The organism is Rhizobium sp. RU35A (assembly GCF_900156005.1).
GTDB classification, from domain to species: domain Bacteria; phylum Pseudomonadota; class Alphaproteobacteria; order Rhizobiales; family Rhizobiaceae; genus Neorhizobium; species Neorhizobium straminoryzae.
Genome location: NZ_FTMR01000003.1, coordinates 344467 through 459809 on the forward strand (window position 1 = coordinate 344467; position 115343 = coordinate 459809).

Sequence of the window (115343 nt, forward strand, 5' to 3'; positions counted from 1 at the left end):
GCGCGGCGGTCGCATCATCAACAATGGTTCGATCTCGGCAACGACGCCGCGCCCCAATTCGGCGCCCTATACCGCGACCAAGCATGCGATCACGGGCCTGACCAAGTCGACCGCGCTCGACGGGCGCAACTTCGACATTGCCTGTGGTCAGATCGACATCGGCAATGCCGCAACCGAGATGACCCAGAAGATTTCGACAGGGGTGATCCAGGCGAATGGCAGCCTCGCGGCCGAGCCGACCATCGACTCCGCGCATATCGCCAATGCCGTCGTCTACATGGCGAGCCTGCCGCTCGACGCCAATGTGCTGACCATGACGGTGATGGCAACGAAAATGCCGTTTGTCGGGCGCGGTTGATCGCGACCGGCATCGCCGCCGGCTTGGGGAGGAGCCGGCGGCCCCTGAACTTGCAAGGATTCCACATGCGGGAAGAGGAGCCCGCGGCATCCTTGGCTACGCCTGACATATAGGGATTGCACTCTGGGGAGGAGACGCATGGCCACTGTTCAATTTGCCGAGGTGAAGAAGTCCTTCGGCGCTTTTCCCGTCATCAAGGGGGTCAATATCGACATCGAGGATGGCGAGTTCGTCATTCTGGTCGGCCCCTCTGGCTGCGGGAAATCCACGCTTCTGCGCATGCTGGCGGGGCTGGAGCATATTTCTGGCGGCGAGATCCGCATTGGCGGACGCGTCGTCAACACGCTGCCGCCCAAGGATCGCGATATCGCGATGGTGTTCCAGAACTATGCGCTCTATCCGCACATGACGGTGGCGAAGAACATGGCGTTCTCGCTGATGCTGAATTCGGCGCCGCAGGCGGAGATCGACAAGCGCGTAAATTACGCGGCCGGCATTCTCGGGCTCAGCAACCTGCTCGACCGCTATCCCCGCCAACTGTCGGGCGGCCAGCGCCAGCGGGTGGCCATGGGCCGCGCCATCGTGCGCGATCCGCAGGTCTTTTTGTTCGACGAGCCGCTGTCCAACCTCGACGCCAAGCTGCGCGTTGCCATGCGTGCCGAGATCAAGGAGCTGCATCACCGCCTGAAAACCACCACGGTCTATGTGACGCATGACCAGATCGAGGCCATGACCATGGCCGACAAAATCGTGGTCATGCATGACGGCCGCGTGGAGCAGATCGGCACGCCGCTCGATCTCTACGACAATCCGAACAACCTGTTCGTGGCGGGTTTCATCGGTTCCCCGGCAATGAACATGATCAAGGGGCGGCTGGATGTGGACAACCCGCAGGTATTCGTGGCGGCTGATGGTACGCGCCTGCCGCTTGCCCGCCCCTATCCGCAGGCCGTTGGGAAAAATCTCGTCTACGGGTTGAGGCCGGAATACATCCGCCTCGACGGCACCGGTTACAGGGCAGACGTCGTCGTCATCGAGCCGACGGGCTACGAGACGCAGATCGTCGTCAATTTCGGTGGATCCGAAGTGACCTGCGTCTTCCGGGAGCGGGTCGATGTGCGCCCCGGGGAAGCGATCACCATCGCGATCGACCCGGCCAACGTGCATCTCTTCGATGCCGAGGGCGGCCAGCGTCTGGCACGCTGATCGCAAGGACCGCGACCGGGCGGAAGAGGAGCCATCCGGTTCGCATCAAATTCGACAGATATTGGGAAACCGGCATTCGCCGCTCGGGACAGCGGATGCTTCGCGGGAGGGTCCCGATTTGGAGGAGGAGCAGTCATGACCATCAGGAGAAGAACATTCCTGGCCGGGACAGCCGGTCTTGTTGGCGCAACGGGCCTGACCGGCCTGGGGCTTCGACCCGTTCAGGCCGCCGAGCCCACCTACACGCCGGAAAAGGGCGCGAGCCTGCGTCTCTTGCGCTGGACACCGTTCGTGAAGGGCGATGAAGAAGCCTGGCTTGCCAACACCAAGAAGTTTACGGAGGCAACCGGCGTCGAGGTGCGCATCGACAAGGAAAGCTGGGAAGACATCCGCCCGAAGGCAGCCGTTGCCGCCAATGTGGGGTCCGGCCCGGATCTCGTGATGTGCTGGTTTGACGACGCCCATCAGTATCCGGACAAGCTGGTGGATCTCACCGAACTCGGCACCTATCTCGACGGAAAGTATGGCGGCTTCTATGACGGCGTGAAGGGCTATGCCACCCGTCAGGGCAAGTTCATCGCCATGCCGCTGACGGCGATCGGCAATGCCGTCGTCTATCGCGACAGCCACATGAAGGCGGCCGGCTTCAGCGAGTTTCCGAAGGATACCGCAGGCTTCCTCGAACTCGCCAAGGCCATGAAAGCCAAGGGCACGCCGGCTGGATTCCCGCACGGCAAGGCCGTCGGCGACGGCAACAACTACGCCCACTGGCTGCTGTGGAGCCATGGCGGCAGGATGGTGGACGAAAGCGGCAAGGTGACGATCAATTCGCCGGAAACGCTGGCTGCCATCAAATATGCCAAGGAGCTTTACGCGACCTTCATTCCCGGCACCGAAAGCTGGCTCGACATCAACAACAATCGCGCTTTTCTCGCCGGCCAGGTGTCGCTCACGGCAAACGGCGTCTCGATCTATTATGCCGCGAAGAACGACCCGAAGCTGGCGGAGATTGCCGCCGACATGCGCAGCACCAACTTCCCCGTCGGCCCGGTGGGCAAGAGTATCGAACTGCATCAGACGAGTTCGTTGCTGCTCTTTAAGCACACGAAATATCCGGAAGCCGCCAAGGCTTACATCAAGTTCATGATGGAAGCCGACCAGATGAATGCCTGGATCAAGGGCTCCAGCGCCTATTGCTGCCAGCCGCTGAAGGCCTTCGCGAACAATCCGGTCTGGACGGAGAATCCGATCCACGCGCCTTATGCGAAAGCCTCCGAGACACTGCGCCCGAACGGCTATGCCGGCCCGCTCGGCTATGCCTCGGCAGCCGTCATGGCCGACTATGTGCTGGTCGACATGTTCGCCTCCGCCGTCACGGGCGCGGCAACACCGGAGGATGCCATGGCACAGGCCGAAAAGCGGGCCAACCGCTACTACCGCGTCTGACGCTCAAGCGAACCGGCGGCGGGAGCATCCAGCCCCTGCCGTCCTTCCACGCCGCTGACACTGGAGTTCGCAAAGCCCATGACCTCAATTACCAACACGGACCCCGACCTGCCGGAGCGCTCGCTCTGGTCACGACTGATCGGTCACCGCGACGTGCTCGGCTTCCTGTTCATGCTGCCGGCGGCCGTCTTCCTGCTGTGCTTCCTCACCTATCCGCTGGGGCTCGGCGTCTGGCTCGGCTTCACCGACACCAAGATCGGTCGCGACGGGATCTTCATCGGCCTTGAAAACTATCAGTTCCTGCTGAGCGATCAGGTCTTCTGGCTCTCGGTCTTCAATACCGTGCTCTATACGACGGTTGCCTCCATCCTGAAATTCGCGCTCGGCCTTTGGCTGGCGCTGCTTCTGAACCAGCATCTGCCGTTCAAGTCCTTCTTCCGGGCCATCGTGCTCCTGCCGTGGGTGGTTCCGACCGTGCTCTCGGCGCTGGCCTTCTGGTGGATCTACGATTCACAGTTCTCGATCGTGTCATGGTCGTTGATGAAGATGGGCGTGATCGGCAGCCCCATCAATTTTCTCGGCGACCCGAACACGGCGCGCGCCTCGGTGATTGCCGCCAATGTCTGGCGCGGTATTCCGTTCGTGGCGATCTCGCTGCTCGCCGGGCTGCAGACCATTCCGGCCTCCCTGCAGGAGGCAGCCTCGCTTGATGGCGCAAGCAGCTGGCAGCGCTTCCGCTACGTGACGCTGCCGATGCTGACGCCGATCATCGCCGTCGTGATGACCTTTTCGGTGCTGTTCACCTTCACCGATTTCCAGCTGATCTACGTGCTGACCAAGGGCGGGCCGGTGAATGCGACGCATCTGATGGCCACCCTCTCCTTCCAGCGCGCCATCCCCGGCGGGCAATTGGGGGAGGGTGCGGCCATTGCAGTTGCCATGATCCCCTTCCTGCTTGCCGCCATCATGTTCTCGTTCTTCGGGCTGCAGCGCCGCAAATGGCAGCAGGGCGGAGGTGACTGAGATGGAGACCGCCATGACGTCCAAGATCAAGACACCCGATGCCATGCTGACCGATGACAGCCAGGGCATGTCCTATCTCAACAGCCTGCCGCGACAGATCGTGACGATCTATCTGCCGATGGCCGTCTTCGTCTTCGTACTGCTCTTTCCGTTCTACTGGATGGCGATCACGGCGGTGAAGCCGAATTCCCAGCTGACGGACTATGACAATTACAGTCCGTTCTGGGTGGTGGGCGCCACGCTGGACCACATCAAATACCTGCTGTTCGAAACCTCCTATCCCGGCTGGCTTTGGAACACCATGGTCGTGGCAGTCGCCTCCACCGTCCTGTCGCTTACGGCATCCGTACTTGGGGCCTATGCCATCGAGCGCATCCGCTTCAGCGGCTCGCGTTCCGTCGGGCTGCTGATCTTCCTCGCCTATCTGGTGCCGCCATCGATCCTGTTCATCCCGCTTGCCTTCATCGTGTTCAAGATCGGCATCTACGACAGCCGCATGGCGCTGATCTTCACCTATCCCACCTTCCTCATTCCCTTCTGCACCTGGCTGCTGATGGGCTATTTCCGCTCGATCCCCTTCGAACTTGAGGAAAGTGCGCTGGTGGATGGTGCAAGCCGCTGGCAGATCCTGACCAAGATCATCCTGCCGCTCGCAGTTCCGGGCCTGATCTCCGCCGGAATCTTCGCCTTCACGCTGTCGTGGAACGAGTTCATCTACGCGCTCACCTTCATCCAGTCCTCGGAGAACAAGACGGTGCCGGTCGGCGTGCTGACCGAGCTTGTGCGCGGTGACATCTTTGAATGGGGATCGCTGATGGCCGGGGCGCTGTTCGGCTCGCTGCCGGTGGTGATCCTCTACTCGTTCTTTGTGGACTACTACGTTTCGTCCATGACCGGTGCGGTAAAGGAATAGCGCATGAACCAGTATGATCTGAAGGGGCGCCACGCCATCGTGACCGGCGGGGCGCAGGGTCTCGGTTTTGCCATGGCGCGCCGTTTTATCGATTCCGGCGCGACCGTTACCCTCTGGGACATGAATGCGGCATTGCTGGACGAGGCACGGTCGGCGCTCGGCACGCAGGCACAGACCGTGGTGGTCGACATTACGGACTATCCAGCGGTCGAGGCCGCGCTGGAGAAAACGGAGAATGCGGGCGGGGCCGTGTCGATCCTCGTCAATTCGGCCGGGATTGCGGGACCTGCGGCACCGCTTGATGCCTATGACATCGACATGTTCCGCAAGATCATCGAGGTGAATCTCATCGGTACCTTCCATGTCAACCGTGTGGTGGTGCCCGGCATGAAGGAGAGAAACTACGGCCGTATCGTCAACATCGCCTCGATCGCCGGCAAGGAGGGCAATCCAAACGCGGCCGCCTACTCGGCCTCGAAGGCTGCGGTCATCGGCATGACCAAGTCGCTTGGCAAGGAGCTGGCCGCCTTCGACATCGCGGTGAACTGCATCACGCCGGCGACCGCGCAAACGCGCATTCTCGAGCAGTTGTCTGAAGAGTTCATCGACTACATGCGCTCCAAGATCCCGCGCGGCCGCTTTCTCAAGGTGGAGGAGGCTGCCTCGCTGGTGACCTGGCTGGTGTCGCAGGAAAACAGCTTTACCACCGGTTCCGTCTTCGATCTGTCCGGCGGCCGGGCGACCTACTGAGGCGAAGCGAAAGCCGAGGTTACGTCATCGGGAGCGTGTTGCGTTCCCGATGAGACGGGTCAGATGTCCAGTGCATCCTTGAGCGCCAGTCCGTCCCGTATGCGGATATCAAGATCGGCCTCGATGTGGTCGATATGGTGCAGCATCAGCGCGCCGGCGCGGGCTGCATCCCGTTGCTCCAGCGCTTCCAGAATGTCGGCATGTTCGTGATGGCCGCAACGCGAGACGCCCGTGCTGCCATAAAGCGCGATGACCAGCGAGGAGCGTGCCACCAGCTCATCCATGAAGCGCTGAAGGATGGCGTTGCCGGCCACGGATGCCAGCATCAGATGGAAGTCGCCGGAGGCCTTGATCTCGGCGCGGCGGGCGGCGGGCCCGCGCTCGTTCATGAACCGGACCTCTTCCTGCAGGTGATGGCGAAAGGCATCGATCTCCGCGTCCGTGATCCTCTCGACGGCAGTTGCCGCAATGCCCGGCTCCAGCAGCCGGCGGGATGCAAAGACCTGGCGTGCTTCCTCGGGCGTCGGATTGGATACAAAAGCGCCACGGTTTCGTTCGGTCTTGACCAACCCCTCGAAGGTCAACATCTGCAGGGCTGCCCGGACCACCGTTCGGCTCGCCTCGAACAGTTCGCCCACTTCACTCTCCACCAACTTGGTTCCCGGCGCCAGTCGTCGGTCGACGATGGCGTTGCGCAGCGCCTCGCGAATGGCCAGCGCACGATCGTCCGGGACAAGGTCGAAGGGGGAGAGCTTTTCGCTGATGTTCATGGGAAATCCTGCTTTTCGTCCTGTTGTACGCCCGAGAACCGTGCTTTGCAAAGCCTCGATTGAAGTGCAGTCTGGATTGAATACGATTGATGGTGCCTTTGGTACACGATCGATCAAAAACTGTGCAGCATGTGCATCGCTTCTGTGCGCACAGCGTCTCTTCATCTGGCTTTCATGCATGCTGCAGGTGGATTTTTCGGTGCTCCGCAAACTGGCACGCCAGATGCATGTTGAAAGCTGCCTCACAGGAGACACGCATGACCAAAGCCGCAGAGATCGAAATCGCCTCGGTAAGCAAGGTTTACGGAACGACGACGGCCGTGCACGCCATCAGCCTGAAGATTCCGGCCGGCAGCTACTGCTGCCTTCTCGGACCGTCCGGCTGTGGCAAGACCTCGACGCTGCGGATGATTGCCGGCCATGAAAGCGTCTCGAGCGGCGATATTCTGCTGGGCAACAAGGATGTCACCGACCTGCCGCCGGCGGCGCGCGGCACGGCGATGATGTTCCAGTCCTACGCGCTGTTTCCGCACCTCGATCTTGTCGACAACGTCGCCTTCAGTCTCAAGATGAAGGGCGTCGACAAGGAAACGCGACGCGCCAAGGCGCTGGACATGCTGAAGCTGATGCAGCTGGAGCCGTATGCGAACCGGCGTCCGGCGCAGCTTTCCGGCGGTCAGCAGCAGCGCGTGGCGCTGGCGCGCGCGCTCATCACCGACCCGGAGGCGCTGTTGCTGGATGAGCCGCTGTCGGCCCTTGATCCCTTCCTCAAGATCCGCATGCGCGCGGAACTGAAGAAGCTGCAGACAGCGCTTGGCATTACCTTCGTACATGTGACGCACAGCCAGGAAGAGGCCATGGCGCTCGCCGATCTCATCGTCGTGATGAATGACGGCCGCATCGAGCAGGCCGCGCCACCGCGCACCGTGTTCGAGCGTCCTGCGACGGCCTTCGTCGCGCGCTTCATGGGTGATCACAATGTCATCTCCGGCAGGGTGACTGCATCGACCGCCAGTGACACCCTGTTGTCAGTGCCATCGGGCGGTGATTTCTGGGCCCCCGCCAGCGATACGCCGGAAGGCGATCTGGCTGACATTGCCATCCGCACCGATCGCGTGCGAATGGGCGCGGCCGCCGAAGCCGGTCTCGGTTTTACCGGCACGATTTCCAATGTCGAATACCGCGGCTCCTCCGTGAAACTGGTTGCCACCGGCGCCGGTATCGAGGAGTTCACGGCCATCCTCAGCGACACGATGTTCTTTGACCGCCCCGTCAAGGTCGGCGAAGCCATCGAGCTGTCCTGGAACCGCGAGGACGTGATCGTCCTCGGGCGCTCCCACTAAGCAAGAACAACAGCAATCCCGCAAAAAAAACGAACGAGAGGAACATGGCATGACCGATACCACCAAGAAGCCGGCCGGCATTAGCCGTCGCAGCCTGCTGAAAACCGCTTCCGCTGCAGCCGGCCTCGCCGCCGGCTCCGGCGCGATCACGGGCTTCCCCACCATCTGGGCCCAGTCCAAGATCACGCTTCGTCAGTTCGGCACCGGCGTTTCCAACATCAACGCCATTGCCGAACAGTGCAAGAAGGACCTCGGCATCACGCTGGAAATGACGGCAACCGATTCCGATGCTGCCGCCCAGCGCGCGGTGACGCAGCCGAATTCCTACGACATCGCCGATATCGAATACTGGATTCTGAAGAAGGTCTATCCGGCCGGCGTCATCCAGCCTATGGACGTCAAGAAGCTGAAGAACTACGGCAGCGTCGTTTCGCTGTTCAAGAACGGCAAGCTGAAGCCGGACAGCGTGATTGCGCAGGGCACCGCCCCGCACACCGTCGGCTATGTCGAGAAGCCCGGCACCAAGACCTTCGCCAAGGGTGAAACCGAGTGGTTCACCATGATGCCGACGATCTACAATGCCGATACGCTCGGCATCCGTCCGGACCTCGTCGGACGCGAAATCACCACCTGGGCCGACATTCTCGATCCGGCCTTCAAGGGCAAGACCTCGATCCTCAACATCCCCTCGATCGGCATCATGGATGCCGCGATGATCATGGAAGCCGCCGGCAAGATCAAATATGCCGACAAGGGCAACATGACCAAGGAAGAGATCGACAAGACGATCGAATTCCTGATCGGCCTCAAGAAGCAGGGCCAGTTCCGCGCCTTCTGGAAGAGCTTCGACGAGTCGGTCAACCTGATGGCATCGGGGGAAGTCGTCATCCAGTCGATGTGGTCGCCGGCCGTCGCTGCCGTCCGTTCCAAGGGCATCGCCTGCAAGTATCAGCCGCTGAAGGAAGGCTATCGCTCCTGGGGCGGCGGTCTCGGCCTTGCCTCGCACCTCAAGGGTGCGCAGCTCGACGCGGCCTATGAGTATATCAACTGGTACACGTCCGGCTGGGTCGGCGGCTATCTCAACCGCCAGGGCTACTATTCGGCCTGCATGGAAACCGCCAAGAAATTCATGACCGAAGACGAATGGGGCTACTGGATCGAGGGCAAGGCCGCCAAGGGCGACATTCTCTCCCCGGAAGGCAAGGTCATGGAGAAGGCCGGTGCCGTGCGCGATGGCGGCTCCTTCGAGGACCGCATGGGCAAGGTTGCCTGCTGGAACTCGGTGATGGACGAAGACCGCTACATGGTCCGTCGCTGGAACGAGTTCATCGCGGCCTGATCCGAGCTTGGCGGCCGCGTTCCTCCGGCAGGAACGCGGCTTGTCGATTTTCCTCCCGGGTACGCTGCCATTGCCTCAAAGCCGCATCAGGTCACGGAGAATGGCAGCCAGAGCACGCACCGCGCGGGGTGATCTGCGGGGGTACACTTCCGACAGAGGGCAATGCCGGTCCGCACTTGTCGTCCCTCGCAAGGGAGGTGACCGGCGGACCGGAGCGGGAATTCACAACGGAGACGACGATCCATGGCCACAGTCCGATTCATAGGCGCGGGCACGCCAAAGGCGAGGCGAAGCCTCCGCATCCCGGCCAGGCTCGCCTCCTATCTTCAGGCGACGCCGCTGACGCTGATCCTCGGCTGCTTCCTGGCGCTTCCGCTGCTGATGATCGTCGTCGTCAGCTTCTGGGACTATGACTTTGCCCAGATGTATCCGGGCTTTCTGCTGATGAACTACCAGGAGACGCTGAGTTCCTGGGTGACGTGGCAGACCTATCTCAACACCCTGAAATATGCCGCCATGGTCTGGGCGATCACTCTCTTCCTCGGTTTCTGGGTGGCCTATTTTCTCGCCTTCCACATCCGCACCACCGCCATGCAGATGGTGCTGTTCCTCGTTTGCACCGTGCCCTTCCTCACGTCCAATATTATCCGCATGATCTCCTGGATTCCTGTTCTCGGCCGAAACGGCCTGATCAATTCCGGCCTGATCAGCGCCGGCATTGTCTCCGAACCGGTGGAATGGCTGCTTTATTCGGATTTCGCCGTGGTGCTTGCCATGGTGCACCTCTACACCCTCTTCATGGTCACGCCGATCTTCAACACGCTGATGCGCATCGACAAGTCGCTGGTGGAGGCGGCCCGTGATGCCGGTGCCTCCAGCTGGCAGGTGCTGACGAACGTCATTCTGCCGCTGGCCAAGCCCGGCATGGCGATCGGCACCATCTTTGTCGTCACCCTCGTGATGGCCGACTTCTCCACCGTGCAGGTAATGTCCGGCGGCCAGAGCGCCTCGGTCGCACTGATGATGAAGAACCAGATGTCGCTGCTGCAATATCCGGCCGCGGCTGCCAATGCGGTGGTGCTGCTCGTGCTCGTTCTCCTGATGGTCGCGGGCATCCTGCGCATCGTCGATATCCGCAAGGAACTTTGACATGTACAGTGACAAGCGCTCGCGCGAGTTCTACATCCTCGCCATCTTCTTTGCTCTCTTCGTCCTGTTTCTCTATGGTCCACTGTCGGCCATCCTGATCCTGTCGTTCCAGGGCGAGAATGGCGGCCTCACCTTCCCGCTCAATGGTGTCTCGCTGCACTGGTTCGCCAACCTGTTCGAAACGCAGGCGGTGGGCGATTTTGGCGGCTCCTTCCGCCGCTCGCTGGCGCTCGGACTGATGGTGATGGTGGTAACGGTACTTGTCTCGCTGCTGGCGGGCCTTGCCTTCCGCCGCCGGTTCATCGGCGCAACCGCGCTGTTCTATCTCTCCGTCGCGAGCCTCGTGGTGCCCTCGATCATCATCTCGCTCGGTATTGGCGTGCTGTTCTCGCAGCTTGGCCTGCAGCCGGCCTGGTATTCCTCCGCCTTCGGCGCGCATCTGACCTGGACGCTGCCTTTCGGCGTGCTGATCATGCTGGCCGTGTTCAACCGCTTTTCACCAGCTTACGAGGAAGCCGCGCGTGACCTCGGCGCCACCGCCTGGCAGACCTTCCGCTACGTGGTGCTGCCGATGATTGCGCCTTCGCTGGTGGGGGTCGGCCTGTTCGGCTTCACACTCTCCTATGACGAATTCGCCCGGACGCTGATGACGGCCGGCACCTACAACACGCTGCCGCTCGAAATCTACGGCATGACGACCAATGTCACGACGCCGGTTCTCTATGCGCTCGGCACCGTGACCACCGTTTTCTCCTTCCTCGTGATTGCCGGCACGCTGGGCCTCATCGTCACGCTCAACCGCCGCAGCCAGGCCAGCCGCTGATGCAGATCCTTCTTGTCAATCCGAACACCACCGCCAGCATGACGGCGACGGCGGCCGATGCAGCACGGCGCGTCGCTGCTGCCGGCACGGAGATCGTCGCTGCCACCTCCTCGATGGGGCCTGTCTCCATCGAGGGCTATTATGACGAGGCGCTGGCAGTGCCCGGTCTTCTCCTCGAGATCGCTCGTGGCGAGAAGGCGGGTGCGCAGGCGGCCATCATTGCCTGCTTCGACGATACCGGCCTTGATGCGGCGCGCGCTCTGGCCACCATTCCCGTGATCGGAATCTGCGAGGCAGCGCTGGCGTCGGTGTCCTTCATCGCCCAGCGGGTAACGATCGTGACGACGATGGAGCGGTCACGCCTGCCGCTGGAGCATCTCGTGCATCGTTACGGCATGGCTGGTCGGGCCAAGGTCCGCGCTGCCGATATTCCGGTTCTGTCGCTGGAGGATCCGCATTCCAACGCCCGCGACCGGCTGCGCAACGAGATTGCCGCAGCGCTTCGCGAGGACAAGGCGGAAGCGATCGTGCTTGGATGCGCCGGCATGGCGGATCTGACGGCAGAACTGCGTCGTGAATTCGGCGTGCCGGTGGTCGATGGCGTGGCTGCTGCCGTCAAGCAGGCGGAAGCCCTTGTAACGATGGGGCTTGCGACCGCAAAGCGCGGTGCCTATGCCGCACCTCTGTCCAAACCTTATCGCGGCCTTCTCGAGGTTTTCGAGCCGAGAAGCTTGACGGTATGAGCGCTGGCCTCGCGCCGGGGATGGAATGGGTATGCGTTACGGATGTCCCGACCCTGTCTCAAGATCCGCCATCGTGCCTGCATGGCGGATCTCGCCTTTTTCGAGAAGGTAGCAGCGGTCGCTGATCAGGCGGGCAAAGGGCAGGTTCTGTTCCGAGAGAAGGATGGCGACGCCCTCGCGTGTCATCTGACGGATTGCTTCGGCCATCTGCTCCACGAGCTTCGGTGCGATCCCTTCCGAGGGTTCGTCGAGCAGGACGAGATGCGGATTGCCCATCAGTGTGCGGCCGATCGTCAGCATCTGCTGTTCGCCACCGCTGATCTGGCCGCCCGGTCTGTGGCGCAGATCGGCGAGATTGGGGAAGAGCGCATAGATCCGCTCCGGCGACCAGGTGGTCGTTGACCGGCGCTTCTGCCGGCCAACCTCCAGGTTCTCCGCCACCGTCAGATCGGTGAAGATGCGTCGGTCCTCCGGGACATAGCCGAGACCGAGCCGCGCGATCTCGAACGGCGGATACTGGCTGATGTCCGTTCCGCGGAAGAGGATTTTCCCCTTCCTCCGGTCGGTCAGCCCCATGATGGATTTCAGGGTGGTGGACTTGCCCGCCCCGTTGCGCCCGAGAAGCGCGACAACCTCCCCTGCTCCGACCTGAAGGCTGACGTCGAACAGGATCTGTGCCGGTCCATACCCGCTGTTGAGATCGGAGACCTGCAGCATGTCATGGGTCTCCGATCGCGAAGATACCCGTGCCGAGATAAACGGCCTGCACACCCGGATGGGCGCGGACGTCTGACGGTGATCCTTGCGCGATGATCGTGCCGCGGCTCAGTACGATGATGCGGTCTGCGTGGGAAAAGACGATATCCATGTCATGCTCCGTGAAGAGAACGGCCAGTTGACGTTCGCGGGCGATGGCGGCGGTGAGCCGCATCAGACCGGCGCGTTCCTCGCTTCCCATGCCGGCCGCCGGCTCGTCCATCAGCAGCAACCGGGGGGCGCCGGCAAGCGCGATGGCCAGTTCGAGCCGCTTGATGTCACCATAAGGCAGTTCATGGCACGGGCGATTGGCCTGCGGCGCCAGTCCGATAAGATCAAGAAGCGCGTCCGCCTCGGCAGCAAAGCGCCGGTCGAAGCGGGACAGAAGAGTGCGCACACCGCGCAGACCGCCGTGCCGGCTTTGCAGGGCCAGCTGAACATTCTCGCGGACAGTCATCGACAGGCATGTCTGTGCCACCTGGAAGGTTCGCCCGACGCCAAGGCGAAAGATATCGGAGGGTTGCAGGCCGGTCGTCTCCGTCCCTGCGATCAGGATACGCCCGCCATCCGGACGGATTTGCCCGCTCAGCATGTTGAAGCATGTGCTCTTGCCGGCGCCATTCGGACCGATCAGGGCCACAAGTTCGCCTGCCGAGACTGTCAGCGACACGTCCGCAACCGCCTTCACGCCCTGATAGCTCTTGCGGAGGCCTTCCGCCTGCAAGATCGGCTTCATGTGCGACCTCTGACAGAGGCGTTGCCGGCGAGTAGGCGTCCGGCCAGTGCCTGTTTCAGCGTGCCGACAATGCCGAGCGGGAAGACGAGGACCAGAAGCACGATGAGGCCGCCAAGGATGAGACGCGGAAAATCCGTGTTGCTGATCAGCCAGATCGACGCCATCTTGTAAACAATGGCGCCGGCCACGCTGCCCGACACAGTGCCGAAACCGCCGAGCAGCACCATGATCAGGCCATCGACCGACGTGCCGATCCCCAGCGTATCCGGGAAGACGCTGCCCTTCAGGAAGGCGAACAGCACACCAGCCAATCCGGCGAGAAAGGCACTGATGACGAAGGCTGCGTGCTGCACCGGCTGGCGTGAAATGCCGATCGCTGCAGCCCGCAACGGGCTATCGCGCAGGGCGCGCAGGGCGTAACCGAAGGGTGAAAAGGTGAGGTGCCGCGTCAGAAGCACGACAGCTGTGGTGCAGCCGAGCGTCAGCCAGTAATAGGCTGTTGCCCCGGATGCCCAGGCGGACGGCCAGACGCCTACGATGCCGTTGTCTCCCCCTGTGACCTCCACCCACTGGAAGGCAATGGACCAGACGATCTGGGCAAAGGCGAGCGTCAGCATGGCGAAATAGATGCTGCTGAGGCGTACGCAGAACCAGCCGGCAATCGCGGCAAACAGCGCTGACGCCAGCGGGCCGATGAGCATCGCCGCCTCCATTGACAACCCGAAATGCTGGACGGACAGGGCGGCGCCATAGGCGCCAAGACCGAGACCGGCAGCATGGCCGAAGGAGTCGAGACCCGCAACCGACATCAGGAACTGGAGGCTTGCGGCAAAGATCACCGCAATCAGCACTTCGCTGGCGACGCCAAGACCGTACTCCCCAAGCACCAGCGGCAACAGGGCCGCACAGATAAGAATGGCGAGTGCCGCACTGCGGCCAACGCCTCCGAGTGGTTGCCAGGCGCCATGGATCCTGTGGGATAGGGTTCGGCTCTGCGGCAGAGGTTTGCCAAGCAGGCCGAAGGGGCGGAGAACCAGGACCAGGGCCATGATGAGAAATGTGAGCACCAGCGAGATGCCGGGCAGGATCAGGATGCCGAAGGCATTGAGTTCTGCGACGATGATTGCGGCCAAGAAGGCGCCGGTCAGGCTGCCCAGACCGCCAATCACCACCACGACGAAGACTTCCGTGATGATTGAAAGGTCCATGACGTGACTGACGGCATCACGCGGGATCTGAAGCCCGCCGCCGAAGGCCGCCAGAAAGACGCCCAACGCGAAGACACCTGTGAAGAGCCAGGTCTGGTTCACGCCAAGGGCGCTCACCATGTCGCGGTCCTCCGTGGCGGCCCGGATCAGCAGGCCCCAGCGCGAGCGGTGCAACAGAAGCCAGAGCAGTCCGAGCACGGCCGGGCCGAGCAGGATCAGCACGAAATCATAGACGGGCATGGGGCGTCCCAGAACGGTCATCGCGCCGGAGAGACCCGCAGCGCGGGGTCCGACCAGATCCTCGGGACCCCAGATCAGGCGCACGGCATCCTCCGCCATCAGTGTCAGGCCGAAGGTCGCGAGCAGTTGCAGAAGTTCGGGTGCGCGATAGAGGCGTCGCAAAAGCAGGATTTCGATGATGGCACCGAGAACCGCGACGATTGCAGTCGCGAGCAGGAGGGCGAGCCAGAAGCCAACCGGTGTCTGCCAGCGTATTGTCAGGCTGTAGGCCAGGTAGGCGCCCAGCATGTAGAAGGCGCCGTGGGCGAAGTTGACGATCCGCGTGACGCCGAAGATCAGCGACAGACCGGACGCGACCAGAAACAGCGACGCTGCATTGGCCAGTCCGGTCAGGAATTGAACAACATAAAGTTCCACGGACACTCAATCCCTCGTCATCCGCTTGCGCCAAACCTCCGCACATGCGGCCGTCGATGATTGTGGTCGGTGGGGGCCTGGCTGTGCCCTCCCCGGCCGTCAGGTTGCATGCGGATCAGGGCCGAAGCTTTGCGGCGTCCGCTTCGGCGGGCAGTACGTCATTGCCGCTCCGGTAGGTGAAATCCACCATCACGCCCTTGCCGTCGCGCACGGCCGTCTTGCCGACGAACGCGCCGAGCGTTGACTGATGGTCCGCGGCGCGGAACGTGATCGGCCCGAACGGCGTGTCCACGGCAATGCCCCGGGCTGCTGCGATGAGGTCGGCTGTATCGGTGGACTTTGCCTTGGTCAGAATGGCTGCGGCGGACTTGACCAGCGCGTAACCGACGATGGAACCGAGGCGCGGATAGTCATTGTAACGGGCCTTGTAGGCGTCAAGGAAGGCCTTGTGCGCCGGTGTATCGATCCCGTACCAAGGGTAGCCGGTCACGATCCAGCCCTGCGGTGCATCCGCCTGGAGGGGATCGAGGTATTCGGGCTCGCCCGTGAGGAAGGAGACCACGGCGCGATCCCTAAACAGGCCGCGCGTGGTGCCTTCACGCACCAGTTTGACGAGATCGGCACCGAAGGTCACGTTGAGGATGGCGTCCGGCTTGGTTGCTTCCACGGCCTGCGCCACCGAGCCTGCATCGATCTTGCCCTGCGGCGGCCATTGCTCGCCGACGAATTCCACGTCCGGTCTTGCCTTTTTCAGCAGTTCCTTGAACACGGCAACGGCGCTCTGCCCATATTCATAGTTCGGGGCAATGGTTGCCCAGCGCTTCGCCGGCAGCTTGGCCGCTTCTTCCGCCAGCATCGCGGCCTGCACATAGTTGGAGGGACGCAGGCGGAAGGTGTAGTCGTTGCCCTTGGACCAGACCATGGCATCGGTCAGTGGTTCGCCGGCCAGATAGAACACTTTCTTCTGACGCGCAAAGTCGCCAAGGGCGAGCCCGACATTCGAGAAGAAGGAGCCGGTAAGCATTACCACCCCCTCGCGCGCGACGAGTTCGTTGGCGGCGGTAATGGCATCGCCCGGCTTGCCGTTGTCGTCCCTGGAAATCACCACGAGTGTGTTGCCCCGGATGCCGCCGGCGGCATTGATCTCGTCCACAGCCATCTGCCAGCCCTTGCGGTAGGGCTCGGTGAAGGCCGGCAGACCGGAATAGCTGTTGATCTCGCCGATCTTGATGTCCGCAGCCAGGCTCTGACTGGTCGTGGACAGGCCAAGGAGCAGTGCTGCAAGGGTCGATAGCCGCGTCATCGCATTTCCTTCCGCAGGGCTTCGTCAGATGTCCGGCGTATCGGCGTCAAGTCGGGGTGCTCTGTCAATGCAAAGATGAAACGGTATTGGTATTGCTACTGCGGCAAGGCGGGTGACGAGCCGCCTGGCGGGCGTCTGGAGCTGCGGAAAATCGTGTGATCGCAACGCCCACAATTTTGCTGCGCTGCACAATCTATAATCATACTTTTCGTCTTTACAACCCGAGTTCCAGTCAGTATCAATAATGCAGACGCCTGGAGGCGGCGTCTTTTTTCGGGAGGACATCAATGAAAATTCTTCGCACGCTTGCGCTGGGCGCGAGCATGATCGCTATTTGCTGCACTGCAGCAAGCGCTGCTGGCCTGACCGTAGGCTTCTCGCAGATCGGTTCCGAATCCGGCTGGCGCGCTGCCGAGACGTCAGTCACCAAGCAGGAAGCCGAAAAGCGCGGCATCACGCTGAAGTTCGCTGACGCGCAGCAGAAGCAGGAAAACCAGATCAAGGCGATTCGCGGCTTCATCGCGCAGGGCGTCAACGCCATCCTCGTCGCGCCAGTCGTTGCCACGGGCTGGGAGCAGGTTCTGGGTGAGGCCAAGGATGCCAAGATTCCGGTCATCCTGCTCGATCGCGGCATCGATGCCTCGAAGGATCTCTACCTCACGTCGGTTGCATCCGACCAGGTGAAGGAAGGCAGCGTTGCCGGTGACTGGCTCGTCAAGACGGTGGGCGACAAGCCGTGCCGGGTTGTCGAATTGCAGGGTACTGTTGGCTCCACGCCGGCAATCAACCGCAAGAAGGGCTTCGAGGAAGCCATTGCCGGCCACAAGAACATCAGCATTGCGCGCAGCCAGACCGGCGACTTTACCCGCTCCAAGGGCAAGGAAGTCATGGAAGGCTTCCTGAAGGCTGAAAACGGCGGCAAGAACATCTGCGCCATGTATGCCCACAATGACGACATGGCCGTCGGCGCCATCCAGGCGATCAAGGATGCGGGCCTCAAGCCCGGCAAGGACATCCTTGTCGTATCGATCGACGCCGTGCCGGATATCTTCCAGGCCATGGCGGCCGGTGAAGCCAATGCGACGGTTGAGCTGACGCCGAACATGGCAGGCCCGGCCTTTGATGCGCTCGACGCCTACCTCAAGAGCGGCAAGCAGCCGGAAAAGTTCATCATCACCCAGTCGAAGCTCTATACGCCGGCGGACGATCCGAAGGGTGAGTACGAGCGCCGCAAGGGTCTCGGCTACTAAACATCTGAAGCAGGAATCGGCCCGTCTCCCTTGGGGCGGGCCGTCTTTCCGTGAGGGCCGCCAATCGGCCAGACTGAATTTTCGCGACGGGTGGATGCAGGACAACATGGCGACAGCGGAAGACGTGGTGCTTGAAGCCAGGGGCATCACCAAGATATTCGGCAATCATACGGCCCTGAAAGGGGTCGACATCAGTTTTCGCCGCGGCGAGGTGCATGCGCTGTTGGGAGAAAACGGTGCCGGCAAATCCACGTTGATCAAGATCCTGACCGGTGCCTATACGCCGGATGGCGGGACCATCGAGCTGGAGGGACAGCCGGTCTCCTTCACCACCCCGCAGCAGGCGCAGGCGCTGGGCATCGGAACGGTGTACCAGGAGGTCAATCTCCTGCCGAACATGACCGTCAGCGACAATCTTTTCATCGGCCGTCAGCCGAGCGCCTTTGGCATGGTCAACCGCTCCGCGACAGATGCGATGGCCCGCACGGTCTTGGCCCAATACGGTCTGGACATCGATGTCCGCGCGGAGCTTTCGACCTATTCCGTTGCTATCCAGCAGATCGTTGCGATCGCCCGTGCCGTTGAACTGTCCGGCAAGGTGCTGATCCTTGATGAGCCGACGGCGAGCCTCGACCGCCATGAGGTGGAGAAACTCTTCGAGATCATCCGCACCCTGAAGGCGCGCGGCCTCGCCATTGTCTTCATTACTCATTTTCTTGACCAGGTCTTCGAGCTTTCGGACCGCGTCACGGTGCTGCGCAACGGCTTCCGCGTTGGTTCGGAGCCGGTGAGCGCGCTCGACCGCACCGGGCTTGTCCGCATGATGCTGGGCAAGGATCTCGTCCATCACAACAATGGTCCCGTAGACGGTGAACCGGATGGCGGCGACGTGCTGATGTCCGTTCGCCAGCTCGGGCTCACGGGCAGCGTGCTGCCGCTCGATCTCGAGATCCGGAAGGGGGAAGTGGTCGGCGTTGCCGGGCTTCTGGGCTCCGGCCGCACGGAAATGGCCCGCCTGATGTTTGGCATCGATGTTGCCGACAATGGCGCGCTGCATATCGATGGTGAAAGCCGGGTTGTGCGTTCGGCGCGGGAAGCCGTTTCCCTCGGTTTCGGCTTCTGCCCGGAAGATCGCAAAGCCGATGGCATTTTCGGTGATCTCTCGGTCCGCGAAAATATCGTCATCGCCATGCAGGCACGCCTTGGCTGGTTCCGGGCTCTGAACCGTGATGAACAGCTGGAAATCGCCGGCAATTTCATCGAGGCGCTCGATATCCGTACCGCTTCCGCCGAACTGCCGGTCAAGCTTTTGTCGGGTGGCAACCAGCAGAAGGTTATTCTCGCCCGCTGGCTTGCGACCGATCCGCGTTTTCTGATCCTCGACGAGCCCACGCGCGGCATCGATGTCGGTGCACATGCAGAAATCGTGCGTATGATCAGTCGCCTGCGGGAGGACGGACTGGCGCTGGTGGTGATCTCGTCGGAACTGGACGAGATCGTCAGCTATTCCTCGCGGGTTGTCGTGATGCGCGACAGGGCGCTGGTCGCCGAACTGCGGGGCGCGGACATCACGCCGTCACGGATCGTTCAGGCCATTGCCGGCCAGGGCGTGGAGAACGTGGCATGAAACGTCTGCAACTGACCGAAATCGTGCGGCCGCAGCTTCTGGCGCTCGCCTGCATTCTTCTGCTCAACTGGTTCGTATTCCCGGGCTTTTTCACCATTACCTGGCAGGACGGTCGGCTGTTCGGCAGCCTGATCGATGTCATCAACCGCGGCGCGCCCGTCGCGATCCTGGCGATCGGGATGACGGCCATCATCGCGACACGCGGCGTTGACCTCTCGGTCGGTGCTGTCATGGCGGTTGCCGGCGCGGTTGCTGCAACGGCCGCTGTCGCCGGGCAGCCGTTGGTCGTCACCCTCATCGCGGCGCTTCTGGTCGGCCTGCTCTGCGGGCTCTGGAATGGATCTCTGGTGGCCTTTCTCGGCATGCAGCCCTTCGTTGCGACGCTGGTGCTGATGGTGGCGGGGCGTGGTGTCGCCCAGCTGATCACCGAGGGCTCTATCGTCACCTTTTCCGACCCGGCTCTGATTTTCGTCGGCACCGGTTCCCTGCTCGGTCTGCCGATGCCGGCGGTGATCGCGCTTGCCCTGATGCTTGCCGCCCATCTCGTCATGCGGCGCACGGCGATGGGGCTGTTCGTGGAGGCGATCGGCACGAACCGCTCGGCTGCAAGCTATACGGGTCTGCGCACCCGGACGGTCATCCTGACGCTCTATGCTTTCGGGGGGCTCTGTGCGGCGCTGGCCGGCGTGATCGCCGCTGCGGACATCCGTGGCGCCGATGCCAACAATGCCGGCCTCTGGCTGGAGCTGGACGCCATTCTGGCGGTCGTTATCGGCGGCACCTCGCTGCTCGGCGGACGGTTCTCCATCCCGATGTCGGTGCTGGGCGCCGTCATCATCCAGGCGATGAACACAGGTATCCTGGTGTCGGGCCTGCCGCCGGAATTCAACCTCATCGTCAAGGCGAGTGTCATCATCCTGATCCTTGTCATGCAGTCGGACCGTATCGGTGAAATCGTCGCCCGCCGGTTCGCACGTCTCAAATTGCGGGGAAAGACCTGATGAATCCGCGCTATCGGCCCCTCGCCGCCACCACGCTTATCTTCATCGTCGCCTATGCCCTGTGCATCATGCAGTATCCGTCCATGTGGTCGACCCGCGTGCTCGGCAATTTCCTGACGGACAACGCCTTTCTGGGCATTGCAGCGGTCGGCGCCACCTTCGTCATCATTTCCGGCGGCATCGATCTTTCCGTCGGCGCCGTGGTGGGACTGGCGGGGGTTCTGTCCGCCGTTCTGATCACCAAGCTCGGCCTGCACCCGCTCCTTGCCTTTGCCATCGTGCTGTTCGTGGCCTCCGCCTTCGGTGCGGGCATGGGCGCAGCGATCCACTTCCTGCGGGTGCCACCCTTCATTGTGACCCTTGCCGGCATGTTCATGGCGCGCGGCGTGGCCTCGATCCTGACCCAGGATTCGATCCCGATCGATCATGAATTCTATCGCACGATCTCGAGCCTCTACTATCTGCTGCCGGGCGGCGGTCGCCTGAGCGTTATCGGTTTGCTGATGCTGCTGGTTTTCCTGGTCGGCGGCGTGATCGCGCACAAGACCCGCTTCGGTTCTTACGTCTACGCGCTTGGCGGCAATCCGACATCGGCGGCGCTGATGGGCGTTCCGGTCGGGTTCACCACGATCGCCATCTACGCGCTCGGCTCTTTTCTTGGCGGTCTTGCCGGCATTGTCTATTCGCTCTACACCTCGTCAGGCTATCCCCTCGCGGCGGTCGGCATGGAACTCGATGCGATTGCTGCGGTGGTGATCGGCGGAACGCTGCTGACCGGCGGCTATGGCTTCATTTTCGGAACACTGATCGGTGTGATGCTGCAGGGACTCGTCCAGACCTACATCGTCTTTGATGGCACATTGTCGAGCTGGTGGACGAAGATTGCCATTGGTTTGCTGCTCTTCATGTTCATTCTCCTGCAGAAACTGGTGTTTTCCGCGCAGGGGCGCCGGACGAGGTTGCAGAAGGTTCCCGCATGATCGAACCGGGGAGCCTGCTTCGCTCCCTGACCGAGCGAACCGCGGCACGCAATTTCCAGTCCCGTGTCATCCATGACATCGGGGCTGGTGTTGTGTGCGGACGCTTTCCGATTGGCAGTACGCTGCCGAACGATGCGGCGCTGATGGATGAATTCGGTGTGTCGCGCACGGTGCTGCGTGAGGCGCTGAAGACCTTGGAGGCCAAGGGGTTGCTGGAAGCGCGCCCCAAGGTCGGCACCAAGGTCGCGAAAAAGAGCCGCTGGAATCTCTATGATCCGCAAGTGCTTGCCTGGCATCTTGTCGCGCCGCCAGACCGGGATTTTCTGGCCGGTCTCGGCGAGGTGCGCCGTTCGCTTGAGCCCCTCGGGGCGGCCCATGCCGCTTTGCGCCGCAGCGCCGAGCAGGTCCGTCTGATGCGCTACTGGATCCAGCAGATGGAGATTTCGCTCGATCAGGCCAGCAATTTCTGCGTGGCTGACTTCGAACTGCACCGCATTATCGGCGAAGCCTCCCGGAATCCCTTCATCCGTGGTCTGAATGGCGTGATCGAGCTGTCGCACGCCTTTGCCTATCTGAAGCCGGTGAACGAGCCTGACGGTGCCGATCTGATGCCCTTTTTCGGCCTGCACCGCGATCTCGTCACCGCCATCGAGAGGGGCGCAGAAGATGAAGCCGGCTATGCCATGCTGAAGGTTGTGGAATTCGAGCAGGTACTGTGAGGATGTCCACCTTATTCGATCAGCCCGAGGCGAAGGCCCACGGCCACCGCCTGTGCACGGTTCACGCAGTCGAGCTTGCGGATGACGCTGTTGAGATGCGTGTTGATCGTATAATCGGACAGCGACAGAAGATCGCCAATCTCGACGGAGGTCTTGCCCAAGGACGCCCAGCGCAAAACCTCCAGTTCGCGCCGCGTCAGCGGCTGAACGATGGAGGTTTCGGACGGTGACAGGCGTTCGTACAGCCGGAAGGCCTGCAGCGTTAGCATACCGATTTCGTTGAGTTCCGACAGCGACATGAGCGGGCGATTGCCGGAGAAGGTCATCATGTAGTGGGTGCCATCGCCCGACCACAGCGGAACGAAAGCGACACTGTAGGTACCGTATTGCAGGAGCAAGTCTATCAGTTGCTGCGGACACAAAGTCTGGTGTTCCCGCAGATCAAGGCACAGCGGCAGCTGTGCACTTCTCAGCACTGTGGTCAGTGGCGCGACTGTGATCAGCCCCCCGGCATCGACTTCCTTCAACAAGCTGAGGGGCAGGTTTCGCATGACGAGTAACGGTAGGACCTTTTCGTCGCTGTCTCTCGGCATGCGACCGAGAGAGAAGTAGCGATAACCGAAGTGCCGGGCGAGATGACTGAAAGCATCCGCCATGTCCGCACGTGTCGCGGCGCCGGACAGCATCTGGCTGACGACTTCATGCCGTTCCGGGGTAATGCGCATGCTGGAGGGGGTTGTGCCATAAGGCATCAGGTCCGCTCCCCTGCCCGGAGGTTTTGAGGCGCTAGGCCATCATGCCGTCCTGACCGCGGCATCAGCGCATCAAGCCGTTGATCGCTTTCCTCACAATCTGCCGCCTCACCGTCAGACGGCATAGCGGCCGTGCCGCTCTGCGCCAGATGGCGGGCAAGATCATATGGGCCGGTCATTGGAGGTGTTGCGTTCATGCCTGACGACATCCGGGAAGAGCAAGGCACTACGTATAATGCTAAAGTAATTGCCTTTTCTAGCGAAAGTTTTCGGCTGATATAACGAAGTGTAATGTGTCTGGTGTATAACTCCTTGGTTGATGGCCCGCGTGTCCTTGTCCGCTATCACTGCCGTGGAGGCCATACTCCTTTTCCCTCAGTCACTTGCCGGTGCGGCGTTCCGCATCGAGGCTCGCAAGGTGTGCTGAACCGGCGATTTTCCGTCTCGAAGTTTTGATTCCGATCAATCGTCACCTTGTTATCCTCGATTACAGCTGAGGCCAATGAGCGCTGCAGAAAGTCGATCGGGACGGCATGGCATCAAGCCTCTGTGCGGTTTCAGACGGCTTGAAAGTTGACGCGCGCTACGCTTCGGAGAGCGATATGAACAACAGGATCACGCGCTGGATTCCCCTTGCCATCGTCGCGGTTGCGGCAGTCGGGGCCTATTACGCATGGATGCGCTTCGAGAAGTCCGATCTGCCGCCCGGTATCGCCTCCGGCAATGGCCGGATCGAGGCGACCGAGGTGGATGTCTCCACCAAGACGGCCGGACGAATTCGGGACATTCTGGCGCAGGAAGGCGATTTTGTGCGGCCCGGTGACGTTCTTGCCAGGATGGATACGCTTCAGCTTGAGGCGCAGCGCCGTCAGGCGGAAGCAACGCTGAGCCAGGCGCTGATCGGTGTCGATACCGCCAGAAGCACGGTCACGCAGCGGCAGGCGGAGCGTGAAGCCGCTGCGGCCACGGTTGCGCAGCGCGAGGCTTCCTTCGACGGTGCTCAACGCAAGCTGACGCGATCCGAGCAACTCGCTTCCTCCAATGTCACCACCCAGCAGGTTCTGGATGACGACCGTTCCAATGCGGAATCCGCGCGGGCGGCGGTGGCGGCCGCAAAGGCGCAGGTGGCAGCCTCGGATGCGGCGATCAGCACCGCGAAGGCTCAGGTCGTCCATCAGGAAGCCGCGGTGGAAGCGGCACGAGCCTCTGTCGCCAGCATCGAGGCCGACCTTGATGACAGCACGTTGAAGGCCGTGCGACCCGGTCGGGTCCAATACCGGGTGGCGGAGCCGGGTGAAGTGCTGGCGGCTGGTGGTCGGGTGCTCAACCTGGTCGATCTCAGTGATGTCTACATGACCTTTTTCCTGCCGACCGCAGCAGCCGGCCGCGTCGCCATCGGCACAGATGTGCGCATCGTGCTGGATGCTGCGCCGCAATTTGCCATTCCCGCCAAGGTCGCCTTCGTGGCCGATGTCGCGCAGTTCACGCCGAAGACGGTGGAGACGGAGGAAGAACGCCAGAAACTGATGTTCCGCATCAAGGCGCGCATCCCGCAGGCGCTTCTGGAAAAATACATCCAGCAGGTAAAGACCGGCCTTCCGGGCATGGCCTATGTCAGGCTTGATGCCAACGCTGCCTGGCCCGCCACGCTGCCGGGTGTCGTGCAATGATGCCGGCGCCGCAACATGCTGCAGTCGCCGCGCCGGTCGCCAGCCTGCAGGGGGTGAGCCACCGGCATGGAAAGACGCTGGCACTCGATGGTGTCCGTCTCGATATTCCCTCTGGCTGCATGGTGGGCGTCATCGGGCCGGACGGGGTGGGGAAATCAACGCTCCTGTCGCTGCTGTCAGGTGTGCAGGTTGTCCAGTCCGGACGCATCCGGGTTCTCGGGGGGGACATCGCCGAGCGCGGGCATCGGGATATGGTCTGCCCCCGTATTGCCTATATGCCGCAGGGGCTGGGCAAGAACCTCTACCCCACGCTTTCCGTCACCGAGAATGTCGATTTCTTTGCCCGCCTCTTCGGACAGGACAGAGAAGAGCGCAGCGAGCGGATCAGCGCACTGTTGCAGCGCACCGGACTTTCGCCTTTCCCGGATCGTCCTGCAGGCAAGTTGTCGGGCGGGATGAAGCAGAAACTCGGTCTTTGCTGCGCCCTGGTGCATGATCCGGATCTGTTGATCCTTGATGAGCCGACCACGGGCGTCGATCCCCTGTCGCGCCGGCAGTTCTGGGAACTGATCGAAGACATCCGTCGCGAGCGCGCCGGTATGAGCGTGATCGTCGCCACGGCCTACATGGAAGAGGCCGAGCGCTTCGACTGGCTCGTGGCGATGGACGGAGGAAAGATTCTGGCCACTGGTACGCCGGTGGAGTTGCGGGCGCGCACCGGCACCGACAATCTGGATTCAGCCTTCATCGCCCTTCTGCCCGAGGACAAGCGCAAGGGGCACACAGACCTCGAGATCCCGCCACCTGCAGACAACCAGGGCACCGACGACGAGGTGGCAATCGAGGCCGAGCATCTGACGATGCGGTTTGGTGATTTCAAGGCCGTCGATGATGTGAGTTTCTGCATCCGGCGGGGTGAAATCTTCGGCTTTCTCGGTTCGAACGGCTGCGGCAAGACGACGACGATGAAGATGCTGACGGGGCTGCTTGCGGCAACCGAGGGAACCGCAAGCCTTTTTGGTAGTCCGGTCGATCCCAAGGATATCGATGTCCGCCGTCGCATCGGTTACATGAGCCAGGCCTTTTCGCTCTACTCGGAGCTGACCGTTCGCCAGAACCTCGATCTGCATGCGCGCCTGTTTCGCATGGCGCCGGACACGATCGACCAGCGCATCGAGGAGATGCTGCATCGGTTCGGACTGGCCGATGTGGTCCACAGCCTGCCGGACGCGCTGCCGCTCGGCATACGCCAGCGCCTGTCCCTTGCTGTCGCGATGATCCACGCGCCGGATATCCTGATCCTCGATGAGCCAACGTCGGGTGTCGATCCGGTTGCGCGCGACAGTTTCTGGCAGATCCTCGCGGATCTCTCGCGCAAGGACAGGGTCACGATTTTCGTCTCGACGCATTTCATGAACGAAGCCCAGTTGTGCGACCGGATTTCCCTGATGCACGCAGGAAAGGTTCTGGTCAGCGATACGCCGGCGGCGATCGTTGAAAGGCGCGGTGCGGACAATCTGGAAGCCGCCTTCATCGCCTATCTGGAAGATGCGATGGGCGCGGCAAGCAATCGGCCGGCGGAGCAGATTGCTGCTGATCCCGCTCCGGCACCACAGGAGGCACCGGCGCTTCGCCGGAGCGCTTTTGATCTCAGGCGCATGTTTGCCTATACGCAGCGCGAGACGCTGGAACTCCGCCGCGATCCGATCCGCGCCACGCTTGCCATTCTCGGCAGCGTGATCCTGATGTTCGTGATCGGATATGGCATCAATCTGGACGTCGATAATCTGACCTTCGCCGTCCTCGACCGGGATGATACCGTGCTCAGCCATGATTATGCGCTGCAGATCGCGGGATCGCGCTATTTCATCGAGAAACCACCGATCCGTGACTATCAGGATCTCGATCGGCGCATGCGCAGCGGCGAATTGAGCCTGGCGATCGAGATACCGCCGGGGTTCGGACGCGATGTCGAGCGCGGGCGGGGCAGTGCCCAGATTGCAGCGTGGATCGACGGCGCCATGCCGACGCGCGCCGAGACGGTGCAGGGCTATGTCCAGGGTATTCACGCTGCCTGGCTTCAGGAAAAGGCGCGCGCGCTTTATGGGGATGCCGCGAGCCGCGGCAGCTTTCAACTGGCCATCCGTTATCGCTACAATCCGGGCGTCGAAAGTCTGGTTGCCATGGTTCCGGCGGTCATTCCACTGCTGTTGATGATGATTCCTGCCATGCTGGCCGCACTCAGCGTGGTGCGCGAGAAGGAGCTCGGGTCTATCATCAATTTCTATGCGACGCCTGTCAGTCGACTTGAATTCCTGCTCGGCAAGCAGATTCCCTATGTCGCGCTGGCGATGATCAACTTCGGGATGCTCGTCGCCTTCGCGGTGATGGTGTTCAGAGTGCCGCTGACCGGTAGCTTCCTGACGCTCGCTCTGGCGGCGCTGATCTACGTGATCAGCGCAACTGGCCTCGGCCTGCTGATCTCCAGCTTCATTCGTTCGCAGATCGCGGCCATCTTCGCGACCGCTCTGATCACGCTCATCCCGGCAGTGCAGTATTCCGGCATGATCGACCCGGTCTCTTCCCTGCAAGGGGCCGGCGCCGTGATCGGGCAGATCTATCCGACGAGCTATTTCGTCACCATTTCGCGCGGCACCTTTTCCAAGGGCCTCGCCTTCGGAGATCTGATCGGCTCCTTCATCCCGCTTCTGTGCGCCGTGCCGGTTCTTCTTGGCCTTGGCACCCTCTTTCTCAAGAAACAGGCGAGCTGAACCATGCGCGCGGCCAATGTTCTTCAACTCGGCATCAAGGAACTGCGCGGTCTGCTGCGCGACCCCGTGATGCTCATCCTCATCGTCTATTCCTTCACGCTGTCGATCTACGCCGCTTCGACGGCCATGCCCGAAAACCTCAACCACGCCGCGATCGCCGTGGTGGATGAGGACCAGTCGCCCGTTTCATCCCGCATCATCACCGCATTCACCCCGCCCTACTTCGTCGTGCCGAAACTTGTCACGCAGCAGGAAATGGACCGGCGGATGGATTCCGGTCTCGATACCTTCGTTCTCGACATTCCCCCCAATTTCCAGCGGGATCTGCTGGCCGGACGCTCTCCCACCATCCAGCTCAACGTGGATGCAACGCGCATGACGCAGGCCTTTACCGGCGGCGGTTATGTGCAGTCGATCGTGTCTGGAGAAGTGAGCGAGTTTCTGGACGGCTATCGGGGCGCGAGCGCAAGCCCCGTCGATCTCGTCCTGCGCGCCCGTTTCAACCAGCAGCTCGACAAGGGCTGGTTCGGCGCGGTCAACGAGGTGATCCAGTCGGTCACGATGCTGTCGATCATCCTGACGGGGGCGGCGCTCATCCGCGAACGCGAACACGGCACGATCGAGCACCTTCTGGCCATGCCGGTGACACCGACCGAGATCATGCTCGGCAAGGTCTGGTCGATGGGCCTCGTTGTGCTTCTCGCCACCGCCTTTTCCCTCGTCGTCGTGGTTCAGGGCTGGCTTGCTGTTCCGATCCAGGGTTCGCTGCTTCTGTTTATGGCGGCGGCCGTGCTGCAACTGTTCGCCACCACCTGCATGGGGATCTTTCTCGCCACAGTGGCCGGTTCCATGCCGCAGTTCGGTCTGCTCATGATGCTGATCCTCTTGCCGCTGGAAGTTCTATCGGGAGGGATGACACCGCGCGAAAGCATGCCGCAGATCATTCAGGACATCATGCTGGCGGCGCCGAACACGCATTTCGTCATTCTCGCCCAGTCCGTGCTCTTCCGCGGTGCCGGCCTGTCCGTCGTCTGGCCACAGTTCCTGGCGCTCGCCGTCATCGGCAGCTTGCTGTTTGCCTTTTCACTCAGCCGCTTCCGCAAATTCCTGCGGTAATCCTTGCCGGGCAAACGGGTCTGGAGCGCGGTGCTGCAGCAGATAGCTCGTGCGGTAGCGGTCATACTGCCGCCGTGTGTGCCAGTCCCGATGCAATGTCAGCAGAATGCCTTTCAGAGAGCGCAGGAAATTGCGCTTGCGTGCACCTGTCCGCTCCACATCCAGAAGGCTTCCGCCGAGATCCATGGCAGCTTCGCGGATCGGATTGCCGGGAATGGACCAGATATCGAGGCCGAACTCCCAGAAGAATTTGATATCCTCATCGACGACGCGGAAGATGTGCTTGCGTGACAAGAGCAATTCGGCCCCCTCGCGGGACAGGAGGTATCCGACAAGGCCGGCACGGGTTCTCTTCCACTTGACGAGTGGCAGGCCGGCGATCTCCACCGATATGCCTTCGTGGCGGGATCGGTCTCGCGGGAAGTCGAAGAGCTTGATCATGTGTCGACCATCGGCCAGCAGTGCCGATGCTTCTGCCACTGCCCTGTGCACCACAGCCGGATCATGAAAACGAAAATCGTCTTCGAGCAAAAGGGCATGGTCCCAGTTCTCCGCCAGCAGGCGTTGCCATCCAAGCCGGTGGGTCGCATAGGCGGCCACTTCGCCACGTGTCGGCATATGCTTGCACCATAAGGCCGCCTTGCGTGTGTCGAAGAGGTGATCGACCTCGGTATCTGTGCCGACGAAGCCGTGGGCCAGATGGACCTGATGTGGCGGGAACAAGGTAGCGGCTTCCGCAAGAGCACTCCTCACCCGTTCCGCCGGCGACCGGCTGCACGTGAGGATGATGACTCCGGTTCGCACCTGGTGCTCTGGGTCATGATGCATCGTGGACCGCCTGTATCTGAGGAAGACCGATTGGGGTCACGCCAAGGTCGCGCGCCAGTTGACCAAATGCCTCTGTCTCGAGAAGGTCGCGATATGGGATTTCCGGGAACATCACGCCTGCCCGGTGCACGTCACCATGGACCAGAAGCACGGTGCCGCCGACACCGTGCAGCGGTACCGCATCAAGATAGCGCAGGTCGTGAAGATGGCGCCTCACCCAGTAGTGCTCTGGAGGTTGCAGGATGCCGCCATGGATATGGCGGTAATACTCGTGATCAGGCGGTTCGCCGACGTCGAGGAAGGCATTCAGGTCATAGCTTGGCCCGTCCTGTCGCAGCACGCAGTCCGGTGTCACGATCTTTGCCCGCGCCGACAACAGGACATCCAGGAGATGGCGCGGCAATCCGACGACATCCGCATCAAGCCACAGAAACCAGTCTGTGTTCAGCGCGAAGGCCTGCCGCAAAAGGTCGTTGCGCGCGCGGGCAAGACCGGCACGTCTGTGAAACTGGTAGACCCTGCGCCATCGCCGTGACCGGGGGACGTGGGGTGCGTTGCGATCCGTGCGGACCGTGGCGATGCTGGCGAACGAGCCGGCATGGTCCCGAATCAGGCCCGCAATCACCGAAGCGGTGTCGTCGGTGCTGTCGCCTTCGCCGTAAAGCACATGCAGGCGATCCTTCGGGTAGTCGAGGCCGAGGATCTGCTCCATGTTGCGGACAAGGGTGTCTGCACCGTTGCGTACCGGGATGAGAATGGCGACCTTCGGAGGTTCCGATGCGTCAGGCAGCGGACGTTGGAGGAGATCGATCGCGACGTGCTGCTGGGCGTCGACAAGAGAAAGCCTCGGGCTGTACAGGCGATGCCGCAGCTTTCGGAACTTGGTCACGGTGCGGCGGATGACGTTCGGTGGCGTTTCACGAAACCAGCTGCCGTTCCAGAAGTGCTCCGAAAATCGTCTATCCTTCCAGGCACCGCGTCGATCGCAGCTGCTCACATCTCCGGTCTCTGCAAACAGGTGGGAAGAATGCAGGGCGAAGGCGTCCGTGTCAGGCCACTGAAGCACGGCGGCGGTTAGAAGCAGTGGGCCTGTGGTCTCCAGCACGTCGCCGTCCCGACGGGGATACATACGGACGCAAAGTTCAATGAGCGTGTCCCAGAAAGGATGGCCAGCGGGACTTGCCATGGTGCCGTTGAAGAGCAGGAACGGTAGGCCTCGGCGGGTGGCGTGGTGTTGGCGATCCCGCGGCTCCTCGCACAGGACGATACGGTGGGTGCCGGCGAGTGGTTCCAGCGGAGCAAGACAACGCGTATCGATATCAGCGTAAACGCCGCCGAAACGCTTCAGCAGGCAATAACGGGCAAGATCAGCGCGTTGCACCGGACGGCTGTAGCCGTCGAAGAACGTCAGCAGGTCCGGAAACTCTTCAGCCATGAAAGATCTGAGCGCCGCGTCGTCCCAAAAACGATACTCCCAATCGGGATTCAGCCGTTGCCAACTCTCGGTATCCCCCTTATCCGGAGGCACAGATTTTGTGATCCACGTCTGATGGACGATGCGCGGCACACCTGGCGGTACGGGCAATGACATATTTGCAAGTAATTCTGTCACGAAACAATGATCATGCTTCCGGAAGTGAACTCCGGGACGCGGCGAATTATTCGAACCTATCATCGTTTTCCAGCGTAAGTCGTTTCTTTCTCAAGAAGAGTGACGGCGCATCCAGTAAAGGTGACTTATCTGCAACAGTTTTACATCTCAAACGCGAAAGTATCGCGGAGTTGTTGCGCGTCATTGGGGAAATAAATCCGAGAATTCTACTTTTCGAAAGTGTAACTTTGCTGGAGGCTGTCGAGGCCGTGCGTCTGGCCTATCCTGATGTCCGGATAATCCTCGATTTTCATAACGTCGAATCCCGGCTCTACAGGGATATGCGTCTCGCCCGGTGGCCCGCGCCCCTCCGACCTCTGGGGGCTGTTCTTTTGCGGCGGCGCACTGAGAAGGCATTGGAAGCGGACAGGCGCGTTGTGGAACATGCGACGGCTGTCTGGGTCTGCTCGGAGGAGGACCGACGTCTGGTACAGGCCTTTGGTGTCGACCGGCCGGTCTTCGTCGTCCCCAACCCCATCCCGGACTGGTGCCTGTCTGCCAGCGATGGCAATGCCGGTAACGGAGGAGACGTCCTTTTCGTCGGGCAGTTGCGCTATGGTCCCAACAAGCTGGCGGTACGCGAACTGGCGACCAGGATCATGCCGAGACTTCAGCGTATGAGGCCAGACGCTGGCCTGCATGTCTGCGGTCGCAATCCCTCCCGAAAGATGCAGAGACTGCTGGCAGGCACAGGCGCGAAGCTGACCGCCAATCCGCGGGATCTGGCTCCGATATATGCTGCGGCCGGCGTCGCGGCCATTCCGCTGCGGCAGGGAGGCGGAACACGGCTGAAGGTGCTGGAAGCTCTGGCGGTCGGCTGCCCGGTCGTCGCGACGGCTAAGGCTGTGGAGGGCCTTGGTCTCGTTCCGGGCCGGCATTATCTGGCGGCCGAGACGCCCGAGGACTTCGCCGAGATGCTGGCTCGCGTGCTGGCAGATGCGGGTCTCGCCGCGGATTTACGGGAGGCGGGCCGGACCTTTGTCCTGTCCAACTACGGCGACGGTGTGCGGTGTGAGACGGTCCGGCAGGCCGTTGCCGCCATGCGGGAGGTCTGACGCTGTAGAAGCCGCGACGGGTTGCCGGCCAGCGGCTGCGATACCGCCTGTGCCGGCCTCGTCTGCCGGCTGATCTGTCATCGAACTGGAAGAAAAACTTCACGATCGCGTCACCGATCCGTGGCCCAGCCATCACAAATGCCCGCTACACCGCCCCCTGATTTCCGGGGGACAGAAGCCGGAAAGTCATTTTCCGAAACGAGGGCATTTTGCGATGAAACTCTTTGTTCTGAAGACGGCGCTTGCCGGTCTGATGGCCGCGACCACGCTGGGCGTTGCGCCGGCCTTTGCCGAGAAGACGAAGTTTGAATTCTGGTACGGCCTGAGCGGCGATCTCGGTGACCGCGTTCAGGATGCCTGCAAGAAGTTCAATGACAGCCAGAGCGATTTCGAAATCCTCTGCACGTCCCAGAACGGTTACGACACCACGCTGCAGAACACGATTGCCGCCTACCGCGCCAAGAAGCAGCCGGCCATCACCCAGATCTACGACGCCGGCACGCTCGACCTGATGCTGTCCAAGGCCTTCATCCCGGCCAAGCAACTGATGGCCGACAACGGCTACAAGATCGACTGGAACAACTATTTCGGTGGCATCGCCAACTATTATGCCACGGCTGCCGGCGAGTTGCAGTCCTTCCCGTTCAACTCCTCGACCGCGATGTTCTATTACAATGTCAGCGCCTTCGAGAAGGCCGGCATCGACTTCAAGCCGGACACCTGGGAACATGTCGAGGAAGCCGCCCGCAAGCTGAAGGCCGCCGGCTTCGAATGCCCGCTCGGCTTCAACTTCGACACCTGGCCGCTGCTCGAGCAGTTCTCCGCCATCCACAACCAGCCGCTTGCCACCAAGGCCAACGGCTATGAAGGGCTCGATGCGGAAGTCGTCTTCAACAAGACGAAGTTCGTCGATCACGTGAAGTTCTTCAAGAAGATGCAGGACGAGAAGCTGTTCGTCGTCAAGACCAAGCAGCTTGGTATGGATATCGTTCCGGCCTTCACCTCGCAGACCTGCCAGATGATCCAGACCTCCGTTGCCGATCACGGCACCGTTGGCAAGACGCTGCCGGAAGGCGTGAAGTGGGATGTCGCGATGCTGCCGGTCTGGAAGGGCACGGAGCGCAAGAACTCGCTCGTCGGCGGCGCGTCGCTGTGGGTCATGGCCGGTCGCCCGGCTGCCGAGTACAAGGGCGCTGCCGCCTTCCTCAACTTCCTCGCCCAGCCCGACATGGTTCAGTGGTGGTCGACGGTTACAGGCTACATCCCGGTCACCAAGACCGGCTTCGATGCCATGAAGGCCAACGGCTTCTACGACAAGGCTCCCTACAAGGGCCGCGAACTGGCAATTGCCAGCCTGACCTACACGCCGACCTCGGAAAACACCCGCGGCATCCGTCTCGGCAGCTTCACCCAGATCCGCAAGGAAGTCTCGACGTCCCTCGAAGCGATCTTCATGCAGAACGCTGACGTTCAGAAGGAACTGGATCAGGCCGCCGAACGCAGCAACGCCATCCTGCGCCGTTTCGAGAAGACCTATGCCGGTCAGAAACTGAACTGATCGATTGCGATCGCCGAGTGCCCCGTGGCCAGCGGGTTGTGACCTGAGGGTCGCGGGGCATTCCCTCTCCTCGAGAGCGTTCTGGTCCATTCATGGAAAAACGTGCCGTCTTCAAAAGCTGGTGGCTGCCGATTGTCTTCGCCCTGCCGCAGCTTCTCCTGATCCTCTGCTTCTTTTACTGGCCGGTCGCGGCCGTCGTGAACTGGGCCTTTACCCTGGAGCCGCCGTTTGGGGGACCGGCCGAATTCGTCGGATTTGCCAATTTCCAGGAGGCGTTTGCGGATCCGTTCTACTGGAATTCGGTGGTCGTCAGCCTCATCTTCGCGATCGTCGGTCCGCTGTTTGCCATCTCCATCGGCCTCGTTCTTGCCATTGCGGTCGATCGGCAGCTGCCCGGCTCGGGCTTCTTCCGCTTTCTCTACATCCTGCCCTATGCGATCGCAGGGCCCGCGGCGGGTATGGCCTTCCGTTTCATCCTGTCGCCGGAGCGTGGGCTCGCCGCGTCGCTCAACGCCATGTGGCCGGATATCTGGAACCCTGCCAAATATGGCGAGCATGCGCTGGCACTGGTCATCATCATCTTCATCTGGAAGTGGTCGGGCTACACCTTCATCTTCCTGCTGGCCGGTCTCCAATCGGTGCCGCGCGCCCTGGGCGAGGCCGCTGCCATGGATGGGGCCGGTCCCTTCCGCCGTGCGATCGACGTACAGGTGCCACTGCTGGCCCCGACCCTGTTCTTCCTGCTGGTCACCATGATGACGGAAGGCTTTGTCGGCGCCGACACCTTCGGCATCGTGCATGCCGTGACGGAAGGCGGCCCGAACCACGGCACGGAAGTCATGGTCTACCGGATCGTCGACGAAGCCTTCAAGGGACTGAACTATTCCGGCGCCTCGGCCCAGAGCATCATCCTGATCGGCCTCATCATGATCTTCACCTTCATCCAGTTCCGCTTCGTCGAGAAGCGCGTGCATTACAAGTGAGGGCGGCATGATCCAGCGCACCCCCGTCGCCAATGCCGTAACCTATGCCATCATGGTCTTCGGCTTCATCCTGCTGATCGGTCCCTTCCTTGTGATCATCGCTGGCGCCAGCCAGACCATGCAGCAGGTCAACGCCATTCCCTTCAGCTTCCTGCCGGACAACCAGTTCCTGACCAATGCGGCACAGGCCTGGAAGCGGGCCGATCTTGGTACCGCCATGACCAACAGCCTCATCATGGCGGTGCTGGTGACGGCCGGCAAGGTGGCGCTGTCGGCCTTCACGGCCTTCGCCATCGTCTTCTTCCGCTCGCCGCTGAAGCACGTGTTTTTCTGGAGCGTGTTCATCACGCTGATGCTGCCGCTCGAGGTCCGCGTCGTTCCGACCTATGCCGTCGCGGCCGACCTGCTGCAGCCGGTGAAATCCATACTGTCGCTGTTCGGCGACATTCAGATTGGCATCGACTGGAACCTCCTGAACTCCTACACCGGCCTCACCCTGCCGCTGATCGCAACCGCCACCGGCACCTTCCTCTACCGCCAGTTCTTCATGACGCTGCCGGACGAGCTGGCGGAAGCGGCGCGCATGGACGGTTCCGGCCCTGTGCGCTTCTTCTTCGACATGCTGCTGCCGCTCTCGCGCACCAACATGCTGGCGCTGACGACCATCATGTTCGTCTATGGCTGGAACCAGTATCTGTGGCCGCTGCTGATGGTCACGGACCCGTCCTACAAGACGGTGATGATGTCGCTGCGCTCCCTGCTGCCCGCCGACAACGGCACACCGGACTGGAATGTCACGCTGGCCGGCTCCCTGCTCATCATGCTGCCGCCGCTGATCGTCGTCGGCGTGCTGCAGCGCTGGTTCGTCCGCGGTCTGGTGGCCACCGAAAAGTGACGCCGTATCCGGCCCCCGAAAACAAGGTTTGAAACTATGGCAGACATCGCTATTCGCGCCGTACGCAAGAGCTACGGCAAGACCCCTGCCCTGCATGGCGTCGATCTCTTCTTCGCCTCCGGCGAATTCGTCGTGATCCTTGGTCCGTCCGGCTGCGGCAAGTCAACGCTTCTGCGCATGATCGCCGGTCTCGAAGACATCACCGGCGGCGAGATCGCCATCGACGGTCGCGTCGTCAACCGGCTGGAACCGCGCGAGCGCGGCTGCGCCATGGTGTTCCAGAACTATGCGCTCTACCCGCACATGTCGGTGGCCGGCAATATCGGCTATGCGCTGAAGGTTTCCGGCGTGCCGAAGGCGGAGCGGGAGCGCCGTATTGCGGAGACTGCGAAGATCGTCGGCCTTCAGGATTACCTGGCGCGTAGGCCGGCTGCCCTGTCCGGCGGCCAGCGCCAGCGCGTTGCCATGGCGCGCGCGATCATCCGCGAGCCGAAGGTCTTCCTCTTCGACGAACCGCTCTCGAACCTCGACGCTAAGTTGCGCATCTCCATGCGCGCCGAAATCCGCAAGCTGCACCAGCGTCTCTCGGCCACCTCGGTCTTCGTGACGCACGATCAGGTCGAAGCCATGACGCTTGCCGACCGGCTGGTGGTGATGAATCGCGGCCATGTGGAGCAGGTGGGCCGTCCGCTGGAGATCTACCACCGCCCGGCCAGCACCTTCGTTGCCTCCTTCATCGGCGCGCCGGCCATGAACCTTGTGCGCAGCCGCGTCGAGGTGGAAAGCGCCGGCATTCGCTTCGGTGGCGCGATGGTGGCGATCGATCCTGCCTTTGCCGCAAAACTGCGCGGGCAGGATGTGACCGTCGGTATCCGGCCGGAACATTGCCGCCTTGCCGCACCGGGCGATGGCGGCGTTGAAGCCCGCGTCGACTTTATCGAGGAACTCGGCGTCGGCCGCGTCGCCTATTGCGAGGTGGACGGCCTGCCCTTTGCCATTTCGCTGGACGATCATACAGTGGTGGCGGCAGGCGACAGCCTGTTCCTCACCCTGCCGAGCGAACACCTGCATTTTTTCGACATCGAATCCGGCCGCCGCATCGAGACGGATGCGGCCGCACCGGTTGCGGCACCGGCCGCCAGCCAGCATTCCGAACAGACCATGGGAGTCCATTGATGAACGAGATCATTTCAGCCATCGGCTTTTGCAACCGCACGGGCCATGGTGACCTTTCGGTTCTCGACGCGTCGCTGCGCGAGATCGCCGATACCGGTGCCGATGCCTGCGAGATCGGCATTTATGCCGAGGAAATCGTGTCCGGCGGCCGCATCATCGAGGATCGCACGCGCCGGGTGGAGGAGATCGTGCGCGCCTACGGCTTCAAGAAGCTGTCGCTGCACGGGCAGATCTCGTCCAACTTCATGGATCGCCAGCACCTCGCCCTGCAAAAGAAGGTGGTGCGCGCCATGCTTGAGCTCTGCAATCGCCTGGGCGCCGGCATTCTGGTGCACCATTCCGGTGCTGCACAACTCGCCGAGGGCGAAAACGGCGCGGATCTCGACCTGATGGAACGCGAGGCGCTGTCCGAGATGGCCGACGTCGCCAAGGGCTACGGCGTGCGCATTGCGCTGGAAAACATCTTTACGACCGAAAGCGGGCAGTATCGCCAGACGCCGAGCCAGGTGGCGGAAACGGTGCGCGCCGTTGGCCACGACAACGTGGTGGCGCTGATCGACTTCAGCCATGCCTATATCGAATCCACGTTCAAGCAGCTCGACTTCCGTGAGGAACTGCGTGCCATGGCACCCGTGACCGGCCATCTTCACGTGCATGACAGTTTCGGCCTGCCCTATACGATGGACAAGTTTTTTCATCCGGCCGAGGCGACAGCGCTCGGGATCGGCGACCTGCATCTGCCGCTCGGCTGGGGTGACATCGCCTGGGACGAGATCTTTGCGGAACTGACCTTCCTGCCGGACACGATGCTGATCATGGAAATCGATTCGCACCGTTTCAAGGACCAGCAGCCGGCCTGTCTGGAACGCGCACGCAATCTTGCAACCCTCATCGGGCGCTGAACAGGGCTGTCATGTCAAGCCGGGGCGGCAACCGCCCCGGCGATCTTATCAGTCGTTGAGGGCGACCTGCGCCAGGGGCACGGGCGAGCCGGCAACGACGGTGGTGCAGGCAATCGATGCCATCTGTTTTTGCAGCGCGTCATGGGCGGCAAGCGTGACCGACAGTTCCTCCTCGGAGAAGGAATAGCCAGCCCGCTTGCCCGCCGCCACGACGGCAGCTGTCCCCTGCTGCATCGCGACGGAAATTCGGGCTTCCAGCGCACGATCCTTGCGCAGTCGCATACAAAACTGTTGCAGGTCACTGAAGCTCATGCGGAGAGTTCCTTGGGCAGGATAGTCAAATATCGTCCTATTTCGTCATGCACATAATCATCGTAACACAGATGGTGACTGTAACGTTACAGCACCAGAAGAAAAGATGCTGTCTAAGATATGGGACAAATTTCAGCAAATTTGGGACATCCTGAGCCTTTCCGGGCGCCGCGATACACTCAGGTCGTTCTGCGCAATCCCTCCAGCCAGTGCTGCATCCAGTTGTCTCTGTCTGATTCGAGATCGGTTTTCAGCCGGATGCCGGCTTCCGCATTGCGGATCGCATCGCTCGGCCGTATGCCGTAATGCTGCTGAAAGGCGCGTGAAAAGGCGTTCTCGCTTGGAAATCCGGTGGAATAGGCGAGCTTGGCGACAGAGCCACGTGCCGTTCCGACCGATGTCAGCTTCAGATAGGCAAGCTTGAGGCGTCGTTCGCGTATGTAGTTTGCGATGCCGCCGACCGGTTCGAACAGACGATAGAGTGCCGATCGCGACAGGGCAAAATGGCGCATGATCATCTCGGGTGACAGCGCGGGGTTGGTCACGTTGCGTTCGATGAACAGCTGGATGGTCTGCAGGTTGATGTCCATCAGTGTTTCACGCTCCGCGGCGACTGCGGCGGAGAAGCTGCTGGAGACCAGAACCGATGCGACTTCCGCGGCGAGCCGACCTTCCGCGCCGGCAAGGCGCGGGGCGACCTTGGCCATCGACATCATGTGTTCACCGAGCAGAATGCCGAGTGTCGAATCGCCCATGACGCGTGAACCATGCATCTCGTCGATCACCCGTGGCGTCAGCCGCAACAGGGACCGCGGCAGCACGAGGCTGATGATGTCCATGTCGCTCGTCTGGCTCTGCATCGGGCGGCTGAGGTCGAAACAGACAATGTCTCCGCGCACCCCCTTCGCTACACCGCCATCGGCATCATAGGCACATTCGCCACCGACATAGAGCTGGATCAGGAGATGATCGACGCCTGTGGCAGCAACCAGTTCGCGCGTCCGGCGGAATGACTGGGCGGTTGTCGAAGATTTCCCGATGAGGAAATAGCCGAGATTGTAGCTGACGAGGTCAGCCCGGAAGTTTTCCAGTTCGTCCTTTGATGGCCTTGCCTCGAACAGACTTGAGACGCCCGCTCGCCAGTATTCGAAATTCTCATCACGGCTCAGCTCATGCGAGCGGATGACCTGATGTTCGATTGTATCCGTTGTCAAACGAAGTCCCCAGATCGTCTCGTTGTTCACCGGATGCGGCTTTGCAACCCAATCATTTGCCGACCGGCACCGTCAGGTCGAGGCTCTACATTGCCGACGACTAAAAAAACGCAAAATATGTGATGACAAATAAGACAATGCCGCAAATATCGCAATTCGTTGCGCGGGTCACGTGATGCAGGACGGCTATCGTTATCACACGTCTCTGTGATTTGGTGGTCATTGGCTATCGTGGCAGGTCAGGCTCGGGTCGCAAAGAAAGCAGAGCCTTGCAATCTATTTGGTCCGCGCCGTGTAGACACCGTCCCAGGTCTGGCCCGGCGGATATGCCCGCAACTCCTCCAGCCTCTGTGCATAGAGCGCGTAGAGGCCTTGCAGTTCGGCTGGTGCCCCCTGCCGCAAGGAGACAAGGCGGGTGTTCGCCTCGGAAAAATCACCCCGGCGATAATGGTCGAGAAAAGCGTCGTGTCGCTCGGCAAGCGCTTGAAAGATTTGGCTTGTGGCGACCGTCTCATCGCCGACCAGGGCATAGAGGCGTACGGGCGCGGCGCGGCCCTTGACGCGTACGTTGTCGATCTCGAGGAAGGCAAGTGAAGGTACCGCCTGGCGTGTGAAATCGCTGACGGCGATCGTCACGCCATAGAGCTTGGTGAGCCCTTCGATGCGCGAAGCGAGGTTGATGCTGTCGCCCAGCGCGGAATAGCTGAAGCGCTGGGCGGAACCGAGATTGCCAACACAGGCCTCACCGCTGTTGAGACCTATGCCGATCCTGATCGGTTCCTGCCGGCTGGCATTCAGTAACTCGACCGCCTTGACCATGTCGAGGGCGGCGCGACAAGCCTTCTCTTCGTGCCCCTCGATATCGAGCGGCGCATTCCAGAACGCCATGATCGCGTCGCCGATATATTTGTCGATCGTGGCCTCGCGTCGCAAAAGGACATCGGTCAGCGGCGTCAGGAAAGAGTTGATGAGGCTGGTCAGCGTCTGCGGATCCATGCCTTCGGACAGGGTCGTGAAGCCGCGGATATCGGAAAACATCACGGTAAGGCGGCGCGTTTCTCCGCCAAGTTCGAGAGCGGATGGTTCACGAGCCAGCCGTTCCACCAGAGCCGGTGCGAGATAGCGGCCGAATGCGCCTTTCACGATTCTCTTTTCCCGGTTTTCGAGCGCGAGCCTCAGCGGTGTCAGCAGCAGAAACACGATAACGAGTGTCACCACCGCGCCGACAGGATCGAGAATCAGGGAGAGTCGCGTGAAGGCGATCCACGACATGGCGACCAGACCGGTGATCAGGCCGGCCAGCATCATGGCGCTGGCGAGCGCGCCGCTGCGGGTTGCGATAAGGATCAGCATCAGACCACAAAGCAGCGTGACAAGGAGCAGAGTGCCATGTGCCCAGTCCGGTTCCTGCAGAAAGGCACCGGCAATGATCTGGTCGATGATTTCGGCATGCACCGTCACGCCCGGCATGGCGGCGGCCACGGGCGTTGCAACAATATCGCGCAGTCCCACTGCGCTGGTGCCGACAAGCACGATGCGGCCTTCCACGGCCTGGCGAATTCGAGCCGTGTTGGTATCTTCCAGCAGATCGGCGGCCGACAGGGTCGTCATCTGCGGCATGCCGGAGAAATAGAGCCGCATGCGCCCATCGGCTGCTGTCGGCACGTCCAGCGAACCCACCCGGAGGCTGGTCATGCCGTGGCTACCGCCTCCCCCTTCCCCGCTTGCATCGTTGCCGCGCAGGGCAAAGCCCTGGGCGCCCTGTGCAATTCTCAGGCTTTCCACGGCAAGAGCGGGATAGATCTGCCCGTTTGCGACGGCCGCAAGCGGCATGCTGCGGATGACATTGTCGGCGCTCGGACTGAACGAGAAGAAGCCGGCACCGGGCGCGGCCTTGTGCAGCACCTCGATATTACGAACGGCACCGGTAAATGGCGGCAGATAGAAACGGGGATCGCTGCCACCATAGGCAAAGCCTGCCTTGGCCGCATTGGGGGCAATGTGGCTTTCGTCCGTCAGGGCGAAGCCGAGCACGGAGGGACTTGCAGAAAGCGCTGCGGCAAGGATGTTGTCATTATCCAGTGGCTCGCCGCCTTCTGGAAGCGTGATGCCGACACCGCGCCGGCGCAGATCCTCCACGGCGCGTGCGGGCGACAGCCGATCCGGCTCGGAAAAGACGATGTCGAAGCCAATCGCAGCAGCGCCGAGCAGTTGCAGCCGATTGACCATGCGCGCGATCACCGCGCGGGACCATGGCCATTGTCCAAGTCTGTCGATGGAGGTCTCGTCGATATCCACCACCACCACAGGCGGATCGGTTGCAGGGCGAGGATGCAGTTGCTGATAGGTATCGAAAAGCTGATTGCTAAGGACAGCCGTGACGGACGGGTCGGCGCGCAGAAAGCCGAGACACATCATCAGAACGCAGAAACCCGCCAGCGCTGTCAGCGCTGGCGGGGGAAATCGGTGTTTCCGCCTGAGGGAGACCGGTGATTTCATGCGTTCCGGTATCCGCAGGTCAATTTCGGTTGCCGCCGAAGATGCCCGAGGCCGACCAGCCCGATGCGGATGTGGCAAAGGATCCCATGATGCCCTGTGCGGTCGTGGCGCCATTGTTGACGAAGGAGCCCGTCAGCGCGGTTGCACCATTGGTTCCGGTGAACGTCGACGATGAGGCGAAACTGACATTGCTGTCGAACGCATGACCATCGAAATTGCTGACGGCCACGTTGCCGGTGCGGGCGCCGAAATCCATGGTCGCCGACATGTTTCCGGTGGCAATATACTGGCTGGAGCCGGAAAGAACGGTGCCAACGGCATGGCCGGTATAGGTCGCCTGACCGCTTGAGGGCATGGCGACATTGGCCGTGATATCGCCGATCACCCAGTTCCCCATATGGGCGTTCTGTGTGTAACCGTCGCTGACATCGGCAGAGCCCCACCAACCCCAGCTCATGTAGGCGCACTGGCAAAGCTCGGCAGAGGTGCCGCCATCGAAGATCTTCGCCGGCACCGTCTTGGCGCTGACCACATAGTTGCGATTGTTCGCTCCCGCGGAGGCAAAGTTTTGGTCATCGACATAGACGGCGCCGCCATAGGCGTCGGTGAAGCCGATTTCGTCGTTGTACGGGTTGCTGTCCGTGTCGAACCGCTGGAACGTTGCGCTGAAGGTGCCGCGATCACCATTGAAGCTGAACGAGGATGTTCCGGATTTGAGCGTGGTGACATTGTCGCGGGTAATCGCAATGGCCGAATAGCCCTTGATCGTCTGTCCTGCATAGCTGCGGGCGGCATTCGTATCGATCGAGGTCAGGCTGGCCACATGCGTCGTCGAGAAGTCGCCACCGGTTGGCGCCATGGCGTTGTGGTTGCCTTCGTCGTGATAGGATGAGGCGTTGCTGCCGATGGCATTGGTGAGAACCATATAGTCCCCGTTGGCGCCGAACACGCCGGAGCCACCATCGGCAACCGGGGCGCTCGCAACCTCTCCGGAATAGGAGGTTGAGCCATCGCTGGCATCAAGCCGGTCGCTGCCGCCGCGTTGACCGGTAAAGCCGTAGGCGGTGCCAGACCCCGACATTTCGCCGGTCATGATGCCGATCGCACTTTTCTGGCTCGCTCCTGTTCCGTCGATTACCAGCCAGGCCTGCAGGCCGCGCGCTGTCGTGGACGGGAAGTCGAAATCATCAGGCGTGCCTGTCATCAGCAGGTCGCTGGAGACCGCACCGCTGAGATTGAGGGAGGCAAGCCGCGTGGCATCGGCGAAGGGAATGGTGGTTCCCGAACCGGTGACGAGGCCGGTCAGCGGATCGGCGGTCAGGGCGTAATGGCGGGTGCCTGACGTGGAAAACACGCTTGGAACATTTGGCGTTGCGGTGCCTGAGATGATGTAGAGCGGATCGGTTCCCTGCGAAAGAAGATAGGCACGGAAGCCATCGCGACCGACATAGGCGTTGCCGGTGTAGGTACCGTTGCCCGTGGTGACGCTGACAGGGTTGACAGTGAGCCCGGTGCTATCGGCAAAGATCGGCAGGCTGAGGGTGCTGTTATCACTCAGCGTGGCGGTGCCGGTGCTGCCCTCGTTGCCGGCGAGCGTGCCTGTTCGTTCGCTGCCGGCGTCGCCGCCGATGATGCCGTCGCCACTTCCGGGTGTGCGCAGCGTCAGCACGCGCACACTGTCAGAGCGCGGCACAGTGACGACCACCGGACGCGCGGCATTTTCAACCGCTGCGTTCCGTGCTTCCGAGGCAGCGACGACACCCGGCAGACCGTCCGGTCGGGACACGGGCACAGGCACGTTATAGGGAATGGGACTTGCCGAATTGTGCCGCTCGATTCCGCTGTCTGCCACCTGCTGGTCATTCGGCGGCACGCGAACTCCGCCATGCGTGCCGTCGCGGCCGGCCAGCCGATCCTGCATGTCTTGCAGGAATGTTTCCGGCGTCCGGGTCTCGTAGCGCTTGTCGCCATCGACGACGATCGAATAGCCCGCCTGGAAGATTCGGTTGGACAGGCCGCCGGAGGTCAGAACGACCTCGCGACCGAAGATCATCGATACATGCGGCGGGTTCCTGCGTTCACCATTTTTGCCTTTGCGACCACGTTCGTCGCGTGGCAGCTGCTGGCCGATATTGCCGAGGTCGATGTCCACCACGGCGCCGCGGATTCCGGCCGTGCCGATCGGGGTGCGGATGGTTGCGCCATCCTCGGTCTTGGACGTGCGTCCGCCGATGAAGCGCATGAAGCCCTTGGAGAGGCTTGCGGACACCTTGGCCGTGCCGGCTGCCGGATCATAGACGAAGTTGTCGATGGTGAGGCTTGAATTCGGACCGACGGTGAAGGCGGTACCATCGGCGAGCAGGATCTGCACAAGGCCGATATTGCTGGTGTTGATCACCTGATTGTGGATGACCTCATCGCCGATCGCTATCGTCTTGGTGATGCCGCCCTGCAGGCGGGCGCTGGCATCCTGGTTGACGGCGCTGGTGACGCCGACACGGTTCGATACCTCGGCTGCGGCAAGACCCGGTAGGGAGGTCAGCACAAGACTGGTGGCGGCAAGGAAACGATGACGGATCTTGACCATGTCAGAAGACCTTCTTCAGCCCGAGGCTGATCGTGGCATTGTCGAATTCGCTCGTATCGTAATTGGACCAGGACTTCTGGTAGCTGGCCTGGATCTGCGCAGCCCAGGTCTTGTCCAGCGGAATTGTCTGGGTGACGTTGATCGACCATTTCGTGGTCGATTGCGTCTCGCTGCTGATCATCGGATCCGCTTCGTCGTAATGGCGTTGCGAGACCTGGGTGGAGACGCCGAAATTCCAGAGACCCGGGAGTGCGACGATCGGGCTGTCGAAATCGATCGAGGCGCCGACGACAGCGGCATACTGCCAGTATGCATTGCTTCCGACATCCGCATCGAAGCGGTCTATGATGCCGGAAACGCCGAGGCTGAGGCTGCTGGTCAGGCGGAAGGTGCTGAGCAACTGCGCCTGGAACCGGTCGCCGGTCTTTTCATCCAGACGCGGATGATCCGCAGAGTTGTAGTAGGTCTCGTGGCGATATTCGCTGCGCAGACCGTAGAACACGTCATCGGACGCGCGCACGCCAAGCAGTGCTCCGGCACCCAGGACCGACGTCAGTGGATCGCCGGACAGGATGCCGCCGCCGGCGATGCCATACAGATCCAGCGAATAGCCTTCCCAGCCGAAACGGTTGAGGTCAAAGGAAGGGCCGGCTGCCAGTTCCGCATAGGCCAGATTGAGATCGTGCCGGTCGCGATAGGCTTCGGCATAGGTGCGCAGGTTCACCTTGAACTTTTCCCCCTGCCCGGGAAGGTCGAACAGGGCGGTGAAATCACCCGTAAGGAAGCCATTGGTGTCGGCCGTCTTGCGTGCATTGTCCGACAGCACGTAGTCGAGCCCGTTCAGCGTGACGAACTGGGAGCTTGGACCGCTGTTGGCATTGCTCTGGTAACGAAGACCTGTGGTGACAGAACCGGCAAACACACTGGTTTGTGTGTTGCGCTCGATTGCCTCAAGGTATTCGTTGACCTTGTCGCGCACCTTCGGCGGAACGTTGGTCCCGGATGCCGCCGCCTTGAAATAGGTTTCCGCCGTCGCATAGGCACCCAGCCGGAAATAGAGCACGCCGAGTTCCAGCTGCAGGCGCGGCAGTCCCGGTGCGAAGATCAGCATGCGCTCGAGCGTTGCGATTGCCCCCTCGAGATCGCCCACCTGGGACGAGAGTGCTGCATATTCGAATGCCACATCCAGATTGCCTGGCTTATCCAGCATCTGCTGAAACAGCACCTTGCGTCGCGCTTCGATCTTCTCCACGTCGGCGTTTGCTGCGCGCGGCGGCCGGTTGAAGTCCGACGAAGCCGCCTGCGCCCAAGACGGCGCCATGACTGCCGGCGTGCAAACACTTGCGCAGACGACCGCGCCGCAAATCCATCTGGAAAGCGTACTGACTGAAATCATTGTCCTGACCGAGAATCCCCATGCCCTGACCGGCATTTAACATAAGCGGCCGAGACATGAGGAGGAATCAGAGGTTTAGCAAAGGCGCAATTTCGTCCCAGACTGGTCGCTTTTCGTCCCGCTGCCTCGACCGGTGCGATGAGGCTGCAGATCTGGCCGTGGATGATGGCGCTGATCAGGCAAAAGGGGATGGGCGGCGATCCCCCCGGGAAACAGGCGTTTTGCCGATCTGCGGGCGGTGGGCGGTGGCTGCAACGGGCAGCAGATTTGCTGGTCCGAGCCTCGCCACAATCATTGCCATGGCGATCTGTGGAAAGTTTTTTGCCGGGACGAAATACACGTAGTCGGGGACGAAATCGCAGCCTGTCTGTGTCTGTGCCTTCGGGGTGGCGTGCCTATAAAGGGTCCTCCGCCTTGGCTTTCGCCAGAATGAGCAAGCCTGGACAGTCGTGGTTCCTTGATGATGTCAATGATACGCAGCTATTTCTCTCCTGCCATGTTTGGCGTTCTTGCTGGCATTGACGGTCTGGGCACCAGTATTGCCTTCGCTGCGCTGATCTTTTCCGGTCCTCAGGCTGCAGGTCTGGCCGCTGGTGTCAGCGTCATGCTGGTCAGCTGCGTGATTCTGGCCCTTTACGTGGCATGGCGTTCCTGCCACGCCTCCAGTGTCGCCCAGGTCCAGGAGACGACGATTGCCATCCTCGCGGCTGCTGTCACGGCCGCCGTTGGCTCAATGTCCGGAGGCAGCGCGGATCGTGCGGTTGCCACCACCTTTGCCATCCTGGGAGTCAGCACCGTCGCCACAGGGGTTCTGTTCTATGCTCTGGGGCAGTTTCGGCTTGGGGTTCTGGTGCGGTTCATGCCCTATTCCGTCATCGCGGGATTTCTGGCGGGATCGGGTTGGCTGTTGGTCGATGGCGCGCTGATGATGATTTCTGCTCACAGCAACCTTGCGGACATCCTGCTCTCCTTTTCCGACCCGCTGGTGATCGGCATTCTTGTGCCGGCAATCCTGTTTGCCGGCGTGATGTCGGCGGCCTTGCGGTTGATCAGCAGCCCCTTCGCCGCACCGGTCGTGATGGTCCTGTCGGTTGGGCTCTTTTATCTGGTGATCGCTGTTGCCGGCATTCCCCTGGAGACAGTTCGGTCCTGGCGATGGCTGCCGGAAGCGGCAAGCGGCGGCGGCTTTCAACTGCCCTCGCCCCTCACGGTGATGACGCATGCAGACTGGAGCGCGGTTCTCAGCGTCACGCCGGTTCTCGTCTCGGTGCCGTTGATCGCCATGGCCGGTCTATTGTTGAACATCAGCGGTCTCGAAGTTGCCGCCGGCACGGAAATCGACGCCAACAGAGAGCTGAAGATCGCCGGCCAGGCCAATCTCGTGACCGGGTTGTTTGGAGGTGCCGCCGGCTTTACGGGGCTTGGCATGACCTTGCTTGCGGATCGCCTCAGGGTTCAGGGGCGTACTGCGGGTCTTGCAACGGGGCTGGTGATGGCGCTTGCCCTGCCCTTCGCAACCGAGTTGGCCGCCGGTGTGCCGCTCTTTCTTGCCGCCGGCCTGATGCTGATGCTGGGCGGCGAACTGGTCCATGACTGGGCGGTGGTCACCTGCCGCAAGCTTCCGCCGCTCGAATGGGCCATCGTGCTTGTCATCGTGGCATCCATCATGGCCTTCGGCTTTCTGAGCGGCATGGCGGTGGGGCTGGCCTTTGCCATCGCGACCTTCGTCTACACCTATGCACGGCTTCCCGTGATCCGATTTTCTGCCAGCGGTCGAGACCGGCGCAGCAGCACGGACCGGTTTCCGGCTGCCAATCATCTTCTGGCGGAAAAGGGGGAACTGATCCGCGCCATCGAACTGCAGGGATATCTGTTCTTCGGCACGATGGAGCAAGTCGTACGCGCGGTCCAGCGGCTCCTTGCGGCGGAAACGGCGCCGCGTTTCCTGATTCTGGATTTGCGTAATGTCAGCGGGATGGATTCCGCGGCGGTTGCCGGCTTCACGAAAATCGCCAATATGGCGAGGCGCCAGGACGTTGCCCTGATCCTTTCGCCCGCGATGCCGCTGGTGCTGCAGGTGCAGCAGCAGGTGGACATGTCCGGCGACGATCCGTCACCGGTCAATCTTGCGCCCGATCTCGATCATGCTCTGGAAAATGCGGAGGATCGTCTTCTTCAACAGTTTGGTTGCGTGGATGAGCCCGGCGACATTGCGGCACAACTCGTGGAGCGTCTCGGCTTTCACCCGCGACTTCCCGACCTCATCCGGACGATGGAAAGGCTGGAGCGGCCGCCGGGAGCAAGGCTGATGGCGGCCGGCGAGCAGGCTGATGATGTCTTCCTGCTGGGGGCAGGTCGCGTGCGGGTTCAACTGACGCTGTCCAATGGGCGCAGCTTGCGTCTGCGCAGCATGACCGCCGGTGCGGTGTTGGGCGAAGTGGCGTTCTATGTCGGAGGCATGCGAACGGCTGATGTGATCGTCGAGGAGAGAGCAACCTTGTTTCGGCTTGCGGGTGACACCGTTCGCCGACTGGAGCGCGAGGATCCGACCCTCGCGACGCTCGTTCACCGTCTGCTTGCCTCTTCGCTCGCCGAACGGCTCGCTTTGGCCAACCGCATGGTGCAACTCGCAAGCGGCTGATCGATGGCGGCAGGGGCCTTGTTTTCGGGGCAGGACGGATCCGGCTGCCCCTGTTTTGATTCTGTCTCTGGTGCTCCGATTGCAGCACATCCACGTGATGATTATGGCCGCGAAAGGGCGGCTGACGGCGAGGCCCCCGTGACCGACGATGGGCTTGTCTTCTAGAATACATATTTAAATCAGAGACTTAAGGAAATCTCTGTTTGCGTCACCCGCTTCGTTTATGTCGCGTTAACCCTTCGCCTGTGGACGGATCGGCAGAATCATGTTCTATGTTTGGCGGGTTATGGCCGGCAAACCGGCGACGGGCCGCCAAGAGGGAAGCATGGCGATAGCAAATCAGGCAGACATGGCTGCACCTTCGCGTGAAGATGCCGGGAGCAAGATTGCCCGGCATGCAGGGCTTTTGTCCAGTCAACTGCAGCAGTTACGCACACGTATGTATCCGCCGAAGTCGGAGAAATCGCTGCGTCAGTTTCTGACCAACGAGGTCTCGAAGCTCACGTCGATTCCGGATTCGACGCTCAAGCTGATGTCCAGCGAAGGACGTGGGCCGGTTCCGAGCCGCCTGGAAAACAATCACCGCGTCTATACGCTGGCGCAAATCAACGAATTGCGTGAGCTTTTTGCACGGCAGAAGCCAGCGGAAGCGCTCCGCTTTCTTCCGCGCCGCCGCGCTGGCGAGCACCTTCAGGTGATTGCGATTGCCAACTTCAAGGGTGGTAGCGCCAAGACGACGACTTGCGTGCATCTGGCCCATTATCTTGCCCTGCAGGGGTACCGGGTGCTGGCGCTTGATCTCGATCCGCAGGCATCGCTGTCTGCGATGTTCGGTGCGCAGCCGGAAGTGGATGTTGGCGCCAACGAGACCATTTATGCCACGCTTCGCTATGACGAGGCCGAGCGTCGGCCGATCCGCGACATTATCCGCAAGACCTATTTTGATGGCGTCGATCTTATTCCGGGCAATCTGGAGGTGATGGAATACGAACACGAGACGCCACGCGTGCTTGCCAACCGGTCGAGTTTCGGTGCGATCTTCTTCGAAAGGCTGAAGCTGGCTCTTGCGGAAGTCGAGTCCGATTATGACGTGGTGATCCTCGATACGCCGCCGTCTCTCGGCTTTCTCACCCTGAGTGCCATCTATGCCGCCACAAGCCTGATCATCACGGTCCATCCGGCCATGCTGGACGTCGCCTCGATGAGCCAGTTCCTGCTGATGATGGGTGACCTGATCAACGTTCTCAATGAAAGCGGTGCGCATCTGGATCAGGATTTCATCCGCTATCTCGTGACACGACATAATCCGAATGATGCACCGCAGTCGCAGGTGGTTGCCATGCTGCGTCACCTGTTCGGTACCGATGTGCTTTTGCCGACGGCCATTGAAAGCACGGCGGTCGAGGCTGCCGGTCTGGCGAAATGCTCGATTTATGAACTGGAAGTCGGGCAGATCGGTCGTGATACGCATCGCCGTGCCCGCGAGGCGGTCGATGCCGTCAACCAGGCCATCGAAAGTCTGATTACTGCAAGTTGGGGAAGAGGATGACCAAATCGCCCCGGAAATCGATCGTTGCAAGCTTCGGCCTGTTGTCAGCCGAACTGGAAAGCGAGCCGGCGGTGACGACGCCGGCTTCGCCCGTTGCAACGGTACCTCCTGCCGTTGCCCCCTCCCCCGGCCAGACGCCTCAGCCACGTGTCGGGGCCGGTGTGATCGGTGCCGCGCATCGGGCGATCGACGACATTCGTGCCGAGCGCGACCGCCTGCGTGCCATCGTGGAAGCGGGTGGCGGCTCCATTCTCGAACTCGATCCGAAGCTCGTCGATCCCTCACCCTATCCAGATCGGCTGCCGGATGACGATGTCTCGGATTTCGAGGCGTTCAAGCGCTCCATTGCCTCGGAAGGTCAGAAGGTTCCGATCCAGGTTCGTCGTCACCCCACGGCGGCGGGGCGTTACCAGATCGTCTATGGTCATCGCCGCTGGCGCGCTGCTCTTGAACTGCAGCAGTCGGTGCGGGCGCTTGAGGTTGAGCTTTCCGATATCGATCTTGTGGTGGCTCAAGGCATTGAGAATGCCAACCGCCAGGATCTGACCTGGATCGAGCGTGCCCTGTTTGCGCTGCGCATGGATGAAGCCGGGGTTCGGCCGCGCGACATCTATGCCGCCCTTTCGATCGAGGATGCGGAACTTGCCCGCATGCGCAGTGTCTACCGCGCGGTTCCATTGGATGTCATCGAAGCGATCGGCCGTGCGCCGAAGATCGGCCGTCCGCGCTGGCTGGATCTGGCGAAGACCCTGAACAGTGAGCCCGGAGCGCTGGATGTCGTCCGCAGCACCTTGTCGGGGCTGGCGGTTGATGCTCTGACATCGGATCTGCGGTTCCAGCGCGTTCTGTCCGCTGTGAAGCCCGGCGTGCCAGCGCGCATGCCAGGACAGTTGCTTGCGGATCGAAATGGACGACGTCTCGGCGCCTGCCTTGTGTCCGGAGGCGAGATGCGGATTTCCGCAGACAGCCCGCTGGGAAAGGATTTCATTCGCTTCGTCGAGCAACAGTTGCCATCGCTTGTGGAGCGGTTCACCGCGACACGGGACAATCAAAAGTCCTGACCGCCATACGGCGTTCACGTTTGGACGAAGCAGGTACAGGAAAGGAAGCACAGCAAAAGAAAAAAGGCCCCCAAAACGTTGCCGTCGTGGAAGCCTCTCTGATTTAGCACCTCAAGACTCGCATTTCCACGAATCATAGTCAAGTCGCTTTGGCACCTTTTCGGGTGGACGGTCTTCTTTTGCCTCTTGATAGGTGAAGAGATATGCCAGGTGGACATGTGACGACGCCCTTTGGGCGGCGGCCGATGACCCTTGCCCTCGTGCAGCGACAGCTGGACGTGGACGGGATCCGGCCCGGAAAGACTGTGGATAAATGGAAGGTATTCCGCGATGTTGCGGAAGCACGCGAACTGCTTGGTCTGCAAGACCGAGGCATAGCGGTTCTGGACGCGCTTCTGACCTTTTATCCGGAAAATGAGCTGCGCCAGGACGGTCAACTGGTCGTCTTTCCCTCCAATACACAGCTGGCGCTGCGCGCGCATGGCATGGCGGGTGCAACACTTCGCCGTCATCTCGGCTTTCTTGTGGATGCAGGGATCATCATCCGGCGGGATAGTGCCAACGGCAAACGCTATATCCGCAAGGACAGGGCCGGCGACATCGAGGCCGCGTTTGGTTTTGATCTTTCTCCCCTGCTGATGCGTGCCGAGGAACTGGCAGGGCTTGCCCAGCAGGTTGCGGCCGCTCGCGCGGCCTTTCGGCAGGCCAAGGAAAGCCTGACGATCTGCCGACGGGATATTCGCAAGCTGATTTCTGCCGCGATAGAGGAGGGGGCTCCGGGGGACTGGATCGCCATCGAGGATGCGTATGTGGCCTTGGTGGCCAAACTGCCGCGAACTCCGAGGCTCGCCGACGTCAATTCGCTGCTTGCCGAGATGGAAGCGTTGAGGGAGATGATCCTTAACCTGCTGAAAAACAGCGTTAAAGCTGAGAATATAAGCAGCAAAGGCGCTCAAAATGAGCAGCACATACATAATTCAAAACCACAAACCAGCAATGAACTTGAACCAGCCTTCGAAACGAAGCCAGAGGCGAAACCGGCGGACATTCAAAAACGTGAGAGTGGAAATAGCCGGGTGTTCCCCTTGGGATTGGTGCTGAAGGCCTGCCCGGAGGTGATCAATTACGGTCCGGACGGCGCCGTTGGAAGCTGGCGTGATTTGATGGCGGCGGCCATTGTGGTGCGGTCGATGCTTGGCATCAGCCCGTCTGCCTATCAGGAAGCCTGCGAAATTCTCGGTGCCGAAAATGCGGCATCGCTGATGGCGTGTATCCTGGAGCGGGCCGGTCATATCAGTTCGCCGGGCGGCTATTTGCGAAGCCTGACGGATAAGGCCCGGCGCGGCGAGTTTTCGATCGGGCCGATGCTGATGGCCCTGTTGCGGGCACGCGGCGAAACTTTGCGTCTTGTCGTCTGATTTGGACTGTCCAGGGAAGCGTTGAATTTCATCCCCTTCCCTGGCGAGTTGGGTCGCTTGTGGCGATTGCCTTTGCCTGCCGAACGGAATCAGCGGGAAGATGCCTTGCACCGCAGCGAAGGAACCAACATGGTTTAAATATTGTGACTGTATTTCAGGCACAGGCGACACAATGTGTTGAAGACAGACGCCGGCAGGAGGTTCTCGGCTGGCAGATTGGGAGAGGTGGATGAAGATCGGGACACCGAAAGAGACTTTCGCGGGTGAGGCACGTGTTGCCTTAACGCCGGATAGTGCGGTTCAACTGCAGAAACTGGGGTATGAATGCCTTGTTGAAACGGGCGCTGGCCAGGCGGCCGGATTTTCCGACCAGGCCTATCGTAATGCCGGTGTGACTGTTGTGGGTGATGCGGCGGCACTGTTTTCCGCATCAGACGTGGTTGCCAAAGTGCGCCCTCCCCTTCCCGAGGAAATCCAGCGACTGGATTCAGGCAAGACGCTGATCTCCTTTTTCTATCCGGCACAGAACGCGGCGCTTCTGGAGCAGGCAAAGGAGAAGGGCGCCAATGTGATCGCCATGGATATGGTGCCGCGCATTTCGCGCGCCCAGAAGATGGACGCTCTCTCCTCCATGGCGAACATCGCCGGCTATCGGGCCGTGATCGAGGCGGGCAACAATTTTGGTCGGTTCTTTACCGGTCAGGTGACAGCAGCCGGCAAGATCCCTCCGGCAAAGGTTCTTGTGATCGGTGCTGGCGTTGCCGGTCTGGCGGCCATCGGGACCAGCGTATCGCTTGGTGCCATCACCTATGCCTTTGATGTACGCCCCGAAGTGGCCGAGCAGATCGAGAGCATGGGCGCCGAATTCGTATTTCTCGAATTTGAGGCGAGCCAGGATGGTGCGGCGACCGGCGGCTATGCCGCGCCCTCGTCTCCGGAGTTTCGCGAAAAGCAGTTGGCGAAGTTCCGCGAACTGGCACCAGAGATCGACATCGTGATCACCACCGCTCTTATTCCCGGTCGCGATGCGCCAAAGCTGTGGCTTGCCGATATGGTGGCGGCGATGAAGCCGGGCTCGGTGATCGTGGATCTCGCTGCCGAACGTGGCGGCAACTGCGATCTGACCGTCGCGGATCAGAAGGTCGTCTCGGAGAATGGTGTAACCGTCATTGGCTACACGGATTTTCCGAGCCGCATGGCAACGCAGGCCTCCACGCTTTATGCGACGAATATCCGCCACATGATGACGGACCTGACGCCGACAAAGAATGGCAACCTCGTGCATAACATGGAAGACGATGTTATCCGCGGTGCGACGGTGACCTTTGAGGGTGCCATAACCTTCCCCCCTCCCCCGCCCAAAGTTCAGGCGATTGCCGCTGCCCGTCCGAAGGAGAAGGTGAAGGAACTTTCACCTGAGGAAAAGCGCGCGAGAGAGGCGGCTGCATTTCGCACACAGACGCGAAACCAGGTTGGGTTGCTGCTGGGGGGAGGCGCACTCATTCTTCTGGCCGGGCTTTTTGCACCCGCAAGCTTCATGAGCCATTTCATCGTGTTCGTTCTGTCGTGCTTCGTCGGCTTCCAGGTGATCTGGAATGTCTCGCATTCTCTGCACACGCCGCTGATGGCCGTCACGAATGCCATTTCCTCGATCATTATCCTTGGTGCGCTGATGCAGATCGGATCCGGTAGCATTCTCGTCATTCTGCTGGCCGCTCTGTCTGTCTTTATGGCAGGCATCAATATCTTCGGCGGCTTCCTCGTGACGCGGCGGATGCTCGCGATGTTCCAGAAGTCCTGAGGCGGGAGAGGGTAAGATGGATTACGGTTTCACCACCGCTGCCTATGTTGTCGCGGCTGTTCTTTTCATTCTCTCGCTCGGTGGCCTCTCAGGACAGGAAAGCGCCAAGCGCGCCGTCTGGTATGGCATCGCCGGCATGGCACTCGCCGTTCTGGCGACGCTTTACGGACCGGGCGCAGGACACTGGCTTCTCTCCGTGCTGATGATTGCTGCCGGCGGTGCGATTGGCTGGGTTGTTGCCAAGCGGGTCCAGATGACGGAGATGCCGCAACTTGTGGCGGCGATGCATTCCCTCGTGGGCCTTGCCGCGGTCTTCATTGGTTTCAATGCGCATCTGGAACTGGGCCGCGTTCTCGCGATGGATGAAGCAATGCGTTCGGCGCTAACCGGTTTCGGTGCCATTCTTGCGCACAAGAGCCCTGTCGAACAGGTTATCCTCAAGGTGGAGGTTTTTCTCGGCGTGTTTATCGGCGCGGTGACTTTCACAGGTTCTGTCATCGCCTTCGGAAAGCTTGCAGGCAAGGTTGACGGCAAGGCGAGGAAACTGCCGGGCGGCCACGCGCTGAATGCGGCGGCTGCAATTCTATCGCTGATCCTGCTGTTTCTCTATGTCGGCGGCGCCGGGATCTGGACGCTGATCCTGATGGCACTTCTGGCCTTCTTCATCGGCTATCATCTGATCATGGGGATCGGCGGCGCCGATATGCCGGTGGTCGTATCCATGCTCAACAGCTATTCGGGCTGGGCTGCCGCAGCTATCGGCTTTTCGCTGTCGAATGATCTCCTGATCGTCGTCGGTGCGCTGGTTGGTTCGTCGGGTGCAATCCTCTCCTACATCATGTGCAAGGCGATGAACCGTTCCTTCGTATCGGTCATCCTGGGCGGGTTCGGTACAACCACCGGGCCCCAGATGGAGGTGACGGGGGAACAGATCGCGATCGATGCCGAAGGCGTGGCAAGCGCGCTGAACGAGGCGGACAGCGTCATCATCGTGCCGGGCTACGGTATGGCGGTGGCCCAGGCGCAGGGGGCGGTGTCCGAACTGACACGGAAACTGCGCTCTGCCGGCAAAACCGTTCGCTTCGCAATCCACCCCGTCGCCGGGCGACTGCCGGGTCATATGAACGTCCTGCTTGCGGAAGCCAAGGTGCCCTATGACATCGTTCTGGAAATGGACGAGATCAACGAAGACTTCCCCGATACCGATGTGGTCATCGTGATTGGCTCCAATGACATCGTCAATCCGGCGGCGGAAGAAGATCCGAACAGCCCGATTGCCGGCATGCCGGTGTTGCAGGTGTGGAAGGCAAAGCAGGTTTTCGTGTCGAAGCGAGGACAGGGAACGGGTTACTCCGGTATCGAGAACCCCCTCTTCTACAAGGAGAACACGCGGATGTTCTATGGCGACGCCAAGAAGTCGGTGAACGATCTTCTCCCGATGATCCGGTGAGAGATGCAGTTTGCGGTCCTCCCTTGAGGGCCGCAAATCCCTTCTTTGAAGGTGGCGGGAAAAGCTGACACCGCTTTTCGCGAAAAGAGGCGAACAGGAAGAAGAAACTCCGAAATCTGTCCGCTTTCGCTGGAACCAGCAGGCTCTATGCGGCGCGCCGACCCTGCTGCACGAACGTCCTCCCGGTCCGGAAACCAGACAACATGCGGGCGACTTCGCCCATGTCATTGGTCATGGAGGTGGACGCGGCCGCGGTCTCCTCCACCATGGCCGCGTTCTGCTGGGTAACCTGGTCAAGCTTGCGGATCACATTGTCGATTTCGCGGATCGAAACCTCCTGGTCGCGAGCGTTCTGTTCGATTTTTCCAACCACATGATCGATATTGCCGATGTGGGAGACGATCCGCGACAGGGCGTGGCCCGTTTCGTCGACCAGGCTGACGCCTGTGCTCACCTGTTGATTCGATGCGGTAATCAGCGCGCGGATTTCCTTTGCTGCAGCGGCGGAACGCTGCGCCAATTCGCGTACCTCCTGCGCGACGACCGCAAATCCCTTGCCCGCCTCCCCTGCCCGGGCAGCCTCGACGCCGGCGTTGAGCGCAAGAAGGTTTGTCTGGAAGGCAATTTCGTCGATGACGCCGATGATCTTGCCAATTTCGCTGGACGATCGCGCAATTTCCTCCATCGCGGAAATCGCTTTGGTCACAATGTTCTTGGCGTTGTCGCCATCCTTGTGCGCGCTGTCGATGGTTTCCTTGGCAGTACGGGCGGAACTCGTCGCATCGGCAACGCCGGCGACAATCTGCGACAGGGCGTCAGAGGCTTCTTCGACGCTTGCGGCTTGCCGTTCGGTTCGTGACGCGAGATCTGTCGCCGCGGCACCAATTTCGCGTGAGGTTTGCAGGACGGTGCTCGACGCTGTCGAGACTTCGTCGATAAGTGCCCGAAGACGGTCGACGGTGGAATTGAAGTTCCGGCGCAAGGCCTCGGACTTTTGCGAGAATTCGACGTCCAGATGTGCCGTGAGATCACCTTCGGCGAGTGCCGTCAGTCCTGCTGCAAGCCGACTGATCGCAAACTGGTCCGCTTGTGCCTCCTGCTGTTCCCGCAGACGACGAGCCCTGTCCTCTTCGCGCAACCTTACCATCTCATCAATGTCTTGCCATATGAAAATCAACAGAGTTTCATTTTGACGCTGCCAGCGAATGAGTGTGACCATGACGGCGAAACGGCTGTCGTCTGTGCGGCGCACTTCCCACTCGAACCGGCAATGTCCATCCCGCATAGCGCGGGAGATGTATTCGGCAGCCAGCTCGTCGGATCGCCGTCCGCCAAACTGCAACTCCGGAGAAAATTCAGCGGGAGAAAGGCCGACGAGTTGGGCGTCGGGTTGACGCATGATTGTGCTGAAAGCCTTGTTGAAGGCGAGAACCCGGCCCTCGCGTATGACGCAGTAGGCATCTGGCGAGTTTTCAAAGAGGAAGGCGGATAGCTCCCGACGGAAGTCTTCTTTCGGAAACAGCAAGTTGAGCATGACATTCCCCGCGACAATGACGGGGAAACTCTAGACGGATAGGCTTAAAGCCGGGTTAAGTAAAGCAGTAGCTAATAAGCGGATCTGCGTCAGCCGAGTATGTGTTCCCACAGGGCGGCTGGAGGAACCCAGCGACCTCGCTCCAGGGCGATGACGGGAAGACGGTGGTGGTTGCAACGTCAGCAGATGGCGGTGGTTTTGTGCTGCGATCATGCCGACAGTTGTGCCTCTTTGCTCTGGTGTCAGGACGCGGCGACGCCATATAGATATGGTTAATGATTCCTGAATGAATTCCCGAAGGCAGGCGTGAGGATGATTGGGCTGGCGCCTCGCCGCCCTTGCGTTTCAGAGCCTTGCCCGTTTCGACCATGAGGGCGGACGGGCTTTCACGGTTGGGCGTCCGGGAGGGCACCACCAATCCTGTCTCGCAGGTATGTCAGGCAGTCCCGCATGCGCCTCAGGGTGCGCCGTCTTTCGTTGGAACTTCGGAGAGAATCTCAATTGATCGGCAATTCACGGAACCGCGTGGATGCATCTTGCGGTTGCGTTGAGGTTTGGATGGTCCTTTCTCAACTTGGTTTTCGGAGACTTGGTTGCGAGGATGTCATGTGTCGGACACTGCATGCGGAGGTGTCCGGATCGCGCTGCTCCGCATGCGGCGAAGCCCTGCCGATGGCGTGTGGAAGGGTGTCCGTTTCCTTTACCGGACGTCGCGCCGCGAACGGTCCGGCTCCGGTGAGCCTGCTCGTGATCGCATTGATTCGCCATTGGCTGTGGTCTGGGATGAAAGAGGGAAGGAGACCCCTCCCCTTCCCTCTCGATCGCTGAGGGATCCGACGATGCTTCGTTCCTGGGTCTGTATTCCAAGGTTTATCTCATCGCGACTTCGGTCGGCTTGACAGAGCGGCATTTGTTCACCTGCTCTGTTGAAATAGATGCGATTGTAAGTCTTCATCGATGCCTGAGACTGTCAACCAGGGGCTTGTGGCACATGGCTTTGGGAAATGTTGGGAGCGGCGCGAAGTGCCTGATCGGTTTGGTGCGACCCTGACAGCTGTCAGGGTGGGTTGGACAATGCTACCCATCCTGTTTATGCCGCTGGTCGGTAACCGGTTGGCTGCTGGACATCACGCATTGTCGACCAAACTGGTGTTAGTAAATGTCGTGATTGCGGCTGTTTCGGTGAACACTGCGAAAGGGCGTGGGTGGTTACCAGCGGCGTTTGGTGGAGAATGGCGGAAGCTGCGTCTGCTCACGCGCGCGGTGCTTTTCAGCTGATCAGCGTGTTAACAATCGTCACCTTGCCTGACAGCTGTCAGGAATCAGCGCACCGTGGGATGACGCTCTGTGCGCGCCCGTCCGTTCTTCGGCCGGGATATGAGGACCGCGGCAATGGAATACAAAGTCTCCCTTTTGAGAGTGATACGTGGACATTCCAACCCACTCACTGGTGATCGAAGAACTGTTTCGACGGGATCGATGATCGGAACTTCCCTAACGGCTTCCGTCCCGTCCGTGCGGGGCGGATATGCCATAGTTGGCCCTGGGGTCCGCGATGGGCTGTTTTATCTTCGCAGGATATCGCCGAGGTGATGGCGCCTACCCTTTGTACGGCTCCAGCCTGACAGCTGTCAGGACTTCCTGAGAGACTTCCGCCCATTCTGCACGCATGTTTCTTGGATGCGATGCGGCATGCGGACATCCCTCGTGCGTCGCGATGCCACCGCATCAACCCGCCGTTTCCAGCGTCGATCCAAACCCTGAGTTGGGGATGGTCTCAGTCCCTCATGGTGACGATGAAGAGGCGTCGGAATTCCGTTACCACGAAATGTTCTGCCCTTCTTTCTGCCGGTGCCTCGGTTACAGCTTGCGCCGGTTTGTGGCCGGCGACCTACTGCGTGATCCCAGAAGCAAGTGCATGACCCGCTCCGGGAGGAAAGGCGAGGTCGTGGATCATTGCGCATGGCATTTGGATCGAGGCAATGCGTCTTGTCCGGGGAGAGTTTTCCTTCGCGGACTGATTTTGAGTTTCAACCGAGATGACTGGAGAAGGTCGGTCTATCCGCTGACACTGCAATCGAACGAATGCATGTATCGTTGTTCGCAGCCGGAGCTCCTCTGTGGCTGGATATATCGCTGCTGCGATCGACTCCAATGCTTCCAACTTACCATGCGAGATGAAATCCCGAACGGAGCTGTGATGCTTATTCCTGCGGTAATGCCGGCGTTCTTACAGGGAGGTGTCGACGTCTGACCGACGCGAACGGCGAGGGGGTCATCCATCCAAATCCCATGGTCGTGCAGGGGGAGAAGCCAATGGAGGGATTCCTGCGTATAAGCTTCGCCACGCAAGAGAGTCTGGATTTCGGTACGACCGGATTGATGATGCGTCGAATATTGGATGTGCCCGGATGAGATTGATGTCCCCCTCCGCAATGTCCGGGGATATGTGATCGGATTAGCGATCCGATTGTATGTGTCCGGCGCAAGTCTGGGGCCGGTGACTTCGGGCTTTGCCCATTCAGTTTGTATCCGCACCGCTTCACGATGACCCCCGCCCTTTGTGTCCTGAGGAACAACAGACGCCGGGCTGTTCTATATCTGAGGCGGTTTCCCTGTGATCATCCCGGCGTTTTTGCAGTCAGGGGCTGGCGATCGTGGATGAATTCTCTATAATGCAGTCTCTCGCTGCAATGCGGTTTTTCCCGGCTTTTTTATGTTACGTGACAGCGTCCAGCTAACGGACTCTAATGTTCTTCTGGTGTCCGTTTGACGTTTCGTTTACCATAATTTCAATGAGTTACTCCTTGCGAAATTTGCCCGTGCACGGGCTGCTTTGCGTCACTTCGGATGCTACGGCGGCGATCGTTCGTCTTGATGAACGGCTGGCGCGTTCGCCGTCCGGTGAAGGGCTTCTTCAACGGCTTCACTTCGGCGATGCCTGCGCTTCGCTTTGGGTGGAAGGCGAACTGGTGCATCTCGAGGATCTGGTTTTGCATGATGCGGGGCATGACGTGCGCACGCCGACCCATGAGCTGACAATTGCCCGGGATATCCTGCGCACCCGCCGGCGCATCGCGGGGCAGCCTGCCGGCTGGGCGCTGGATCGGGAGGGGTTGGCAAGCCTTCGTTGCCAGGATCCGGGCGCCGCGCCGGAGCAGAAGGCCGTTGGCGGCAAACCTGTCTATGGAGGCGCGCCCATGGCGGAGGGCGCGGTCGATGATACGATATCAGTCGCCGATCCTCTGGCGGAAGAGTTTGCAGCGATTGATCGCGCCATTGCACGGTCAGATCGGGCGATCCGCGAGGTGCGCGGCGGTGCGACACCGCGCCCGGGCCCTGAGCGAAATACACTCGTTTACGATCCTGATTGGGATGAAGACGAGCGTCTGGATGAGTGGCGTGGGGTGCTCGTGCAGTCGGCAGGTCTGCCGGCGGTTCTTCGCGCAGCACTGCTGGTTGATGCATGGCATCAGTTGCAGGTGCTGCAGCATGCGCCCTGGCTTGGTCGTCTGCTGGCGGCAGAACTGATGCGGCAGGAGGGACTCACAGGCGGGGCTCATCTGCTTGCAGTCAGTATTGGCCTGAAGGCGATACCCGTCGAGCGGCGACGCCATCGGGACCGGGATGTGCGGTTGCTGGCCATTCTCCAGGGGGTGCAGGGGGCTGCCGAGTTTGGCCTCAAGGAACAGGACAGGCTTTCGATCGCGCTGCAATTGCTTGAACGGCGCCTGTCTGGTCGCCGCATGTCATCCAAACTGCCTGAACTGGTGGAACTCGTCATCGGGCGTCCGCTTGTGTCATCTGCCCTTGTGGCCGCGGCGCTCGATATCACACCGCGCGCAGCGTTGCGCCTCGTGGAGGAGCTTGGTCTCCGGGAGATGACCGGGAGAGGGCGGTTTCGCGCCTGGGGCATTCTTTGACAACGTGAAGGTCCGGCGACAGGACGTGCCGCCGGACCTGTCGTCAATCCGCTATCTGAGGCAGTTCAACGAGGGGACGCAGCAGGACAGCAAGCGGCGGGGTGGCGGCGAGAATCGTCATGGCTGCGGTCTCTGTCGTTCCGCTTTGCTGAACCACCAAGCCGGCTTCGCTGCAGAGCACAGCGCCGGCCGCAATGTCCCAGATGCTGGTGTGACGCTCCACATAGCCATCCGTGAACCCCAGGGCGGCAAAGCCGAGCCCTATGGTGGCGCAGCGATATTCTGTGATGCCCCATCCGTCGCGGCGAAGAGCGAGTTCCGTCTGCGCCATCTCCTCGGCCGGCCATTGGGCGCTTTCTCCGACAGAGGCGAGGCGGATCTCGGGAAAGGAAACGTGCCGGTGAAACGCCGCTCCGTTCTTCTGGATACCAAGCCCGTCGGCTGCACTCAGGGTGAGGCTAAGGGCAGGGTAGGCGACAACTCCCACGACCGGCCGCCCGGCTTCCACATAGCCCAGCGAAACACCCCAGAGAGGAGAGCCACGGAGAAAATTGGCCGTGCCGTCGATAGGGTCGATGGCCCAGAAGCTGTCGGAAACGTCGCCTCCCATTTCCTCGCCCAGCATCCGGTCGCCCGGAAGGCAATGCTGCAGTCGGGCACGGATCAAGGTTTCCACGTCACGATCGGCTTCGGAGACGAAATCGCTCGCGCTCTTCTGCTCGAGTGGCAGGCTGTCGCGAGCAATGAAGTGCGCCATGGCGCGGTGCGCCGCCTCGCCGATGATGCTGCGGGCGACGGTGAGACGATCAGAGACTGTCGGCATGGGGGGCCGTCCTTTCAAAAAGATCCGGGATGTCGGAGAGAATGGTCTGGGCGCCAGCGGCGAAGAACCGTTCTGTGGCCTGTGCCTCGTTGATGGTGGCAACGGCATATTCGATACCACTGTCGGCCATGATCTTCAGCGCATTGTCGGGCAGGAAGTCACGCTGCAGGTGCAGGATCTGGCAGCGGGTTTCCGCCAGCAGCGCCTTCGGGTCGCGCGGCGGCACCACCACGGCAAAGGCACGCGGCACATCCGGCAGCAAGCGCGCGGCGGCATGGATCGATCGGATCGAGAAGCTGGTGATGAACAGCCGGCCGCGATGGACAGGCCACAGGTCCTTCATGGCGGCGAGTGCCACTTCCGCTGTCTCGATGTCGTCGCCCGCCGTCGGCTTCAGTTCCAGCTGCAGGCCGATGTCGAGATCGAGTACGGTTTCGACCAGTTCCTCGAGCGTCGGAACGCGGGTGCCGGCAAAGTCGGGCGAGAAGAAGGAGCCGGCATCCAGTTGACGGATGTCTTCGAAACTCATGTTGGCGACGAAGCCGCGGCCATTGGTGGTGCGATCGACCCGGTCGTCGTGAATGATCACCGGCTGCATGTCGCGCGTCAGCTTCACGTCGACTTCCACCCAGCGCGCACCCCTGGCAGCGGCTGCCCGCATGGCGGGAAGCGTGTTTTCCGGTGCGAGGAGCGGCGCGCCGCGATGGGCAATCAGGGCATCCGGCACGGCCACATTCTGGCGCTGGATGGTTGCAAGAGGGCGGGGATCGAAAGCAGGCATGTCAGTTCTTTCGGAAGTTGTGAAGAGAAGGGATCAGGTCGTGACGTTGGCGACACGACCCAAGGTTGTTTTCGCGATGACTTAGTGCAGGGTGACCTGGTTGACGAAAGCCTTCTTGATGTCGTCGCCGAAGGGCTTTGCCGCCCAGACAGTGGAAAACTTGCGGTCGCCGGCTGCGATCAGCCCGACGGAACTGTCGGCATCGGGATGCTGCGGCGCGATGCCGAAGGTCTTCGCCAGCTCCGTCTGCGTGTTTGCACTGGTCAGCCAGTGGATCAGCACCAGGGCTGCCGCCTTGTGCTTGGCATTGGCGGGAATGGCGATGACATTGCCGCCGCCCGGCATGCCGAAGGACGGGATGTACATTTTGATGTCGCGCGAAATTTCGCCCTTGCGCTGCAGGCCGGCGATCTGGTCCTCCCAGCCGGCGATCAGCTTGAACTCACCGCTGTTGATGCGGGTCACGCTGTCGGCATTCGAGGCCGTGATGATGTAGCCATCGTGGTTGGCCTTGAACCAGTCCCAGGCCGGCGCGAGCTTGGCGACCTTCTCCGGCGTCGAGGCGCCGTTGGCATAGTCGATGTCCTTGACGAGCGCGCGGGTCACGGCCTCGATAAAGGCCGGGCCGGAGCCGCCATTTTCCGTGTTGAAGCCCATTTCGCCGGGGTTCGTCCTGAAGAAGGCGGCAAAGTCTTCCAGCGTGTGCGGCAGTTCCTTTTCCGAGATGCGGGCCGGGTTATAGGCAATGGCCGTCTGGTTGCCCCAGAAGGCCGGCGCATAGCCCTTGTTGTCGGTGCCTTCGATGGAGAAGCGCAGCTTGGCGCCATCAGGCAAAAGCGGCTTCAGCGGGCCGTAGAGCAGGTCCTCGGCCTTGAAGGTCTGCAGAGCGGAACCGCCCAGCGAGATCACGTCGATATCGCCCTCGGTGCGGCCGCGCTCGGCCAGCATCTTGTCCATGTTGGCCTTGCCGTCGCCATCCGGGATGGTGACCTTGATGCCGTACCGGGCCTCGAAGGCCTTCACCTGTTCGCGGAAACGATCCTGGAAATACCAGTGGAACCAGTTGATCTGGCCCTCCTGCTTCGCTTCTGCCACGATCTCCTCCCAGTTCATCTGGGAAAGATCCTTGGCGGCGGCCGGGGCGGTGAGGCCGGCCAGCGGCAGAGCCGTGGCGAGCGCAAGCATTGCGATGGTCTTCAGCATGGGGCTGGTCCTAGCTTGGTGGGGAGGGGAGGCATCGGCGTCATCCCTTTCCGGTGATGGTGGCCGGATCGGCGCTTTTCAGCAGGCGCTCGGCAATCAGCATCAGAAGTACGTTGGGAACGACGAGGATCAGGGAAATGGCTGCGGCGTTGGGCCGGATGAAGTTGTAGCCGAGATAGGAGTAGAGGATCGTCGGCACGGTGGTGAAATCCGGCGCACCCACGATGTAGGAGATCGCAAACTCCTCGATCGACAGAATGAAGACGATGATGAGCGCTGCCAGCAGCCCCGGTTTCAGCACCGGCAGCGTGGCAGTGCGGAACACGGTCAACGGCGAGGCGCCCAGATCGCGGGCGGCGTCGATCAGGTCCTGCCGCACCATGGCGAAGGACAGGCTGAGCAGGCGGATCGCATAGGGCAGGAAGATGACGGTGTGGCCGAGCGCAATGCCGGCGAAACGGGAATAGACCCCGAAGCGGACCAGCAGAGCGGAGAAGAAGATCGCTCCGACGAAGCCCGGTATTACCAGTGGGATCAGCGTGAGCATCTGCGCTGCCGCCTTGCCCGGAAATTGCAGGCGGCCGAAGGCATAGGCGGTCGGCAGGGCGAGCAGCAGCGTCGAGACGGAGACCGTCGCCGCCAGAAGATAGCTGTTGGCAAGCGCCTGCGGCAGGGCGCTGGTGGTCCAGATCTCGATCCAGCGCCGGAAGGAGAGAACCGGCGGAAGCACCGCCGGATAGGCCCACGGGTGGGAGGGATCGACCAGCGACCACAACACCGCCATGGCAAAGGGAAGCGCCAGTCCGATCGTGAAAACGATGAGCGCGAGAACAACCGGCAGGCGGGTCTGCACAAGGAGGGCGGCGGAGCGATGACGACGCATGGTCTATCTCCCCGTGCGGCGCAGCAGGAACTGGATCAGGGCTGCCAGAGCCGCCGACCCGAACAGTGAGAGTCCCATCAGCATCACGGCAATCACCGCCGCCTCGTTCCAGCCATGGCCGGCATTGTCCTGCTGGATGCGGACCATGTACTGGGCCAGCGAATTGAGGCTGGTTGGCCCGGCGACGGACTGGAAGGAATAGTCGCCAGCGGCCCCGATGAAGATCAGGATCAGCGCCGCCTGCAGCGAGCGCAGCGTCAGCGGCAGGATCACGCGACGCAGTCTCGCAAAGGCACCGGCGCCGAGGTCACGGGCGGCATCGAGAATGTCGTCGCCGATCGCCCGCACCGGCCCGGTCAGGATCAGGAAGGCGAAGGGCATGTTCTTCCATACCTGCAGGATCACGACGCCGATGGCATAGGGATCGTTCTGCATGCGGATCGGCCGGGCGACGAGACCGAGATGGACCAGCGCCGCGTTGAGAAAGCCCTGGAACGAGATGAAGTTCACATAAAGAAAGGCGGCGACAAGCCCGTGCACGAGGATCGGCGCCTTGATCAGTGCGCTGACGAGATCGGAACCGGCGAAGGGGCGGCGCAGCCAGAGCGCCACGGGATAGGCGAGCGCGACCGAGAGAAGCGAGGAGAACAGCGCAATGCGCGCCGAATACCAGAAGGCCCGCCACAACTGCTGTTCCGACAGTACCGTGTGCCAGAAGCGCAGGGAAAAGCCCGAATCGCCCGAAAAATTGAAATAGCCGACGGACTGGGAGAGGGCCATGCCGATGACCAGCGACATGAAGGCGAGGATCGGCAGCAGACCCGGCAGCAACAGAAGATAGGGCCGTATGGAGAAGGATGCACTCATTCCGCGGCCTCCCCGAGGAAGCGGATCGCTTCCGGCTTCAAAGAGAGCGTGATCCGCTCGCCCTCGGCAATCGGGGTAAATCCGTGCGTCTGGATGCGGAAGGAAACCGGGTTCTCGCCATCGGTCACCACGTTGAGATCGCAAAGATTGCCGAGGAAGGTGCGGGAGAGGACGCGCAGCGTGGCGCGATTGGGACCGGTCTCGTCGCCGGCGGCAACGAGGACGGCATCTTCGGGGCGCCAGCAGGCAAAGATCGTCTTCGCGACGGGTGCGATCTGCGAACGCACCGTCAGGCGGCCGAGCGGGCTTTCGATGTGATGCAGGCCGCTTGCGGCATCATGGCCGATCACGCGCACCGGCATGATATTCGCCGTGCCGATGAAATCCGCGACGAACCGGTTTTTCGGCTGCCGGTAGATGTCTTCCGGCCGGCCCATCTGTTCGATTTCGCCGGCGCGCATCACCACCACCAGATCCGACATGGCAAGCGCTTCCGACTGGTCATGCGTGACATAGACCGCGGTAAATCCGTGCTGGCGCTGCAGGGCTCGGATTTCCATGCGCACCTGATCGCGCAGTTTTGCATCGAGATTGGAGAGCGGCTCGTCGAACAGCATGATGCCCGGACGCACCGCCATGGCTCGCGCCAGCGCCACACGCTGCTGCTGGCCGCCGGACAACTGACCGGGCAACTTGGCGAGCTGGGCGACGAGGCTGACCTGTTCCGCCACTGTGCCGACCCGGGACCGGATTTCCGCCTCGCCGATCCGCTGCTGGCGCAGGCCGAAGCCGATATTGTCAGAAACGCTCAGATGCGGAAACAACGCATAGGACTGGAAGCACATGGCCGTGTCGCGCCGTTCCGGCGGGATGCCGGTCATGTCGTGCCCGCCGATCTCGATACGGCCGCTGTCCAGGGCCAGAAAGCCGGCAATCGCCTTCAGCAGCGTGGTCTTGCCGCAGCCGGAGGGGCCGAGCAGGGTGACCTGCTGACCCTGCTCGGCGGCGAAGCTGACGGATTTCAGTGCCTGAAACCGGCCGAAGCTGAGGCTCGCCTCGTCTATCGTCAGGGCATGGGGTGGCACCGGTCTTCCTCCGTCGATGATTGCATGGTCCGATCGTTTCGGATGCCGGTTATTTATCATGCTTTGTGTATAATAAATATGACAGAAAAATTTCGTCGAAACCGCTTGCGATGATCCCCTTTCGTGGACTCGATGGAAACGAGCACAGACAAATCAATGTCCACGTATGATTTTGCATATCTCCAGCCTGACGCCCGGATCGACGATTGCGGGAGACGGGAAGACCGGCTAGGGAACGGGGACTGCAGGATCAGCAAAGAGGTTGCCGTGCCCGCCAGAACTCATCGTGACTTGTCGGGCAATGAACGGATGATCCTGGAAATCGTGCGCCGGCAGGGCAGCGTCATGCGCTCGCAGGTGGCGCCCAGCACGAACCTGACGCAGCCCTCCGTTCACCGCATCGTCGATGCGCTGCTGGAGGAAGGGCTGCTGATGCTGGGCGAGGCGGTCATTCACGGTCGCGGCAAGCCGAGCCCGGCGCTGATGTTGCAGCCCGATGCGGCGTATACGATCGGCATTTCCGTCAATACCGACAGCATTTCCTTCGGCATGTGCGACTTCGCCTGCAGGATCGTGCATGAGGAGATGCTGGAGACGCCGCCGACCCGCCGGCGCGACACGCTGTTTGCCCTGAAGGAACAGATCCGCCGGGCGCTGGCAGGGCGCGGCATTGCCGCATCGCAGCTGGTCGGCGTCGGCTTTTCGATGGCGGGCTTCTTCGTCGGCGCCGACCGACGCTTCAACGCGCCGGAACCCCTCACCGACTGGTCGCTGATCAATCTGAAGGCCGAGTTGGAAACGCTGTTCGATCTGCCGGTCTGGACGGAAAACAACGCCACCACCGGGGCCATCGGCGAATCGGCCGTTGGCGCCGGCCGTCGGTTCGCCACCTTCGGCTATCTGTCTTTCAATTACGGCTTCGGCGGCGGCATCGTGCTCGATGGAAAACCCTTCTTTGGCGCCTTCGGCAATGCCGGCGAAATCAGTCGCGTCTTCACCGTGGAGGAAGGTCCGTCGCGGCCGGCGCTGGGCGAATTGCTGAAGCGGCTGAATGCGCGCGGTCTTGCCGTTGCCAATGTCCGCGAGCTGCGCCAGCGTTTCGATCCCGCCTGGCCGGGCGTCGCGGAATGGGTCGAGGAAGTCACTCCGGCGCTGAACCGGGCGATCGACATGCTGCGGGCGGTGATCGACCCAGAAGCCATCGTGTTCGGGGGCGAATTGCCGCGGGCGCTCGGCCAGTGTCTGGCAGCCGTTGCGCCATCGCCGAGCGCGCCGCGCTACGGCATCGATGCCCCCTATCCTGAGCGGCTGGTCAGCGAGATCGAGGGCGATTCCTCGATCCTCGGAGCGGCCCTTATTCCGCTGATGGATCGTTATTTCGCCTGGTCCCTGCCAAGGCCCTGAGAGTTTTGCGCCGGATCTGACCTACCCGGCAAGGGCAGCGCCTGTCAGCGTACTGGACAGGCGCTCTGCGAGCGCCAGCAGACGCACATCGTCATAGCGCGGTGCGGTCAGCGTGATGCCGATCGGCAGGGTTTCACCGGCGAGCCGCAGGGGCATGTTGAGGCAGGGCACCTGCAGCAGCGTCCAGAAGGCATTGAACACCGGGTCGCCGGGCTTGCGGCCCGCCGGTGCAAAGCCCGGTGCGCTGGGAGCGATGATGAGATCGAATTCTGACGCAAAGGCATCGAAGGCCATCCGGGCTTGGGCAGCATCGTCCTGCGCCTGCTTCAGATCGGCGAGGCTGCGCTTGTCGCGATTGTCGACGCGATGATGGAAATCGTCATGCAGGGCTTTGCCATGGCGGCGGGCGAGATTGCGGAATGCGGCAGCACCCTCGCGATGCAGGATGGTGCGGTGGCCGGTATCCAGGCGCTCGAAGCCATCCGGCAGATCGACGCGCTCCACATGGTGACCGGCGAGCCGCAGGTGCCGCTCTGCCTGTTCGAGCGCGCCCAGCGATTCCGGCGCAAGCCGGCTATGATACGGTGTCTCGGTCACGGCGATCCGCAGCGACGCATCCGGCGCCGGGTCTTCGCGGAAGCGCTCGGTAATTCCGAACACCTCCTGCAGCAGGCGGATGTCGTCTATCGACCGCGCATACCAGCCCACGGTATCCAGGCTGATCGCATAGATCTTCATGCCTTCGCGGCTGACGAGGCCGGCGCTCGGTTTGTAGCCGAAGATGCCGCAGAAGGAGGCGGGGCGAATGGTCGAGCCGCCGGTCTGGGTGGCAAGCGCCAGCGGCACGTGGAAATCCGCGACCGCCGCTGCCGAGCCGGCCGAGGAGCCGCCCGGGGTTCGGGAGAGATCATGCGGATTGGCGGTTGCCGCATCGCGACCGCAGGCGGCAAATTCCGTGGTATCCGTCTTGCCGATAATGATGGCGCCTTCTGCGCGAAGGAGATCGACGGCGGCGGCATCGGCTGCCGGCTGAAAGCCGGCATAGAGCGGCGAATTGTAGGTGGTCGGCAGGTCCCTGGTGTCGAACACGTCCTTGATGCCGATCGGCAGGCCGTGCAGCCGCCCGCGTGCTGCCTTGGGCAGGGCATCGAGACGGGCCGCCTCGGCACGCGCCGCGTCGCTCAGCACAAGCCAGGCCCGCACATCGGCATCCCGTTCGCGGATGCGGGCAAGGCAGGCCTCGACCAGCGCGGTCGCCGTCAGCCGATCCTGCGCCATCAGCTCGAGGCATTCGCGCGCGGTGAGCTGGTGAAGGGGAGGGGAGACGATAGTCATGGCGAAAGATCCGGCGGTGTGCGGCGATGATGGTCCGTCAGGGACTGGAAGGTGATCCCAAGGGAGAGGCAGAGGCCGTCACAGCCGGGCGGCCCGATGATCTGAATGCCGGTTGGCAGACCGGTTCGACCCACGCCGCTGGGCAGCATCAGGGCCGGAAGGCCCAGACAGTCGAAGACCATGGTGTTGCGCGAGATGACCTGCTGGAAGGGCAGCGCAGTTTCGTCAATCTCCACCGTGAGCGTATCCAGAAAGCCGGCTTCGCCGCCAAGCCCGGGCGTTACGATGAGATCGACCGAGTGGAAGAGAGCGACAAAATTCCTCTGGGCAGTTGCGCGATATCGCAATGCCTCGCCATAGGCGGAGGCGGAGATCTGCATGCCCTGTTTCAGCCGGGCCACCAGCCCCGCGTCGAACCGATCCGCCTCATCGATGCGGCAGGCGTGATAGGCGGCCAGTTCCGAAAGCAGAATGGTCCAGCCCGCCTCGTGAATCGCCTGAATGTCGAGTCCGGGCAGATCCACAAGTTCGCACCCTTGCGCCTCAAACAGGGTGAGTGCTGCCGTCCAATTGGCGATGACGTGGGCATCGACGCTCTCGGTAAACCAGTTGGTGGGCACACCGAGCCGCAGCTTTCGGGTCCCGTTCGGCGGCGTGGACGGAGCCACAGCCGTCATGTGCGGCAAGACGATGGCGATATCCTCCGCACTGCGGGCCATCGGGCCGACGTGATCCAGCGTCCAGGAGAGCGGCGCAACGCCCTGCCTTGAAATCAGCTCTCGTGTCGGTTTGAGACCGGTCGTGCCGCACCAGCAGGAGGGAACGCGGATCGAGCCGCCGGTATCGGTGCCGAGTGCAAGTGGCATCAGCCGGGCGGCAAGCGCCGCACCCGAGCCGGTGGACGAGCCGCCGGTCCAGCGCGTCGCATCCCAGGGATTGGTGACTGTACCGAAGCGCGGATTGTGGGGCGAGCCGCAGGCAAACTCGGTGGTGGCAAGCATGGCAAGCGGTATGGCGCCCGCCGCCCTCAGGCGTGCCACGGCATCGGCATCGGCGGGGGCGATGCGATTGCCGGTGAGGCGTGAGCCGGATGTGGTGAGGGTGTCCGCCACATCGATGATGTCTTTGACGCCAAAGAACACGCCTTCCAGCGGTCGCGGATTCTTGTGACGCCAGCGACGGTCGCTTTCCGCAACGCTTGTTTCGAGATCTGCTGCAAAGCATAGCACGGCCTCAGCGCCTGCCCGGGTGCCGGCGATGGCATGCTTCAATGCATCAAGAGCCGTGCTCGGGGTCAGGCTGCCATGGCCATAGGCCGACAGCAGGTCCGCCACGCCTGCCTCTCGCACCGCCTTGCGAAGCGGCGCCGGTTTCGGCGCCGCAGGCTGAAGAAGGTCGGCGGAGGTGATGCCGGCCTCCAGTCTTGCATCGGCCCCGCGGGGATCTTCGAGTTGAAGCGGATCGAGGATGCTCCCCGCATCGACCGTCAATGACATCGCCACTGAGCTTATTCCGCCGCCACCGAGGTGATCTGGCTACGCGAGGCCATCAGCGGCTGGATATGCTCCCCGAACTGGTCGAGACCGATCAGGAAGTCGTCGAAGGTCAGCATGATGCCCTTGGTGCCGGGCACGGAGGCGGCCTCGTCCAGCATCTTCGCGACCTTGGCATAGGAGCCGACCAGGGTGCCCATGTTGAAGTTTACCGCACCTTCCGGCAGGTTGATCGAGCGTGCGGTGGAACTGGCGTCCGCATTGGCGTCCTTGCTGCCCTGATCCGCCATCCAGGCCAGCGCATCGACGTCCGCGCCGGCACGATAGCTCTGCCACTTGGCCTCGGCCAGTTCGTCGGTCTCGTCGGCAATCACCATGAACAGCACGTAAGAGCCGACATCACGACCGCTTTTGGCGCTTGCCTCGATCAGGCGCTCATTACCGGGGGCATAGGCCGTCGGCGTGTTGATTCCGGAGCCGAGCACGAAGTTGTAATCGGCATATTCTGCCGCAAACTTCATGCCGCGCGGGCTCTGGCCGGCGGCGACGATCTCGATCTTGTGCTCCGGCGTGGGCTTCATCATGCACTCCTTCATCGTGAAGTGCTTGCCCTCGAAGGTGCATTCGCCCTTATCCCACAGTTCCTTCATGATGTGGACGTATTCGGTGGAATAGTCATAGCGGTAACCGAAATAGTCGTCGCCCGGCCAGATACCCATCTGGTCATATTCGGCCATCTGCCAGCCGGAGACGATGTTGACGCCGAAGCGGCCGGGCGCGACGGAATCGATGGTGGTCGCCATTCGTGCCACGATGGCCGGCGGCAGAGTCAGCACGGCGGTCGAGGCAAACAGCTTGATGCGCGAGGTGACGGCGGCAAGGCTCGCCATCAGCGTGAAGCTTTCGAGATTGTAGTCCCAGAATTCCGTCTTTCCGCCGAAGCCGCGCAGCTTGATCATCGAAAGCGCGAAGTCGAGACCATAGGCTTCCGCCTTCTGCACGATCTGCTTGTTGAGCTCGAAACTCGGCTTGTACTGCGGTGATGCCGTCGAGATCAGCCAGCCATTGTTGCCGATGGGAATGAAGACTCCGATATCCATGTGCAGTTCCCCTTGTCGTCGTTTTCGGACCTGTTCAAAGTTTTTATGTACGAACTAATGCAAACTTTGTCGGGGCTGTCCAGCATGAAATGTCGTGAAATTGTGCATGCCTATTTTGTGTGCTTTTTGCTGAAAAGCGCACGCAGGCACGCCGCGCGAATCATGCGCAGATGCTGAAAGTGACGGCGATTCCGGAGAGGACGTTACGCCTCAGGTCTCGGCGCGCAGCGTCGTGGTATAGGTGAAGCGATCGGCCGGCAGAATCTGGAAAGCGTATTCGATCAGGCGGCGACCGCTGCCATAGTAGCGGCGGGTCACCTGCAAGGCGAGGTCGCCTTCCCTGCAGCCGATCTGTTCCGCGACCTCGGCGGCGAGTGCGACCGGCTTGATGTCCTGCTGGATCTCATGGATCATCTCGCCGGTATATTCTTCGATTAGATGAAAGATGGCGGATTTCGCCACCTCTACATCCTTCACGGCCGGCGCCAGGCGGGCGTCAATATAGACCTCGTTCCAGGAGAAGGCCTTCTGCCGCGCGGCCGTATAGCGCACGCCCGTCATGTGCAGGAAGCGCCGCCCCGGCCGGCAGCCGAGTTCCACCGCAAGCTTGCCCTGAGCGGAGATTTCCCGTCGGTGGGAAATCACGAATTCCGTATTGCTCGCCACCTCGAACAGTTCCGAGCGGGAATGGGCAATGAAGTGGCGGCGGGCCACGTCCATGCCGGCTTCAACGCGGGTTCCGACGCCCTTGCGGGCGGAGAGGCGCCCGCCGGTGCGCATCGTGGCAATCGCCTGGCGCACCGTCTGGCGGCTGACGCCGAGGGCGGCTGCCAGCTCGTTTTCTGTCGGCAGAAGCGAACCTACGGGAAATTCGCCGCTGCGGATGCGCGCTTCCAGATGATGAGCCACCTGAAGGTAGAGCGGCGCGGTGGCAAGTTCAGGGCGCCATTCGGCGTCGATGCCCTGTGCATCCCCCGGTGCATGCTCCATCTGCTCCGTCATCGTTGTGTCATCCATTCGATCGGTGCTCCATCAACAGGCTTTTGCGAGGGGAATCAAACGGTTTCCGCATGGCAGCCCCGCACGGCCGATCGGTTGCGCCAGATCCTGAAATCAGTTAGTACGTACAAATACTCGTTTCCCACACGCAATCCAAGGCTTCCACGCATGTCGGACATTCTTGCGGGAGAGCGGCGTCTGGCGCCGGCATCCTCGCTTTTGCAGACCCTTGCCGCCGCAACCCTGATCCAGATCGTGGCAACAGCCAGCGTTCTGGCGCTGACCGCCATCGCGCCCTCCGTCGCGCACGATCTCGGGATCGGCGCACACTGGATCGGCTACCAGATCAGCCTCATCTATGCCTCCGGCATGGTGTCCTCGGCGGTTGCTGGAACGCTCGTTCAGCGCTACGGCCCGGTGAAGGTGGAGCAACTGGCCCTCGTTCTCTTTGCGGTCGGCTTTGCCGGTATCGCCACGGCACTGGTGCCGGTCATCGTGGTTGCCTCGCTGCTGATCGGCTTCGGCTATGGTCTCAACAATCCGGCCTCGTCGGAAATGCTGAGCCGGGTCACGCCCCAGCACCGGCGCAACATCGTCTTTTCGCTGAAGCAGGCGGGTGTCCCGCTTGGCGGCATCTGCGCGAGCTTCGCCTTCCCTTATCTGTCTGCCCGGTTCGGCTGGCACGAAGCGCTGCTGATCGGTGCGGTCGGGCCGCTCGCCACCATGGGGTTGCTGGCCTTTACCCATGCGGCGCAGCCGAAGCAGGCGATGAAGCCTCGCTCGCTCGGACGCGGTTTTATCGAGGAGCAGTCGATCATCTGGAAAAGCCGGCCGCTGCGCACGTTGAGCGGGCTTGGCTTTGCCTATTCCGCCATGCAGCTTTCGGCCTCCGCCTTTGCCGTGGTGGCGCTGGTGCATGATGCTGGCTGGTCCCTGCTGTCGGCCGGTGCCGTGGCGGCCGCCATGCAGTTTGCCGGTGCCTTCGGCCGTGTGTTCTGGGGTGTCGTTGCCGATCGCATCGGCGGCGGCTTGCTGACGCTGTCGCTGCTCGGACTGCTCGGCGGCTGCGGCTTTGCCGGGCTTTACTGGCTGGCGGACCTGCCGCTCGTGTTGCAGGCAGGGCTGTTCGTCCTGATCGGGGCTGTCACCATCGGCTGGAACGGCGTGCTGCTGGCCGAGGTCGCCCATCATGCGCCGGAAGCGCGGGTGGGGGCCATCACCGGGGGCGCACTGGTCTATACCTTCATCGGCGTCATCGTCGGCCCTTCAACTTTCGCCGCCCTCTATGCGCTGACCGGTCACTACGGCGCGAGCTTTCTCTGCTTTTCGCTGTTCGGCTTTGGCGGCATGGTGGCGGCGTGGGTGGCGCATCGCAAGGACGATTGACGTCTCAATTCACTTCATCATGTACAGACATACCGAATGAAAATGCCGGCCTCGGGGTCGGCATTTTCATTTTGAGCCCCGAAAGTGCCCCTTGCTGCGGCGCGGTGATGAAACTGCCATCAGGCTGCGTTGTGCCAATCCCGGCAATTGATGCAATTATGTGCAGTGCAAAAATTTAGGCAGAATCACGTTGACGAGTTCTCGTTTATGTCCGTACATTATCTTCAAACGGGCATGGCCATCCGGGGATGCTTGCCGTCCGCCGGGGATAACGAAGGGGAATGTCGAAGATGCGCCAGTTTCTGCTCACGTCCTTGTTTGCCGCCACGGCATCGCTTCTGGCCGCGCAGCCCGGGGCTGCCGATCCGATGAGCGATGCGAAGGCGATCGTTGCCGAGCACGAGACGATGCCGGTTTTCACGCCGCCGGGCGATGCCTTTGACGCAAAGGCCTGCATGGCTGGCAAGAAGGTGCTCTCGATTCCGATCTCCATGACCATTCCCTTCAATGTGGAGCTGCAGAAGGGCATGGCGGCTGCGGCAAAGGAGGTGGGTTTCACCTACACGACCTGGGACAACCAGCTGAAGGTGGACCAGTGGATCCAGGGCGTATCGCAGGCGATCAGCCAGAAATATGATGCGCTCGATATTGCCGGCGGTCTCAATCCCGAAGTTCTCGGGCCGCAGCTGGCGGAAGCGCGGGCGGCAGGGCTGAAGATCAGCACCACGCACCTTTATGACGTGACGCAGGACCAGTTCAAGGGCGTGGACTATTCCGCAAAGGTGGATTTCAGCGGCGCCGGCAAGCTGCTGGCGGCCTGGGCCTATGTGAAGACCGGCGGCAAGCCGAATGTGCTGATCATCGGCTCTTCCGACGTTCTGCCCTCCATTCCCTTCGTGAAGTCGATCCAGGCCGAACTGAAGGCGCTTTGCCCCGAATGCAAGCAGAAGCATCTCGATGTGCCGGTCTCCGAATGGGCCACGAAGATCCAGCCTGGCGTACAGTCGGCGCTGCTCGCCGATCCCACGATCAACTATATCCTGCCGATCTACGATTCCATGTCGCAGTTCGTCGTGCCGGCGCTGCGCATCACCGGATCCGAGGGCGCGGTGAAGATCGCAAGCTTCAACGGCACGCCGTTCGTGCTGGATATGGTGCGCGAAAACCATGTGCAGATGGATATCGGGGAAAGCCTCGGCTGGGCCGGCTATGCTGCGATCGACAACATCATGCGCATGATGTGCGGCCTGCCGTCTGCAGCCAAGCTCAACGTGCCGCTGCTGATCTTCGACGAGCGCAACATCAAGACCGCCGGCATTCCCGCCAACTTCAACGATGGCTATGGCGATGCCCATCTGGAGGGTTTTCGCAAGCTCTGGAAGCTGAAGTGACGCAACGCCCTCAGACAAGGAGCCTGCCATGTCCGACAATGCCGTGCTTCACCTGAACAACATCCGCATGCGCTTCGGCAATTTTCAGGCGCTCAAAGGCGTGTCGCTGTCGATCCGGCGCGGCGAGGTGTTCGGTCTTCTCGGTCAGAACGGCTCCGGCAAGTCCACCCTGATCAAGGTTCTTGCCGGTTTCTACCAGCCGGAAGAGGGCAGCGAGGTGATCCTCTGGGGGCAGACCATGCCGCTGCCGCTCAACCAGATGGAGATCAAGAAGCGCGGCGTTGCCTTCGTCCACCAGCATCTCGGCCTGATTGCCTCGCTGACGGTGGTGGAAAACATGCGGGTGACGGCGCTTGGCACCCGCACGCCTTGGTTCGTCAACTGGCGGCGCGAGGCAAAACGCGTCGCCGAACAGTTTGCCGCATTCGGCCTGTCGATCGATCCCTTTGCGACGATTGCCCAGTTGTCGCCGGTCGAGCGCGCCTTCGTCGCCATCGTGCGCGCCTTCGAGGATCTGAAGGCCTCCGATGCCGGTTACGGTGGCGAGGGCATCCTCGTCCTCGATGAGCCGACCCCCTTCCTGCCTGCCGAGGATGTCAAGCGGCTGTTCAGCCTGATCCGCTCCATTGTCGCAAGCGGCGCCTCCGTGGTGATCGTCACGCATGATATCGATGAGGTGCGCGAGATCACCGACCGCGTGGCCGTGCTGCGCGATGGCGAACTGGTCGATATCCTCGAGACGAAGGTGACCGAACGCCAGGCCATTCTCGACACCATCGTCGGCAGCCGGATCGATGCTTTCGCCAAGGCGAGAGGCGTCGAGGCCCGTCCCCCTGCCGTCACCGTTACCGGCATTGCCACCGGTCGTGCAGAACCCTTCGATCTTGCGATCGGGGAGGGGGAGACGCTGGGAGTGACCGGCCTGATCGGCTCTGGTTTCGCAAGCCTTCCCTATGCGCTGTTCGGTGCGGTCAGGGCCACAGGCAATATGGTTCTGGAGGACCGTTCCATCGATCTCTCTCGTCTGACGCCGGCAGCTGCACAGGCGCTCGGCCTTGCGCTGTTGCCGGGCGACCGGCTGGGGGCGGCCGGGGTCGGCAGCCTCTCGGTCACCGACAACATCACCCTGCCGGTGCTGGCCGACCATCGCGGCCTGCTCGGTCTTGATCGTCCCGGCATGCTGCGAACGGCCGGCCATCTCTCGGAACTACACGACGTGCGTCCCCGAAGGCCGGAGCTGCCGCTCGGCTCGCTGTCGGGCGGCAACCAGCAGAAGGTGCTGCTGGCCAAATGGCTGCAGACGAAGCCGCGCCTGCTTCTCCTGGACGAGCCGACGCAAGGGGTGGATTTCGGCGCCCGCCAGCAGATCTTTTCTGCCCTCGACCGGGCCGCCCGCGACGGCACTGCCATTCTCTGCGCCTCGACCGATAACGAGCAGCTGGAGCAGATCTGCGACCGTATTCTCGTCTTTGCCCGCGGCCGTCCGGTGGTGGAGCTGCGCGGCGCGGAGATCACCCGCAAAGCCATCACCGAAGCCTGTTTCTACAGCGAAAGCCAAACCGCGGAGGCCGCAGAATGACGACCCTCGAGATGTCCGCCAAACCCGCCGCACCGGTTCGTGCACCACGCATCAACCTCAAGCAGGAGGGGGAACGCTTTGCGCTGGTCGGTGCCTGGCTGCTGCTGATCGTGATCTTCGGCATCCTGATGCCGGATTCGTTCCTCAGCTGGCGCAATTTCTCCACCATGTTCGGCTCGCAGGCCGTGCTGGTGGTGCTCACGCTCGGCATCATCATTCCGCTGACCTCGGGCGACTTCGATCTGTCGGGCGCCTCGACGCTGACCATGAGTTCCATGCTGATCGGCGTTCTCAACGCGCGTGATGGCTGGGGGCTCGCACCGACGCTCGTCATCGCGCTGGCGAGCGGGCTTGTGATCGGCGCGGTCAACGCCTTCTTCGTGCTCTATTTCCGCATCCACTCGCTGATTGTCACCCTCGGCGTCGGCACCTTCGTCAATGGTCTGATCCTCTGGATCAGCAAGTCGCAGACCATTTCGGGCGTCTCCATGTCGCTGGTGGAATGGGTGATCATCAACCGGCTGTTCGGCATTCCGCTCGCCTTCTTCTATGCGCTGCTTCTGGCAGCCGTGATCTGGTATGTGCTGGAATATACGATTGCCGGCCGCCGGTTGCTGTTCGTCGGGCGAGGACGCGAGGTGTCGCGCCTCAACGGCATTCCTGTCGATCGTGTCAGGGCCATCTCGTTCATCATCTCGGGGGTAATCGCGGCCCTTGCCGGCGTCTTCTATGCCGGCATGACCGGTTCTGCCGATCCGCTCTCAGGCCTCAATCTGCTGCTGCCGGCCTTCGCCGCCGCCTTTCTCGGGGCAACGACGATCTCGCCCGGACGGTTCAATGCCTTTGGCGCGGTGATCAGCGTCTATTTCCTCGTCACTGGCATTACCGGGCTGACCATGCTGGGCGCGGATGCCTATGTGCAGAACCTCTTCTATGGCGGCGCGCTGGTCATTGCCGTGGCGCTCAGCCAGCTCGTGCGCAATCGCCAGCCGCAGGAGTTCAGCTGATGGATGGCCAGGATATGCTGCCGGACCGGCTGGTCCGCGCCTTCTGGGAGCGCCCGGCCAACGCGGCGGAGGACATTGCCATGCGCGGCGAGATCGGGCGCGATGCGCCGGCCATCGGCGCGCATGCGCTTGCCCGCGACGGCGCGCTGTTTTCGGTCGAGCCTTCCCATTTTACGGCCCTGATGTTGCGGGAGGCCGGACGTGAGCGTTGACACGCCCTCCACGCTGACCGTGGCCGCTGCTGCGATCCGCAACCGCACCATCTCCTCCGTTGAACTCACGCAGGCCGCGCTGGAACGGGCTGAAGCCAGCCAGCCACGCCTCAACGCCTTTCTGTCGATCGATCACGAGCATGCGCTTGATCGTGCCCGCGCGGCCGACCGGGCACTCGCCGCGGGGCACGTGCCCGGGCCCCTGCATGGCGTGCCGCTGGCGCACAAGGACATGTTCGATGTCGAAGGCCGTATCACCGGCTGCGGCTCGCGCATCCGTGCGGGCCACGTGGCGAGAGACACATCGACCGTGATGGCGCGTCTCGAGGCGGCCGGCAGCCTCTCCATCGGGCGGCTCAACATGTCCGAATTTGCCATGGGGCCGACGGGGCACAATCATCATCATGGGCGGGCGATCAACCCGATCGATCCGGCGCGCGTGACCGGCGGTTCGTCCAGCGGGTCGGGGGCTGCCGTCGGCGGCGGTGTGGTTCTCGCGGCGCTCGGCTCCGATACGGGTGGCTCGATCCGCTTGCCGGCGGCCTGCTGCGGAACGGTCGGCATCAAGCCGACGCAGGGGCGCGTCAGCCGTCACGGGGCGATGCCGCTCTCCTTCTCGCAGGATTGCATCGGTCCGCTTGCCGCAAACGTCGAGGACGCCTGGCTGATGCTGTCTCTGATCAGCGGGCCGGATGGCATCGATCCCACCTGCATGGCCGCGCCGCTCGGGTCGCTGTCGGAGGATTTGTCCAGCCTCCGGATCGGTCTTGCGACGGGCGCCTTCACGCAAAGTCTTTCTGCGGATGTTGGTGGCGCGATGCAGCAGGTCGCGAACCTCCTCGACAAAGCGGTGAAAGAGGTGCGCGATGTCGCGCTTGGCGCGCTGGAGGCGGTGACGGAGCTTGCCAATGCGGTTGCCATGACCGAGGCGGCCGCCGTACATTTCGACGGCATGCGCGAGCGTCCGGAGGATTACGGACCGCAGGTGCGCATGCGGATTTCGCAGGGGCTTGCGGTTCCCGGTCCCGTCTATGTCCGGGCGCTGCAGATCCGTGCCGTCATGCTCGCCCGCTTCCTCGATGAGGTCTTCGGCGTCTGCGATGTGCTGATGCTGCCGGCCATGCCCTTCGTCGCGCCGCTCGACCGCGAGGTCGATGTGGGGGCCGGACAGCGGATGAACGAGGTGGTGAGCGCGATGACCTCGCTCACCCGGCCCTTTTCCTATCTCGGCCTTCCGGTCGTCACTCTGCCGGTGGCTGTCGGTCGTGAGGGGATGCCGGTTGCGATCCAGCTGGTCGCCCGCCCCTGGCGGGAGGATCTGGCAGCCTCGGTGGCGCGGCATCTCGAACATGCCCTTGCCCTCTCCGCCTTCCATCCATCTCAAGCATCCCCCACGGCCGCCTGAGGGCAGGCCAGGTTTTCAGGAGTTGTCCGATGAACGCCATCCAGACTGCCAGCCTCGAAGGGGCCGCGACGATCGATCCGGCTGCGTTCCGCAATGCCATGGCAAGGCTGGGCGCCGCCGTGCACATCATCACGACCGACGGCGTCGCCGGCCGCGCGGGTTTTGCTGCAACCGCGGTGTGCAGCGTGACCGATACGCCGCCGACCCTGCTTGTCTGTCTCAACCGGTCCAGTTCGGTGTTTTCCACGTTCGAGGCCAACGGCGTGCTGTCGGTCAACACCCTTGGTCCGGGACATCTGCGGCTGTCTTCCCTGTTCGGTGGCAAGACGCCGGTGGAGGAGCGATTTGCCGCTGCCGATTGGGTAACCGGAGACACCGGTGCGCCGGTTCTGTCCGACGCCGTGACCTCCTTCGATTGCCGTGTGGCAGAGGCGGTCGATGTGGGCACGCACAAGGTCCTGTTCTGCCGTGTCGTCACGCTGCGGGCCGGCAGCACGAACGAAGCACTTGCCTATTACCAGCGCGCCTATCACGTGCTTGGCGAGGCAAGCCGGGTTCCGGGCTGAAACTGCCGGGTGAAGGCGATACGAGATTGTCGCAATCCCTTGTTGCCAAGACCCTGCCGGCAACGATAACATCCCCGTGATGGTCCCGGCCTTCCTCAAGGGAAGCCGGGTTAAATGGGAACATGGTGGGGCGCCTCAAGGCGCCGAAACCATGGCTGCCCCCGCAACTGTAAGCGGCGAATGACGTCCGGATGCCACTGGCTTCAAGAGAGCTGGGAAGGCGGGCGAAGTGAGGAACCGCGAGCCAGGAGACCAGCCATCGGAGCCGGGCGGAGACGCCTTTTTCATTTTCCAGCCGCGCGGTGGGCGCGGACAAGAGGGACCAAGATGCATATCGAACCAGGCGTCGTTGACGGCGCAAAGATCATTCTCAGCTATGCCACGGCGGCCGTGGGCTTCGGCCTGACGGTGAAGATGGCGGCAGACGGCCTGCGCGACAACGGCGGTTTGCCGGCGCTTGCGCTGCGCAGCCTCGCCACGACCGCGCTGGTGTTCTGCTTCTTCGAAGTGCTGCCGCATCATCCGGTCGGCGTTTCGGAGGTTCACCTCATTCTGGGCTCGACCCTTCTGCTGCTGTTTGGGGCCGGCGCTGCGGCGATCGGACTGGCGGCTGGCCTCCTGTTGCAGGGCCTGTTCTTTGCCCCGTTCGATCTGCCGCAATACGGCATGAACGTGACCACGCTGCTCGTGCCGCTGTGGGGCATCAGCCTGCTGGCCCGGCGCATCATTCCCCGCCGCACCGCCTATGTGGATCTCAGATACGGCCAGGCCCTGGCGCTCTCGACCGCCTATCAGGGCGGCATCGTGGCCTGGGTCGCCTTCTGGGCGCTTTACGGCCATGGGTTCACCGCGGAAAACCTCGGCAATGTCGGTGCCTTCGGCCTTGCCTATATGAGCGTCATCCTGCTCGAACCGCTGATCGATCTCGCGGTGCTGGCGGCGGCCAAGTCGCTCAGCCGATTCAGCCGAGGCCCGCTGTTCAACATCCGTCTGCATCAGGCGGCCTGATCGTCTTTCGCAACAGCAATACAGATGCCGCGCGTGACACTGTCTGCGCGGCATTTTTTAATGCTTTGGCGTCGATCCCGTCAGGGTGTCGGCACGGCCAGAAAATCGTCGCGGCGCGGCGTGAAGCAATCGATGAGTTCCCCGGCCTCCAGGCACTGGCAGCCGTGCTCGACATTGCCGGGAATGACGAGGCTGTCGCCCGGGGCAAGCTCATAAGGGACGCCATCGCGTAAGAAGCGGAACCGGCCGCTCGCCACATAGGTGGACTGCACGTGCGGATGCTTGTGCAGCTTGCCTTCCGCGCCGGTCTCGAACCGGAAGGAGACCACCATCAGGTCGGCATTTTCGGACAGGACCCGGCGGTGCACACCGGCATCGGGGGAAACGGTCGGATAGGTGGGAAGGCTCATCGGGATCCTCGTGACTGATGTCTTTCTTGTCATACAAGATGAACATGCTATCTGACAAGATGGTCACTCGGCCTCTTTCCAACCTTGTCTTTGCATTCCGCAGAGGCAGAGAGGCGCGCGATGTGCCGTCAAATCCGTCGGCCTGCCTCTTTCTCGGGCTTGCATCATTTGTGTCCAGATTATGGCTTGACACCCTTCGCAGATGATGGCTGGATTGAACCAATCTGAAATTGGTTCCGAAAATGGTTCAGCCCCAAAGCCATCCCGACAATGCCAATTATGCGCTGGAAAAGCTGCGCGAGCTGCTGCGCGTCGGGGGCTTCGGGGTGGACGGCAAGCTGCCGACGGAGCGTGATCTCGCGGAGCGCCTCGGCGTCGGCCGGCGTGCCGTGCGCCAGGCCCTGGAAGTGCTGGAAGCTGAAGGCGAAGTCTGGCGTCGTCAGGGTGCCGGAACTTTCGTCGGGCAGAAGCCGGACGCGCTTTCGGCCGATGTCGGCGCCATCGTTGCCGGAACCGATTTCATGGAGATCATGGAGGTGCGTCTGCGCATCGAGCCGCAGCTGGCGCAGCTGGCGGCGCTGAGGGCCAGAGCGCCGGAATTGGTTCGCATGCGCGAACTGGCACGCAAGATTCGCGAGAGCGACAACGCCGATGCACGTGAACTCTGGGATGGTGCACTTCACCGGCAGATCGCCCAGAGCGCGCGCAACCAGCTGTTCCTGAGCATCTTCGACCTTATCAACCACGTGCGGCAGGACGAGGCGTGGCAGGCCATCCGCGAACGCGCGCGCAGCGGCGATGCGGTGAAAATGGCCTATGCCCAGCATGAGGACATCATCGATGCCATTGCCGCGCGCGATCCCGCGCGGGCAGCCGAAACCATGCGCCGGCACCTGCTGATGCTGCAGGAGCGTCTCATCCGCGAGACCTCCCATGACGGACAGGATGCTGCCATGCCGCCGACCGGTGAACCCGTTTTGGCCTGAGATTGCGGCGGGCGCGCGCGCCCGTCGATTGGGGGACGCCGGAGGTTACAAGCCGGCACCAGTGAAAGAGACACGGATCGATCAGAGGAGAATGATCATGAACGGATTTTTGCGCCTGACGACGGCGCTTGCCTTTGGCGTGTTGACGGCTCTGCCGGCTGCCGCTGCAGACCTGAAGATCGGCCTGCAGGATGATGCCGATGTGCTGGACCCGGCCCAGTCGCGCAGCTTCGTCGGCCGCATCGTCTATACCGCGATGTGCGACAAGCTGGTCGACGTGTCGCCGGACCTCAAGATCGTGCCGCAGCTGGCGACTGGCTGGAAGTGGTCCGATGATGGCCTGAAGCTGGTCATGACGCTCCGGGACGGCGTGAAGTTCCACGACGAAACCACGATGGATGCCGCAGCCGTCGTCGCCACCATCGAGCGCAACCTGACGCTGCCGGAATCGCGTCGCAAGAGCGAGTTGTCCTCTGTCGCCAAGGTTGAAGCGACCGGGCCGCTGGAGGTGACCTTCACGCTGAAGCAGCCGGATGCCACGCTGCTGGCCCAGCTCTCCGACCGCGCGGGCATGATCGTCTCGCCGAAGGCCGCCAAGGAACTTGGTGCCAATTTCGGCTCGAAGCCGGTTTGCGCCGGTCCCTTCAAGTTCGTCGAGCGCGTGCAGCAGGACCGCATCGTGCTGGAGAAGTTCAAGGATTACTGGAACAAGGACGCCATCTTCATCGACAAGGTGACCTACCTGCCGATTCCGGATTCCACCGTACGCCTTGCCAACCTGCGCTCCGGCGATCTCGACATGATCGAGCGCCTGGCGGCGACCGACGCCCAGTCGGTCAAGGGCGATGGCAAGCTGAAATACGAGGCCGTCGTCAATATCGGCTACATGTCGCTTTATGCCAATGTCGGCAACGGCGCGCGCGCCAACAACCCGTTCGGCAAGGACAAGCGGCTGCGTCAGGCTTTTTCGCTTGCCATCGACCGCGAAGCGCTGATGCAGATCGTCTATGAAGGCACCGCCGTTGCCGGCAACCAGCCCTTCCCGCCGAACAGCCCCTGGTATGACAAGAACATCCCGGTGCCGGCCCGTGACGTCGCAAAGGCCAAGGCGCTCGTCAAGCAGGCCGGTTTCGACCGCGTCCCGGTCGAGATGCAGGTGCCCAACAACCCGGTTGCACAGCAGATGATGCAGATCGTCCAGTCGATGGTCGCCGAAGCCGGCTTCGACGTGCAGCTGAAATCCACGGAATTTGCCACGCTGCTCAACGAGCAGACGGCCGGCAATTACCAGCTCAGCCGCTCCGACTGGTCAGGCCGTGTCGATCCGGATGGCAATATCCACCAGTTCGTCACCTGCAATGCGGGCCTCAACGACACGAAGTACTGCAATCCCGAGGTCGACAAACTGCTGAACGCGGCACGCGCCTCGACGGACGAGACGGTGCGCAAGCAGAAGTATGATGCCGCCGCGGCCATCCTCAACGATGACCTGCCGATGATCTATCTCGGCCACCAGTCGTGGATCTGGGCGATGAAGAAGAGCGTCAGCGGTTTCGTGCCCAATCCCGATGGCATGATCCGTCTGACGGGAATGAAGAAGGAAGGCTGAGGTCTTCCCGGGTGCCGCGGAGTTCAGCCCGCGGCACCCCCTCCGCTCTATCCCTGAAAAGGAAGGCGCATGCCTGTTTTCATCGCAAAGCGTCTGCTGGTCGCGCTTCCGACGCTGTTGATCATTTCCATCTTCGTCTTCTCCCTCCAGAAGCTTCTGCCGGGTGATCCGGTGCTGGCCATGGCGGGTGAGGAACGTGACCCGGCCGTTCTCGAACTGCTGCGGGAAAAGTACCATCTGAACGACCCGATCCCGGTCCAATATGTGCGATGGCTGGGCGGCGTCGTGCAGGGCGATCTCGGCATGTCGCTGCGCACCAACCAGCCGGTTCTCGAGCTCATCAAGGAAAAGCTTCCGGTCACCATCCAGCTGGCGATCATGTCGATGATCTTCGCCTTCGCGATCGGCGTGCCCATGGGCATTCTGGCGGCGGTGAAAAAGAACACGGTTCTGGATTACGTGGCGAGCCTTTTGGCGCTTTCCGGCCTGTCGGTGCCGAATTTCTGGCTTGGCATCATGCTGATCCTGCTGGTTTCGGTGCAGCTCGGCTGGCTGCCGGCCTCCGGCTACGAATCCATCTTCGTCGATCCCGTGCGCTCGCTGCAGACGATGATCATGCCCGCTTTCGTACTGGGCAATGCACTGGCCGCCACGCTGATGCGCCACACCCGCTCGGCGATGCTCGGCGTACTTTCCGCCGATTATATCCGCACCGCCCGCGCCAAGGGGCTTTCGCCGCGCGAGGTCGTGCTGTCGCACAGCTTTCGCAATGCGCTGTTGCCGGTCATCACGCTGACTGCACTCCTGTTCGGCGAGCTGCTGGCGGGCGCCGTGCTGACCGAGCAGATCTTTACCATTCCGGGTTTCGGCAAGCTCATCGTCGATGCCGTCTTCAACCGCGATTACGCGGTGGTGCAGGGCGTCGTGATGTGCACCGCTCTTGGTTTCATCCTGATGAACCTGATCGCCGACGTGTTGTATGTCCTGCTCAACCCGCGTCTGAGGGCCAATCTATGACCGCCATCGAACAGACAGGCATGCCGCCGGCGCGCGCCGAAAGTCGCGCCTGGCGCAAGCTGAAAAGGAGCCGCAGCGCGCTGGCGGGGCTTGTGATCATCGCCTTCTTCGCGCTGCTTGCCCTTGCCGCGCCGATCCTGCCGATCCCGGACCCGATCGCCACCAGCTGGTCGGCCATCCGCAAGGCGCCGTCCGCCGCTCACTGGCTCGGCACGGACGATCTTGGCCGCGATATTCTCTCCCGTATGATCTGGGGTGCCCAGGCCTCGCTTCTGGCAGGCATCGTTTCGGTTGCCATCGCCGTCGTGATCGGTGTGCCCTTCGGCATCCTCGCCGGCTATTTCGGCGGCTGGGTGGATCTCGTCATCTCCCGCGTCACCGAAGCCTTGCTCGCCATGCCCTTCCTGATCATGGCGATCGCGCTCGCCGCCTTTCTGGGGCCGAGCCTCAGCAATGCGATGATCGCGATCGGGTTGACCGCCATGCCGATCTTCGTGCGGCTGACGCGCGGCCAGGTTCTGGCCGTCAAGCAGGAGGATTATGTGGAGGGTGCGCGCTCCGTCGGCCTCGGCCATCTCGACATCATGCTGCGCTACATCCTGCCCAATGTCACCGCCCCGATCATCGTGCAGGCGACGCTGACTGTTGCGACCGCCATCATCGCGGAAGCCAGCCTCTCCTTTCTCGGCCTCGGCCAGCAGCCACCGGCGGCCAGCTGGGGCTCCATGCTGAACGTTGCGAAGAACTTCCTCTCCCAGGCCCCCTGGATGGCGATGTGGCCGGGCGCCGCGATCTTTCTGGTGGTGATCGGCTTCAATCTTCTCGGCGACGGGCTGCGCGATGCGCTCGACCCGCGCGAACACTGACATCGGACATGAAGGGCAAGACCCATGACTGACTTTACCACGCGTCCCGAAATCCTCGGCACCTTCGGCGTCGTCACCTCCACCCACTGGATTGCCTCGGCCGTCGGTATGAGCATTCTGGAAAAGGGCGGCAATGCCTTCGATGCAGCCGTCGCCACCGGCTTCGTGCTGCAGATCGTCGAGCCGCATCTGTGCGGCCCGGGTGGCGACATGCCGGCGATCATCTACTCGAAGAAGACCGACAAGGTGGAGGTGATCTGTGCGCAGGGGCCGGCGCCGGCCGGCGCCACCATCGAACACTATACCGCCGAAGGGCTGAAGCTCATTCCGGGCGACGGCCTGTTGTCCACCGTCATCCCCGGCGCCTTCGACGGCTGGATGCTGATGCTGCGCGACTACGGTACGATGAGTGTGCGCGAGGTGCTGGAGCCGGCGATCTATTATGCCGAGCACGGACATCCGGTGCTGCCGCGCGTCTCGGCCACCATCAAGGGGCTTTCGGACTTCTTCGCCAGGGAATGGCCGACCTCGCATGAAACCTGGCTGCCGGGTGGCGCGGCGCCGGAGCCGCATTCCAACTTCCGCAATCCGGTTCTCGCCGACACCTGGAAGCGCATCATTGCCGAGGCGGAAGCCGTCGAGGGTCGCGAAAACCAGGTGCAGGCGGCGCGCGATGCCTTCTATCGCGGCTTCGTCGCCGAGGCGATCGACCGCTATCTGCAGACGGCCGAGGTGATGGATGCCAGCGGCCAGCGCCACAAGGGCGTGCTCTCGGCCGACGACATGGCCAACTGGAGCGCCACGATCGAGGCGCCGCAGACCTTCGACTATCACGACTGGACGGTGTGCAAGACGCCAGCCTGGGGGCAGGGCCCCGTGCTGCTGCAGTCGCTTGCTCTTCTGAAGGGCTTCGATCTCGGCGCGATGGACCCGACCGGTCCGGACTTCGTCCACCACGTGGTGGAAGCGATGAAGCTCGCCTATGCTGACCGTGAGGTCTATTACGGCGATCCGGACTTCGGCCAGATCCCGACAGAGGCGCTGCTGTCGGATGGCTATAATGACGAGCGTCGCCGGCTGATCGGGGCCGATGCCTCGCTCGACCTGCGGCCCGGTACGCTACCGGGCTACGAGCGGCAGGTGGACGCCACCATGGCCATGCTCGCCGAATTCTCCGGCAAGGGGTCGGTCTACGAGCCGACCATGGCGCATCTCACCGAAAAGAAGGGTGACACCGTCCATATCGACGTTATCGACCGCTGGGGCAACATGGTTTCCACCACGCCATCAGGCGGCTGGCTGCAGTCCTCGCCGGTGGTGCCGGGTCTTGGCTTTGCGCTGAACTCCCGCGCCCAGATGTTCTGGCTGAAGGACGGGCTGCCGACCTCGCTGGCCCCCGGCAAACGCCCGCGTACGACGCTCACCCCCTCGCTTGCGCTGCATCAGGGCCGCCCAACCCTTGCCTTCGGCACGCCGGGTGGCGACCAGCAGGACCAGTGGCAGCTGCCCTTCTTCCTGCGCTATGCGCATCACGGCAAGAACCTGCAGGCGGCGATCGACGCACCGCTGTTCCACACGACGCACTTCCCGGGTTCCTTCTATCCGCGCACCAGCGAGCCCGGCCACATCATGATCGAAGCGAGCTTCGGTGAGGCGACGATTGCCGAGCTGCGTCGTCGCGGCCACCGCATCACCGTGGCGGACAACTGGTCGGTCGGCCGCCTCACGGCGGCGCGCCGGGATGCGGACGGCCTCATGCGCGCGGCAGCGACGCCGCGCCTGATGCAGGCCTATGCTGTGGGACGCTGAGCCATGACCTGGTCGATCGTTGCCCGTGACCCCGAAACCGGCCATCTCGGCGTTGCCGTCGCCAGCCGCTTCTTTGCGGTCGGTTCGGCGGTGCCCTATCTGCGCGGCGGCGTCGGTGCCGTCGCGACACAGGCCTTCGTCAGCCCGCTCTATGGCGTCGATGGCCTTGCCATGCTCGGCGAAGGCAAGGCACCGCAGGACATCATCGATGCACTGACGGCCCGCGATGATGGAGCTCAGCAGCGGCAGATGCATCTGATCGATGCGCAGGGCCGCAATGCCGCCTTCACCGGCGCGAAATGCATCGACTGGGCGGGACATCTCGTCGAGGAGAATGTCTCTGTCGCCGGCAACATGCTGGCCGGCCCGCAAGTCATCGAGCAGACGCTGCGCGCCTATCGCGATCTGGCCGCCGCCCCCTTTGCCGAGCGCCTGCTGGGCGCCATGGAGGCTGGCGAGGCGGCGGGTGGTGACAAGCGGGGCAAGCAGTCCGCCGCGCTCGTCATCTACCGTGATCAGGACTATGCGTGGCTGAGCATTCGTGCCGACGATCATGCCGAACCGCTGGAGGAACTCTGGCGGCTCTATCAGGTGGCGCAGGAGCGTTACCTGCACGTGGCCGAAACCATGCCGACGCGGACCAATCCGCATGGGCTGACCGATCGCCGCGAGATCGACCGTAAGATTGCAGCACTCGAGGCCGAACGCACGGCAAGTGGCCGCGCCAGCGCCTCCTTTGCCACCCCATGGAACCCGTCATGACCCAGGAGCCCGTTCTTTCCGTTCGCAACCTGACGACGGCCTTTCGCACGGACGAGGGCTGGAAGCCGGTGGTGCGCAACATTTCCTTCGACGTGGCGGCCGGCGAGACGCTGGCGATCGTCGGTGAATCCGGTTCCGGCAAGAGCGTCACCTCGCTTTCCATCATGCGGCTGCTGGCGGCGGGTTCAAGCCGGATCGGGGGCGAGATCCGGCTGAACGGCCGCGATCTGCTGGCGCTGTCCGAAAAGGACATGCGCGGCGTGCGCGGCAACGAGATCGCCATGATCTTCCAGGAGCCGATGACCTCGCTCAACCCGATCTTCACGATCGGCCGGCAGATTTCCGAGGTGCTGACGCGGCACAAGGGCCTGTCGAAGACGGAGGCGCGGGCCGAGACGATCCGCATGCTGGAGCGGGTGCGCATTCCCAATGCCGCAAGGCGCTTCGACGAATATCCGCACCAGTTCTCCGGCGGCATGCGCCAGCGCGTGATGATTGCCATGGCGCTCGCGTCTCGCCCGAAGCTGCTGATTGCCGACGAACCGACCACCGCGCTCGACGTGACGATCCAGGGCCAGATCCTCGATCTCATCAAGGAATTGCAGGATGAGGAGGGCATGGCCGTGCTCTTCATCACCCATGACATGGGCGTGGTGGCGGAGATCGCCGACCGCACGGTGGTGATGCTGCGCGGCGATGCGGTGGAAACCGGACCGACCGAGGACATCTTCCATCGCGGCCAGCATCCTTACACCCGCGCGCTTCTCTCCGCCGTGCCGAAGCTCGGCTCGATGGAAGGCAAGGCCATGCCGCTGCGCTTCCCCGTCGTCGATACGGCAACCGGCATCACTATCGAACCGGCCGTCGAGGAGAAGGATGTGGTGCAGCGCAGCCCGATCCTTCAGGTGCGCAATCTCGTGACGCGCTTTCCGGTCCGCTCCGGCCTGTTCAGCCGCCAGACGGGGGCTGTGCATGCGGTGGAGAATGTCTCCTTCGATCTGCGCCAAGGCGAAACCCTGTCGCTTGTCGGCGAATCCGGCTGTGGCAAGTCGACGACCGGCCGCTCGATCATGCGGCTGATCGAACCGAGCGAGGGCGAGATTCAGCTCGACGGCTTCAACGTGCGTCAACTGGGATCGCTCGAACTGCAGCGGATGCGCAAGAGCATTCAGATGATCTTCCAGGATCCGTTTTCCAGCCTCAACCCGCGCATGACCGTCGGGCAGGCCGTGGCGGAACCCTTCCTGAAGCACCGGATGGGCAGCGCCGCCGAGGCGCGGGAAAAGGCTGCCGATCTCCTGGAACGGGTCGGCCTGCCGGCTGCGATGATGAGCCGCTATCCGCACGAATTTTCCGGCGGTCAGCGCCAGCGCATCGCCATTGCCCGCGCGCTCTCGCTCGATCCGAAGGTGATCGTGGCCGACGAAAGCGTGTCGGCGCTGGACGTGTCGATCAAGGCGCAGGTCTGCAATCTTCTGCTCGACCTGCAGGAAAGCCTCGATCTCGCCTTTCTGTTCATCAGCCACGACATGGCAGTGGTGGAGCGGGTGAGCCATCGTGTTGCGGTGATGTATCTCGGCGAGATCGTCGAGATCGGCCCGCGCGCCGCCGTGTTCGAAAATCCGCAGCATCCCTACACGAAGAAGTTGATGGCCGCGGTGCCGGTGCCCGATCCGGCACGGCGTGGCATTCGGCGCGGCATTTCCAACGACGAGCTGAAGAGCCCGGTGCGGCCGCTCGGCTACCAGCCGCCGGTCAGGCACTACCGCGAAGTCTCCGCCGGCCATCTGGTGCAGGTGGCCGGCGCCTGAAACGCAATCGGGGCCGGCGAGAGCCGGCCCCGATGTTTTTGCTGCCGGCATAGTGCCTGATGTGGCTTACCAGCGATAGGCGAGCGTTGCCTTCACCGTGCGCCGCTTTCCGTCGAGGACGGAATTGGAATAGAAGCCCGGCGTGAAATAGCGCTCGTCCGTCAGGTTGGTGCCGCTGAGTGCCAGCGACAGACCCTTCCAGTCCGGATTGGCCTTGCCGAAATCATAGCTGATCGCCGCATCGAGAAGCGTATAGCCTGGAATCTTCACCTGCTGGCCGGTGCCGGTATCCATCGCCGTGTAGGAACTGCCGACGCGGCGCAGGCCGGCGCCGACGGAGAGGCCCTCCAGCCGGCTGGTCTCGAAGGCATAGTTCAGCCAGAGCGATGCGGTGTTGTAGGGTACTGCCTTCATCTGCGTGCCCACCTGGCTGATGCCGGAACTGTTGGCGTTGTCCTTGGTCACTTCCGCATCGGTATAGGCGTAGCTCGCGACGAAGCTCCAGCCATCCGCGATCTCACCCTTTGCTTCCAGTTCGAGACCGCGCGAGCGCACCTCGCCCTGCTGCACCGAGTAGCCGGAATTGTTCGGATCGGAGGTGGTGACGTTCTGCTGTGTCAGGTCGTACCAGGCAAGGCTCAGCAGGCCGTTCCACCCTTCCGGCTGGTATTTCACGCCCACTTCATACTGTGTCCCCGTCGTCGGCTTGAACGGGTTGCCACCGAAATCCGTACCGCTGACCGGCTCGAACGAGGTGGAATAGCTGGCATAGGGCACCACGCCATTGTCGAAACTGTAGCCAAGCCCGACGCGGCCGGTGAAGGCATGCGCATCCTGGTCCGTCTTCGATGTTCCGCCGACATATTGATAGCTGGTCATGTCTGCCCAGTCATAGCGGCCGTTCAGCGTCAGGATCCAGTTCTCCCATTTGACCTGATCCTGCGCATAGAGGCCGTACTGGCTGACCAGTTCCTTGCTGTCCGACCAGGCGGAACCGAAGGTATAGGCGAAGTCGTAATCCGGGTTGTAGATGTCGAGATGGTTGGCATTGGTGGAATTGGTGCGCGTCTCCCGCAGGTTCGAATAGCCGTAGTTGATGCCGAACAGCAGCGCATGGGTGAGCGGACCTGTTTCCACCTCGCCGGAGAGATTGACGTCGGCCACCACGCTGTCGGAGGTACGTGGCCTGCTCTGCACGCCGATATCGAGATAGTGGTCGTCGACCACGGCAATCGGCCAGGTCCAGATGAAGGCCGAGGTGAAGTCGAGTTTCGAATGGGTGTAGCGGAGATTGTTCCGGAGCGTCCAGCCGTTGTCGAATTCGTGCTCGAATTCGTAGCCGATCGAGGTGGACTTGCTGTTCCAGTCGGAGAGGCCGGGCGCCCCCATGTAGAAGTCGCGCGGGATGGTGACGCCGGTACTGTAAACCGAATTGGCGATCGGCAGGCTCTGCTCGGCGCCGCTGCGGGTCAGGTCCTGATACTGGGCAAGCAGCGTCAGATGCGTCGCATCATCCGGCGTAAAGGTGAGGGCGGGCGCAAGGTAGAGCGCATCATTCGGCGAATGATCCACCTGCGTGTCGGCATCGCGCTTGAGGCCGGTGAAGCGATAGAGAATGGTGCCATCCTCCGTCAGCGGTCCCCCGAAATCCACGGCCGCCTGCTTCTCGTTGAAGGACCCATATTCCAGCTGTACCTCGCGGAACGCCTCTTCCGTCGGCCGCTTGGTGCGCATGTCGATCAGGCCGCCCGGCAGCGCATCGCCGTAAAGGCCGCTCGCCGGTCCCTTCAGCACGCTGATCTGCTCCAGACCATAGGGCTCGACGGTGGTGTCATAGGCGTTGTAGCCGTTGCGCAATCCGTCCCGGTAATAGCTGCGCTGCGATTCGGCGAAGAAGCCGCGCATATAGAGCAGCGGCAGGCCCTGGTTCGAGGTGTAATCCACCATGCGCACGCCCGGCGTATAGGCCACCGCATCGTTCAGGTCCGTGGCGCCGCGCTGGTCGAGTTCCTTGCGCGTGACGACGCTGACCGATTGCGGCACCTCGCGGACCGGCACATTGGTCTTGGTACCGGCGGAACTGCTGGTGGCCGCCATGCCGCTGGTCTGGTTGCCCTCGACTGCGACGCGCTCCAGCAGTGTTGCCCCTGTCTCGTCCGTTCCACTGCCAGCGGCGGTGGAGGCATCGACCAGCGCAGCGCTTGACGCACCGGTGATGCGCACGCGGATGCGACTGCCAGACAGCATGGTCTGCAGTGCTTCGGCCGGCGCCATGGTGCCGTTCACCGCCCTGGTGGTAACCGTGCGTGCGAGATCAGGCGCATAGCCGATCTGCCAGCCGGTGGTGCGGATGAAGGCGTCCATCGCCGTACCCAGCGGCTGTGCCGGAATGGCAAAGCGCACGGTTTGCGCGCGCACGGCGTCCTGCGCCTGTGCCACCGGAAGGCCGGGTGCCCCCATGACGACGCACCCCAGCATTGTCGAGGTCGCGAGCAGGCGCGCCAGCCCTCTGAAGCCACTGGTTCTGCGTCCACGCAGCAAAGCCTGCGCCATCCCCCATCTCATCATGTCACGCTACCCTTCAATCTAACCCAAGGGCCGCGGCGGCGACCGTCTCAAAAGCCCTCATAGGCGCAAGACGTTTCGGTGCGGATGCGTCACAAAAAAACTTGATAATTTAACGCAAGATCAGGATTCCGGCCGGAAGGCGGGTCATCGAGATGCCGGTGGCGACGGCAAGCGTGCGGATTGCCGTTTCCGGATCGTCTGTCCGGTAGTTGCCGCTGACCGTCTTTATGTCGATGCGCTCGCCGAGCAGGATGACGGAGCCATCGTAATAGCGGCCGAGATCCCTCACGGCTTCACGAAGCGGACGATCGTCGAAGACGATGCGTCCATCGCGCCAGGCCAGAGTCCGGGCCATGTCGGCGGGCCGCTTTCCGGTGATGCCGGAATGATTGGCAGTGACCATCTGGCCGGGGTTCAGCCGTTCCGTTGGACCGACGCCTTGCCGTGACCGTACCTCCACGCTGCCGCGCTCCAGAACCACCTGATCCTCGGTGTCGTCGGCCCGAACGCTGAAGGCGGTTCCCGTCACCGTCACCTCGGCGAAATGCCCGTCCACTACGAAAGGATGGTCGGGATCGTGCCGCACGTCGAAGAAGGCTTCGCCGGCGAGAACCTGCACCATGCGCCGACCGTCGCGGAAATCTGTGGCGATCGCGGATGCCGTGTCGAGCAGGACAACGGAGCCGTCCGGCAGCGTCACGGTCTGTCGCTCGCCGGTGGCAGTCGCATAGTCGGCCCGCCAGCGCAGAATGAGGCCGGACGGCGGGTGAAGTACACTGACCAGCAGGATGGCAGCGATGGAGAGGCCGGCAAGCCAGCGTCCGGAGCTGCGCAGCGCCTTGTGCTTCCGTAATGTCCGTGCGGCGGGGGAGGCTTTTGCGCGCAACCGGTCCGCATCGGCCAGCGTCGCCCGTTGCAGCGCCGGCATTGCATGCAGGCGCACCAGTTCATCGAAGGCCTGTGCCCGTGCCGGGTCGCTCGAGCACCAGCGGTCGAAGGCGGCAAGTGTCGCCGGGCTGCGGTCTTCGTCAAGCCGCAGAAACCAGTCCAGCGCCTCGTCGGTCACCGGGTCCCGATGCCGGTAGCCACTTGTTGCGGCGTCTCTTCCCTTGTCTGTCACTCAGGCACCCCTGCGCTGGCAGGCTGTATGTTCTGATGGACAGGACGTGCGAAGGGGTGGGCCGTCACAAATTTTCCGGCAGGACAGACGCAGGCGTAAGGGCGCGGCGGGTCTTGCCATACGGGCATCTCGATTGATCCTTTTCTCATCCGTCAGCCCTGCTCCAGGCGCGCCATCACGTCCCGGCAATGACCGAGGACCAGTTTCACGTCGTTGTAGACGGTGTTGCGCGAGACGCCGAGGTGATCGGCAATCTGCTGGTAGGTCCAACCGTCCACCTGTGACAGCGCCCAGGCGCGGCGCGCCCGGTCCGGCAGCTCCGCGAGGGCGGCTTCCAGCAGGCGCTGGCGCTCGCGTTCCAGCAGGTCCTCTTCCGCCGAAGCTCCATCCGAGGCCACCGTCTCCACATCCGCCCACGCAATGTCACGCTCCTCGAAACGATTGCGATACTTTCGCTTGCGGGTGTGGTCCAGCGCCAGATGCCGCGCGGTCTGATACAGATAGCTTTCCAGATGCTGGATGGGGCGTGCCTCCAGCGCATGCAGGGTACGCAGATAGGTCTCCTGCGCAAGGTCGTCAGCGGTTTGCGGGTCGCGCACGATGCGCATCACGACCCACCACAGCGAGCGGCGATGGCGCGCAAAGAGCTTGCCCAGCAAGGCCGTCATCAGTCGCGTGCTCCCGCAATCACACCCAGGGGCGCGCAAGCGGCTCGGGAGCCGACGGGATCCATCGCGACATGCGGCATCAAGAACGGGTCCTGCAAGGTTTTCGATCCGCGCGAGGACTGGCTGTCAGAGCGGATCCGAAAACATGACTACGTTCTGCATGTTTCAAAAGCAAGCGTCCAGCACACGCTGCCGTCGGTCATCCGCCGATCAGGCTGTGGTAGGCGCCTTCGACCTGCGTGATGTGCCCGTGCATGGTGCGCTCGGCTTCCGTCTGGTTACCGCGCAGGATGGCCTCGAGGATCAGCCCATGCTCCGCATGCGAGCGGGCAAGGCGGCCGAGCGTGGAAAACTGGGCGCGGCGAAACGGTTGCAGCCGCTGGCGTGTCGAAAGCGTGATTTCTTCGAGATAGGGATTGTGGCTTCCGCGATAGATCGCGCCATGAAAGCGTTCATTGGCCTGGATATAGGCCTGCCGGTCGCCGGCGGAGACAATTGCGGCCATCTCGCCATGCAGGCTGTCCAGCCCGTCGCGTTCGGACGGCGTCATGCGCAGCGCGCTCAAGCCGGCGCAGAGCGCTTCCAGATGCCCCATCAACTCGAACATGCCGGTCAGTTTGTCCTCATCCGGCTGCGCGACGACGGTGCGGGTGTGGGGGCGCTGATCGACGAGGCCGCTCGCGGCCAGCTGTTTCAGCGCCTCGCGTACCGGGGTTCGCGACACGGTGAATTCGGCGGCCAGCTGCGTCTCATCCAGCACGGTGCCGGGGGCAAGCTCGCTGCTGATGATCCGCTCGGCCAGTTGGCGCCGGATGTCCTCTGCCGATGTGCGGGGCGTTTTCTTCAGCACGCGTCTGTCTCATGTCCTGTCGTCGTCATCCGGGCATCATGCTGACATGGGCGGCCGCGACCTTCCACCCGTCCGCCGTCCTGACCCAGGTCTGCATCTGCCGGCCGATCTCGCCCGGCAGGTCCGGCCGGTGGAACAGGGTGGAGGCGGTCGCGAAATCGCGGCCATAGGTGGTGATCACCGTCTTTTCGAGCCGGCGCGTGAACGGCACCTGGCTGTTGCGGAAGGCGGTGATCTCGCCATAGCCATGCTGCACTTCGCTCACCCCGTAGCGGACGGTGGCAGGATTGTCGAGAAACATGGCAAGCAGCGTGGTGTTGTCATTGGCGAGCAGTGCTGCTTCATAGGCGGTGAAGACGGCTTCGACCTCTGCCTGCGTTTCGGGGTGGTTGATCTCCATCAGCCGGTCTTTCTGCGGTTGAGCATGCGGGTCTTCAGTTCTGTGAGGAAGGGAATGGTCTCGAACTGGTCCGGTTGTACATGGTCCCAGTCCACGCCGGCGGGGCGCGGCTGACGGTTGCCGGTGACGATCAGCTCGGCATCCGTCGCCACCATGTCGAGGGGCGAGTCATGCGGTTCGATCACCACCTCGTCATCCGTGACAAGCTGGAGCGAATGCACCGTCGTCACCAGCGGCGTTTCATCGGTGATGGTGCCGAGTTCGCGGAAAATAGCAGTTTCGAGATCGGCAAAGCCGGCGCCCTTGCCGGTGCGGCCGCCGGCCCGCGAGACGGCAACCGATCCGACCACGCAAAAGTCCAGGGGTTCCACATCCTCGAAACCGATCCGCTCGCCGTGCTCGACAAATCCCTCTGAGACGGCGGCGAGTTCGAAGGAGATGCCCTTTTCCGTCAGCCTCTTCGGGTCAAGGCGCAGATAGGGAAAGTCACGGGTGAGGTAGGGCACCGGCGCATAGACCGTCTTGCCCTCGTAGAGCGCCCGAAGGCGGATCGGGATCTGCGGCGCATCCGGATTGGTCTTGATCGTCCTTGCTCTTTTCCAGGCCTGCGTCTGTGCCAGCCGCCAGGCAGCCGTATCGGCCCCGACGAAATTGGGGATCACGCTCCAGGCGGGGCCGACGGAGACACCGTTTTCCTCAAGGGCCGCCCAGATCCGGTTGCGCACGGCGTCCTTGCCGGCATTGCGGCCTGCCCAGCGACCCTTCTGTTCCTCCGGCATGTCAGGCATGGGCGAGCGCCTGCGTGACGGCGGCTTCCAGTTCGGCAAACGGCGTGGCCCAGCCGACGATGCCGCCTTGCGCCACGATCATCTCGATCGCCATCCGCTTGAACTCGGGAAAATAGCTTTCGGTCGCATCCTCGATCAGCAGGCATTCATAGCCCCGGTCATTGGCTTCCCGCATGGAGGTCTGCACGCAGACCTCCGTCGTCACACCGGCAAAGACGAGATGTGTGACGCCCTTGTTGTCGAGGATCGACTGGATGTCGGTGTTCCAGAACATGCCCTTGCCGGGCTTGTCGATCACGGTCTCGCCGGCGATCGGCTTCAGGGGATCCACGATCTGGTTGCCTGGTTCGCCGCGCACCAGAAGCCGGCCCATGGCACCCTTTTCGCCGATCTTCAGCGGGGCATCGCCGCGGCTGATCTTCGAGGGCGGGCAGTCCGAGAGATCGGGCAGATGCGCCTCGCGAGTGTGAACGACCGGCCATTTCTTGCGGCGGAAGAGATCGATGAGCTTTGCCGTCGTCGGAATGATCGCCTCCAGCCGTGTCACGTCATTGCCGAGGCTGTCGCCGAAGCCACCCTTCTCGATAAAGTCACGCTGCATGTCGATCACCACCAACGCCGTGCGACCGGGGACGAAGGGGAAGGGATAGGGGCGGGCAGGGACCGGAAATGTCATGGCAGAGTCCTCAATGTCCGGCCATGTGCTGGCCGATGGTGTTGCGGTCGGTCGCCTCGATCGGCGCGACGTAGGAGATCGTCCCGCCGGACATCACGGCGACGCGGTCCGCCAGTTCGAGGATCTCGTCCAGGTCCTCCGAGACGAGCAGGACGGCGGCGCCGCGGTTGCGCGCCTCCATGATCTGGCTGCGGATATCGGCGACCGAGGCGAAATCGAGCCCGAAGCACGGGTTTGCAACGATCAGGACATCCACGTCGCCCGACAGTTCGCGGGCGAGCACCGCGCGCTGCACATTGCCGCCGGATAGCGTTTCGATCGGCGCATCGGGGGACGTGGTCTTCACGCGGTAGCGGGCAATCAGTTCTTCGGCCTTGCTGCGCATCGGACCTTTCGACATCCACCAGCCGAGACTGGCGATCGGCGGCTTGTCGAAGGAGCGGAAGGCAATGTTTTCCGCGACACTCATGCGCGGCACGGTGGCGTTCTTCAGGGGTTCCTCCGGCAGGCCGAACACCTTGAAGCGGTCGAAATTGCCGCGCTTCGGCGTAAACAACTCGCCGCGAATGGTGATCTCGCCATCCGAAAGCGGTCGCTGGCCGGCCAGCACCTCGACCAGAGCGCTCTGTCCGTTGCCGGAGACGCCGGCAATGCCGACGATCTCGCCGCCCCTGATCTTCAGGTTCACGCCCTGAATGGCGGACAGGCCCGCATCGTCCTCGGCGCAGAGGCCGGCAAGTTCCAGCACGTCCTTCTGGCCCGATTGCGCCGTGCGCGCTGCGCGCTCGCGCACCTCCGTGTCGCCGATCATCATGCGGCTCATCTCTTCGACGGTCGCAAGCTTGGCATCGCCCTCGCCGGTCAGGCGGCCGCGTCGCAAAACGGAGAAGCGGTCGCAGAAGGTTTTTACCTCGCGGAACTTGTGGGAGATCATCAGGACGGTGATCTCGCCGCGGTCGCACATGCCGTGTAGCAGGCCCAGCATCTCGTCCGCCTCGCCGGGCGTCAGCACGGAGGTCGGCTCGTCGAGGATCATGAAGCGCTGGTCGAGATAGAGCAGCTTCAGGATTTCCAGCTTCTGTTTTTCCCCGGCAGACAGCGAGGAGACCTGCGCATCGAGCGGCACCCGGAAGGGCATGGTTTCCATGAAGGCGTCGAGCGCCTTGCGCTCCTTTGCCCAACTGATCACCGCGGGTGCATCGGCCCGCGAGATGACCAGATTTTCCGCCGCCGTCAGGCAGGGCACCAGCGTGAAATGCTGGTAGACCATGCCGATGCCGTGGGCGCGGGCATCGCGCGGCGAACGGATGGCAATCTCCTTGCCGTCCAGCGTCACCTTGCCCTTGTCGGCCGCGTAGAAGCCCATGATGCATTTGACGAGGGTGGACTTGCCGGCGCCATTTTCGCCGAGTAGCGCATGGAAGGAGCCGGCTGCGACATCGATGGACACATCGCCGAGGGCTGTGAAGCTGCCGAAGGTCTTGGTCATGCCGGTAGCGGAAAGGGACGGGGCCTTTCGTGGCTGGGACATGTCGGATGCGAGTGCGCTCATGATCATCCTCCGTTTCGTCTGGCAATGATGGCAACGGGACCGCCGCCATCCGGCCCCTGATGTTCGGCGCCGCCGGAGACGAAGATCTCCGTAGTACCGACGAGACCTGCCAGCACGCCGCCCACGAAGGCGCGGGCATGGCGGGTGGCGGAAATGTCGCTGTCATCAAGCATGGTGTGGCGGGAACCGCGAAGCCGCCCGCTGGTGCCGGGCTCGGCCTTGGCAAGCAGTGCCACAAGCGATGCGGCCTCGCCCCCGAGGGCAAGACGATCCATGGCAGCCTTCACAGGCGCCACGTCGATGGCATCCGCCATCACGGCATGATCCACGGCAAGCGCGCCGCTCCATGACCGGCTCATGCCGAGAACGACGATCTCGTGATTTTCCAGCTCGACCCCGGCCGACGTGCTGGCACGGGAGGACCAGAGCGACATGTCGCGTCCGATCTGCGCCTCATCGATGTCGGGCAGGAACAGTTCCCCCAAAGCCACCGCGACGCCGAGCGCGGAAGCGGCCCGCGACAAACCCATGGATTTCAGCGTGTCACGGGTGGCCGTCGAATAGCCCTCGGCCTCGGCGCGCTGTATGCGCTCGGAGGTTAGCAGCGGGCATTTGATCTGGACGAAGTGGACATCGCCAAGGTCGTCGATCCCCGCATCGCGAATTGCCGCGCGAACCCCTTCCGCCACCATCTGCACCTGCGCAAGCCGACCCAGGTCTTCCGGTGGAAGGGCAGGGGTCAAGGCGCGACCGATCGCCAGGGACGGTCTATCGTGAACCGGGTGGCCAGCTGTTCGCTCCAGGACCAGAATATGCGGCGAAAGCGCACCTTCAGTTCCGCCGGACATCACATAGGCGATCTCCTCCACCGCGGCCGTGGGCAGATGCCGGGCCAGTTCGATCTTCAGCGACTGGACCGAGAAGGCGCGCGTAAAGTCGTTGACGCAGCCATTGCCTTCCGTCTTGCCGAGAATGGCGAGGATCCCGGCTGGCGAGATTGCGCCGCTTGCGATGGCTGCGGCAAGGCCGGACACATCGTCCGGACCCTGCGTCGCGATGCGATGGACCTTTGCCTCCCGCATCAGGGCAATGCCCTGATGAAATCGAGCGAATTGGAGACGGCGCCGAAAACGCCGCCCTGCATCTTGATCATGTCGATGGCGGCGAGATGGTTCTCGACCTTGGTGGCTGCACAGCAATCCTCCAGCAGCAGGCATTCATAGCCGCGGTCATTGGCATCCCGCATGGTGGTGTGCACACAGACATCCGTGGTGACGCCGGTGAAGACGATGTTGCGGATGTTCTTCATGCGCAGCACAAGCTCGAAATCGGTGGCGAGGAAGGTGCCCTTGCCGGGCTTGTCGATGATGGCCTCGCCCGGTTCCGGCTGCAGTTCCGGAATGATTTCCCAGCCCGGTTCGCCGCGCACCAGGATGCGCCCGCATGGCCCCTGGTCGCCGATGCCGGCGCCGATACGCTGCGAGCGCCAGCGCTTGTTGGCAGGCAGGTCGGAAAGATCCGGCTTGTGGCCCTCGCGGGTGTGGATGATGGGATAGCCCTTGGCGCGCATGGCGGCCAATACGGACTGGATCGGTTCGATCGGTGCGCGGGTCAGCGAAATGTCATAGCCCATGCTGTCCACGTAACCGCCCGGCGCGCAGAAATCCGTCTGCATGTCGATGACGACAAGGGCCGTGTTGTGCGCGCCCCAGTTGCCATCGAAGGGCCAGGGATAGGGATCGGCGGAAAGCGTGGTGCCGTCGGCGACCATGGCTTGTGCAATCCGTTCATCGAGAGACGTCATGGGATACCTCACTTGGTGATGGAAAGCTCGCCCGGAGCCTCGCGCGCCGCGACCTTCGATCGCGCCGAGGCGATCATGATCAGCAGCGTGAGGATGTAGGGGGCGGCATTGAAGAAATAGTAGCCCTGGGAAATGCCGACGGACTGAAGCGAGGGGCCGAGCGCGCCGGCAGCACCGAACAGCAGGGCGGCGAGAATACAGCGCAGCGGCCCCCAGCGGGCGAAGATGACGAGCGCAACCGCCATCAGGCCCTGGCCGGAGGAAAGGCCCTGGTTCCAGGAGCCCGGATAATAGAGCGACAGGAAGGCGCCGCCGATGCCGGCCATGAAGCCGCCGATGGCGGTGGCGATAAAGCGGACGAGATCGACGGAGACGCCCATGGCCTTGGCCGCTGCGGCGCTGTCGCCGGTCATCCGCACCACGAGACCCCAGCGCGTGTTGCGGAAGCCCCACCACATGAAGACCGCGAGTGCCACGCCGACGAAGAACAGCGGATTGACCTCCAGCGCCTGGGCAAGACGCGGATCACCGGTCCAATCGCCGAGATGGATTGCTTCCAGCTTGGGCGCCTGCGGCTGGATGTAGGGTTTGCCGAAAAAGAAGGCGAGGCCGGTGCCGAAGCTCATGAAGGCAATGCCGATCGCGATGTCGTTGACCTTCGGCAGCTTGCAGATGAAGCCGTGCAGGGCGCCCAAGACGAGGCCGGCGCAGCCGGCGAAGAACACGCCGGCCCAGGGATTGCCGGTGAGGAAGGAGCCGGCATAGGCCACCATGGCGCCCAGCACGAGGCTGCCTTCGAGGCCTAGATTGATGCGCCCGGATTTTTCGGTAAGGCATTCGCCAAGCGCTACGAACATGAACGGGGTGGACACGCGGATCGCGCCGCCGAGCATGGCAATGAGGGCGGTGATCAGCGCGCTGTCTGGCATGGTCTCGCTCATGTGCGGTCCTCCGCGCGTTTCGGCTGCAGGAAGGGAATGCGACCGTAAAAGGTCTCGCTCGTCAGCAGCACGACAAAAATCAGGCCCTGCAGCACAAGGACCGTGGCATCCGGCATGCCCATACGGCGCTGGATGATGCCGCCGGCGGCGCTGAGTGCCCCGAACAGCACCGCGACGGGGATGATGGCCAGCGGCACCTGGCGGGCGAGGAAGGCAACGAGGATGCCGGTAAAGCCATAGCCCGCCACCAGCGAGGCATTCGCCTGCCCATGCACGGCGGCCACCTCATAGAAGCCGGCGAGCCCGGCGCAGGCGCCCGCAATCATGGTGCAAACGACGATCAGCTTGCCGACCGGCAGACCCTGCGCCAGGGCGGCACGTGCATTGCCGCCGGTGACGCGCGCGGCAAAACCGAAGGTCGTGCGCGTCATCAGGATATGCAGCGCAATCGCCAGAATGACGCCGGCCGCCAGCCCCCAATGCACCTGGGTGCCAGGAATGGCGCCGATGCGGTAGGCTTCACCGATTGGCATGGTGGAGGGCTTGTTGGCCGAGGCCGGGTCGCGCAGCATGCCTTCCACGAAAAAGTTCATGGTGGCAATCGCGATATAGGACAGAAGCAGCGAGGAAATCGTCTCGTTGACGCCGCGATAATGGCGCAGCCAGCCGGCAAATCCGATCCAGAGCCCGCCGGCCAGCATGCCGGCCATCGCCATGACGGGAAGGGTAAGGAATGCCGGCACGCCGGCCTTGACCAGAGGAATGGCAATTGCCGCCGCCGAAAGGCCGCCAAGCACCAGCGCGCCTTCGCCGCCGATCATGGTGAGACCGATGCGGGCCGGCACGGCAAAGGCCAGTCCCGTCAGGATCAGCGGAGCGGCGCGCTGCAAGGTATTCTGAAAGGAGAAGCTGGAGCCGAAACCTCCGACCCAGAGCAACTGGAAAAACATCAGCGGCGATTTGCCGAGCATCAGCAGGAACACGGAAAAGAGCGCCGCAGAGGCGATGAGCGCTGCAACCGGAATGAAAATGGATTCGGCGAATTTGAGCGTGCCAACGCTCGGTCGTCGCTTCATCGACGCTGCTGAAAGAGATTGAACCGTCATGTCTGCCACCTGTGCTCTCCTCTCTCACCGGAGATCTGCCCGGACGACGGGCGATCCTGCCTCTTGAAGATCCGGCCCCTCCGGGGACGGTCTGCATCGGCGGATTGAATTACCCCCTCTGGCCAGCCGGCCTGTTGGGTCGAGCCACTCGTCTCGACCCGTCCTTCTGACCCTTCCACAAGGGGGAGAAGACCCGCTGCACCGTCTTGCTCTCGCCAGGGCAGGGCGTCGCCGCGGGTTAACCCCCTCCCCCTTGTGGGGAGGGGGTTTCGACCGCCCAATCACGCCGTCCTTCCGGGAATGCCGATCAGGTGATCGAACCCTGGACGCCCTCCAGCAGCCAGTTCATGCCGTCGAGATAGGGGTCGTAGTTGTCATAGGTCTTGTCGACGACCACCTTGCCCTGGTTGTCCTTCAGCGTGCCCTTGTAGATCGGCTCGCCCTTGACGAGGGCGGCACGGGCGGCATCGGCAGCCTTCTTCGCAGCCTCGCTGGCGCCGGCGCCGTAGGGCGTCGAACGCAGCATGTCCTTGTCGAAGCCGCCGACGAGGAAGTTCGGCAGCGTCTTGGAGGCGGCGATATCAGCGGCGAAGGACTTGTAGATGGTCTCCCACTTGTATTCCGCGCCGGTGATGAAGCCCTTCGGCGCCAGCGGAGCCTGCGAGGCATTGTGGCCGAGGCTTTTCACACCGCGGGATTCGGCGGTCTCGATCACCACCTTCGGGCTGTCCACATGGCAGGTGATGACGTCGCAGCCGGCATCGACCAGCGCATTGGTGGCTTCGGCTTCGCGCACGGGAAGCGACCATTCGCCGGTGAAGATCACGCGGACCGTGGCATCCGGCTTCACGGACCGCGCACCGAGCAGCACGGAATTGATGTTGGAGAGAACCGAGGGAATGGGCTTGGCGGCCACGAAGCCGATCTTGCCGGATGCGGAGGAGAGGCCGGCCGCCACACCATTCACATAATGCGCCTGGTTCAGATAGGGGAAATAGGAGCCGGCATTCTTCGGATCCTTGTCCTTGCTCCAGAGCGGTGCCGCATGACGGAACTCGACCTTGCTGTATTTCTTGGCGAGATCGACGACGAAGGGGTTATAGTAACCGAAGGACGTGGCAAGGATCAGGTTGGCGCCGTCGAGGTTGATCATCGATTCCATCGACTTGGCGACGGCGTCGGTTTCCGGCACGTTTTCTTCTTCGACAACCGTAACGCCCGGCACCTCCTTCAGCGCCTTCGCGGCCACCGCATGGGCCTGATTCCAGCCGAAATCGTCACGCGGGCCGACATAGACGATGCCGACGGTGACGGCCCCCTGCGCGCTGGCAAAACGATAGGGCAGGGTACTGGCCGCCACGCCGGCAAGGCCGGTCTTCAGCAGCGAGCGACGGGACAGTTCGAATTTCGACATGGACACTCCCCTCTTCTTCGACCCGTCATGGGTCGTTATGGAAACTGAATTGCAAGGGGCGTGCCAGATGCTTGACTGAACTTGGCGTACGTCAAATCATTGAAAAACAATACATGATGATGAGGTTGCCCTTCCGTTTTCGGATTAAAAAATAGGCTCTATTTAAAAGATGCATATTTTTTGTATTTATGATGGCTCGTTGCATACAATTGTGGCGCGTCAACCCTGGCGTAGGGCATGGGCAAGCCGTGCGCCTTCCCGTACCGGGCTGATGGTCAGCACGCGACGTCACCCCTTGCATTCGCGGGAACGGGACATCGGTCGGAGGCGGGGTTATTCCGCGGCAACGGGCCGGAGAGCCTCGAGGATCTTGCGGATCTCCGGTCGGCAGGAGCCGCAATTGGTGCCTGCTCCGGTCTGCGCTCCGACAGCCTGAACGCTGCTGCAGCCGCCTTCGGCTGCGGCGGCAATTTCGTTGACCCCGATACCCATGCAGGAGCAGAGGATGGCCCCCTTGTCCGGCTGGTCGGCCGGAGGGCGTCCGGCGATGAGGCGCGTGCGCATGCGGCGGTCGGGATGGGGCTCTGCCAGCTGTCCGGCAGCCCAGGGCCGCGACACGGCAACCGGTTCGTCCGATACGAAGAGCAGCGCCAGCAGGCGGTCTCCCCCAAAGGCCGCCAGCCGCAGTTCCCGCCCCTCGCGCGCAACGTAGCCGGTCACCTCGGCCTGGGGCGGCAGGTGGAAGGCGGTCTGCAGCCAGGCCTGCCATCCTTCCGCCGGCGGCTGGCCCGCCAGTTCCATCCGGTAGCCGCCTTCGCAGCGGGCCAGCGCCCAGTAGTCGAAGGGCAGGGGGAGCGGTCGGCTGGATGCAACCGCAAAGCCATGGAAGGCGGCTGCATGGCGGCGCAGTGAAACGGCTGCATGTTTCAGCGCCGGCTGGCCCGAAAGCGGGTCGCGCCGTCCGGGGATCAGGGTATCGACGCGCCCCAGCGCTGCCGTTTCGTCCGTCCAGTGCATGGGCACGAATACGGCGCCCGGCGCCTGCCGCCGGGTCAGAAGCGCCCGCACTACGACCCTCCCGCCGGTGACGCTTTCCAGTTCGACCAGATCGGCGTCTGCAATCCCGTATGCGGCGGCATCGTGCGGATGGATCTCGGCAAAGGGTTCGGCAAGATGGGCGGAAAGCCGGGCGCTTTTGCCGGTGCGCGTCATGGTGTGCCAGTGGTCACGCACACGCCCGGTGTTCAACACGAAGGGGAAGGCCGGTGAGGTCCGAGTCTCCACCGTTTCCGTCACGGCGACGAAACGCGCGCGCCGATCGGAATGGAAAAAGCGCCCGTCGCCGAAGAACCGACGGTCCGCATCCGGCATGGCTTGCGCCGGCTGCGGCCACTGGAAGGGCTTGAGTGCCGCATACTCCGCCTCTGTCGTATCGGCATGCGCGCCGATGTCGAAATCCCGGCTTCCGCCGTTCTCGAAGGCGGAAAGGGCGGCGTGTTCGGCAAAGATCGCATGCGGACCCGGATAGGCAAAGGCATCTTCAAAGCCCATTCGCCGGGCGACGTCCGCCATCTGCCACCAGTCCGGCCGTCCCTCGCCGGGTGGCGGGAGGAAGGCGCGCTGGCGGGAAATGCGGCGCTCCGAATTGGTGACGGTGCCGTTCTTCTCGCCCCAGCCGGTGGCGGGCAGCAGCACATGGGCGAGGCGCGCCGTATCGGTGTGCATCTCGATGTCGGAGACGACGACGAAGGGGCAGGTTTCGATGGCGGCCTTCACGCGGTCCGCATCCGGCATCGAGACAACCGGATTGGTTGACATGATCCACAGCGCCTTGATCCGCCCATCGGCCACCGCCTCGAACAGATCGACCGCCTTCAGGCCGGGGCGGTCGGCCATCGCCGGCGCCTTCCAGAAGCGCTGCACGCGGTCGCGATCCTGCGGGTTTTCGATTGCCATATGGGCTGCGAGCATGTTGGCGAGGCCGCCGACCTCGCGCCCGCCCATCGCATTCGGCTGACCCGTCAGCGAGAAAGGCCCCATGCCGGGGCGACCGATGCGTCCCGTCGCCAGATGACAGTTGATGATGGCGTTCACCTTGTCCGAGCCGACGGAGGATTGATTGACCCCCTGGCTGTAGCAGGTCACCACCTTCTCCGTTGCGGCAAACAGGGCGAGGAACTGGCAGACCTGCTGTGCGGGCAATCCCGTGGCCTCCGCAATGGTTGCCGGATCGGCCCGCCCGGCCGCCATCAGCGCTTGCGCAAAGCCGCGGGTATGGGCGCCAACGAAATCTTCGTCGATGGCCCCCGTCTCGGCAAGATGAGCCAGCAGGCCGGTGAACAGCGCCACATCCCCATCCGGACGGATGGCGAGATGCAGATCGGCGAGATCGCTTGAGGCGGTGCGACGCGGATCGATGACCACCACTTTCATGCTCGGTCGCGCCGCCTTGGCGACGGCAAGGCGCTGATAGAGCACCGGGTGGCACCAGGCCATGTTGGAGCCGACCAGCACCACGAGATCGGCCAGCTCCAGATCTTCGTAAGTGCCTGGCACCGTATCCGAGCCGAAGGCGCGCCGGTGGCCGGCGACGGAAGACGCCATGCAGAGCCGGGAATTGGTGTCGATATTGGCTGAGCCGAGAAACCCCTTCATCAGCTTGTTGGCGACATAGTAATCCTCGGTCAACAGCTGACCGGACAGATAGAAGGCGACGGAATCCGGTCCATGGTCGCGGATTGCGTCAGAAAAGGCGGTCGCCACCGCATCAAGGGCGGTGTCCCAGCTGACCGGCCGGCCATGGAGCATCGGAGAGAGCGCGCGTCCGGCGGGATCAAGCGTTTCCGCCAGCGCCGAGCCCTTGGAGCAGAGGCGGCCGAAATTGGCCGGATGCTCGGGATCGCCCCGGACGCTCACGCGGCCGTCGTCCTCCACGCGCGCAATCACGCCGCAGCCGACACCGCAATAGGGGCAGGTGGTGCGGGTCTCAGCGGGCATGGGTGTTGCTCCATCGGATGGGAGACTTGTCACACCTCATCCTCTTCTCTGTCATTGATGGCCCCTCATCCGGTCCTTCGGACCATCTTCTCCCCGCGGGGGAGAAGGGATGGACCACAGCGATTGCGCTTCCCCTCTCCCTTTGGAGAACGGGGGCCGCACGAAGTGGAGGCCGGCTAAGGGTGCTGCAACCATGTCCGTATCCTTCCCTACTCCGCCGCCACCATCATCGGGGTCGCGATCAGGATCGACAGTGCGCCGTTCTCGTTGCGGATGTCGAAGGTCTGCACCGCGCCTTCGTCCGCGCCGAGCGCCTGGCCGCTTTCCAGCGAAATCACCCAGTTGTGCAGCGGGCAGGTGACGGAGGCGCCATGTACGATGCCTTCCGACAGCGGTCCGGCCTTGTGCGGGCAGCGGTTTTCGATGGCAAAGACCTCGTTCTCGCCGGTGCGGAACACGGCGATGGTGAAGCCCGGCGTTTTCACGCAGCGTGCGCCGCGCAGCGGGATGTCGTCGATATGGCCGATGTCTGTCCAGTTCATGAGATAATCCTTCTGATTGAAGACCCCTCCCCAAAAGGGGGAGGCGCTAACCTGCCGAACCGTTACTCCATGATTTCGCCCCCTTGTGGAGGGGGCGAAGGACGGGTTGAGACGAGTGGCTCGACCCAACAGGCCGGCAGGCCAGAGGCGGCATTTCTATTCCGCAGCTTCGCGGTAACCGACGCTCGCCATAGGCTTGAATTCGTGCTTGTCCTTGCCGGAAACGCGTTCCGACCAGGGGTCAACCTGCGCGAACTTCTGGGAAAAGACGAAGCGGTCGTAATAGGCCTTGCGGCGTTCGGTATCCTGAAGAACCTGCCGGCGGATCTCGTCATGGCCAATGCGCTTTGCCCATTTGTAGATGCGCTCGAGATAGCGGGCCTGCTCGCGATACATCTGGGTCAGCGCCACGATCACTTCCAGCGCCTCGTCCTCGGTCTTCACCAGTCCCAGAACGTCGGTACCCTTGATGTCGAGGCCGGCAGCCCCTGCAAAGTGGATCTCGAAGCCGGACTCCACGCAGACGACGCCGATATCCTTGCAGGTGGCTTCCGCGCAGTTGCGCGGACAGCCCGAAACGGCAAGCTTCAGCTTGGCCGGTGTCCAGGAGCCCCACATGAACTTTTCGATGCGGATGCCGAGACCGGTCGAATCCTGCGTTCCGAAACGGCACCAGTCCGAGCCGACGCAGGTCTTCACCGTCCGCAGCCCCTTGGCATAGGCCTGGCCGGAGATGAAACCGGCCTGGCCGAGATCGGCCCAGACGGCGGGCAGGTCCTCCTTCTCGACACCGAGCAGGTCGATGCGCTGGCCGCCGGTCACCTTCACCATCGGGATCTGGAACTTGTCGACCACATCGGCGATCGCCCGCAATTCCTTCGCATTGGTCACGCCGCCCCACATGCGTGGCACGACGGAATAGGTCCCATCTTTCTGGATATTGGCGTGGACGCGCTCGTTGATGAAGCGCGACTGGTAATCGTCGGCATATTCGTCCGGCCAGTCGCAGACGAGATAATAGTTGAGCGCCGGGCGGCACTTGGCGCAGCCGCAGGAGGTCTTCCATTCCAGTTCCTGCATCACGGCCGGAATGCTTTTCAGCCCCTTCGCCTTGATGAGCCGGCGCACGTCGTCATGGCCGAGATCGGTGCAGGTGCACATCGGCGTGACGGCGGCCGGATTGTACTTGTCACCGAGCGTCAGCGCCATCAGCTGCTCGACCAGACCGGTGCAGGAGCCGCAGGAGGCCGATGCCTTGGTGTGAGCGCGCACCTCGTCCAGCGAGGTCAGGCCCTTGCCCGTGATGGTGGACGTGATCTTGCCCTTGCAGACGCCGTTGCAGCCGCAGATTTCCGCATCATCCGGCAAGGCTGCAACGGCCGCCATAGGGTCCAGCGGAGACCCTCCCTGATAGGCCTGTCCGAAGATCAGCGTATCGCGCATTTCGGAGATGTCGACCTGCTTCTTCTTCAGGTCGTTGAACCAGGCGCCATCGGAGGTTTCGCCGTAAAGCACGGTGCCGACGATGCGGTTGTCCTTGAGGACCAGCCGCTTGTAGATGCCGGCAGACGCATCGCGCAGAACGATCTCCTCGCGGTCCGGCCCCTCGGAAAAATCGCCGAGCGAATAGAGATCGATGCCGGTCACCTTGAGCTTGGTCGGTGTGTCCGCATGCACGAAGGCCGGTGTCTTGTCGCCGGAAAGATGCGATGCGGCGATGCGGGCCATCTCGTAAAGCGGCGCGACGAGACCATAGACTTGGCCGCCGACTTCGGCGCATTCGCCGAGCGCCATGATGTGCCCGTCCGACGTCAGCATGCCGTCGTCCACCACGATGCCACGATTGACCGCGAGCCCTGCCTCGCGCGCCAGCTGGACATTCGGCCGGATGCCGACCGCCATGACGACGATGGAGGCCGGCAGGCGGCGGCCGTCATCCAGCTCGACCGCTTCCACCTTGCCATCGCCCAGGATTGCCCTGGTGTTGGCCTTGCAGATGACCTTGATGCCGCGGTCTTCCAGCGCCTTCTGCAGGAGATAGCCGGCGGCCGGATCGAGCTGGCGCTCCATCAGGCTCGGCATCACATGCAGCACGGTCACGTTCATGCCGCGGGCCTTGAGGCCGGCGGCGGCCTCAAGGCCCAGCAGCCCGCCGCCGATCACGATGGCGTCTCCTCCCATCTCGGCAGCGGCAAGCATGGCCCCCACATCGTCGAGATCGCGATAGGCGACGACGCCCGGCAGGTCCTTGCCGGGAACGGGAATGATGAAGGGGTTCGATCCGGTGGCGATCACCAGCCGGTCATAGGCAGCCGTGACACCGTTCTGCGAGGTCACGCTGCGATTGGTCCGGTCGATCGAGACAATCCGGTCGCCGCGGTGAAGCGTCACGCCATGCGTTTCATACCAGGCATCGCCATGGATGATGATGTCCTCGTAGGTTTTCTCGCCGGAAAGAACCGGCGAGAGCATGATGCGGTCGTAGTTCACCCGCGGTTCCGCGTTGAAGATGGTGACGGCGAAGCGGCCGGGGGCCTGTTCGAACAGATGTTCCAGCATGCGCCCGGGGGCCATGCCATTGCCGATGATGACGAGTTTTTCGGTCATGGTCTTACTCCGCGCCGACCGGCTGGCGACAGCTGGCGGAAATCATCACCTGTGACAGCGTGGTGTAGGCGGTGATCCAGGCATCCCGCACCGCAGGCGTGAAATCTGGTCCCAGGCCCTGTTCCAGGGTCCAGATCAGCGCTTCGCCGACGGGTGCATAATACTCCGGCTTCACGCCGTAATCGTTATGCCGCACGGCAAGCGCCTCAGCGGCCGGAAGAATGCCCGCAATATCTTTCAGGCCATTGACGACGATGCCGAGCGTCATCATCAGCTTGCGTCCCTGCTCCTGCATGTCGCCCTTGAAGAGGGGCTTTACCTCAGGCGCAATGTCGAAGAGCCTGCCGTAAAACAGGTCGGCTGCGGCTTCCCTGATGGGGACAACTTTCGCAAACGAGGATTGCACGAGGTCGATCTCATTGGGTGTCATGACGGTCTCCTCCTCATTCCGCCGCTTCCACGAAGCGGTGACGCTCGTAGAGGAACTTCAACACGGCTTCGCGGCACTTCAGGTAGGTGCGGTCCGAGGCCAGCTCGATGCGGTTGCGCGGGCGGGCGATCGGCACGTCCAGCACTTCGCCGATCTTGGCTGCCGGGCCGTTTGTCATCATCACGATGCGGTCGGACAAAAGCACGGCCTCGTCCACGTCATGGGTGATCATGATCATGGTGTTGCCAAGCCTTGCATGGATTTCCATCACCGCGTCCTGCAGATGGGCGCGTGTCAGCGCATCCAGCGCGCCGAAGGGTTCGTCGAGCAGCAGAACCTTGGGCTCCATGGAGAGCGCCCGGGCAATGCCGACGCGCTGTTTCATGCCGCCGGAGATTTCCGCGGGGCGCTTGTCCCTGGCATGGGCCATCTGCACCAGATCGAGATTGTGCATGACCCAGTCATGCCGCTCGTCCTTGCTCCTCTTGCCGCGGAAGACCTTGGAGACGGCCAGATCGACATTCTCGTAGACGGTCAGCCAGGGCAGCAGCGAATGGTTCTGGAACACCACCGCCCGTTCGGGGCCGGGGGCATCCACATGCTTGCCATCCAGGAAGACCGCGCCGGATGTCGCCTCGATCAGGCCGGCGATGATGTTGAGCACCGTGGATTTGCCGCAGCCCGAATGGCCGATGATCGAGATGAACTCGCCCTTGTCGACGCCGAGCGAAATCTGCTTCAGCACGTCGCTTTTCGTGCCGTTTCGCTCGAAGGTCTTGTCGATGAATTCCAGCGAAAGATAGGATTGTGCCATGACCGTTCTCCTCAGGCGTTCGCGGTGCCGCGGGTAACAAGGCGCCCGACAAAGGCGATGAGGCGGTCGAGCAGGAAGCCGACGACGCCGACATAGATGAGCGCCACGATGATGTCGCTGATCAGCGAGGAGTTCCACGCGTCCCAGATGAAGAAGCCGATCCCGACGCCGCCGATCAGCATTTCTGCCGCGACGATCGCGAGCCAGGAGAGGCCGATGCCGATGCGAAGGCCGGTAAAGATGTAAGGGGCTGCCGCCGGCAGCATGATCTTGCCGAAATATTCGAAGCCATTGAGGCGCAGCACCTTGGCGACATTCTGGTAATCCTGCGGAATGTTGCGGATGCCGACGGCGGTGTTGATGATGATCGGCCAGATCGCGGTGATGAAGATGACGAAGATCGCCGATGGATTGCCGTCGCGGAAGGCGGCGAGCGACAGCGGCAGCCAGGCGAGCGGCGGAACCGTGCGTAGCACCTGGAAGATCGGGTCGAGGCCACGCATCGCCCACTGGCTTTGCCCGACTAGAACGCCGAGCGCGACACCGGCGACAACGGCAAAGGCATAGCCGATGGCGACGCGCTGCAGACTGGCGAGAACATGCCAGACCATGCCCTGGTCGACGCCCTGTCCCACATGGAAGGGATGGACGATCAGCTCCCAGCTTTCGGACACCACGCGGGAGGGGGAGGGCAGGCTGGAGGTGGGACCCGAACAGAGGATTTCCCAAAGCGCCAGCATCAGTGCCAGCGTCACCAGCGGCGGCAGGATCGCGGCCAGCATCTGGCGACCACGGCGGGCGAACTGCCGGGCGAGTGGCTTCTGCGGGCGTGGCGGGGCAAAGGCGACGACCTGGGCGCTCAGCGCCGGCGTCTTGTCTTCCTTGGGGTTCAACTGGGTCACGGACATCACCGTTCTCCTTGATCTTGCGCTGTCGGGGTTAGGTGGCGCTCGGGCCGCGCCACCCATGGTCGCCGAGGGGTCAGGCCATCCGGGTGATGCTGAGGCTCTTCAGATAGGCGGAGGGATCGGCCGGATCGAAGACCTTGCCGTCGAAGAAGGTTTCCTTGCCGCGCGAGGTGGATGTCGGAATGTCGGACACGGAAAGGGCCTTGGCGGCATCGCGCCACAGGTCTTCGCGGTTGACCTTCGCCACCAGCCCCTTGATGTCGAGGCCGGGCTCGAACTTGCCCCAGCGGATGTCCTCCGTCAGGAACCATGCGTCATGACTCTGGTAGGGATAGGAGGCGTGATCGCGCCAGAACTTCATGAAGTGTGGGCTGTTTTCCACCAGCTTGCCATTGCCGTAATTGTATTTGCCCTTGATGCGATCGACGATGTCCTTGGACGGCACGTTGAACCAACTGCGCTTGCCGACGATCTCGGCCAGCTCGTCCTTGTTCTTCATGTCGTCGCACCATTGCGCGGCTTCCAGCACGGCCATCAGCAGGGCCCTGGTGGCGCGGGGGTTCTTCTCCACCCAATCGGAGCGCATGGCGAAGGACTTTTCCGGATGCTTGTTCCAGATCTCCGCCGTGTTGATCGCCGTGTAGCCGATGCCCTGGTTGACCAGCTGCTCGTTCCACGGTTCGCCGACGCAGAAACAGTCCATGGTGCCGACCTTCATGTTGGCCACCATCTGCGGCGGCGGAACGACGATCGTCTCGACATCCTTGTCCGGATCGATGCCGCCAGCCGCCAGCCAGTAGCGGATCCACAGATCATGCGTGCCGCCGGGGAAGGTCATGGCCACCTTGGCAGGGGCGCCTGCCGCTTTCTTCCTGGCGAAGGCTTCCTTGAGGACGCTTGAATCAAGACCAACCTTCAGATCCGCATAGGCGGCACCGACGGAAATGGCCTGTGCGTCGAGATTGAGCCGCGCCAGGATAGACATCGGCAGCGGCTGGTTGTTCTGCGTCACCTTGCCCGTCGAGATGAGGTAGGGCATCGGTGTGAGGATATGCGCGCCGTCGATGCCGTTTCCGGCAGAGCCGAGCACGAGGTTGTCCCGCGTGGTGCCCCACGAGGCCTGCTTGACCACCTCGACATCCGGCATGCCGTATTTGGCAAACAGGCCCTTTTCCTTGGCCACGATCAGCGGTGCCGAATCTGTCAGGGCAATGAAGCCGAGCACGGCCTTGGTGGTTTCCGGGCCTGCCCCTTGCGCGAAGGCGCCGGAGGGCAGGGCGGTTCTGGCGGCGCCGATCAGGGCGGCCGTGGCGGAGGTCTTGAGCAGGCTGCGGCGGGTGAAGGCGTTTGGTCTATTGGTCATGCGCAGGTTCCCCTCTTGCGTCTTGTCCGTGGAATTTTGGGCATAAAAAAACGCCGCTCGGAGATTGCGCCAACGCGAGATCCGGGAGGTGGATCTGGGAGCAGCAAAAACCTTGCGACGTCGATGTCTTTGAAGAACGCTGATCGCGCGTTCCGATGCGCCGATCGCCATTGACCCGCGCCTTAATTGCTTAGCAATGTTCGTGCCAGTTTTTTATGGCCGGACTAACATCCTGATTCCAATAATATTTTTCGCGCTTCCTGCGGCCAATGCGTCATCTGTGGCGTGGGCGATATGATGCTAAAATAGGCGAAGCTGCCGAACTGAATGCCGAACCCGTGGGCAAAGTCTCTGATCAGACGTCTTCCACACCGCGGTCCTGAGCAAGTCTGGAGCGGACCGGGAACGCTTCGGCATAGGCCTTCAGGTGCGCCGGATCGAAGACGAAGCCATCCATGAAGCGGTCTGTCTCCGAAAGGCCTTCGATGCGCACATCCTCGTCCTGCGGCATGGCAGACGAGGGGAGAGCCGCCCGGTAGAGATCCGGTCGGTAGGCGGATGCGGCCGCCCTCGCGCCGGCTTCGCTGAAGCCCGCCTGGCCCCAGCGGATCATTTGGCTGTAGATCCACAGCGCCTTGCTGGGGCGCGGGTAATTGGCATGTCCCTCGTGGAAGACGAAATACTTGTCGATCACCCGACGGTTCCCGCGTGCATCCAGGCTGAACTCGCCGGAGAGAACGTGGCGGATGATGTGCACGGGGGCGTTGATATAGCGGCTGTCCGCCAGCATCTCGGCCAGCGCGTCATGGTTTTCGGGCCGGTCGCACCAGCGGGCTGCTGCATCCAGCGCCACGATCAGCCGGGAGACGGTGTCCGGATGGCTCTGCGCCCAGTCCGGCCGCAGCCCGATCACCTTTTCCGGGGCAGACGGCCAGATATCCTGCTTGGCGGCGACGATGCGCCCGACGCCGCGCTCTGATGCGACCATATTCCACGGTGCGCCAACACAGAAGCCGTCTATGGCGCCTGCCGCCAGCGCATCCGAGGTGAGCGGCGGAGGCACCACGACCATCTTCACGTCGCGGTCCGGGTCGATTCCCCCGGCCGCCAGCCAGTAGCGGAATTCGTAGTTGTGCGAGGAGAAGGGATAGGTCAT

The 115343-nt window shown here is 62.4% G+C and carries 96 protein-coding genes and 1 riboswitch (2 of these 97 only partly in view); of the genes, 50 read left to right on the forward strand and 46 right to left on the reverse strand.

Annotated elements, in window-relative coordinates; all coding sequences use genetic code 11:
• From F3H95_RS10100 to F3H95_RS10125, 6 genes are all read left to right on the forward strand, one after another.
• Positions 1–358, forward strand: the end of a protein-coding gene (locus F3H95_RS10100; RefSeq protein WP_149745848.1) for an SDR family oxidoreductase. 410 nt of this gene lie to the left of the window's left edge; the window shows 358 of its 768 coding nt (coding positions 411–768); the start codon falls outside the window, past its left edge; it ends in the stop codon at positions 356–358.
• A 138-nt stretch (positions 359–496) separates the two neighbouring features.
• Positions 497–1564, forward strand: a complete 1068-nt coding sequence (gene ugpC, locus F3H95_RS10105; RefSeq protein WP_149745849.1) for a sn-glycerol-3-phosphate ABC transporter ATP-binding protein UgpC — start codon at positions 497–499, stop codon at positions 1562–1564.
• Between the two features lie 135 nt (positions 1565–1699).
• The gene (locus tag F3H95_RS10110) at positions 1700–3010 is read left to right on the forward strand and encodes an ABC transporter substrate-binding protein (RefSeq protein WP_149745850.1); all 1311 of its coding nucleotides are present in this window, start codon (positions 1700–1702) and stop codon (positions 3008–3010) included.
• Positions 3011–3088: 78 nt separating this feature from the next.
• On the forward strand, positions 3089–4033 hold the full coding sequence (locus F3H95_RS10115) for a sugar ABC transporter permease (RefSeq protein WP_149745851.1): 945 nt from the start codon (positions 3089–3091) through the stop codon (positions 4031–4033).
• 13 nt (positions 4034–4046) lie between these two features.
• Positions 4047–4946: a carbohydrate ABC transporter permease gene (locus tag F3H95_RS10120; protein WP_143127906.1), complete on the forward strand. Its 900-nt coding sequence runs from the start codon at positions 4047–4049 to the stop codon at positions 4944–4946.
• Positions 4947–4949: 3 nt separating this feature from the next.
• Positions 4950–5696: an SDR family NAD(P)-dependent oxidoreductase gene (locus F3H95_RS10125; protein ID WP_149745852.1), complete on the forward strand. Its 747-nt coding sequence runs from the start codon at positions 4950–4952 to the stop codon at positions 5694–5696.
• Positions 5697–5755: 59 nt separating this feature from the next.
• Here the strand turns inward: F3H95_RS10125 and F3H95_RS10130 are convergent, their stop codons facing one another.
• On the reverse strand, positions 5756–6466 hold the full coding sequence (locus F3H95_RS10130; RefSeq protein ID WP_143125407.1) for a GntR family transcriptional regulator: 711 nt from the start codon (positions 6464–6466) through the stop codon (positions 5756–5758).
• Positions 6467–6723: 257 nt separating this feature from the next.
• Between F3H95_RS10130 and F3H95_RS10135 the strand changes: the two genes are divergently transcribed.
• The 5 genes from F3H95_RS10135 to F3H95_RS10155 all read left to right on the forward strand — a co-directional run bounded on the left by F3H95_RS10135 (position 6724) and on the right by F3H95_RS10155 (position 11863).
• Positions 6724–7809: an ABC transporter ATP-binding protein gene (locus tag F3H95_RS10135; RefSeq protein WP_143125408.1), complete on the forward strand. Its 1086-nt coding sequence runs from the start codon at positions 6724–6726 to the stop codon at positions 7807–7809.
• Between the two features lie 49 nt (positions 7810–7858).
• A complete protein-coding gene (locus tag F3H95_RS10140) occupies positions 7859–9148 on the forward strand; it encodes a PotD/PotF family extracellular solute-binding protein (RefSeq protein WP_143125409.1) in 1290 nt (429 codons plus the stop codon).
• A gap of 243 nt (positions 9149–9391) precedes the next feature.
• Entirely contained in the window at positions 9392–10297 is a 906-nt protein-coding gene (locus tag F3H95_RS10145) for an ABC transporter permease (RefSeq protein WP_149745853.1), read from the forward strand.
• 1 nt (position 10298) lies between these two features.
• Entirely contained in the window at positions 10299–11120 is an 822-nt protein-coding gene (locus F3H95_RS10150; protein ID WP_143125411.1) for an ABC transporter permease, read from the forward strand.
• Complete coding sequence (locus tag F3H95_RS10155) at positions 11120–11863, forward strand: aspartate/glutamate racemase family protein (RefSeq protein WP_143125412.1); 744 nt, start codon at positions 11120–11122, stop codon at positions 11861–11863. The genes F3H95_RS10150 and F3H95_RS10155 overlap by 1 nt, the downstream gene beginning before the upstream one ends.
• A 36-nt stretch (positions 11864–11899) precedes the next feature.
• Here F3H95_RS10155 and F3H95_RS10160 read toward each other — a convergent pair whose 3' ends face one another.
• The 4 genes from F3H95_RS10160 to F3H95_RS10175 form a co-directional block, all read right to left on the reverse strand.
• Entirely contained in the window at positions 11900–12580 is a 681-nt protein-coding gene (locus tag F3H95_RS10160; protein WP_149745854.1) for an ABC transporter ATP-binding protein, read from the reverse strand.
• 1 nt (position 12581) lies between these two features.
• Positions 12582–13355, reverse strand: coding sequence for an ABC transporter ATP-binding protein (locus F3H95_RS10165; RefSeq protein ID WP_143125414.1), 774 nt, complete (start codon positions 13353–13355; stop codon positions 12582–12584).
• On the reverse strand, positions 13352–15220 hold the full coding sequence (locus F3H95_RS10170; RefSeq protein WP_149745855.1) for an ABC transporter permease: 1869 nt from the start codon (positions 15218–15220) through the stop codon (positions 13352–13354). Before F3H95_RS10170 ends, F3H95_RS10165 begins: the two co-directional genes overlap by 4 nt.
• 115 nt (positions 15221–15335) lie before the next feature.
• The gene (locus tag F3H95_RS10175; RefSeq protein WP_149745856.1) at positions 15336–16523 is read right to left on the reverse strand and encodes an ABC transporter substrate-binding protein; all 1188 of its coding nucleotides are present in this window, start codon (positions 16521–16523) and stop codon (positions 15336–15338) included.
• Between the two features lie 287 nt (positions 16524–16810).
• On the opposite strand from F3H95_RS10175, the gene ytfQ reads away from it, so the two are divergent.
• The 5 genes from ytfQ (at position 16811) to F3H95_RS10200 (ending at position 22100) form a co-directional block, all read left to right on the forward strand.
• Positions 16811–17773: a galactofuranose ABC transporter, galactofuranose-binding protein YtfQ gene (gene ytfQ, locus F3H95_RS10180; RefSeq protein ID WP_143125417.1), complete on the forward strand. Its 963-nt coding sequence runs from the start codon at positions 16811–16813 to the stop codon at positions 17771–17773.
• Positions 17774–17879: 106 nt separating this feature from the next.
• Entirely contained in the window at positions 17880–19400 is a 1521-nt protein-coding gene (locus tag F3H95_RS10185; RefSeq protein WP_143125418.1) for a sugar ABC transporter ATP-binding protein, read from the forward strand.
• Positions 19397–20401, forward strand: coding sequence for an ABC transporter permease (locus F3H95_RS10190; RefSeq protein WP_143125419.1), 1005 nt, complete (start codon positions 19397–19399; stop codon positions 20399–20401). Before F3H95_RS10185 ends, F3H95_RS10190 begins: the two co-directional genes overlap by 4 nt.
• Positions 20401–21381: a galactofuranose ABC transporter, permease protein YjfF gene (yjfF, locus tag F3H95_RS10195; protein WP_143125420.1), complete on the forward strand. Its 981-nt coding sequence runs from the start codon at positions 20401–20403 to the stop codon at positions 21379–21381. The genes F3H95_RS10190 and yjfF overlap by 1 nt, the downstream gene beginning before the upstream one ends.
• Entirely contained in the window at positions 21378–22100 is a 723-nt protein-coding gene (locus tag F3H95_RS10200) for a FadR/GntR family transcriptional regulator (protein WP_149745857.1), read from the forward strand. Before yjfF ends, F3H95_RS10200 begins: the two co-directional genes overlap by 4 nt.
• A gap of 11 nt (positions 22101–22111) precedes the next feature.
• Here F3H95_RS10200 and F3H95_RS10205 read toward each other — a convergent pair whose 3' ends face one another.
• Positions 22112–22852 (reverse strand): LuxR family transcriptional regulator, encoded by a 741-nt coding sequence (locus tag F3H95_RS10205; RefSeq protein ID WP_149745858.1) that lies wholly within the window; start codon positions 22850–22852, stop codon positions 22112–22114.
• Positions 22853–23454: 602 nt separating this feature from the next.
• On the opposite strand from F3H95_RS10205, the gene F3H95_RS10210 reads away from it, so the two are divergent.
• Genes F3H95_RS10210 through F3H95_RS10220 form a run of 3 tightly spaced genes read left to right on the forward strand, consistent with a single transcriptional unit; the run spans position 23455 to position 28409 of the window.
• Complete coding sequence (locus tag F3H95_RS10210) at positions 23455–24522, forward strand: HlyD family efflux transporter periplasmic adaptor subunit (RefSeq protein ID WP_149745859.1); 1068 nt, start codon at positions 23455–23457, stop codon at positions 24520–24522.
• Positions 24519–27293, forward strand: coding sequence for a ribosome-associated ATPase/putative transporter RbbA (gene rbbA / locus F3H95_RS10215; protein ID WP_149745860.1), 2775 nt, complete (start codon positions 24519–24521; stop codon positions 27291–27293). Before F3H95_RS10210 ends, rbbA begins: the two co-directional genes overlap by 4 nt.
• Before the next feature lie 3 nt (positions 27294–27296).
• A complete protein-coding gene (locus F3H95_RS10220; RefSeq protein WP_149745861.1) occupies positions 27297–28409 on the forward strand; it encodes an ABC transporter permease in 1113 nt (370 codons plus the stop codon).
• Here F3H95_RS10220 and F3H95_RS10225 read toward each other — a convergent pair.
• Both F3H95_RS10225 and F3H95_RS10230 read right to left on the reverse strand, forming a co-directional pair.
• Positions 28377–29132 (reverse strand): glycosyltransferase family 25 protein, encoded by a 756-nt coding sequence (locus F3H95_RS10225; protein ID WP_188134348.1) that lies wholly within the window; start codon positions 29130–29132, stop codon positions 28377–28379. The genes F3H95_RS10220 and F3H95_RS10225 overlap by 33 nt on opposite strands.
• A 94-nt stretch (positions 29133–29226) precedes the next feature.
• Positions 29227–30912, reverse strand: coding sequence for a glycosyltransferase (locus F3H95_RS10230; RefSeq protein ID WP_149745863.1), 1686 nt, complete (start codon positions 30910–30912; stop codon positions 29227–29229).
• Between F3H95_RS10230 and F3H95_RS10235 the strand changes: the two genes are divergently transcribed.
• The 6 genes from F3H95_RS10235 to F3H95_RS10260 all read left to right on the forward strand — a co-directional run bounded on the left by F3H95_RS10235 (position 30822) and on the right by F3H95_RS10260 (position 37457).
• The gene (locus tag F3H95_RS10235; protein ID WP_149745864.1) at positions 30822–31943 is read left to right on the forward strand and encodes a glycosyltransferase family 4 protein; all 1122 of its coding nucleotides are present in this window, start codon (positions 30822–30824) and stop codon (positions 31941–31943) included. The two genes, F3H95_RS10230 and F3H95_RS10235, sit on opposite strands and share 91 nt — an antisense overlap.
• Before the next feature lie 214 nt (positions 31944–32157).
• Positions 32158–33501, forward strand: coding sequence for an extracellular solute-binding protein (locus F3H95_RS10240; protein WP_149745865.1), 1344 nt, complete (start codon positions 32158–32160; stop codon positions 33499–33501).
• 92 nt (positions 33502–33593) lie between these two features.
• Positions 33594–34484, forward strand: coding sequence for a sugar ABC transporter permease (locus F3H95_RS10245; RefSeq protein ID WP_143125430.1), 891 nt, complete (start codon positions 33594–33596; stop codon positions 34482–34484).
• A gap of 7 nt (positions 34485–34491) precedes the next feature.
• Positions 34492–35379, forward strand: a complete 888-nt coding sequence (locus F3H95_RS10250; RefSeq protein WP_149745866.1) for an ABC transporter permease subunit — start codon at positions 34492–34494, stop codon at positions 35377–35379.
• A gap of 36 nt (positions 35380–35415) precedes the next feature.
• Positions 35416–36555, forward strand: a complete 1140-nt coding sequence (locus F3H95_RS10255) for a sn-glycerol-3-phosphate import ATP-binding protein UgpC (protein ID WP_149745867.1) — start codon at positions 35416–35418, stop codon at positions 36553–36555.
• Entirely contained in the window at positions 36555–37457 is a 903-nt protein-coding gene (locus F3H95_RS10260; RefSeq protein WP_149745868.1) for a sugar phosphate isomerase/epimerase, read from the forward strand. Before F3H95_RS10255 ends, F3H95_RS10260 begins: the two co-directional genes overlap by 1 nt.
• Positions 37458–37505: 48 nt before the next feature.
• On the opposite strand, the gene F3H95_RS10265 is transcribed toward F3H95_RS10260, so the two are convergent.
• The 5 genes from F3H95_RS10265 to F3H95_RS10285 all read right to left on the reverse strand — a co-directional run bounded on the left by F3H95_RS10265 (position 37506) and on the right by F3H95_RS10285 (position 45321).
• Positions 37506–37769 carry a Nif11-like leader peptide family natural product precursor gene (locus F3H95_RS10265; protein WP_143125434.1) on the reverse strand — a complete coding sequence of 88 codons (264 nt, stop codon included), beginning with the start codon at positions 37767–37769 and terminating at the stop codon, positions 37506–37508.
• Between the two features lie 179 nt (positions 37770–37948).
• The gene (locus F3H95_RS10270) at positions 37949–38983 is read right to left on the reverse strand and encodes a helix-turn-helix domain-containing protein (protein WP_149745869.1); all 1035 of its coding nucleotides are present in this window, start codon (positions 38981–38983) and stop codon (positions 37949–37951) included.
• A 276-nt stretch (positions 38984–39259) separates the two neighbouring features.
• Positions 39260–41482: an adenylate/guanylate cyclase domain-containing protein gene (locus F3H95_RS10275; RefSeq protein WP_188134350.1), complete on the reverse strand. Its 2223-nt coding sequence runs from the start codon at positions 41480–41482 to the stop codon at positions 39260–39262.
• A 19-nt stretch (positions 41483–41501) separates the two neighbouring features.
• Entirely contained in the window at positions 41502–44069 is a 2568-nt protein-coding gene (locus F3H95_RS10280; protein ID WP_149745871.1) for a FecR domain-containing protein, read from the reverse strand.
• 1 nt (position 44070) lies between these two features.
• Entirely contained in the window at positions 44071–45321 is a 1251-nt protein-coding gene (locus F3H95_RS10285; protein WP_149745872.1) for a tetratricopeptide repeat protein, read from the reverse strand.
• A 28-nt stretch (positions 45322–45349) separates the two neighbouring features.
• On the opposite strand from F3H95_RS10285, the gene F3H95_RS27145 reads away from it, so the two are divergent.
• From F3H95_RS27145 to F3H95_RS10315, 7 genes are all read left to right on the forward strand, one after another.
• A complete protein-coding gene (locus F3H95_RS27145) occupies positions 45350–45505 on the forward strand; it encodes a hypothetical protein (RefSeq protein ID WP_188134351.1) in 156 nt (51 codons plus the stop codon).
• Between the two features lie 429 nt (positions 45506–45934).
• Complete coding sequence (locus F3H95_RS10290) at positions 45935–48106, forward strand: SulP family inorganic anion transporter (protein WP_210248548.1); 2172 nt, start codon at positions 45935–45937, stop codon at positions 48104–48106.
• Between the two features lie 286 nt (positions 48107–48392).
• On the forward strand, positions 48393–49655 hold the full coding sequence (gene repA / locus F3H95_RS10295; protein WP_244617971.1) for a plasmid partitioning protein RepA: 1263 nt from the start codon (positions 48393–48395) through the stop codon (positions 49653–49655).
• Positions 49652–50716 (forward strand): plasmid partitioning protein RepB, encoded by a 1065-nt coding sequence (repB, locus tag F3H95_RS10300; protein ID WP_149745873.1) that lies wholly within the window; start codon positions 49652–49654, stop codon positions 50714–50716. Before repA ends, repB begins: the two co-directional genes overlap by 4 nt.
• Positions 50717–50919: 203 nt before the next feature.
• Positions 50920–52134, forward strand: a complete 1215-nt coding sequence (gene repC / locus F3H95_RS10305; protein ID WP_149745874.1) for a plasmid replication protein RepC — start codon at positions 50920–50922, stop codon at positions 52132–52134.
• A gap of 229 nt (positions 52135–52363) precedes the next feature.
• Positions 52364–53935 carry a Re/Si-specific NAD(P)(+) transhydrogenase subunit alpha gene (locus F3H95_RS10310; protein WP_149745875.1) on the forward strand — a complete coding sequence of 524 codons (1572 nt, stop codon included), beginning with the start codon at positions 52364–52366 and terminating at the stop codon, positions 53933–53935.
• 16 nt (positions 53936–53951) lie between these two features.
• Entirely contained in the window at positions 53952–55385 is a 1434-nt protein-coding gene (locus F3H95_RS10315; protein ID WP_149745876.1) for an NAD(P)(+) transhydrogenase (Re/Si-specific) subunit beta, read from the forward strand.
• 145 nt (positions 55386–55530) lie between these two features.
• Here the strand turns inward: F3H95_RS10315 and F3H95_RS10320 are convergent, their stop codons facing one another.
• Positions 55531–56919, reverse strand: a complete 1389-nt coding sequence (locus F3H95_RS10320; RefSeq protein ID WP_143125444.1) for a methyl-accepting chemotaxis protein — start codon at positions 56917–56919, stop codon at positions 55531–55533.
• Between the two features lie 1074 nt (positions 56920–57993).
• Between F3H95_RS10320 and F3H95_RS10325 the strand changes: the two genes are divergently transcribed.
• The gene (locus F3H95_RS10325) at positions 57994–58197 is read left to right on the forward strand and encodes a hypothetical protein (protein WP_149745877.1); all 204 of its coding nucleotides are present in this window, start codon (positions 57994–57996) and stop codon (positions 58195–58197) included.
• 1472 nt (positions 58198–59669) lie between these two features.
• Positions 59670–60842, forward strand: a complete 1173-nt coding sequence (locus F3H95_RS10330) for an RHE_PE00001 family protein (protein ID WP_244617959.1) — start codon at positions 59670–59672, stop codon at positions 60840–60842.
• A gap of 43 nt (positions 60843–60885) precedes the next feature.
• Here F3H95_RS10330 and F3H95_RS10335 read toward each other — a convergent pair whose 3' ends face one another.
• The 6 genes from F3H95_RS10335 to F3H95_RS10360 all read right to left on the reverse strand — a co-directional run bounded on the left by F3H95_RS10335 (position 60886) and on the right by F3H95_RS10360 (position 66484).
• On the reverse strand, positions 60886–61665 hold the full coding sequence (locus F3H95_RS10335; RefSeq protein ID WP_149745878.1) for an inositol monophosphatase family protein: 780 nt from the start codon (positions 61663–61665) through the stop codon (positions 60886–60888).
• Entirely contained in the window at positions 61649–62446 is a 798-nt protein-coding gene (locus tag F3H95_RS10340; RefSeq protein ID WP_149745879.1) for a glycerophosphodiester phosphodiesterase family protein, read from the reverse strand. Before F3H95_RS10340 ends, F3H95_RS10335 begins: the two co-directional genes overlap by 17 nt.
• An 81-nt stretch (positions 62447–62527) precedes the next feature.
• Positions 62528–63649: an extracellular solute-binding protein gene (locus F3H95_RS10345; RefSeq protein ID WP_210248549.1), complete on the reverse strand. Its 1122-nt coding sequence runs from the start codon at positions 63647–63649 to the stop codon at positions 62528–62530.
• A 40-nt stretch (positions 63650–63689) separates the two neighbouring features.
• Positions 63690–64532, reverse strand: a complete 843-nt coding sequence (locus F3H95_RS10350; protein WP_149745880.1) for an ABC transporter permease — start codon at positions 64530–64532, stop codon at positions 63690–63692.
• A 3-nt stretch (positions 64533–64535) separates the two neighbouring features.
• Complete coding sequence (locus F3H95_RS10355) at positions 64536–65399, reverse strand: ABC transporter permease (RefSeq protein ID WP_149745881.1); 864 nt, start codon at positions 65397–65399, stop codon at positions 64536–64538.
• Positions 65396–66484 carry an ABC transporter ATP-binding protein gene (locus F3H95_RS10360; RefSeq protein ID WP_244617960.1) on the reverse strand — a complete coding sequence of 363 codons (1089 nt, stop codon included), beginning with the start codon at positions 66482–66484 and terminating at the stop codon, positions 65396–65398. Before F3H95_RS10360 ends, F3H95_RS10355 begins: the two co-directional genes overlap by 4 nt.
• A 267-nt stretch (positions 66485–66751) precedes the next feature.
• Here F3H95_RS10360 and F3H95_RS10365 point away from each other — a divergent pair, with 267 nt between their 5' ends.
• The gene (locus F3H95_RS10365) at positions 66752–67888 is read left to right on the forward strand and encodes an ROK family protein (protein ID WP_244617961.1); all 1137 of its coding nucleotides are present in this window, start codon (positions 66752–66754) and stop codon (positions 67886–67888) included.
• Positions 67889–67909: 21 nt separating this feature from the next.
• On the opposite strand, the gene F3H95_RS10370 is transcribed toward F3H95_RS10365, so the two are convergent.
• From F3H95_RS10370 to F3H95_RS10385, 4 genes are all read right to left on the reverse strand, one after another.
• A complete protein-coding gene (locus F3H95_RS10370; RefSeq protein WP_149745884.1) occupies positions 67910–69223 on the reverse strand; it encodes an amidase in 1314 nt (437 codons plus the stop codon).
• Positions 69220–70719, reverse strand: coding sequence for an amidase (locus tag F3H95_RS10375; RefSeq protein WP_244617972.1), 1500 nt, complete (start codon positions 70717–70719; stop codon positions 69220–69222). The genes F3H95_RS10370 and F3H95_RS10375 overlap by 4 nt, the downstream gene beginning before the upstream one ends.
• Positions 70720–70730: 11 nt before the next feature.
• A complete protein-coding gene (gene rutA / locus F3H95_RS10380) occupies positions 70731–71816 on the reverse strand; it encodes a pyrimidine utilization protein A (protein WP_149745886.1) in 1086 nt (361 codons plus the stop codon).
• A gap of 210 nt (positions 71817–72026) precedes the next feature.
• Complete coding sequence (locus F3H95_RS10385; RefSeq protein WP_143125455.1) at positions 72027–72833, reverse strand: GntR family transcriptional regulator; 807 nt, start codon at positions 72831–72833, stop codon at positions 72027–72029.
• A gap of 150 nt (positions 72834–72983) precedes the next feature.
• Between F3H95_RS10385 and F3H95_RS10390 the strand changes: the two genes are divergently transcribed.
• The 8 genes from F3H95_RS10390 (at position 72984) to F3H95_RS10425 (ending at position 81369) form a co-directional block, all read left to right on the forward strand.
• Positions 72984–74201 (forward strand): MFS transporter, encoded by a 1218-nt coding sequence (locus tag F3H95_RS10390; protein WP_188134352.1) that lies wholly within the window; start codon positions 72984–72986, stop codon positions 74199–74201.
• A 290-nt stretch (positions 74202–74491) separates the two neighbouring features.
• Entirely contained in the window at positions 74492–75592 is a 1101-nt protein-coding gene (locus F3H95_RS10395) for a sugar ABC transporter substrate-binding protein (protein ID WP_188134353.1), read from the forward strand.
• 28 nt (positions 75593–75620) lie between these two features.
• Complete coding sequence (locus F3H95_RS10400; protein ID WP_149745889.1) at positions 75621–77171, forward strand: sugar ABC transporter ATP-binding protein; 1551 nt, start codon at positions 75621–75623, stop codon at positions 77169–77171.
• Entirely contained in the window at positions 77168–78178 is a 1011-nt protein-coding gene (locus F3H95_RS10405) for an ABC transporter permease (protein ID WP_143125459.1), read from the forward strand. The genes F3H95_RS10400 and F3H95_RS10405 overlap by 4 nt, the downstream gene beginning before the upstream one ends.
• The gene (locus F3H95_RS10410; protein ID WP_149745890.1) at positions 78178–78390 is read left to right on the forward strand and encodes a hypothetical protein; all 213 of its coding nucleotides are present in this window, start codon (positions 78178–78180) and stop codon (positions 78388–78390) included. The genes F3H95_RS10405 and F3H95_RS10410 overlap by 1 nt, the downstream gene beginning before the upstream one ends.
• A complete protein-coding gene (locus tag F3H95_RS10415; protein ID WP_149745891.1) occupies positions 78380–79795 on the forward strand; it encodes an amidase in 1416 nt (471 codons plus the stop codon). Before F3H95_RS10410 ends, F3H95_RS10415 begins: the two co-directional genes overlap by 11 nt.
• Positions 79796–79824: 29 nt before the next feature.
• Positions 79825–80361 (forward strand): flavin reductase, encoded by a 537-nt coding sequence (locus F3H95_RS10420; protein WP_149745892.1) that lies wholly within the window; start codon positions 79825–79827, stop codon positions 80359–80361.
• A 63-nt stretch (positions 80362–80424) separates the two neighbouring features.
• Positions 80425–80637, forward strand: a riboswitch (cobalamin riboswitch).
• Positions 80638–80688: 51 nt separating this feature from the next.
• A complete protein-coding gene (locus tag F3H95_RS10425) occupies positions 80689–81369 on the forward strand; it encodes an energy-coupling factor ABC transporter permease (protein ID WP_143125463.1) in 681 nt (226 codons plus the stop codon).
• 80 nt (positions 81370–81449) lie between these two features.
• On the opposite strand, the gene F3H95_RS10430 is transcribed toward F3H95_RS10425, so the two are convergent.
• Positions 81450–81779: a cupin domain-containing protein gene (locus F3H95_RS10430; RefSeq protein WP_149745893.1), complete on the reverse strand. Its 330-nt coding sequence runs from the start codon at positions 81777–81779 to the stop codon at positions 81450–81452.
• A 242-nt stretch (positions 81780–82021) separates the two neighbouring features.
• On the opposite strand from F3H95_RS10430, the gene F3H95_RS10435 reads away from it, so the two are divergent.
• The 7 genes from F3H95_RS10435 to F3H95_RS10465 all read left to right on the forward strand — a co-directional run bounded on the left by F3H95_RS10435 (position 82022) and on the right by F3H95_RS10465 (position 90639).
• Entirely contained in the window at positions 82022–82765 is a 744-nt protein-coding gene (locus tag F3H95_RS10435) for an FCD domain-containing protein (RefSeq protein WP_149745894.1), read from the forward strand.
• A gap of 97 nt (positions 82766–82862) precedes the next feature.
• On the forward strand, positions 82863–84374 hold the full coding sequence (locus tag F3H95_RS10440) for an ABC transporter substrate-binding protein (protein ID WP_143125466.1): 1512 nt from the start codon (positions 82863–82865) through the stop codon (positions 84372–84374).
• Positions 84375–84443: 69 nt separating this feature from the next.
• Complete coding sequence (locus F3H95_RS10445; RefSeq protein WP_143125467.1) at positions 84444–85391, forward strand: ABC transporter permease; 948 nt, start codon at positions 84444–84446, stop codon at positions 85389–85391.
• Positions 85388–86257, forward strand: coding sequence for an ABC transporter permease (locus F3H95_RS10450; protein ID WP_149745895.1), 870 nt, complete (start codon positions 85388–85390; stop codon positions 86255–86257). Before F3H95_RS10445 ends, F3H95_RS10450 begins: the two co-directional genes overlap by 4 nt.
• A 24-nt stretch (positions 86258–86281) precedes the next feature.
• Positions 86282–88066, forward strand: a complete 1785-nt coding sequence (locus F3H95_RS10455) for a gamma-glutamyltransferase family protein (RefSeq protein WP_149745896.1) — start codon at positions 86282–86284, stop codon at positions 88064–88066.
• Positions 88067–88069: 3 nt separating this feature from the next.
• The gene (locus F3H95_RS10460) at positions 88070–88828 is read left to right on the forward strand and encodes a DUF1028 domain-containing protein (RefSeq protein ID WP_149745897.1); all 759 of its coding nucleotides are present in this window, start codon (positions 88070–88072) and stop codon (positions 88826–88828) included.
• On the forward strand, positions 88825–90639 hold the full coding sequence (locus F3H95_RS10465; RefSeq protein WP_149745898.1) for an ABC transporter ATP-binding protein: 1815 nt from the start codon (positions 88825–88827) through the stop codon (positions 90637–90639). The genes F3H95_RS10460 and F3H95_RS10465 overlap by 4 nt, the downstream gene beginning before the upstream one ends.
• A 66-nt stretch (positions 90640–90705) precedes the next feature.
• Here the strand turns inward: F3H95_RS10465 and F3H95_RS10470 are convergent, their stop codons facing one another.
• The 21 genes from F3H95_RS10470 to F3H95_RS10570 all read right to left on the reverse strand — a co-directional run.
• On the reverse strand, positions 90706–93192 hold the full coding sequence (locus tag F3H95_RS10470) for a TonB-dependent siderophore receptor (protein WP_149745899.1): 2487 nt from the start codon (positions 93190–93192) through the stop codon (positions 90706–90708).
• 124 nt (positions 93193–93316) lie between these two features.
• Entirely contained in the window at positions 93317–94327 is a 1011-nt protein-coding gene (locus F3H95_RS10475) for a FecR family protein (protein WP_149745900.1), read from the reverse strand.
• A 152-nt stretch (positions 94328–94479) separates the two neighbouring features.
• On the reverse strand, positions 94480–94995 hold the full coding sequence (locus F3H95_RS10480) for a sigma-70 family RNA polymerase sigma factor (protein ID WP_149745901.1): 516 nt from the start codon (positions 94993–94995) through the stop codon (positions 94480–94482).
• A 199-nt stretch (positions 94996–95194) separates the two neighbouring features.
• Positions 95195–95845, reverse strand: a complete 651-nt coding sequence (locus F3H95_RS10485; protein WP_149745902.1) for a GntR family transcriptional regulator — start codon at positions 95843–95845, stop codon at positions 95195–95197.
• Between the two features lie 25 nt (positions 95846–95870).
• Positions 95871–96245 carry an oxalurate catabolism protein HpxZ gene (gene hpxZ, locus F3H95_RS10490; RefSeq protein ID WP_149745903.1) on the reverse strand — a complete coding sequence of 125 codons (375 nt, stop codon included), beginning with the start codon at positions 96243–96245 and terminating at the stop codon, positions 95871–95873.
• Positions 96245–97033, reverse strand: a complete 789-nt coding sequence (locus F3H95_RS10495; RefSeq protein WP_143125062.1) for a 5-formyltetrahydrofolate cyclo-ligase — start codon at positions 97031–97033, stop codon at positions 96245–96247. Before F3H95_RS10495 ends, hpxZ begins: the two co-directional genes overlap by 1 nt.
• Positions 97026–97709, reverse strand: a complete 684-nt coding sequence (locus tag F3H95_RS10500) for a cysteine hydrolase (protein WP_149745904.1) — start codon at positions 97707–97709, stop codon at positions 97026–97028. The genes F3H95_RS10495 and F3H95_RS10500 overlap by 8 nt, the downstream gene beginning before the upstream one ends.
• Before the next feature lie 10 nt (positions 97710–97719).
• Positions 97720–99240, reverse strand: coding sequence for an ABC transporter ATP-binding protein (locus F3H95_RS10505; protein ID WP_149745953.1), 1521 nt, complete (start codon positions 99238–99240; stop codon positions 97720–97722).
• 23 nt (positions 99241–99263) lie between these two features.
• The gene (locus tag F3H95_RS10510; RefSeq protein ID WP_149745954.1) at positions 99264–100352 is read right to left on the reverse strand and encodes a ring-opening amidohydrolase; all 1089 of its coding nucleotides are present in this window, start codon (positions 100350–100352) and stop codon (positions 99264–99266) included.
• A complete protein-coding gene (locus F3H95_RS10515; RefSeq protein ID WP_149745905.1) occupies positions 100343–101065 on the reverse strand; it encodes an isochorismatase family cysteine hydrolase in 723 nt (240 codons plus the stop codon). Before F3H95_RS10515 ends, F3H95_RS10510 begins: the two co-directional genes overlap by 10 nt.
• An 8-nt stretch (positions 101066–101073) precedes the next feature.
• Complete coding sequence (locus tag F3H95_RS10520) at positions 101074–102006, reverse strand: ABC transporter permease (protein ID WP_149745906.1); 933 nt, start codon at positions 102004–102006, stop codon at positions 101074–101076.
• The gene (locus F3H95_RS10525) at positions 102003–103112 is read right to left on the reverse strand and encodes an ABC transporter permease (RefSeq protein ID WP_149745907.1); all 1110 of its coding nucleotides are present in this window, start codon (positions 103110–103112) and stop codon (positions 102003–102005) included. Before F3H95_RS10525 ends, F3H95_RS10520 begins: the two co-directional genes overlap by 4 nt.
• A gap of 307 nt (positions 103113–103419) precedes the next feature.
• The gene (locus F3H95_RS10530) at positions 103420–104526 is read right to left on the reverse strand and encodes a BMP family ABC transporter substrate-binding protein (protein WP_149745908.1); all 1107 of its coding nucleotides are present in this window, start codon (positions 104524–104526) and stop codon (positions 103420–103422) included.
• Between the two features lie 333 nt (positions 104527–104859).
• Positions 104860–107523, reverse strand: a complete 2664-nt coding sequence (locus F3H95_RS10535) for a nitrate reductase (protein ID WP_149745909.1) — start codon at positions 107521–107523, stop codon at positions 104860–104862.
• Positions 107524–107732: 209 nt separating this feature from the next.
• Positions 107733–108065 (reverse strand): nitrite reductase small subunit NirD, encoded by a 333-nt coding sequence (gene nirD / locus F3H95_RS10540; protein WP_143125055.1) that lies wholly within the window; start codon positions 108063–108065, stop codon positions 107733–107735.
• 156 nt (positions 108066–108221) lie between these two features.
• Positions 108222–110672: a nitrite reductase large subunit NirB gene (gene nirB / locus F3H95_RS10545; protein WP_149745910.1), complete on the reverse strand. Its 2451-nt coding sequence runs from the start codon at positions 110670–110672 to the stop codon at positions 108222–108224.
• Positions 110673–110676: 4 nt separating this feature from the next.
• Positions 110677–111102, reverse strand: a complete 426-nt coding sequence (locus F3H95_RS10550) for a globin family protein (RefSeq protein ID WP_149745911.1) — start codon at positions 111100–111102, stop codon at positions 110677–110679.
• Positions 111103–111115: 13 nt separating this feature from the next.
• Complete coding sequence (locus tag F3H95_RS10555) at positions 111116–111916, reverse strand: ABC transporter ATP-binding protein (protein ID WP_149745912.1); 801 nt, start codon at positions 111914–111916, stop codon at positions 111116–111118.
• A gap of 11 nt (positions 111917–111927) precedes the next feature.
• Positions 111928–112824 carry a nitrate ABC transporter permease gene (gene ntrB / locus F3H95_RS10560; RefSeq protein WP_149745913.1) on the reverse strand — a complete coding sequence of 299 codons (897 nt, stop codon included), beginning with the start codon at positions 112822–112824 and terminating at the stop codon, positions 111928–111930.
• A gap of 73 nt (positions 112825–112897) precedes the next feature.
• The gene (locus F3H95_RS10565; protein WP_149745914.1) at positions 112898–114187 is read right to left on the reverse strand and encodes a CmpA/NrtA family ABC transporter substrate-binding protein; all 1290 of its coding nucleotides are present in this window, start codon (positions 114185–114187) and stop codon (positions 112898–112900) included.
• Positions 114188–114542: 355 nt separating this feature from the next.
• A protein-coding gene (locus F3H95_RS10570; RefSeq protein ID WP_244617962.1) for a CmpA/NrtA family ABC transporter substrate-binding protein crosses the window boundary here: on the reverse strand, positions 114543–115343 show its 3' portion. It continues 465 nt past the right edge of the window; the window shows 801 of its 1266 coding nt (coding positions 466–1266); its start codon lies beyond the right edge, outside the window; its stop codon occupies positions 114543–114545.

Coding starts and splice junctions, on each gene's coding strand:
- ugpC (WP_149745849.1), top strand. CDS start 497: ATGGCCACTGTTCAATTTGCCGAGGTGAAGAAGTCCTTCGGCGCTTTT.
- F3H95_RS10110 (WP_149745850.1), top strand. CDS start 1,700: ATGACCATCAGGAGAAGAACATTCCTGGCCGGGACAGCCGGTCTTGTT.
- F3H95_RS10115 (WP_149745851.1), top strand. CDS start 3,089: ATGACCTCAATTACCAACACGGACCCCGACCTGCCGGAGCGCTCGCTC.
- F3H95_RS10120 (WP_143127906.1), top strand. CDS start 4,047: ATGACGTCCAAGATCAAGACACCCGATGCCATGCTGACCGATGACAGC.
- F3H95_RS10125 (WP_149745852.1), top strand. CDS start 4,950: ATGAACCAGTATGATCTGAAGGGGCGCCACGCCATCGTGACCGGCGGG.
- F3H95_RS10130 (WP_143125407.1), bottom strand. CDS start 6,466: ATGAACATCAGCGAAAAGCTCTCCCCCTTCGACCTTGTCCCGGACGAT.
- F3H95_RS10135 (WP_143125408.1), top strand. CDS start 6,724: ATGACCAAAGCCGCAGAGATCGAAATCGCCTCGGTAAGCAAGGTTTAC.
- F3H95_RS10140 (WP_143125409.1), top strand. CDS start 7,859: ATGACCGATACCACCAAGAAGCCGGCCGGCATTAGCCGTCGCAGCCTG.
- F3H95_RS10145 (WP_149745853.1), top strand. CDS start 9,392: ATGGCCACAGTCCGATTCATAGGCGCGGGCACGCCAAAGGCGAGGCGA.
- F3H95_RS10150 (WP_143125411.1), top strand. CDS start 10,299: ATGTACAGTGACAAGCGCTCGCGCGAGTTCTACATCCTCGCCATCTTC.
- F3H95_RS10155 (WP_143125412.1), top strand. CDS start 11,120: ATGCAGATCCTTCTTGTCAATCCGAACACCACCGCCAGCATGACGGCG.
- F3H95_RS10160 (WP_149745854.1), bottom strand. CDS start 12,580: ATGCTGCAGGTCTCCGATCTCAACAGCGGGTATGGACCGGCACAGATC.
- F3H95_RS10165 (WP_143125414.1), bottom strand. CDS start 13,355: ATGAAGCCGATCTTGCAGGCGGAAGGCCTCCGCAAGAGCTATCAGGGC.
- F3H95_RS10175 (WP_149745856.1), bottom strand. CDS start 16,523: ATGACGCGGCTATCGACCCTTGCAGCACTGCTCCTTGGCCTGTCCACG.
- ytfQ (WP_143125417.1), top strand. CDS start 16,811: ATGAAAATTCTTCGCACGCTTGCGCTGGGCGCGAGCATGATCGCTATT.
- F3H95_RS10185 (WP_143125418.1), top strand. CDS start 17,880: ATGGCGACAGCGGAAGACGTGGTGCTTGAAGCCAGGGGCATCACCAAG.
- F3H95_RS10190 (WP_143125419.1), top strand. CDS start 19,397: ATGAAACGTCTGCAACTGACCGAAATCGTGCGGCCGCAGCTTCTGGCG.
- yjfF (WP_143125420.1), top strand. CDS start 20,401: ATGAATCCGCGCTATCGGCCCCTCGCCGCCACCACGCTTATCTTCATC.
- F3H95_RS10200 (WP_149745857.1), top strand. CDS start 21,378: ATGATCGAACCGGGGAGCCTGCTTCGCTCCCTGACCGAGCGAACCGCG.
- F3H95_RS10205 (WP_149745858.1), bottom strand. CDS start 22,852: ATGCCTTATGGCACAACCCCCTCCAGCATGCGCATTACCCCGGAACGG.
- F3H95_RS10210 (WP_149745859.1), top strand. CDS start 23,455: ATGAACAACAGGATCACGCGCTGGATTCCCCTTGCCATCGTCGCGGTT.
- rbbA (WP_149745860.1), top strand. CDS start 24,519: ATGATGCCGGCGCCGCAACATGCTGCAGTCGCCGCGCCGGTCGCCAGC.
- F3H95_RS10220 (WP_149745861.1), top strand. CDS start 27,297: ATGCGCGCGGCCAATGTTCTTCAACTCGGCATCAAGGAACTGCGCGGT.
- F3H95_RS10235 (WP_149745864.1), top strand. CDS start 30,822: ATGACATATTTGCAAGTAATTCTGTCACGAAACAATGATCATGCTTCC.
- F3H95_RS10230 (WP_149745863.1), bottom strand. CDS start 30,912: ATGATAGGTTCGAATAATTCGCCGCGTCCCGGAGTTCACTTCCGGAAG.
- F3H95_RS10240 (WP_149745865.1), top strand. CDS start 32,158: ATGAAACTCTTTGTTCTGAAGACGGCGCTTGCCGGTCTGATGGCCGCG.
- F3H95_RS10245 (WP_143125430.1), top strand. CDS start 33,594: ATGGAAAAACGTGCCGTCTTCAAAAGCTGGTGGCTGCCGATTGTCTTC.
- F3H95_RS10250 (WP_149745866.1), top strand. CDS start 34,492: ATGATCCAGCGCACCCCCGTCGCCAATGCCGTAACCTATGCCATCATG.
- F3H95_RS10255 (WP_149745867.1), top strand. CDS start 35,416: ATGGCAGACATCGCTATTCGCGCCGTACGCAAGAGCTACGGCAAGACC.
- F3H95_RS10260 (WP_149745868.1), top strand. CDS start 36,555: ATGAACGAGATCATTTCAGCCATCGGCTTTTGCAACCGCACGGGCCAT.
- F3H95_RS10265 (WP_143125434.1), bottom strand. CDS start 37,769: ATGAGCTTCAGTGACCTGCAACAGTTTTGTATGCGACTGCGCAAGGAT.
- F3H95_RS10275 (WP_188134350.1), bottom strand. CDS start 41,482: ATGAAATCACCGGTCTCCCTCAGGCGGAAACACCGATTTCCCCCGCCA.
- F3H95_RS10280 (WP_149745871.1), bottom strand. CDS start 44,069: ATGGTCAAGATCCGTCATCGTTTCCTTGCCGCCACCAGTCTTGTGCTG.
- F3H95_RS10290 (WP_210248548.1), top strand. CDS start 45,935: ATGATACGCAGCTATTTCTCTCCTGCCATGTTTGGCGTTCTTGCTGGC.
- repA (WP_244617971.1), top strand. CDS start 48,393: ATGGCCGGCAAACCGGCGACGGGCCGCCAAGAGGGAAGCATGGCGATA.
- repB (WP_149745873.1), top strand. CDS start 49,652: ATGACCAAATCGCCCCGGAAATCGATCGTTGCAAGCTTCGGCCTGTTG.
- repC (WP_149745874.1), top strand. CDS start 50,920: ATGCCAGGTGGACATGTGACGACGCCCTTTGGGCGGCGGCCGATGACC.
- F3H95_RS10310 (WP_149745875.1), top strand. CDS start 52,364: ATGAAGATCGGGACACCGAAAGAGACTTTCGCGGGTGAGGCACGTGTT.
- F3H95_RS10315 (WP_149745876.1), top strand. CDS start 53,952: ATGGATTACGGTTTCACCACCGCTGCCTATGTTGTCGCGGCTGTTCTT.
- F3H95_RS10320 (WP_143125444.1), bottom strand. CDS start 56,919: ATGCTCAACTTGCTGTTTCCGAAAGAAGACTTCCGTCGGGAGCTATCC.
- F3H95_RS10325 (WP_149745877.1), top strand. CDS start 57,994: ATGCTACCCATCCTGTTTATGCCGCTGGTCGGTAACCGGTTGGCTGCT.
- F3H95_RS10330 (WP_244617959.1), top strand. CDS start 59,670: ATGTTCTTCTGGTGTCCGTTTGACGTTTCGTTTACCATAATTTCAATG.
- F3H95_RS10335 (WP_149745878.1), bottom strand. CDS start 61,665: ATGCCGACAGTCTCTGATCGTCTCACCGTCGCCCGCAGCATCATCGGC.
- F3H95_RS10340 (WP_149745879.1), bottom strand. CDS start 62,446: ATGCCTGCTTTCGATCCCCGCCCTCTTGCAACCATCCAGCGCCAGAAT.
- F3H95_RS10345 (WP_210248549.1), bottom strand. CDS start 63,649: ATGCTGAAGACCATCGCAATGCTTGCGCTCGCCACGGCTCTGCCGCTG.
- F3H95_RS10350 (WP_149745880.1), bottom strand. CDS start 64,532: ATGCGTCGTCATCGCTCCGCCGCCCTCCTTGTGCAGACCCGCCTGCCG.
- F3H95_RS10355 (WP_149745881.1), bottom strand. CDS start 65,399: ATGAGTGCATCCTTCTCCATACGGCCCTATCTTCTGTTGCTGCCGGGT.
- F3H95_RS10370 (WP_149745884.1), bottom strand. CDS start 69,223: ATGACTATCGTCTCCCCTCCCCTTCACCAGCTCACCGCGCGCGAATGC.
- F3H95_RS10375 (WP_244617972.1), bottom strand. CDS start 70,719: ATGTCATTGACGGTCGATGCGGGGAGCATCCTCGATCCGCTTCAACTC.
- rutA (WP_149745886.1), bottom strand. CDS start 71,816: ATGGATATCGGAGTCTTCATTCCCATCGGCAACAATGGCTGGCTGATC.
- F3H95_RS10385 (WP_143125455.1), bottom strand. CDS start 72,833: ATGGATGACACAACGATGACGGAGCAGATGGAGCATGCACCGGGGGAT.
- F3H95_RS10390 (WP_188134352.1), top strand. CDS start 72,984: ATGTCGGACATTCTTGCGGGAGAGCGGCGTCTGGCGCCGGCATCCTCG.
- F3H95_RS10395 (WP_188134353.1), top strand. CDS start 74,492: ATGCGCCAGTTTCTGCTCACGTCCTTGTTTGCCGCCACGGCATCGCTT.
- F3H95_RS10400 (WP_149745889.1), top strand. CDS start 75,621: ATGTCCGACAATGCCGTGCTTCACCTGAACAACATCCGCATGCGCTTC.
- F3H95_RS10405 (WP_143125459.1), top strand. CDS start 77,168: ATGACGACCCTCGAGATGTCCGCCAAACCCGCCGCACCGGTTCGTGCA.
- F3H95_RS10410 (WP_149745890.1), top strand. CDS start 78,178: ATGGATGGCCAGGATATGCTGCCGGACCGGCTGGTCCGCGCCTTCTGG.
- F3H95_RS10420 (WP_149745892.1), top strand. CDS start 79,825: ATGAACGCCATCCAGACTGCCAGCCTCGAAGGGGCCGCGACGATCGAT.
- F3H95_RS10425 (WP_143125463.1), top strand. CDS start 80,689: ATGCATATCGAACCAGGCGTCGTTGACGGCGCAAAGATCATTCTCAGC.
- F3H95_RS10430 (WP_149745893.1), bottom strand. CDS start 81,779: ATGAGCCTTCCCACCTATCCGACCGTTTCCCCCGATGCCGGTGTGCAC.
- F3H95_RS10435 (WP_149745894.1), top strand. CDS start 82,022: ATGGTTCAGCCCCAAAGCCATCCCGACAATGCCAATTATGCGCTGGAA.
- F3H95_RS10440 (WP_143125466.1), top strand. CDS start 82,863: ATGAACGGATTTTTGCGCCTGACGACGGCGCTTGCCTTTGGCGTGTTG.
- F3H95_RS10445 (WP_143125467.1), top strand. CDS start 84,444: ATGCCTGTTTTCATCGCAAAGCGTCTGCTGGTCGCGCTTCCGACGCTG.
- F3H95_RS10450 (WP_149745895.1), top strand. CDS start 85,388: ATGACCGCCATCGAACAGACAGGCATGCCGCCGGCGCGCGCCGAAAGT.
- F3H95_RS10455 (WP_149745896.1), top strand. CDS start 86,282: ATGACTGACTTTACCACGCGTCCCGAAATCCTCGGCACCTTCGGCGTC.
- F3H95_RS10460 (WP_149745897.1), top strand. CDS start 88,070: ATGACCTGGTCGATCGTTGCCCGTGACCCCGAAACCGGCCATCTCGGC.
- F3H95_RS10465 (WP_149745898.1), top strand. CDS start 88,825: ATGACCCAGGAGCCCGTTCTTTCCGTTCGCAACCTGACGACGGCCTTT.
- F3H95_RS10470 (WP_149745899.1), bottom strand. CDS start 93,192: ATGGCGCAGGCTTTGCTGCGTGGACGCAGAACCAGTGGCTTCAGAGGG.
- F3H95_RS10480 (WP_149745901.1), bottom strand. CDS start 94,995: ATGACGGCCTTGCTGGGCAAGCTCTTTGCGCGCCATCGCCGCTCGCTG.
- hpxZ (WP_149745903.1), bottom strand. CDS start 96,245: ATGGAGATCAACCACCCCGAAACGCAGGCAGAGGTCGAAGCCGTCTTC.
- F3H95_RS10495 (WP_143125062.1), bottom strand. CDS start 97,033: ATGCCTGACATGCCGGAGGAACAGAAGGGTCGCTGGGCAGGCCGCAAT.
- F3H95_RS10500 (WP_149745904.1), bottom strand. CDS start 97,709: ATGACATTTCCGGTCCCTGCCCGCCCCTATCCCTTCCCCTTCGTCCCC.
- F3H95_RS10505 (WP_149745953.1), bottom strand. CDS start 99,240: ATGTCCCAGCCACGAAAGGCCCCGTCCCTTTCCGCTACCGGCATGACC.
- F3H95_RS10515 (WP_149745905.1), bottom strand. CDS start 101,065: ATGACGTCTCTCGATGAACGGATTGCACAAGCCATGGTCGCCGACGGC.
- F3H95_RS10520 (WP_149745906.1), bottom strand. CDS start 102,006: ATGAGCGAGACCATGCCAGACAGCGCGCTGATCACCGCCCTCATTGCC.
- F3H95_RS10525 (WP_149745907.1), bottom strand. CDS start 103,112: ATGACGGTTCAATCTCTTTCAGCAGCGTCGATGAAGCGACGACCGAGC.
- F3H95_RS10530 (WP_149745908.1), bottom strand. CDS start 104,526: ATGTCGAAATTCGAACTGTCCCGTCGCTCGCTGCTGAAGACCGGCCTT.
- F3H95_RS10535 (WP_149745909.1), bottom strand. CDS start 107,523: ATGCCCGCTGAGACCCGCACCACCTGCCCCTATTGCGGTGTCGGCTGC.
- nirD (WP_143125055.1), bottom strand. CDS start 108,065: ATGAACTGGACAGACATCGGCCATATCGACGACATCCCGCTGCGCGGC.
- nirB (WP_149745910.1), bottom strand. CDS start 110,672: ATGACCGAAAAACTCGTCATCATCGGCAATGGCATGGCCCCCGGGCGC.
- F3H95_RS10550 (WP_149745911.1), bottom strand. CDS start 111,102: ATGACACCCAATGAGATCGACCTCGTGCAATCCTCGTTTGCGAAAGTT.
- F3H95_RS10555 (WP_149745912.1), bottom strand. CDS start 111,916: ATGGCACAATCCTATCTTTCGCTGGAATTCATCGACAAGACCTTCGAG.
- ntrB (WP_149745913.1), bottom strand. CDS start 112,824: ATGTCCGTGACCCAGTTGAACCCCAAGGAAGACAAGACGCCGGCGCTG.
- F3H95_RS10565 (WP_149745914.1), bottom strand. CDS start 114,187: ATGACCAATAGACCAAACGCCTTCACCCGCCGCAGCCTGCTCAAGACC.